The sequence below is a fragment of the Vibrio sp. Vb0304 genome, assembly GCF_033338995.1.
Lineage (GTDB): Bacteria > Pseudomonadota > Gammaproteobacteria > Enterobacterales > Vibrionaceae > Vibrio > Vibrio alginolyticus.
The window spans coordinates 934,035-1,049,377 of sequence record NZ_JAWOTT010000001.1; the positions used below are offsets into that span (position 1 = coordinate 934,035).

95 protein-coding genes and 5 pseudogenes (2 of these 100 cut by a window edge) are annotated in these 115,343 nt (G+C 40.8%); 45 read left to right on the forward strand and 55 right to left on the reverse strand.

The window, feature by feature from the left end; genetic code table 11:
• From R7P35_RS04155 to R7P35_RS04170, 4 genes are all read left to right on the forward strand, one after another.
• Positions 1-404 carry the end of a hypothetical protein gene (locus R7P35_RS04155; RefSeq protein WP_250158338.1) on the forward strand. It extends 454 nt beyond the left edge of the window, so the window shows 404 of its 858 coding nt (coding positions 455-858); the start codon falls outside the window, past its left edge; it ends in the stop codon at positions 402-404.
• Positions 404-1,402 (forward strand): DUF6035 family protein, encoded by a 999-nt coding sequence (locus tag R7P35_RS04160; RefSeq protein WP_025525825.1) that lies wholly within the window; start codon positions 404-406, stop codon positions 1,400-1,402. Before R7P35_RS04155 ends, R7P35_RS04160 begins: the two co-directional genes overlap by 1 nt.
• Before the next feature lie 228 nt (positions 1,403-1,630).
• Entirely contained in the window at positions 1,631-2,107 is a 477-nt protein-coding gene (locus R7P35_RS04165; RefSeq protein ID WP_213904491.1) for a CreA family protein, read from the forward strand.
• A gap of 78 nt (positions 2,108-2,185) precedes the next feature.
• Positions 2,186-3,511 carry a type II toxin-antitoxin system HipA family toxin gene (locus R7P35_RS04170; RefSeq protein ID WP_213904490.1) on the forward strand — a complete coding sequence of 442 codons (1,326 nt, stop codon included), beginning with the start codon at positions 2,186-2,188 and terminating at the stop codon, positions 3,509-3,511.
• 120 nt (positions 3,512-3,631) lie between these two features.
• Here the strand turns inward: R7P35_RS04170 and R7P35_RS04175 are convergent, their stop codons facing one another.
• Both R7P35_RS04175 and R7P35_RS04180 read right to left on the reverse strand, forming a co-directional pair.
• Entirely contained in the window at positions 3,632-4,357 is a 726-nt protein-coding gene (locus tag R7P35_RS04175) for a hypothetical protein (RefSeq protein ID WP_213904489.1), read from the reverse strand.
• Positions 4,248-10,550 carry a hypothetical protein gene (locus R7P35_RS04180; RefSeq protein ID WP_318091701.1) on the reverse strand — a complete coding sequence of 2,101 codons (6,303 nt, stop codon included), beginning with the start codon at positions 10,548-10,550 and terminating at the stop codon, positions 4,248-4,250. The genes R7P35_RS04175 and R7P35_RS04180 overlap by 110 nt, the downstream gene beginning before the upstream one ends.
• 219 nt (positions 10,551-10,769) lie before the next feature.
• Between R7P35_RS04180 and R7P35_RS04185 the strand changes: the two genes are divergently transcribed.
• A complete protein-coding gene (locus R7P35_RS04185) occupies positions 10,770-11,432 on the forward strand; it encodes a HEPN domain-containing protein (protein WP_213904487.1) in 663 nt (220 codons plus the stop codon).
• Between the two features lie 30 nt (positions 11,433-11,462).
• On the opposite strand, the gene R7P35_RS04190 is transcribed toward R7P35_RS04185, so the two are convergent.
• From R7P35_RS04190 to R7P35_RS04200, 3 genes are all read right to left on the reverse strand, one after another.
• On the reverse strand, positions 11,463-11,813 hold the full coding sequence (locus R7P35_RS04190; protein ID WP_213904486.1) for a hypothetical protein: 351 nt from the start codon (positions 11,811-11,813) through the stop codon (positions 11,463-11,465).
• Positions 11,814-11,878: 65 nt separating this feature from the next.
• Entirely contained in the window at positions 11,879-12,151 is a 273-nt protein-coding gene (locus R7P35_RS04195; RefSeq protein WP_138940244.1) for a hypothetical protein, read from the reverse strand.
• A 20-nt stretch (positions 12,152-12,171) separates the two neighbouring features.
• A complete protein-coding gene (locus R7P35_RS04200) occupies positions 12,172-12,513 on the reverse strand; it encodes a hypothetical protein (protein WP_138940243.1) in 342 nt (113 codons plus the stop codon).
• A gap of 1,413 nt (positions 12,514-13,926) precedes the next feature.
• Between R7P35_RS04200 and R7P35_RS04205 the strand changes: the two genes are divergently transcribed.
• The 3 genes from R7P35_RS04205 to R7P35_RS04215 all read left to right on the forward strand — a co-directional run bounded on the left by R7P35_RS04205 (position 13,927) and on the right by R7P35_RS04215 (position 17,397).
• Positions 13,927-16,260 (forward strand): hypothetical protein, encoded by a 2,334-nt coding sequence (locus R7P35_RS04205; protein WP_213904485.1) that lies wholly within the window; start codon positions 13,927-13,929, stop codon positions 16,258-16,260.
• A gap of 48 nt (positions 16,261-16,308) precedes the next feature.
• Entirely contained in the window at positions 16,309-16,812 is a 504-nt protein-coding gene (locus R7P35_RS04210) for a hypothetical protein (protein WP_025612504.1), read from the forward strand.
• A gap of 156 nt (positions 16,813-16,968) precedes the next feature.
• The gene (locus tag R7P35_RS04215; RefSeq protein WP_138940241.1) at positions 16,969-17,397 is read left to right on the forward strand and encodes a hypothetical protein; all 429 of its coding nucleotides are present in this window, start codon (positions 16,969-16,971) and stop codon (positions 17,395-17,397) included.
• Between the two features lie 375 nt (positions 17,398-17,772).
• Here R7P35_RS04215 and R7P35_RS04220 read toward each other — a convergent pair whose 3' ends face one another.
• Both R7P35_RS04220 and R7P35_RS04225 read right to left on the reverse strand, forming a co-directional pair.
• The gene (locus tag R7P35_RS04220) at positions 17,773-18,171 is read right to left on the reverse strand and encodes an integrase core domain-containing protein (RefSeq protein WP_080257143.1); all 399 of its coding nucleotides are present in this window, start codon (positions 18,169-18,171) and stop codon (positions 17,773-17,775) included.
• Positions 18,172-18,549: 378 nt separating this feature from the next.
• Positions 18,550-18,933: a helix-turn-helix domain-containing protein gene (locus R7P35_RS04225; protein WP_250158337.1), complete on the reverse strand. Its 384-nt coding sequence runs from the start codon at positions 18,931-18,933 to the stop codon at positions 18,550-18,552.
• 650 nt (positions 18,934-19,583) lie between these two features.
• Here R7P35_RS04225 and R7P35_RS04230 point away from each other — a divergent pair.
• Both R7P35_RS04230 and R7P35_RS04235 read left to right on the forward strand, forming a co-directional pair.
• On the forward strand, positions 19,584-20,162 hold the full coding sequence (locus tag R7P35_RS04230; protein ID WP_213904484.1) for a DUF2913 family protein: 579 nt from the start codon (positions 19,584-19,586) through the stop codon (positions 20,160-20,162).
• Positions 20,163-20,457: 295 nt separating this feature from the next.
• The gene (locus R7P35_RS04235) at positions 20,458-20,733 is read left to right on the forward strand and encodes a hypothetical protein (protein WP_318091708.1); all 276 of its coding nucleotides are present in this window, start codon (positions 20,458-20,460) and stop codon (positions 20,731-20,733) included.
• Between the two features lie 217 nt (positions 20,734-20,950).
• On the opposite strand, the gene R7P35_RS04240 is transcribed toward R7P35_RS04235, so the two are convergent.
• The 6 genes from R7P35_RS04240 to R7P35_RS04265 form a co-directional block, all read right to left on the reverse strand.
• A complete protein-coding gene (locus R7P35_RS04240; RefSeq protein ID WP_025612999.1) occupies positions 20,951-21,397 on the reverse strand; it encodes a hypothetical protein in 447 nt (148 codons plus the stop codon).
• A gap of 106 nt (positions 21,398-21,503) precedes the next feature.
• Positions 21,504-22,181: a respiratory nitrate reductase subunit gamma gene (gene narI, locus R7P35_RS04245; protein WP_006071651.1), complete on the reverse strand. Its 678-nt coding sequence runs from the start codon at positions 22,179-22,181 to the stop codon at positions 21,504-21,506.
• Positions 22,178-22,900 carry a nitrate reductase molybdenum cofactor assembly chaperone gene (gene narJ, locus R7P35_RS04250; RefSeq protein ID WP_213904482.1) on the reverse strand — a complete coding sequence of 241 codons (723 nt, stop codon included), beginning with the start codon at positions 22,898-22,900 and terminating at the stop codon, positions 22,178-22,180. Before narJ ends, narI begins: the two co-directional genes overlap by 4 nt.
• Positions 22,900-24,438 (reverse strand): nitrate reductase subunit beta, encoded by a 1,539-nt coding sequence (narH, locus tag R7P35_RS04255; protein ID WP_213904481.1) that lies wholly within the window; start codon positions 24,436-24,438, stop codon positions 22,900-22,902. The genes narJ and narH overlap by 1 nt, the downstream gene beginning before the upstream one ends.
• Before the next feature lie 2 nt (positions 24,439-24,440).
• Positions 24,441-28,205, reverse strand: coding sequence for a nitrate reductase subunit alpha (locus R7P35_RS04260; RefSeq protein WP_213904480.1), 3,765 nt, complete (start codon positions 28,203-28,205; stop codon positions 24,441-24,443).
• Between the two features lie 85 nt (positions 28,206-28,290).
• Entirely contained in the window at positions 28,291-29,703 is a 1,413-nt protein-coding gene (locus R7P35_RS04265; RefSeq protein WP_284144859.1) for a NarK family nitrate/nitrite MFS transporter, read from the reverse strand.
• Between the two features lie 463 nt (positions 29,704-30,166).
• Between R7P35_RS04265 and R7P35_RS04270 the strand changes: the two genes are divergently transcribed.
• Together R7P35_RS04270 and narL are read left to right on the forward strand one after the other, a co-directional pair.
• Complete coding sequence (locus R7P35_RS04270; RefSeq protein ID WP_244265548.1) at positions 30,167-31,744, forward strand: histidine kinase; 1,578 nt, start codon at positions 30,167-30,169, stop codon at positions 31,742-31,744.
• A 1-nt stretch (position 31,745) separates the two neighbouring features.
• A complete protein-coding gene (gene narL / locus R7P35_RS04275; RefSeq protein ID WP_213904478.1) occupies positions 31,746-32,426 on the forward strand; it encodes a two-component system response regulator NarL in 681 nt (226 codons plus the stop codon).
• 56 nt (positions 32,427-32,482) lie between these two features.
• Here narL and R7P35_RS04280 read toward each other — a convergent pair whose 3' ends face one another.
• Positions 32,483-33,130 (reverse strand): hemerythrin domain-containing protein, encoded by a 648-nt coding sequence (locus R7P35_RS04280; RefSeq protein ID WP_006071643.1) that lies wholly within the window; start codon positions 33,128-33,130, stop codon positions 32,483-32,485.
• Positions 33,131-33,417: 287 nt separating this feature from the next.
• On the opposite strand from R7P35_RS04280, the gene R7P35_RS04285 reads away from it, so the two are divergent.
• Entirely contained in the window at positions 33,418-34,488 is a 1,071-nt protein-coding gene (locus tag R7P35_RS04285) for an HPP family protein (protein ID WP_213904477.1), read from the forward strand.
• A 59-nt stretch (positions 34,489-34,547) separates the two neighbouring features.
• Here R7P35_RS04285 and R7P35_RS04290 read toward each other — a convergent pair whose 3' ends face one another.
• The 3 genes from R7P35_RS04290 to norV are packed head-to-tail and all read right to left on the reverse strand — an operon-like array spanning position 34,548 to position 37,572.
• Complete coding sequence (locus R7P35_RS04290) at positions 34,548-34,892, reverse strand: DUF1971 domain-containing protein (protein WP_014234464.1); 345 nt, start codon at positions 34,890-34,892, stop codon at positions 34,548-34,550.
• Between the two features lie 40 nt (positions 34,893-34,932).
• Entirely contained in the window at positions 34,933-36,081 is a 1,149-nt protein-coding gene (norW, locus tag R7P35_RS04295) for an NADH:flavorubredoxin reductase NorW (RefSeq protein ID WP_213904476.1), read from the reverse strand.
• Positions 36,082-36,090: 9 nt separating this feature from the next.
• On the reverse strand, positions 36,091-37,572 hold the full coding sequence (norV, locus tag R7P35_RS04300; protein ID WP_014234466.1) for an anaerobic nitric oxide reductase flavorubredoxin: 1,482 nt from the start codon (positions 37,570-37,572) through the stop codon (positions 36,091-36,093).
• A 196-nt stretch (positions 37,573-37,768) separates the two neighbouring features.
• On the opposite strand from norV, the gene norR reads away from it, so the two are divergent.
• Together norR and R7P35_RS04310 are read left to right on the forward strand one after the other, a co-directional pair.
• Positions 37,769-39,301 carry a nitric oxide reductase transcriptional regulator NorR gene (norR, locus tag R7P35_RS04305; RefSeq protein ID WP_014234467.1) on the forward strand — a complete coding sequence of 511 codons (1,533 nt, stop codon included), beginning with the start codon at positions 37,769-37,771 and terminating at the stop codon, positions 39,299-39,301.
• Positions 39,302-39,501: 200 nt separating this feature from the next.
• Complete coding sequence (locus R7P35_RS04310; RefSeq protein ID WP_213904475.1) at positions 39,502-39,921, forward strand: GFA family protein; 420 nt, start codon at positions 39,502-39,504, stop codon at positions 39,919-39,921.
• A gap of 165 nt (positions 39,922-40,086) precedes the next feature.
• On the opposite strand, the pseudogene R7P35_RS04315 reads toward R7P35_RS04310, so the two are convergent.
• The 3 genes and pseudogenes from R7P35_RS04315 to R7P35_RS04325 form a co-directional block, all read right to left on the reverse strand.
• A pseudogene (locus R7P35_RS04315) lies at positions 40,087-40,488 on the reverse strand (group II intron maturase-specific domain-containing protein); the annotation flags it as partial.
• A 53-nt stretch (positions 40,489-40,541) separates the two neighbouring features.
• Positions 40,542-41,462, reverse strand: a complete 921-nt coding sequence (locus R7P35_RS04320) for an IS5 family transposase (protein WP_318091718.1) — start codon at positions 41,460-41,462, stop codon at positions 40,542-40,544.
• Positions 41,463-41,788: 326 nt separating this feature from the next.
• Entirely contained in the window at positions 41,789-42,823 is a 1,035-nt protein-coding gene (locus tag R7P35_RS04325) for an IS110 family transposase (protein WP_213904473.1), read from the reverse strand.
• Positions 42,824-42,945: 122 nt separating this feature from the next.
• Between R7P35_RS04325 and R7P35_RS04330 the strand changes: the two are divergent.
• Positions 42,946-43,147, forward strand: a pseudogene (locus tag R7P35_RS04330) (DUF4113 domain-containing protein); the annotation flags it as partial.
• A gap of 131 nt (positions 43,148-43,278) precedes the next feature.
• Here the strand turns inward: R7P35_RS04330 and R7P35_RS04335 are convergent.
• Complete coding sequence (locus R7P35_RS04335) at positions 43,279-44,103, reverse strand: hypothetical protein (RefSeq protein WP_213904471.1); 825 nt, start codon at positions 44,101-44,103, stop codon at positions 43,279-43,281.
• A gap of 1,172 nt (positions 44,104-45,275) precedes the next feature.
• On the opposite strand from R7P35_RS04335, the gene R7P35_RS04340 reads away from it, so the two are divergent.
• On the forward strand, positions 45,276-46,946 hold the full coding sequence (locus tag R7P35_RS04340) for a cation:proton antiporter (protein ID WP_250158354.1): 1,671 nt from the start codon (positions 45,276-45,278) through the stop codon (positions 46,944-46,946).
• Between the two features lie 10 nt (positions 46,947-46,956).
• Entirely contained in the window at positions 46,957-47,919 is a 963-nt protein-coding gene (locus R7P35_RS04345) for a universal stress protein (protein ID WP_213904469.1), read from the forward strand.
• A gap of 129 nt (positions 47,920-48,048) precedes the next feature.
• On the opposite strand, the gene R7P35_RS04350 is transcribed toward R7P35_RS04345, so the two are convergent.
• The 12 genes and pseudogenes from R7P35_RS04350 to R7P35_RS04405 all read right to left on the reverse strand — a co-directional run bounded on the left by R7P35_RS04350 (position 48,049) and on the right by R7P35_RS04405 (position 59,679).
• A complete protein-coding gene (locus tag R7P35_RS04350) occupies positions 48,049-48,555 on the reverse strand; it encodes a hypothetical protein (protein WP_318091722.1) in 507 nt (168 codons plus the stop codon).
• 374 nt (positions 48,556-48,929) lie between these two features.
• Entirely contained in the window at positions 48,930-49,310 is a 381-nt protein-coding gene (locus R7P35_RS04355; protein ID WP_213904468.1) for a transcriptional regulator, read from the reverse strand.
• A 52-nt stretch (positions 49,311-49,362) separates the two neighbouring features.
• A complete protein-coding gene (locus R7P35_RS04360; RefSeq protein ID WP_065298419.1) occupies positions 49,363-49,560 on the reverse strand; it encodes a hypothetical protein in 198 nt (65 codons plus the stop codon).
• Positions 49,561-49,714: 154 nt separating this feature from the next.
• Positions 49,715-50,482 (reverse strand): hypothetical protein, encoded by a 768-nt coding sequence (locus R7P35_RS04365; RefSeq protein ID WP_213904467.1) that lies wholly within the window; start codon positions 50,480-50,482, stop codon positions 49,715-49,717.
• Positions 50,483-50,842: 360 nt separating this feature from the next.
• Positions 50,843-52,234, reverse strand: a complete 1,392-nt coding sequence (locus R7P35_RS04370; RefSeq protein ID WP_213904466.1) for a relaxase/mobilization nuclease domain-containing protein — start codon at positions 52,232-52,234, stop codon at positions 50,843-50,845.
• Positions 52,231-52,767, reverse strand: a complete 537-nt coding sequence (locus R7P35_RS04375; protein WP_250158336.1) for a chromosome partitioning protein ParA — start codon at positions 52,765-52,767, stop codon at positions 52,231-52,233. The genes R7P35_RS04370 and R7P35_RS04375 overlap by 4 nt, the downstream gene beginning before the upstream one ends.
• A 682-nt stretch (positions 52,768-53,449) precedes the next feature.
• Positions 53,450-53,623: a hypothetical protein gene (locus R7P35_RS04380; protein ID WP_001929243.1), complete on the reverse strand. Its 174-nt coding sequence runs from the start codon at positions 53,621-53,623 to the stop codon at positions 53,450-53,452.
• A gap of 802 nt (positions 53,624-54,425) precedes the next feature.
• Positions 54,426-54,661: pseudogene (locus tag R7P35_RS04385) on the reverse strand (IS21 family transposase); the annotation flags it as partial.
• Positions 54,647-54,874, reverse strand: a pseudogene (locus R7P35_RS04390) (transposase); the annotation flags it as partial. The pseudogenes R7P35_RS04385 and R7P35_RS04390, both read right to left, overlap by 15 nt.
• A 165-nt stretch (positions 54,875-55,039) precedes the next feature.
• Complete coding sequence (locus R7P35_RS04395) at positions 55,040-55,522, reverse strand: hypothetical protein (protein ID WP_213904465.1); 483 nt, start codon at positions 55,520-55,522, stop codon at positions 55,040-55,042.
• A 181-nt stretch (positions 55,523-55,703) separates the two neighbouring features.
• Entirely contained in the window at positions 55,704-57,665 is a 1,962-nt protein-coding gene (locus R7P35_RS04400) for a recombinase family protein (RefSeq protein WP_213904464.1), read from the reverse strand.
• The gene (locus R7P35_RS04405) at positions 57,658-59,679 is read right to left on the reverse strand and encodes a recombinase family protein (RefSeq protein ID WP_213904463.1); all 2,022 of its coding nucleotides are present in this window, start codon (positions 59,677-59,679) and stop codon (positions 57,658-57,660) included. The genes R7P35_RS04400 and R7P35_RS04405 overlap by 8 nt, the downstream gene beginning before the upstream one ends.
• Before the next feature lie 77 nt (positions 59,680-59,756).
• On the opposite strand from R7P35_RS04405, the pseudogene R7P35_RS04410 reads away from it, so the two are divergent.
• The 4 genes and pseudogenes from R7P35_RS04410 to glgC all read left to right on the forward strand — a co-directional run.
• Positions 59,757-60,131, forward strand: a pseudogene (locus R7P35_RS04410) (CreA family protein); the annotation flags it as partial.
• A gap of 233 nt (positions 60,132-60,364) precedes the next feature.
• A complete protein-coding gene (locus R7P35_RS04415) occupies positions 60,365-61,669 on the forward strand; it encodes an inosine/guanosine kinase (protein WP_042520821.1) in 1,305 nt (434 codons plus the stop codon).
• A gap of 236 nt (positions 61,670-61,905) precedes the next feature.
• Positions 61,906-63,654 carry a formate--tetrahydrofolate ligase gene (locus R7P35_RS04420; protein ID WP_042520819.1) on the forward strand — a complete coding sequence of 583 codons (1,749 nt, stop codon included), beginning with the start codon at positions 61,906-61,908 and terminating at the stop codon, positions 63,652-63,654.
• Between the two features lie 537 nt (positions 63,655-64,191).
• Complete coding sequence (glgC, locus tag R7P35_RS04425) at positions 64,192-65,409, forward strand: glucose-1-phosphate adenylyltransferase (protein WP_017634185.1); 1,218 nt, start codon at positions 64,192-64,194, stop codon at positions 65,407-65,409.
• A gap of 97 nt (positions 65,410-65,506) precedes the next feature.
• On the opposite strand, the gene R7P35_RS04430 is transcribed toward glgC, so the two are convergent.
• The gene (locus R7P35_RS04430) at positions 65,507-68,668 is read right to left on the reverse strand and encodes a chitinase C-terminal domain-containing protein (protein ID WP_318091734.1); all 3,162 of its coding nucleotides are present in this window, start codon (positions 68,666-68,668) and stop codon (positions 65,507-65,509) included.
• A 277-nt stretch (positions 68,669-68,945) separates the two neighbouring features.
• The gene (locus R7P35_RS04435; RefSeq protein ID WP_042520813.1) at positions 68,946-69,827 is read right to left on the reverse strand and encodes an AraC family transcriptional regulator; all 882 of its coding nucleotides are present in this window, start codon (positions 69,825-69,827) and stop codon (positions 68,946-68,948) included.
• A gap of 206 nt (positions 69,828-70,033) precedes the next feature.
• Here R7P35_RS04435 and R7P35_RS04440 point away from each other — a divergent pair, with 206 nt between their 5' ends.
• The 7 genes from R7P35_RS04440 to R7P35_RS04470 all read left to right on the forward strand — a co-directional run bounded on the left by R7P35_RS04440 (position 70,034) and on the right by R7P35_RS04470 (position 76,568).
• Positions 70,034-71,182 (forward strand): iron-containing alcohol dehydrogenase, encoded by a 1,149-nt coding sequence (locus tag R7P35_RS04440; RefSeq protein WP_005386076.1) that lies wholly within the window; start codon positions 70,034-70,036, stop codon positions 71,180-71,182.
• A gap of 294 nt (positions 71,183-71,476) precedes the next feature.
• Positions 71,477-72,133 (forward strand): lysoplasmalogenase, encoded by a 657-nt coding sequence (locus R7P35_RS04445; RefSeq protein ID WP_005376394.1) that lies wholly within the window; start codon positions 71,477-71,479, stop codon positions 72,131-72,133.
• Positions 72,134-72,295: 162 nt separating this feature from the next.
• Positions 72,296-73,030 carry an amino acid ABC transporter ATP-binding protein gene (locus tag R7P35_RS04450; protein ID WP_005386072.1) on the forward strand — a complete coding sequence of 245 codons (735 nt, stop codon included), beginning with the start codon at positions 72,296-72,298 and terminating at the stop codon, positions 73,028-73,030.
• Positions 73,030-73,827 (forward strand): amino acid ABC transporter permease, encoded by a 798-nt coding sequence (locus R7P35_RS04455; protein WP_054865350.1) that lies wholly within the window; start codon positions 73,030-73,032, stop codon positions 73,825-73,827. The genes R7P35_RS04450 and R7P35_RS04455 overlap by 1 nt, the downstream gene beginning before the upstream one ends.
• Positions 73,828-73,836: 9 nt before the next feature.
• Positions 73,837-74,655, forward strand: a complete 819-nt coding sequence (locus tag R7P35_RS04460) for a transporter substrate-binding domain-containing protein (RefSeq protein ID WP_205461044.1) — start codon at positions 73,837-73,839, stop codon at positions 74,653-74,655.
• Between the two features lie 81 nt (positions 74,656-74,736).
• On the forward strand, positions 74,737-75,657 hold the full coding sequence (locus R7P35_RS04465) for an amino acid ABC transporter permease (RefSeq protein ID WP_205461045.1): 921 nt from the start codon (positions 74,737-74,739) through the stop codon (positions 75,655-75,657).
• Positions 75,658-75,749: 92 nt separating this feature from the next.
• Entirely contained in the window at positions 75,750-76,568 is an 819-nt protein-coding gene (locus R7P35_RS04470) for an EAL domain-containing protein (protein ID WP_017820958.1), read from the forward strand.
• 106 nt (positions 76,569-76,674) lie between these two features.
• On the opposite strand, the gene R7P35_RS04475 is transcribed toward R7P35_RS04470, so the two are convergent.
• Positions 76,675-77,208 (reverse strand): RNA-binding S4 domain-containing protein, encoded by a 534-nt coding sequence (locus R7P35_RS04475; RefSeq protein ID WP_005376400.1) that lies wholly within the window; start codon positions 77,206-77,208, stop codon positions 76,675-76,677.
• 226 nt (positions 77,209-77,434) lie between these two features.
• Between R7P35_RS04475 and R7P35_RS04480 the strand changes: the two genes are divergently transcribed.
• On the forward strand, positions 77,435-78,388 hold the full coding sequence (locus R7P35_RS04480) for an endonuclease/exonuclease/phosphatase family protein (RefSeq protein WP_161441378.1): 954 nt from the start codon (positions 77,435-77,437) through the stop codon (positions 78,386-78,388).
• Positions 78,389-78,405: 17 nt separating this feature from the next.
• Here R7P35_RS04480 and cra read toward each other — a convergent pair whose 3' ends face one another.
• Entirely contained in the window at positions 78,406-79,386 is a 981-nt protein-coding gene (cra, locus tag R7P35_RS04485) for a catabolite repressor/activator (RefSeq protein WP_005386066.1), read from the reverse strand.
• Positions 79,387-79,759: 373 nt separating this feature from the next.
• On the opposite strand from cra, the gene fruB reads away from it, so the two are divergent.
• Genes fruB through fruA form a run of 3 tightly spaced genes read left to right on the forward strand, consistent with a single transcriptional unit; the run spans position 79,760 to position 83,632 of the window.
• Positions 79,760-80,893 (forward strand): fused PTS fructose transporter subunit IIA/HPr protein, encoded by a 1,134-nt coding sequence (fruB, locus tag R7P35_RS04490; protein WP_005386065.1) that lies wholly within the window; start codon positions 79,760-79,762, stop codon positions 80,891-80,893.
• A gap of 9 nt (positions 80,894-80,902) precedes the next feature.
• Entirely contained in the window at positions 80,903-81,874 is a 972-nt protein-coding gene (gene pfkB / locus R7P35_RS04495) for a 1-phosphofructokinase (protein WP_318091739.1), read from the forward strand.
• An 18-nt stretch (positions 81,875-81,892) separates the two neighbouring features.
• Positions 81,893-83,632: a PTS fructose transporter subunit IIBC gene (fruA, locus tag R7P35_RS04500; RefSeq protein WP_042520796.1), complete on the forward strand. Its 1,740-nt coding sequence runs from the start codon at positions 81,893-81,895 to the stop codon at positions 83,630-83,632.
• An 82-nt stretch (positions 83,633-83,714) separates the two neighbouring features.
• Here the strand turns inward: fruA and R7P35_RS04505 are convergent, their stop codons facing one another.
• The 4 genes from R7P35_RS04505 to R7P35_RS04520 all read right to left on the reverse strand — a co-directional run bounded on the left by R7P35_RS04505 (position 83,715) and on the right by R7P35_RS04520 (position 89,794).
• On the reverse strand, positions 83,715-84,425 hold the full coding sequence (locus R7P35_RS04505; protein WP_042520795.1) for a hypothetical protein: 711 nt from the start codon (positions 84,423-84,425) through the stop codon (positions 83,715-83,717).
• A 175-nt stretch (positions 84,426-84,600) separates the two neighbouring features.
• Positions 84,601-87,660: an efflux RND transporter permease subunit gene (locus tag R7P35_RS04510; RefSeq protein ID WP_042520792.1), complete on the reverse strand. Its 3,060-nt coding sequence runs from the start codon at positions 87,658-87,660 to the stop codon at positions 84,601-84,603.
• Positions 87,660-88,721 carry an efflux RND transporter periplasmic adaptor subunit gene (locus R7P35_RS04515; protein WP_005376420.1) on the reverse strand — a complete coding sequence of 354 codons (1,062 nt, stop codon included), beginning with the start codon at positions 88,719-88,721 and terminating at the stop codon, positions 87,660-87,662. The genes R7P35_RS04510 and R7P35_RS04515 overlap by 1 nt, the downstream gene beginning before the upstream one ends.
• Positions 88,721-89,794 carry an efflux RND transporter periplasmic adaptor subunit gene (locus tag R7P35_RS04520; protein ID WP_017820965.1) on the reverse strand — a complete coding sequence of 358 codons (1,074 nt, stop codon included), beginning with the start codon at positions 89,792-89,794 and terminating at the stop codon, positions 88,721-88,723. Before R7P35_RS04520 ends, R7P35_RS04515 begins: the two co-directional genes overlap by 1 nt.
• 160 nt (positions 89,795-89,954) lie before the next feature.
• On the opposite strand from R7P35_RS04520, the gene vdeR reads away from it, so the two are divergent.
• Entirely contained in the window at positions 89,955-90,683 is a 729-nt protein-coding gene (gene vdeR, locus R7P35_RS04525) for an efflux transporter transcriptional repressor VdeR (RefSeq protein WP_005376423.1), read from the forward strand.
• A gap of 70 nt (positions 90,684-90,753) precedes the next feature.
• Here vdeR and gcvT read toward each other — a convergent pair whose 3' ends face one another.
• Both gcvT and R7P35_RS04535 read right to left on the reverse strand, forming a co-directional pair.
• Positions 90,754-91,872: a glycine cleavage system aminomethyltransferase GcvT gene (gene gcvT, locus R7P35_RS04530; protein ID WP_042520787.1), complete on the reverse strand. Its 1,119-nt coding sequence runs from the start codon at positions 91,870-91,872 to the stop codon at positions 90,754-90,756.
• A gap of 260 nt (positions 91,873-92,132) precedes the next feature.
• The gene (locus R7P35_RS04535; RefSeq protein ID WP_005376429.1) at positions 92,133-92,756 is read right to left on the reverse strand and encodes a helix-turn-helix domain-containing protein; all 624 of its coding nucleotides are present in this window, start codon (positions 92,754-92,756) and stop codon (positions 92,133-92,135) included.
• A gap of 379 nt (positions 92,757-93,135) precedes the next feature.
• On the opposite strand from R7P35_RS04535, the gene R7P35_RS04540 reads away from it, so the two are divergent.
• The 3 genes from R7P35_RS04540 to gcvP all read left to right on the forward strand — a co-directional run bounded on the left by R7P35_RS04540 (position 93,136) and on the right by gcvP (position 97,856).
• Positions 93,136-94,431 (forward strand): serine hydroxymethyltransferase, encoded by a 1,296-nt coding sequence (locus tag R7P35_RS04540; RefSeq protein ID WP_042520786.1) that lies wholly within the window; start codon positions 93,136-93,138, stop codon positions 94,429-94,431.
• Positions 94,432-94,484: 53 nt separating this feature from the next.
• On the forward strand, positions 94,485-94,865 hold the full coding sequence (gene gcvH / locus R7P35_RS04545) for a glycine cleavage system protein GcvH (protein ID WP_005376432.1): 381 nt from the start codon (positions 94,485-94,487) through the stop codon (positions 94,863-94,865).
• Between the two features lie 126 nt (positions 94,866-94,991).
• Positions 94,992-97,856: an aminomethyl-transferring glycine dehydrogenase gene (gene gcvP / locus R7P35_RS04550; RefSeq protein ID WP_042520777.1), complete on the forward strand. Its 2,865-nt coding sequence runs from the start codon at positions 94,992-94,994 to the stop codon at positions 97,854-97,856.
• Positions 97,857-98,095: 239 nt separating this feature from the next.
• Here gcvP and R7P35_RS04555 read toward each other — a convergent pair whose 3' ends face one another.
• The 3 genes from R7P35_RS04555 to R7P35_RS04565 form a co-directional block, all read right to left on the reverse strand.
• Positions 98,096-98,497 (reverse strand): VOC family protein, encoded by a 402-nt coding sequence (locus R7P35_RS04555; protein ID WP_005388788.1) that lies wholly within the window; start codon positions 98,495-98,497, stop codon positions 98,096-98,098.
• 250 nt (positions 98,498-98,747) lie between these two features.
• Positions 98,748-99,575 (reverse strand): MBL fold metallo-hydrolase, encoded by an 828-nt coding sequence (locus tag R7P35_RS04560; protein ID WP_225452537.1) that lies wholly within the window; start codon positions 99,573-99,575, stop codon positions 98,748-98,750.
• 266 nt (positions 99,576-99,841) lie between these two features.
• Positions 99,842-100,747 (reverse strand): LysR family transcriptional regulator, encoded by a 906-nt coding sequence (locus R7P35_RS04565; RefSeq protein WP_005376440.1) that lies wholly within the window; start codon positions 100,745-100,747, stop codon positions 99,842-99,844.
• 93 nt (positions 100,748-100,840) lie between these two features.
• Here R7P35_RS04565 and R7P35_RS04570 point away from each other — a divergent pair, with 93 nt between their 5' ends.
• The 3 genes from R7P35_RS04570 to R7P35_RS04580 all read left to right on the forward strand — a co-directional run bounded on the left by R7P35_RS04570 (position 100,841) and on the right by R7P35_RS04580 (position 103,256).
• Positions 100,841-101,752 (forward strand): DMT family transporter, encoded by a 912-nt coding sequence (locus R7P35_RS04570; protein WP_213904461.1) that lies wholly within the window; start codon positions 100,841-100,843, stop codon positions 101,750-101,752.
• Between the two features lie 197 nt (positions 101,753-101,949).
• On the forward strand, positions 101,950-102,411 hold the full coding sequence (locus tag R7P35_RS04575) for a carboxymuconolactone decarboxylase family protein (RefSeq protein ID WP_005376442.1): 462 nt from the start codon (positions 101,950-101,952) through the stop codon (positions 102,409-102,411).
• A gap of 104 nt (positions 102,412-102,515) precedes the next feature.
• Positions 102,516-103,256 carry a helix-turn-helix domain-containing protein gene (locus R7P35_RS04580; protein WP_213904460.1) on the forward strand — a complete coding sequence of 247 codons (741 nt, stop codon included), beginning with the start codon at positions 102,516-102,518 and terminating at the stop codon, positions 103,254-103,256.
• 119 nt (positions 103,257-103,375) lie between these two features.
• Here the strand turns inward: R7P35_RS04580 and R7P35_RS04585 are convergent, their stop codons facing one another.
• The 4 genes from R7P35_RS04585 to R7P35_RS04600 all read right to left on the reverse strand — a co-directional run bounded on the left by R7P35_RS04585 (position 103,376) and on the right by R7P35_RS04600 (position 106,511).
• Positions 103,376-103,870, reverse strand: a complete 495-nt coding sequence (locus R7P35_RS04585; RefSeq protein ID WP_033906521.1) for a YcxB family protein — start codon at positions 103,868-103,870, stop codon at positions 103,376-103,378.
• Positions 103,871-104,093: 223 nt separating this feature from the next.
• Positions 104,094-104,354, reverse strand: a complete 261-nt coding sequence (locus tag R7P35_RS04590; protein WP_005376453.1) for a DUF5062 family protein — start codon at positions 104,352-104,354, stop codon at positions 104,094-104,096.
• Positions 104,355-104,436: 82 nt separating this feature from the next.
• Positions 104,437-105,513, reverse strand: coding sequence for a threonine aldolase family protein (locus tag R7P35_RS04595; protein WP_169628821.1), 1,077 nt, complete (start codon positions 105,511-105,513; stop codon positions 104,437-104,439).
• A gap of 137 nt (positions 105,514-105,650) precedes the next feature.
• Entirely contained in the window at positions 105,651-106,511 is an 861-nt protein-coding gene (locus R7P35_RS04600) for an immunity 49 family protein (protein ID WP_318091744.1), read from the reverse strand.
• 356 nt (positions 106,512-106,867) lie between these two features.
• Between R7P35_RS04600 and R7P35_RS04605 the strand changes: the two genes are divergently transcribed.
• From R7P35_RS04605 to R7P35_RS04620, 4 genes are all read left to right on the forward strand, one after another.
• Complete coding sequence (locus tag R7P35_RS04605) at positions 106,868-107,482, forward strand: PolC-type DNA polymerase III (RefSeq protein ID WP_005376459.1); 615 nt, start codon at positions 106,868-106,870, stop codon at positions 107,480-107,482.
• 252 nt (positions 107,483-107,734) lie between these two features.
• Positions 107,735-108,262 (forward strand): DUF6795 domain-containing protein, encoded by a 528-nt coding sequence (locus R7P35_RS04610; protein ID WP_033906518.1) that lies wholly within the window; start codon positions 107,735-107,737, stop codon positions 108,260-108,262.
• 106 nt (positions 108,263-108,368) lie between these two features.
• The gene (locus tag R7P35_RS04615) at positions 108,369-110,129 is read left to right on the forward strand and encodes an ABC transporter ATP-binding protein/permease (RefSeq protein ID WP_213871086.1); all 1,761 of its coding nucleotides are present in this window, start codon (positions 108,369-108,371) and stop codon (positions 110,127-110,129) included.
• Between the two features lie 499 nt (positions 110,130-110,628).
• Entirely contained in the window at positions 110,629-111,057 is a 429-nt protein-coding gene (locus R7P35_RS04620) for a hypothetical protein (protein WP_167416052.1), read from the forward strand.
• Positions 111,058-111,062: 5 nt separating this feature from the next.
• Here the strand turns inward: R7P35_RS04620 and R7P35_RS04625 are convergent, their stop codons facing one another.
• The 4 genes from R7P35_RS04625 to R7P35_RS04640 all read right to left on the reverse strand — a co-directional run bounded on the left by R7P35_RS04625 (position 111,063) and on the right by R7P35_RS04640 (position 114,706).
• On the reverse strand, positions 111,063-112,067 hold the full coding sequence (locus R7P35_RS04625) for a metal-dependent hydrolase (RefSeq protein ID WP_167416053.1): 1,005 nt from the start codon (positions 112,065-112,067) through the stop codon (positions 111,063-111,065).
• Positions 112,068-112,395: 328 nt separating this feature from the next.
• Positions 112,396-112,854: a hypothetical protein gene (locus tag R7P35_RS04630; protein WP_005388759.1), complete on the reverse strand. Its 459-nt coding sequence runs from the start codon at positions 112,852-112,854 to the stop codon at positions 112,396-112,398.
• 93 nt (positions 112,855-112,947) lie between these two features.
• Positions 112,948-113,976: a phospholipase A gene (locus R7P35_RS04635; protein ID WP_005376466.1), complete on the reverse strand. Its 1,029-nt coding sequence runs from the start codon at positions 113,974-113,976 to the stop codon at positions 112,948-112,950.
• 226 nt (positions 113,977-114,202) lie between these two features.
• Positions 114,203-114,706 carry a DUF2938 domain-containing protein gene (locus R7P35_RS04640; RefSeq protein WP_005376471.1) on the reverse strand — a complete coding sequence of 168 codons (504 nt, stop codon included), beginning with the start codon at positions 114,704-114,706 and terminating at the stop codon, positions 114,203-114,205.
• An 84-nt stretch (positions 114,707-114,790) separates the two neighbouring features.
• Between R7P35_RS04640 and R7P35_RS04645 the strand changes: the two genes are divergently transcribed.
• Positions 114,791-115,198 carry a helix-turn-helix domain-containing protein gene (locus tag R7P35_RS04645; protein WP_031778925.1) on the forward strand — a complete coding sequence of 136 codons (408 nt, stop codon included), beginning with the start codon at positions 114,791-114,793 and terminating at the stop codon, positions 115,196-115,198.
• 72 nt (positions 115,199-115,270) lie between these two features.
• Here the strand turns inward: R7P35_RS04645 and def are convergent, their stop codons facing one another.
• On the reverse strand, positions 115,271-115,343 hold the 3' portion of the coding sequence (def, locus tag R7P35_RS04650; protein ID WP_213871085.1) for a peptide deformylase. Its footprint extends 434 nt past the window's final position; 73 of the gene's 507 nt are visible here — the last part of the coding sequence; its start codon lies beyond the right edge, outside the window — the gene reads right to left on this strand; the stop codon is at positions 115,271-115,273.

A 115,343-nucleotide genomic window follows, 5' to 3' on the forward strand; every position in this document is an offset into this window, starting at 1 on the left:
GTGCTGCCTACTCTTTAGGAAAGCAGCATATCAAACAGCAAGAGTTTGAAAAAAATAGCTTAGCGAGACAAATTGAACGTCTAACGGATCAGAAATCTGAGTTTGATAAAGAAATTGATAATGCCAAATGGTTAAGACGTGTACTTGAAAAGTTTAACTGTAGCTTTGGCGATCTAGAGCAAGAACTAATGCAAATTGTCGAACTATCTGAGTCCTATGACCAATATCAAAACAAGTCCAGACTAGCGCAGAACAAACTCAATGAACTTGAAGCCAATGTGAATAAAAAGCAAGAAGAGCTTGATGAAGTAAAGAAAGGGGTTGAGTTTTACAAAGCTCAAAAGTTTAAGTTATTCAAAGAGAATCAGGGACTCAAAAAGCTCATTGAAAGCGGTGATATGTGATGGCTACAATTTTTAAAAAACGTTTGATAACCGAGATTTATGACCCTCAGACGCACGATATTATTGTAGTTTCTGACCAACTTGATTCAATAGAAGAAGGTGAATTTTTCAAGAAAAGAAGCCTTATTGAAGACGGCTTACGAACTTACTTGTGTGCGGTCTGTTTTCAGCCTGTCGTACTCCGTTCAAACCAAGCTCGCACAATTGATCACTACAAGCATAAACACCAAAACGCAGAGTGTCCTCTACAAGAGAAAGATTCAGTGCTAAAGCAAGAGCAAATCCTTGCTATGAAATTCAATGGACAAAAGGAGGGAAAAGCTCATAGAGAATCTAAAGAGTTCATTCACGAAGCTATTGAAAATGATCTACTACAAAGATTCACTGAATGTGAGATAGAGGCAACGTTTAGAGACTCTACTGATGATCCAACGCAGATAATGAGTAAAGAGTGGCGTATACCTGACGTATCTTCTTACTATAACGATGAGGGACAAACAAAACGCGTCGTGTTTGAATTGCAAATGAGCACAACATTTATCAGTGTCATTGCCGCTCGTGAGCACTTTTATCAACGAAACAACACTTTTGTTATATGGGTACTATTAGATTTTGACGGAAAACGCTTCACCGACTTGGATATTGCCTACCGAAATCGAGCCAACGTTTTTGTGCTTAGCCGTGAAGCAAAATATAAGACTAAAGAAACTGGTGAGTTATGGTTTGATGTTCATTGGAGAGAGCCATTCATCGAAGGGCAAGAGCTTAACTACGAATGGAAAAACGAGCTTGTCCCGTTTTCTAAACTAACATTCCACGACTACTATCTTAAAGCCTATTACAAAGATGTAGAAATAATGGAGGGAGAACTGAAATCTCAGTTAACAATCTCTAAGCGAAAAGAAAACCCTAACGTATGCAATAGTTGTAAAGCGTCAACGCAAACTCTAGTTTTAGACGGTAAGAAAAGGTGCGTAGTATGCTTGTCTATAAAATAGTATTTTGACATCGTAAACGCATCAAAAATTCGTTGTATATTCCGATTTCTATGATTTATTTCAGTGTAAGAAAGGTGTATATAAAAACAGTTAATGGTCAAATGCCCACTATCCTACTCCATTTTGGGCGATGGGTCCTCCTTTACCAATACTGTACACAACAATTTAAACTGATGGTGTCAATGTGTGGTATAATAAAATAAGTCGTTCAAATACAAGGACATATAAATGAATAATATGCTAAAAGCGGTATTACTAACAGCTCTTCTAGCTGGGTGCTCTGATAGCGAAGTTGGTGACGTATCGCTTGGCGTTTTCACCTTAAAGGATATAAAGGTATCGAATTTAGATGATGAAAAGATTCCAGGAGTGACTTGTCATATTGCTTCTATTGAGGCAGATTTTAGTCTTTCTGACCCTAGTGACAGTTCTATTTCTTGTCGTCAAACGGGTGATATAACTCCTGAGATGATTGCAACTATCGACAAAAGTAAATCTGGTGAGGTTGTATTCAAACAATCGAAAAGTATTTTCTTCAAATCTATGAAAGTAAGGCGTATCTATGATGCGGATAACCAAACCTTACTCTACCTCTCATACACCACTAAAGAGACTGATGGTAGTTTCAAGCATAGCCTTTCTACTGTACCGCTTTGGGGAACTTCTGCTTATGTTGAACCAGTTAAAACAAATAGTGCCAATTAAAAACCGCACACGTCTGACTATTGGTAAAGTTTATTCAACATCCCCAATGTATACGTTCATGTAAGACTGTAAGTACGAATGCCTTCGCTAATCGTATATATCAACAACACCAAAATTGGCCATCTAACCAAGGGTACCGATGGCCGAATGCAATTTTGCTACGACGAGAAGTGGCTGGCACAGTCGGACGCTTACCCTATTTCGATATCTCTTCCACTTCAAATCCAACCGCACAAAGGTGACCCTGTAGCAAATTACTTTGAGAATCTATTGCCTGACTTAACTTCAGTGCGCCGAAACCTCCAGAATCGCTATCAGACCACTTCAACACACATGTTTGACTTATTACACGCAATCGGTCGAGACTGCGTAGGCTCATTATCATTAGTGCCTGAAACTGAAATTAAGGATAGTGTAGCTCCAACCAAGTTGGAGCCACTTTCAGTCGATGATTTGCGCAGTATCATAACTGCTCATAAGCAGCAGAACCCACTTGGCATGATCAATAAGCATGACTTCCGCATCACAATATCAGGGGCGCAAGAGAAAACCGCACTACTTAAGATTAAAAATGATTGGTTTTTACCCAATTTGGATTATCCAAGTACTCATATTCTCAAATTTCCGATTGGAGTTATTCAGCAACCATTCGCTACACTAGACATGACTGAGAGCGTTGAAAATGAGTATCTCTGTATCAAACTAGCAGAAGCAATGGGGTTCAAAGTACCTAGCGTAGAGATATTAGACTTTGATAATGTGAAATCTTTAGTTGTTGAACGGTTTGATCGAGCGTGGTCTAGAAGTACGGGTTCGCTTATAAGATTAACTCAAGAGGATATGTGCCAATCATTGTCTTTACCCACCAGCATGAAATATCAAGCTGACGGAGGAATTGGTATTGCAGAAATAATGGAGCTATTGAACGGCTCAACAAACCCAGAGAAAGACCGTGATGACTTCATGCGCTTCCAAGTTTTTCAGTGGTTGATAGGCGCAACCGACGGTCATTCAAAAAACTTTTCAATTTTTATTGAGACCAATGGTGTTTATAAACTAACACCTTTCTACGACATTATGTCAGCCTATCCCGCATCAAATGGCAAAGGTATAAACACGCGTAAACTAAAGTTAGCTATGTCTCTCAAATCCACTTCAAGCGGCAATAAGTGGCATCTAGAAAAGGTATATCCCCGTCACTTTATTGCAACAGCAGAAACCGTTGGTTTCTGCACAATTCGAATGCAAGAGATACTTGACGAGTTTGTAGACACCTTTCCGAATGCTATTGACCAAGTAGTGAACCAGCTACCCAACGGCTTTCCTGTTCATATCGTAGATTCAATAACCACTAACGCACTGAGGATGTTGAACAAGATTAGGTTGGCAAACCGAAAGATGTGACAAATATGCACAGAAATGAGTGAGTGATTTTGTGAAAGTAGCATTTTGCGAATTATTTACAGTGACCTTTACATTTAAGACTATAGGCAGTTTCAGCTAGCCACTTCAAAAGAACAAAGTTCACTTCTCTTCTTGAAGTTTTTTAATTTGCTCTTCCAGGTCATTAACTAATGCAGAACTAATTGAATTAAATGCTTTTAACTGTTCAATTCTTTTTGTATACCTTTCTACCTTCTCCTTCGCTTCCTTTTCTGCTGGACGTTCAGCGTCCTCATCACCCAATAGTTTTATTAAAACTCTTGCTTCGCTTACGTGTGTTCTCTTTTTAAGTAAAGCTAGCCAGTCCGCAACGTCATCATCCATAGCCGATGCAGCTGCTTGTTCAAAAGCGAATGAAACTAAAGATTTTGCTGTTTTATCAAGGTTATAGCCTAAGTCAACCCAAGATCGTACATCCTCAGAAAAATTAGGTTCTTCTTTTTCGGGGACTCTATAATATCTCGGATATGAATTTTCTGGATCTAGTGATTCTAACGCCTTGAAAACAGGCTCAAATTGCTCAAACGGTCTTGAGCCATGGGGGAAATGCGAACGATGCTGCCATAACGTCAGAATTGTTTCAAAGCACCTATGCTTTGATTCTTGCATACTACTCTCATCTGAGTATTCAATCTCATGAATTTGTTCTGCAAGATAGTTGACCATCCACTCTGTGATTTCGTCTTTTTCACCTGCTTTAAGACTCTTCAGTAGCTTTTTCCCTAAACGAATAACTTCTTCTTGTGTCTCTAATTCTTCCGTCTCCAGACAAAAGGAATGTTTTACTGTATCTAGGGATGTATCCATAATTATCATCACTCTTATTGTTATAACGACCTACAAGAGAACGTTTGATGTTTACCTGAATAGCGATTTCGATATCTAGTTCTCGGCACATCTTAACTAAGAACGCCATCGATGCTTTGGCTCTTATACCTGTTCGGTAATAAACATCAGGATCTAAAGGTTTCTCATCACTCCAGGATTCGTTGACTATTGAAGCTAGACTTGATACCCCTACAAACCAGTTTTTACCATACTTACAACTACGTAAGCTAAATCGTTTGACTATTATCTCTTCTGGGATAAACATGCAAGGATCAATTCCTCCAGCGTACGGATCGCTTTCATCAAGTCCATAAACATGCCCTTTTCTTGTAAGCCATTCTTTACCTTTAAATTTATGATTTTCAGCATTTATTCTAACGTTACTGTCGCAAAAATTCGGTAAGTATGCTTCGTGCATATGATTATCGAAATCATTAATAGTGCGTAAAAATGAATCACCTAAGTACTTAGGAATTAATATACTAGAGATTGAAATGGCTTCATTATATCCGTCAACATATTCGTTCCAATCCGCACCGACGTTAATCCAAGTACTACTTTCTGACTTGGCATACAATATTTCAAGGAAGTCAGATGAAGTAATTTCCCATTGCCAATTTTCACTTTTATTTTCTGGAACCCATGCTCTTTCTGCAAGTGGGAATGGGTCTCTTAAGTCGGCAATTAAATAGCTTCGAGTACCACAAAGTAGATGTCTTTCTAACCAATCTGACCAACTGTCCTCTTCAATGTCAGAGTGTTGAACTACAGGCATCGTTGCCAATAGTTTTGAAGCCACAGTTAGCATTGCGTGATAAGAAATATAAAACTGGTAATTATCTATTTCTGGGTATTCACTATGGCTGTGCCAAGTTTTTTTGTTTCTGCGATTACTCCATAGACCCTTGCGCGGGTCATCAATATATTTTTTTTCAAACGATATGTTCCAATCACCCAAAACAACATCAATTGCTAAGTCTTCTACTTCTTTCGAAGATATTCCAAATACACTTCCAAGTGGCTCAAACCAATATTGATCAAAATCATAAGCAAACCATAGCTCACGAGATGTATCTAGAGTGCCACTGACATGCCAAGTCGAATTGGTTTGATACCCATATCTTTTTACTTTTTTGGGGACTAACTGGCTTCTTCCTACACGACTTAAAGCGTTTAATGTCTGCTCATCATAACTGCCAGAAAACGTCTCTTCGATTTTTCTCGCAATTTCTTTTGAATAGAGTTGTATTAATATATTAGAGTTTGTCTGCATTGCTAACACAGCAAAAATATTTCTTCGACTCTGTAACAACATAACCCCATCAGAAGAACATACGGACAAGGCTATCAATAGATAAAGCTTGGCATGCATTTCATAGAATGGAAATGCAGGAGATACAAACTCTTTTACATCGTCAGATCTCATCAGGTCAATCAATATCTCTATCAGATCCTTACATCCAACTTTGTAAAGTCGAACCACAGCATGGACTGCACGCCAGCGTTCACCACTTTCAGGCGATCCTAAATTTGCATAGATATATGCTGCTAGAGACTCGGGTACTGTTTTAGAAGAAGCAAAGTACTCACTCCAGATCCCATCGGCAAAATCATCATCAATATGCAATTCGAACCGCTTGAGACCATAATCCAAAAGGTTTTCAGCCTCAGTTGTATTAATAAGCGAGGTACAGCAGTTAGCAAATCCAAACAATGCTGTTGCAGACTCTAAATCAACCGAGTTTGAAAAACCTTCCAACACACCTTCTTGAATTGCTTGTAGGGTTGAAATGGAGTGATCAAGATCATCTAGTATGTAATTCCTCTGATAAATATTTGTGAACCGATATGGGTATCTTTTCGCAAAATACTTAATCATGTGACCCCAAGCTTGCTTAACACTCGGTTTTGCTTTCCATTCAGTAGGAAATGACTTTAAACTATTTCTGATATCGTAAAAATCAAGAAACTCGGCACTCTTGAGAATGTCAAAAAACTCCAAGACATTTCGAGAGGATAGCTTGTTATAGCATCCATTCCAAAATCGGTCAGATTCCCAATACTTGTTTGTAGTAACACTTTTTTCATAAGCACTTCTAAGTCCTTGAACTGTCAGAATGTCAAAGTTTCCATAGATAGCGTTCCAATTGTATTCTTCAGTATTTTCTGTTCGCGGTTCCACGAAAGAGCTAGATTCAGAACGTTTATCTAAGCTCTTTAGATGTGTAAGATTACAAAGCTCAGAATTGTTTAACTTGTTCCTGGAAGCGGTCTTTTCTACAGTTTCCCAATCACCTCCCCTTATATCTTTTGCCCGAAGATCTCGAACTAAATGATCAAACATAATCTGTTTGTTTTGTGGACTCACCTCTTTATCAATACAGTTCGATACAAACTCTATATAGCCGTAATCCCATGAAAAAGCGGATAAACTCCACACGATATCTGGTGTCAATTGGTCTGAGTTCAAGGCGCTATTGGCCAGCGCTACTAACTGCCTTTCATTCCATCCTACTTGTCTATCTTTCCATCGGTTAGCTACTGAAAATGCGTATTGAGGCGACAACATAAAGCAAGTACTTAATGCATCATTTCTATCCCAATGTTTTTCCCTCGTTACCGTTTCCCCTATCAATTCGGCACAACGCATAAATCGGTGCGCCATTTCAGGTGCGTTGTTCTTACTTGCACTGCTTCTTTTAGCTATACTGACTATCGACTTCCAACGAACGACTGCCTCTTCACCAAAGTTAGATGCAATTTCAATTGCTTTATCAAAATATAGTGAAGCATCATTTAAGCTTAGAGACATAACTGCGCGCGAGAGAGCTATATATTGCTCTGAGTATGATTCTGGAGACTCGTCAGCATGAAATTGCTGTAACTCTTCATAACAAGACAGCTCAAAAGCATCACTAAGTGACTCTAACTCCTCTTGACGACAACAAACTCTAAGCAATGAGAGTTTATCGTTTGTTCTTATGCTTATCTTTTCGTCGTTGAAGTCATTTAAAAAATGTTCAACTTCGTTCTTCTTATTTCCTTTATAGAAGAGGATATTCCTGAATCTTTGAAGCGAGCACTCGAGACGAATGGAATTATAACGATCATTGTACCCATACGAATCATTACGGTTACCTAAAGCGATTGCTATATGCTCTTTCTCTAAGTCAACACTCTGACCAGCCAATATTTTAGATGCTACCAAGTACCAAGGAAGCAGCTTTTGCAGTGACTCTTTAGCTTTTGTTAAATCACTTCTTTCATGCTTGGACTCTTTTTTTGAAGCCCACTCCTTAGGTATTATCTCTTCAACTGTGACAAAGAATGTTTTTTTTAAGGCTAGTTTAATGCTGATAGACCGCATAAATGTTACACGACTACTTAAATGTTGATAGTCATCGGCAACCTCATAGAGGCGAGGCGTACCTACATAGTAATTTAATGCGCTTAGTATATTTTTAGCTGGAAGCTGTTCAATAGTGCAAGCTTCAAAAAAAGTTAAGAATGCATCTGAGTTGTAACCTGAATGGTAGAGGTCATCGGGTTTACCAAGCCTCGTAGAAGGTTTGATAATTTGATTTAGACACCGAGTTAAGCACTCTCTAGGGGGGTATTTACCAACCCTAACCAGTTCACTTGTCACTGCTAGTATGAAGCTTGGATTTCCTTTCCCGTAAATAGCCATTTTTGAAATAGAATCAAAATCTCCCAGATCAATGAGTCTACGGATGAAGTTCTCTGTTACTTTAAATATACAACTTTGAGGAGACCAAGATAATAAGTAATCTACCGCTTTATATCCTCCAAACAAATTATATGTTGAAGTAACAAGCTCTAAGATTTCTAATGTATTTAACTTTTCATCAAAGTGATCTTCAGACTCCTTCGATTTATCTCGTCTATCAAAATATCTATGTAACCAGTGTCTCGCAGACCTCAAATAGCTACGAGCTTCTCCAGCACAGTCTCCAATCGATGATAGTAATGAAGAAGAATAGACCGTTTCTGAGCCTTCCCATGCGCCACCTAAAACTCTTCTATGTGCAAGCTCCTGAACTCTTTCAGATGATAAAAATCTCGTGGTCAAATCACAGTTTTTAGATAAAATTTCTATTTGTCGTTCATCGCTCGCAATCTCTTCACCAGCCCTTAACGCTAACTTACTAGCTTCATAATACTTTCTTTCTTTTAAAGCGGCTTTAAATGCATATTGAAGACGGGATAATCTAATTTTTCGTGCATCAAAGGGACGATCAGTTGGTAAGCTGTCATCAGAAAGTGCTAGTTCAACCAATTCATCAAACAACTCCGCTTTTAACATCATCAAAGGCAATGCTTCTGAAACGTAAGAGTAGCTATTTGCTAATGGTTTAATCCGCTCTATAAAGCTCCTTATCTGTGTTGTAGTCGCAATAAAAGTATCTTGAAACCACTTTTCAGTCGGCTCATCTCTAAACTGAACGGAGCTATCAGTCATCCAAAGTGGTCTACCCAGCTCTGTTATAAAACTCCTTACTAAATCTTCCGAAACTTCAGCGACTAGAGCTAAGACATTTAAGGGGATAAATGGCGGCAAAGTCGCAAGTCCAGTGCAAATAGCATCTATTTGCTCCCTATCGTTTTTTGGAAAGGTGTCTTTCAGAGAAGCAATTGCTTTTTCTAGTTGTTTCTCAATAAGATCATCTACGGTCATTGGATTTGAACTAAAAGAAGAAAGTAATTCACTAATGGAAGGAGCATTTAAACTGAGGGCATTAGCTTGAACACGAGGATTACCGCTCGTTAACCGATTAAACTCCTTTGCATCATGTATAGACACATCTTTGTATCGACTAGAAAGGTTCAAGAATGTCTCTCTATCAGTAAAACATTGAAGCTCTATCATATTGACGGTAGGAGGTGGGTCGAACAAGTGCGTCCGTTCTGGCCTAGACGCAAAAACAATTCTGCAATTATCTGGAACATGTTCTCTGATCAATAGCGAAGCAAAGCAACTATCACCTGAGCTTTTAGCTGCCATTTCAGCGTTATCGACGGCATCAAAAATCAATACTAGCAAAGCATTTTCACAACGTTCTCTTAGAGCTGTGCACGCTTCATTTAACCTAGTAAGAAATGCTCTCATCCAGTAATCATCAGGCTCGTGTCTAGAGGGTATAAGTGCTGTACACAACCCTTCTTTAGCTAGCTGGTTTGAAACTTGAACAAAACTATCATGGGGACGGTGACGTTTTTGACTTGTCCTTCTATAACCCCCATTACCAAAACAGTCATATACGATCGCACATGAATGCTCATTAAAGTGTCTGGCAATATTTTGGCAAAGTATGGACTTGCCGACCCCACCAGTAGCCGAAATTAGTGTGTGAGAGCGGGTGCTACTAATTGATTTAATGATTTCTTCTTCTTGCTCTCTCTGGATATATTCAGAAATAGCTTCCAACTGTGGCGGCGCTGGGAAAAAATCATGAACATCCGTAATATCAAAGACCTCTAACACGTCATTTATAGTTATTACGTTACTCTTTCCTGGTTCTATCTTCTCAGTGATCTTACTAACAAGGAGTTTAGCTGTCTTATCAAACTCTTTAGAAACTGTAATCTGGGAGAGATCTCTATGAATATCATACTTTTGAGCGTCATAGTTCCCTTCCCCATCGCAAAGACGTATTACAGAGCAAAATTGAGTAAGTAGTTTACCTTTTAATCCTGTATATTTTTCTATAGTTTCAGTAAATCTAATATCGGCTTTTTGATTATTTGCAATCTTTTTTATATTAGTTTTAAATGATTTAGCAATTGGGCGATTGGTTATGACAGTGAAAACGTAGTGTTCTAAACCTGATTTTTTTGAGCTGAACGCTCTAAACCTTTCAGAAAAGCCCACAATAGTGTCTTTTAAGCCACTTAATGTGAAAGGACAATCTAATTGAGTTGTTGAGTGTTTCAGTTGAAAGTACTCTACGATTGACCCTTTTCCAGACATTGAATACTCGGCAACATCAACCACGCATTCACCAGGCTTGTCTGGTTCTAATGAGCCTTCTATCGTTATCTTGTGCAAATTTGTATTGAAATCTAAAAGTTTCAAACACCGTTTTGCAGCCCAACGATAGTGGAAAATGTCCCCAGCACGCGAAAAGTTTATCAAGCTATTGTTAAACGTCATTTTATATGCACAACTACCATTAACTATTGTGTGATTATGACACTAGTAGCATCAGTCAGCAAACGCCCCTATATATCGAATAAGGTGCCATTGGCTTTAGAGAAACCTTCGACTAATTAGGCGAATTAAAATGCATATTAGAGCATTTCAAGCATATGTGATATGGTGCTTATGTGTTTTACATCTCATATTCATGAGCTAGGTTATAAGTAAAATAAAATGAACAAGACAAAGAACTATAATGAACTCAAGCAGCGCCAGCGTAATGAACGATCTGATTACTCTCCCAACTTAGGCATTAGAGTACATAGAGCACTAAGCTGGCTAAACAAAGCTGAGCAATGCACCGACGACGATTCGAAATTTACTTTTTTGTGGATTGCATTCAATTCTGCTTACGCTCAAGAGTTTGAACAAAAACTTGTTTATGGTGAAAAAGGTCTATATCAAGAGTTTTTGGACAAACTGGTTTCTGTAGATGCTACAAATAAGCTCCACAACATAGTCTGGTCAGAATACGCTGGTACTATTAGATTGATTCTAGAAAACGAATTTATTCTTCAATCTTACTGGGATTTCCAAAGTGAGAGAATTTCAGAGCAAGACTGGAAAAATCACCTTTCAAAGGCTAAAACGGCTGCTAGCAAAGCCTTAGGCCAATGCAATACTGCCGTCGTCTTATCGATACTGTTTTCTAGACTCTATACTCTCAGAAACCAAATCATTCATGGAGGGGCAACATTCAACAGCTCTGCAAATAGAAAACAATTACGAGATTGCACCTCAATACTTGAAATGCTCATCCCAAACATCATCGAGTTAATGATGGACAACAAATCTGTACTATGGGGGGCTCCTGTCTACCCATTAATACAGAGTTAATGATATAATTTTTAACCCTGTATTAAAAATTTACAACTCTAAATCTATTGGTGCTTGCAATACTCGTTCTTCAATGTCTTCAGGACAGTCACCATATCTAGCCTGAAGCTGTTTAAATGAATTAAAATCATAGCAAACACAAAGTAGTTCAACTGTCTGTCCATTACCAGCTAATATAGGAACCGTAATCACGAAGCCATTCGAACTGAAATTCTGCCAATCAATGACCTCTCCAAGCTTGGCTGTTAAACGCATTGCAGTATCTATTTGCGTCCCTCTACGTTTTAACTCGATGAGTTCTGTCAGTGTCATTTGACTAGATTTCGCAACCTTGTAGAATCTTGATAGTTTTGATTTATAACGTTGGCTGCTCTTTCTCATGAATTTCTCTCAAATGTAGATATACAGTCATGCTGATAAGCGTGACAAATACGAAAGTAAAGTGACTAAATCAGTTTATAGTTAACAGCCTTATGAAAATGGACAGTAGGCGTTTGCGTGGTTTCTAGTGTCAAGCCACAATACGGACAATGAATAATGTTAAAAGCAGTTTGCCAGAGCAACTCCCCTACTTCATTAAGTTCGTGACTCAGTTCTAGATCCATTTCTGTTGCCATTTCAGAGACAAACAAAAACCATTGTTCGTCAGTTGTGTAGTGATCTGTACAGTACACTTGAACTTCCTTCGGCATTTGTTCGCATTGATGCTGCTTGATCATAATATCTATCCCGATTCACGTTAAAAGAAACAAAACATTTCGCTTTCTTTGACTTGCTCTGTACGTTTTGACTTGTAACGATTACATCCAAACAGCCCAGGAACACGCGATTCTTTCTGTTTTTGGCTAATTTGCGCTGGTTGAGCTTTGATACTAACCTTTCGATTGGCAGATTCTTTTTTAGTGAATGATGTATTTAGTTTAAATCTATGATGTTGGTCTTCAACAGTTAAACTGTTAGCTTTAAGTAACGCTTCGCTATCTGAGATTAGACAATCATCTTGACAATTTAAACCATTATTTAAATCGCTATTAATAACTTTTCGTTCTGTTTTTTTATATACGTACTTACGACAATTCACTTTGACCACCTTTAAATCTAGATAATGTTTAATACCACTTTAATAAAACACATTTAACAAGCCTTGTAAATATAAAATTAAAAATATAAATAAAATAAAATCTTTTATTTATTAAAAGTTTCTGCCGCCATAAAAAGCATATAAAACCTATCATTAAACTTATAGTTAGTAATCATTTTTTTGAAAAAATATAACTAGGCAAAGCGTTAAACTAGTTGGCGGCAGAGATTAAAAATCTATATTAATGAAAATGGCACTAGCTTACAAAAGGTTTAGTTAGCCGAACGAACCTTGTTGTGGTTTTCAGTAAACAAATACAACAAACCACTCAGTAGACCATACAATTATTAATCGTTCTTCTGACTCGTAGAGTCAGTAAATAGCATGCTAGCGCATGCAGATAACGAATAGTTTATCGTGCATTTAAGGGAACATAGGATTTAATTTTTATATAGCATATAGATATTTATCATGTTCCCTATTTTAGGTTTTTAACTGACTGATTAATAGTCACAATTATAAAGTGTGGTTATCAAAAATTGCAGCCTATTAATTTCCGTTTTATTGGACATAAGTTTAACCAAATGTATGTGATGGTGGGCATACTATCGATTTTTAAATGGTTAACCCACATCTGGCTGCTTATCTCTGCCTGACAGAATAAACATTATCAGGAGCAATCTCAGATGCCCTTGGTCTAGTTTATGCCTATGGCATCGCCGCTCTATACTTAATGTATCATCAGAACCGCTGCATAAGTACGCAGCTTACCTAACCCATATGCCCTACAGTCCAACCCTTAACATCATCAGGATCTCAATACACTAACTAGTACTATTTCTCTAAGACAATACTTACGACGATAACAGAACCCTATAGCCATCGAGGTACTCAATCTAGTAAGTGACCTCGATGTTTCGCATATCAATTGCATATAAGACACTGAATACTAATTAATCGTCCTTCTGACTCGTAGAGTCAGTAAATAGCATGCTAACGCATGCAGATGACAAATGGTTGGTTGTACATTTAAAGGGAACATAGGATTTTATTTTATATATAAGATATATAAATTTATCATGTTCCCTATTTAAAGCATCTAACTAATTGATTAATCATCTTCATTTTAAAATATAACCAATGATAAAACCCAACTAATGTCAATCGATTTTTCACATTAAAATTCAAGCTAACACAATAATACTTACTTAAGTAGTTATTTTTGTATAATAGTAACACTTAGAATAAATTGACAAAAAATATTAAATTTCTCTAAAACTCACAGCATATTCGATTGAATTACTTGGGGAATTTCTTTGACTTGAAAATTACTTTTTATTATAAGTAATTTTTTGTTCATATTTTTATAGCCAAAGGATACAATAATAAAAAATAAAAAAAAACGAATTAATCATGCTAAGTATAAAACCAATAATAAACATAAAAAATCCATATTCTAATAAGTGCGTCCTTTTTGTTGGCACTCCTGAAGATATATCATTTTATAACGACTTCAGAAACGATGTAGCCCTGACATCCGCTTCAATCGCTTCAAAAACTTACAATGGCAAAGCACATACTCTTTCCTACATTAACGTCAGCAAAGATGTTAATGATGAAGAGTTGGTTGATGCGGCAAAAGTAGCTTGTCAACGCGACATTACAATCCGATATAATGGTCAAATGCTTTCAAATAACCCAATAACCTACGGTTTTAGCATTTATTCAGGTATTTATCAAATCAAGCCTATCGAAGAGATAAAACTGCTCGCGATTAAAGAACTAATCAGTGCCGTTCCACTGAGGTTATCACGTGATGATGCTATAGCAGTTGCTAGCGAACAACTTAACATCGACAATTTGGAAGCTCAAGAACTAGTTAATATGTATAAGGATCCAATCTTAAGTACAGTGGATGATTTAGTCAGCTTAAAAAGTGCTTTAAATGTGTCAGCAATTCGAGAAATTGATTTCACCGCCAGTCGTGTAAATCTTCTTAGAGCATCAATGTCTTTGGGTAAGACTACTACTGCTATTGAAATTGCCAAAAAAGTACTTTCTTCAAACCCTGATGCTAAAGTTGTTTATATCTCCCACATAGAAGCTTTAGGTCAATGTTTTAAAAACAAGCTTCAATCTCATTTTTGTACAAAACTATCTACCTGTGATCATAAAGAAATGAACATTGGTAAGCTAGAGTCAGCGTCAGTACTGACGACAACGATTAATAGTCTACCAGGGCTGCTATTCGAAGTTTTACAAGCAGATTTGATTATCTGGGATGAGTGCGAAAAAGGTATCACAGCAACTAAAGGTAGTCACTTTCAAAATTTGAACAGTCAGTTGAACAGCTATGAGTCTCTAAAGTCGGTTGTTGAAAATGCTAAGTGGTTAATTATGATGGATGCTGACATTTCTGAAGATATCAGCGGCAATTTCGTCAGGAGTATCGGTAAAGATGATATTACTATCTATAACGTTGATGACTACTCAGCCTATAAAAACAGAACCGTATCCATAAAAGACCGTTCTACCGTTTTAAACTCCTCTTTCAATGAACGCCTATATGCTTTCGATTGTTTGAAAACAATGTGGCGTTCCATCAAACGTATGGGTTACAAAAGTAATAACAATGGTTGCTATAAAAAAGCGCTTCAAGCGGGGATCTTAGTAGTTTGTTCAGATACTAAACGTCAGCCTGAAGTCATAGATTTCATTTCAGACCCGAATGTCGAAGCGCAAAAGTATCATAAAATTTTCTATTCGCCTTATATCGGCTGCGGTGTGAGTATTGAAGAGCACTATTCTGACACTATTACCATTATAAGTAACAGCGTACTTGTTCCAAACTCTCTGGTTCAGTTAGCATTACGTTTTAGAGCAGTCAAAGAAATTCACTTTGCGGTATCTAGAGATCGCAATAGTTACCTTTTACCAGCTAAACCAGTGGTCAGCGATAAGTTCACATTTAATGATATGGTAGGACTACACGAAGCGCAGTCAACGGTTCTGAAAGCGAATATGCCTGTTGCATTAATAGCGACTCTCGAAGCACTGGGGTTTGAATCAATTTCCATCGAAACAAGTTCATCAAACAAGAACAAACATAAACAACTGTTAGCTGCCAGAAACCGAGTTGACTCTAACGAGGAGGCCCATGCAATCGCAGAAGCTCAAGATATTTCTGCACAAGAAGCAACCTTGATTATAGAATCAGGTAACGCTACAAATGAAGAAAAAGCGTCTGCAGATAAGTTTCTTTTGGCAAAGGAGTTTGGCATTCCTTCAGTTGATGTTAATGTTGAGTTGGTTAAGTTTGATCGACTATTTAAACTTAGAGATGAACTTCTTTCACTACAAAATAAAGAACTACATGAGAGATTAACCCCAGATGGAAAAAGAATATTATCTGTGGCCAATGCCATTATTGGAACACTAGGCTTAAGCTATAATGAAAAAGTCATTATTTCGAATGAAAAATATGTAGCGGCATACTCTCAAATGAAGATTAAGCATAACCAAATTGTCTTGTCAAAACATAATGGTATTTCATTCCGAACAAGTGCAACAATGAATAATATTACACAGATAAAAATAAGCGTTAATCACTTTCTTAAAATTCTAGGATTTAGTTGTAAAAATGAAGGCAAGTCAACTTGTAGGAAAAGCACAGTAGAACTTCATCCTTTCTCAAAAAGTTACTTAAATAAACATCTAAATACAGCGATACGTTTGAATTCCTGTTGAAGTTCGTGTCATAGTTTGTTCATTTTGAATCATCGTGGTTTCTAATCTATGAAAATGATCTTCGAAATGCAGTATCGACGTACAGAAAAGTTTATCTATAAACGTGAAGAGATCTGCTCAATCTTTAGAAGTCATGATATTGAGCAGATCATCACAAAGCATGACTATATCGTCAACATCAATTTTGAGCGCTTTGTTTACCTACGTTCTACGTTACCTGATGAGTTTTTTGAAAAGTTGGCGCTATCACTGCGTGAAGACGATTTGAGTTATGTTTCTTTCGAAGATGCCCTATCTCGCTGGAGTGTGATCTCTCAGATCCCAATGATTTTGATTCTGGCAACAACAGGTACATCAGGCTTTTATAAAACGAGGTTTGGAAGCATTGAGTTTGTCCACGTTCCCCACAGCAAAGACACCATCTTGGCAAATACCACCGAACCTTACGATACGCTTAGGCTTGCTAAAAAGCTTTTTGCTTTTGAAGATTTAAAACGGATTGATAGGAACATGCATCTTATCGATTACGAAGAACTCTATTGTGATGATTAAATAATTAAATTCATAAACCTTTACTTTTTATAGAATTTATTTGACTTTAAACATCAAGAGTTATAACTTAAAAACAGACGCGTTAAACACCCCGCGAGTCACTTAATAAATCTACAATAAACGAAGTTTTTGGGGTAAGTTTATTAAGGATTTATTATGCAAAATTTGAAGAGCTATCAAGAACAGTCAAATAATCAAATTTCTTTGATTAACCGCCCTCTATTCACTAGTCATGACATTCGTTTAAACGGCAGAAAATTACATATCACTTCCCCACTAGACCTATGCCTTACTTTTGCACAGTCTATGGAGCTAGTACTCCTTTCGTATGTAAAATTGAATGATGGTTCTGCTATTATGGCAACCTTTTCAAGCATGCTTCTAAGTCAGATTGAAAGTGAGGAAGACATTTTAAACGTAGTGTTTGCTCTCAATAAATCTCACTTTAGAAATATAACTGATAATGGGCAACTTCAACTTTATCTTTTTGATGATGTCGATAACAACTCCGAAATGGATGATTTCTGTTGCTCTTTCTCAATTAACGACTGGCTAAAACAAGTTAAGACTAATCAAATCTCGTAAACCATATTTTTACTCTATGTTAATCTTTCCTCAGATTGATTGTTGCCAGCGTGTTAACGCTGGCTTTTATCGTCTGTGCCTACCTCACATTTATGCTCAATAAAACATGTCTACCCGCTTGCTTCACTCTACTTGGAAAGCCGATGCAAGAATTAGTGGTGGTTTTGAGACCGATTATCTTAGAAGGAATTCAGGACTTGGCAGGCTTAATGCCAGTCGCTCTAGAAGCTGCTGTAAGCAAGATTCTTATTCCCCCATGACATCTGCTACTGTTATTTCGCATCCGCCCCATAACCCCAAGGGGCGTTTTAGTCTCAGTATGAGAAGTTCCAGGGAGCGACGTTTTCAAGGTAGTTGTCATCATTTGTTTGCTTATTAAGCAGCTTCTCTTTCTGGGTTTAGGTGTATTTTACCAACAGGTTTACAGTTCCCAATATCGCTAGATAAGCGCTCAGGGTTTAACGGTTTTGCTGTAAGTGACACCTCAGCTCGACGCTTCAAGATTTCTTTGTCTTTCCCATTATGACGCTGCGAAAGCGTGACGTAATTTTGTTTGCTATGCTCGTGTTCGGTGTTGTACCAGCGCACGAAGGCTTCAATCCAACATCGACCACTGTCGAGATTTTCAAAACCCCTTGTTGGCCAATTTGGCATGAACTTAACCGTACGGAACAACGATTCTACAAACGGGTTATCATCACTAAATCTTGGGCGGCTATACGAGGCGCTAACACTTAACTCATTCATCTTCGCTTTGAACGTCAGCGACTTCATAGGCGCACCGTTATCTGAGTGAAGAGCCAGCGGTTAAATGAAGCACAACTCTCACACCAATGTTCGTTGCAACAGTTGTAACGCTAACTCACCGCACTCACGTTTATATACCTCTATAATCGTATCACACTCTTACTGCGACAGCTTATTAGCTGGCTCTGGTCTTTTCCTAGGTCGCTCTTTTATCCGCCTGAACATATCCTTCGTTACGTTCTCAGGCTACTTTAAATCTCATTCCAAGCCTGCTCTAATCGGCAACCGCTTTGCTTCGTGAGCAATCAGGTGCTGTCTTTCTTCGGCTGAGGTTAGTCATCCTCAGGCTCTTCCCCGCAAAGGCTCTCAGCTTTTTTCGTAAAACTAATAGAGTCGCAGTTTCAGTCAGAGCTTTTTCTTTGTGGCGTAACTCCTTCTTAAGCGTACCACTACAGGATCGACAGGTTCATTAGGTTTGTATTGCTTAATGTGCTCTTTGAGCATTGTTATACCGCCTTCGCAACCCAGTGATTTTAGCTCACGTAGTAAGACGGTTGCTGGTATCCAATAGGGTTTTGCAACTTCAATGCGAGTGCGCAAGTAGTCATGGTACGGCTGTAGTTTTGTTGGTCGGGATGGACGCTCGGGATACACAGGCGCTTTGCTTTTATCTCGAAGGTAAGTGCGAACGGTATTCCTTGAGATACCCAGATCCTTTGCGATGCGGCGGATGCTATGCCCTTGCTGATGTAAAACGTGTATTTCCACTAGTTGCTCCTGATTGATCATAATCCGCCGCTTTGTCCATGTTACGAACGGATAGTTTGACTCAGGTGGGTCAATTTTAATTCGGCGTTAGTGGGTCATTTTTACATCGGCGCTGACAGCGTTTCCTTTTATTAAAAAATAATTCCCTCCTCTCACCGATAAGGTGATGAATTCTTTAATATTGTTTAATTTATTTAACTCAATTTCTATACAAATTGAGATAGAGAGTGTTCAATCTTATTAAAACGTATAAAAACCTTTTCGCCAATGATTTATTTCAATTAAAACAGATATTTACCATTTACTTTTGACGTTGTTTATATCTAATAAAAACAAAGAATCGGTTTTACCCCTGAGCGGGGGTAAACGACAGACTACCCTCTATAAGGGGTAAAGATTGTTTCACACATCGATTGATGCACTGCGAAAGCAGTGCTGAATGAAAACATTTAGTACCACATTGGGCAAACATTTAGTACGGAACGGGCAGAATTGACTTAGTTAGTTCCATTACACTTCCAGCTAGACTGCTCTATACCATTCTTTACTGGATATCCGCTCAGATAATCGGCCCCCCCCCCCTTATAGAGATAACAGTAAGCCAGTTACTATGTTCGTTTGCATTTTTTATATGTTAGAATAATAGCACCAACAAAAAATCAACACTTACAATGTCAGAAGAGTCATATCACAGGCTTTTAAAATCTACTTTTGAAAATGCACTGCTTCATCTCTACTTCAAGGTCAGTGCGTCTCAAGGCTTTACCAAAGAAGAGCAACGCAACAAAATCCTCATAGACTTTTTAAAACCAAAATTGAAAGCACAGCGCTATTCACTTATCAAAAAAAAGTTAAAAACCATCTGCTTAATGAAAAACAAGTTTGGGTCAATCGAGAAACACTTAAATGGGATTGTTCAACAATATAATAGCGCAATCAAGGGCAAGAATGATGTAGACAAACTCTATGATTTGCTTGAGCAATTCGAGAAGGCAGGATTTGAAACAAAACTGATTGAAGAAACTCCAACCCAGAATCAAGATGTTGTTTATTTGGATAGAGCACACATTAACAGTTGTTTCGATGAGATCGATAATCACCAAATCGCACCAATTTCTTTACTCATTCATACAGAACAGTTAGACAAGTTTACGCAATGTCTTGATGAACAAATCCATTTCAAATATGAGATCTTTCAAGTTAACGAATCATTGAAGAACTATCACTATCGCTTACATCCTCTTTCCTGATTGCTTGGATATGTAAAACATACTAACTCTGAAACTATCGAGCATTGTTAAAATCGTCTATGGAATCTCACCGTATTCTTTTGTCGGGATAAACGTTAAATTTTTCAATGCCATAGCTTAAAAAGCGCGTGCCTCGCTCAATGACGAAAAGCAATAGAGGAATAAACTCTAACAATAGCAACGTTAGTCATTGCTCGCTATACAATGCTATGGAGTTTATTGCAATTTTTAACTCTTTAGGGTAACTGAAATTTGTATGTCTATTGTTGATAATACCTTCTCGGGAGGTAACCTTATGAGCAAAAAACCAGACAGAATAACAGCAATGCAGCAGATAATTGATGCTGTTAAAGATGAGTTCCCCCTATACAATGAGGATACATTTAAATGTGGCACAGACAATAGTTGTATCGGTTGTCCTAAAAAGTTAATGGAGCTTGTCGATTCAGAATTATTATATTGGCAGCACCAATTGAATCGAGGAATTTCGCCTACATTTGACGAAATATATTCATTTGGAAAAATGTGTAAAAATGTAAGACGTGCTCTTGTCCGAAACAAACGAATATAGCGTTATTGTTTATCATTTCTGAGATATTTAATTTTAATTTTTTTAGGTATATATGAGTAACAAGCCTGTCTCTTCATATGGGTAGGCTGTTGCCATGCCTCACAAATTTCCTTATCCGTAATTTTTTCTCTGAAAAAATGTCTACATTTCCCACACGTTTCCATTCGTATCCTCTCAAAAAATATATTTTAAATTGTAACCTTAAAATATTAGTGAACTAATAAATAATATGAACTTTATTTTTTCCATATCTTTCTATATTATTGATGAAATTGTCCATCCTATCAAAACAGTATACTCTCAACTTGTTTTTGTAAGGAAATAGAACGATGCTTATAATATTTCCTCTAGACTTATAAATTTTAATCCTTGATATATGAGTCCATGGAAACTTTAAAACTTTATTTCTTACCCGATAAACCATTCCATTCTTGTCTATGACAAGAACAGTATTTTTTAAAAAATAAACATTTATTACAGCAATAACAATTGTAATCAAAAATACAATAATGGTAAATATTTTAACTTGATAAATTACTTCTTCACTCATATCAAGGTTAGCGAATTGTGAAGTTAGAAAAATCAAAAAAGGCCAAAAAAATGCGATAAAAAATGGCTCTAATATTTTATGTAAAATATATTTTCTTGAAACATAGTAAACCATATATTTTCCTTTAATTTTAAACCCATAATAAAATCACTTTAAAATACGTTACAGAACAAAGTGAGCACTTAATAAAGGCATTCAGTACTCACTTCGCTTACGAGTATTATCTTCTACTTCTTACTATTTGGTAACGTCTTGAAATATATTCAAATGGGACGCTCCAAATATGAACCAATCTACAGAATGGAAAAATAAGAAATATCGTCATTCCTAATATCATATGAATGCGAAATATAAAACTCACGCCATCTAAGTTGCTTGCTGCACCAGATTGAAATGTCACGACATCTTGCGCCCAACCAACTAACTTCATCATTTCACTGCCATCCAAGTGTTGTGCAGAAAACGGAATCGTTAAGACACCTAGGCATGCTTGAATGACAAGCAGTGTAAGAATGAGGATGTCGGCAAAAGATGATGTTGCACGCACTCGAACATTAGTCAGACGTCGTCTCAGTAACATTGCTCCTCCTGCGATAGTCATAATGCCAAAAATACCACCAGCGATCATCGCAATTAATTGTTTGGCGGCTAATGACAGAAATGATTCATAGACCCAGTGAGGCGTTAACATGCCAAAGAAATGCCCGAGAAATATGCCTATGATACCGACATGAAATAACCCCGAAGCTAATCGCATATTGGTATTGTCTAGAATTTGGCTAGACCCTGCACGCCAGGTGTATTGGCCATAGTCATACCTTACCCAACTACCGATCAAGAATACGGAACCAGCGATGTAGGGATAGATATTAAAAAAGAAACCATTTAAAAAACTCATTGCTGCACTCCATTAATATCACTAATGTTTAAATACTGCGGCGAAACATTATTTACAAATCGTCTTTGATGCTGCTGTTGCAATGCAGAGTTACAGCCTTCTTCACCTAGAAATCGGACTTGTTCTTCTTCCCAAGCCGCATCTAGGGCTTCTGGTGTGTGGTCTTCATCTTCACTGGATACTTGTTGATACAAAGCATCAAAGTCTACATTTTCTTCCGAGAGAGCCATCAATATTTCAAATAAATCAAAGTAGTAACTGTCTCTTTGTTTTAATCGTTCAGTGATAAGCGCTAAAATTGGAGCAATATTTTGCAGTCCTTCCTTGGCATCTTCTGTCATCAATTGAGATACATATTCTAGATATCTAGGCAAATAGTCAGGGAGTTCACCGCCACTAAGGTGCAAGCCAACTTCTTCATATTGGCTCATCAAGTCAATCATTGCTTGACCTCTATCTCTTGATTCTCCATGCACATGTTCAAATAAGAGAAGAGATAGTGATCGTCCTCGATCAAATAAATCAACATAATTAGATTGTGCATCCATTAGATCCAAGGCTAAAATTTTGTTAATAAATTTAACCAATATTTTCTTTTGATCGATACTTAATTCTTCGCAATGTTTTACGATGCCAATTAATTCATTTGGATAGTCCCAAATATCGCAGCTCGGATAATCCAGTAAGGCCGCAATTAATCTGAGAGATTTCAGTTCCATTACTTATCTCCTATCGTCTTAGCAGTGATATCTATAGAGTTGATGCGCTGACTATTAAATAAATTGATTCGACTATCATCACCACCATGGCATCCGTTACCAAAACTGAATCCACAACCTTTAGCTTCAGGAAAGGCTTCACGCGCCAGTTCTCGATGACTTGATGGAATAACGAATCGATCTTCATAATTTGCGATTGCCAGGTAGCGATACATTTCTTCAGCTTGTTGTTCCGTCAACCCAACTTGCTCTAATGCACTAAGGTCTGTTTGACCATCAACTGTTTCAGCACGTTTGAAATGCCGCATTGCCAGCATTCTTTTTAATGCCCGTAGCACGGGAGCGGTATCTCCCGCAGTTAGAAGGTTTGCAAGGTATTGCACAGGGATTCTTAAACTCTCTATGTCTGGAAGCACACCATTATTACCCACATATCCAGCATCTGCCGCAGACTGAATTGGTGACAAAGGTGGCACATACCAAACCATTGGCAAGGTGCGATACTCAGGATGCAAAGGCAGCGCAAGTTTCCAGTCAATCGCCATTTTATACACGGGTGACTTCTGCGCGGCCTCTAGTACATTTTCCGTAATTCCTTGTTTAAGTGCTTCTTTAATAACTTCAGGATCATTCGGGTCTAAAAATATGTCTAGCTGGTTTTGGTAAAGATCCGTCGTATCTTTCGCGGACGCCGCCTGCTCAATCTTATCTGCATCATATAGAATCACACCTAAATAGCGAATGCGCCCTACACAGGTTTCTGAACACACCGTAGGCTGACCAGACTCAATTCTTGGGTAACAGAAGATACATTTTTCCGATTTGCCGCTCTTCCAGTTGAAGTAAATCTTTTTGTATGGACATCCTGTCAAACACATCCGCCATCCACGGCATTTGTCTTGGTCAATCAATACGATACCGTCTTCTTCCCGCTTATATATTGCACCACTTGGGCAAGTCGCCACACAAGCTGGATTTAAACAGTGCTCGCATAAACGAGGTAAATACATCATGAACGTATTTTCAAACTGACCATACATCTCCTTTTGCATGTCATTGAAATTCTGATCAGCAGAACGTTTAGAGAATTCTCCACCCAGAATTTCTTCCCAGTTTGGCCCTTTTTCCACTTTGTCCATCCGCTGACCAGTGATCAGAGAACGAGGACGAGCAATCGGTTGATGTTTACTCTGTGGTGCATTTTGGAGATGCTCGTAATCAAAAGTGAACGGTTCATAGTAATCATCTATGGTCGGCATATCTGGGTTATTGAACAGCTTTGCCATAACGCCAATTTTATTGCCCATTTTTGGCTCGAGCTTTCCTTTAATATTTCGAATCCATCCTCCTTTCCACTTATCTTGGTTTTCCCAATCACTTGGATACCCTGTACCAGGTTTACTCTCGACATTATTAAACCACGCGTATTCCATACCTTCGCGACTAGTCCAAACGTTTTTACAGGTGACTGAACAGGTATGACATCCGATGCATTTATCAAGGTTCAATACCATGCCGACTTGTGAACGAATTTTCATACTTATTTATCTCCCGCTAAACCACTGTACATATTTGGTGCTTGTGTATAATCGTTGTTTTCACCATCTAGCCATTTGACTTCCTTCATTCGACGAACAACTACAAATTCATCTCTGTTAGAACCGACTGTTCCATAGTAGTTAAAGCCATAAGCCTGATGCACATAGCCGCCAATCATATGAGTAGGTTTTGGACATACCCGAGTGACTGAGTTGTGGATCCCACCTCGCTGCCCAGTAATCTCACCACCTGGCAAGTTAACAAGACGCTCTTGTGCATGATACATCATGACCATTCCTTCAGGCACACGTTGACTGACCACAGCCCTTGCCGTTAATGAACCATTAGAGTTAAATGCTTCGATCCAATCGTTATCTTCAATACCAAGGTCTTTTGCGTCGATTTCACTCATCCACACAATTGGGCCACCACGTGATAGTGTCAGCATCAGTAAGTTTTCACTGTACGTAGAGTGAATCCCCCATTTTTGGTGTGGCGTAATCCAGTTCAAGGCTTTCTCTTTGTTGCCATTTCCCTTCTTACCCATAATGTCGTGAACAGTACGAGTGTTAATAGGTGGGCGATAAGCTATTAAACTCTCGCCAAAGTCTCTCATCCATTGGTGATCTTGATATAACTGTTGGCGCCCTGTTATTGTTCGCCATGGAATCAACTCATGTACATTGGTATAACCAGCGTTATAGGATACATGTTCATCTTCTAAGCCAGACCATGTTGGACTTGATATGATTTTTCTCGGCTGCGCTTGAATGTCTCGAAAGCGAATTTTTTCTTCTTCTTTATTGATGGCCAGATGGCGGTGTTCTCGCCCTGTGAATTCACTTAATGCATCCCAAGCTTTTACTGCTACCTGCCCGTTCGTTTCTGGCGCTAGCGTTAAAATCACTTCTGCTGCATCAATGGCTGTTTCAATTTTGGCGAGTCCTTTTGCAGCTCCTTCATGATGGACATAATTGAGTTTTTTGAGCAATTCAACTTCACTATCTGTATTCCAGTTGATGCCTTTACCACCGTTACCTTGACTATTTAATAGTGGTCCTAGAGAGGTGAATCGTGCATAAGTATTAGGATAGTCACGTTCCACGGCCATAATATGTGGTGCAGTTTTACCAGGTATCAACTCACATTCACCAAGTTTCCAATCTTTAACGTCAAATGCCTGAGCTATTTCCGCTGGAGAATCATGCTGTATAGGTAACGTAACGATATCGGTTTCTTTACCCAAATGGCCTTCACAAAGACTCGAAAATGCTTTGGTAATACCTTTGTAGATTTCCCAGTCAGACTTTGCTTCCCATGCTGGATCAACCGCTGCCGATAGAGGATGAATAAATGGATGCATATCCGACGTATTCATATCATCTTTTTCATACCAGGTTGCAGTTGGAAGAACGACATCCGAGAATAAACACGTGCTCGACATACGAAAATCTAGCGTCACAACGAGATCAAGCTTGCCTTGTGTTGGTTGATCACTCCATTCCACTTCACTCGGTTTTGTTGCACTAAACTCGCCCAGATCTTTACCTTGAATACCATGCTCGGTTCCGAGTAAGTATTTGAGCATGTATTCATGACCTTTGCCCGACGAGCCAAGTAAGTTCGAACGCCATATAAACATATTTCGTGGATAGTGTTTTTCAGGTTGCTCTGATGCGAAACGAATCTCGCCTTCTTTCAACGCACTCACAACGTAATCAGTTGTTGACTGTCCTGAGCTTTGTGCCTGTTTGGCAATATTCAACGGGTTTACGTCAAGTTGTGGTGACGAAGGTAACCAACCCATTCGCTCTGCTTTAACGTTCATATCGATCAAGTGTTCGCTGTAGCGCGTTTTATCCGCTACTGGAGACAATAATTCATCGACTTTTAACTTCTCATATCGCCATTGACTTGAATGGTTGTAGAAGAAAGATGTGCCATTCATATGACGAGGAGGCTTCTGCCAATCTAATCCAAACGCTAGAGGTTGCCATCCTGTCTGAGGACGAAGTTTTTCTTGTCCGACATAATGCGCCCAACCACCGCCACTTTGTCCAACACAGCCACAGAAGATCAACATGTTGATCAAACCGCGATAGTTCATATCCATGTGGTACCAGTGATTCAAGCCTGCACCGACAATAATCATCGAACGTCCGCGAGTTTTCTCTGCATTATCCGCAAACTCTGTTGCAATTCGAATGATCTCTTCGGCTGAGACTCCTGTGATTTTTTCAGCCCATGCAGGAGAATAAGCTTTGAGTTCGGAATACTCTGCTGCACAACTCGGATCACTTAATCCACGTTCTACACCATAATTCGCAAGTGTCAGGTCATATACGGTTGTGACAAATGTTTCGGTTCCGTCTTCCAAAGTAATACGTTTGGCTGGCAGCTTACGATTAATGAGGTCTGAGAGTGGCACATGGGTAAAATGTTCGTGCTCTAAACCACCAAAATAAGGGAAGGCAACATCAACCGTGTCATCTGCATCCTGTATCCCCAATTGCAACTTCACATTATTCTGGTCATCTCCTGCTAGCTGCTCAAGATTCCACTTACCTTTTTCTCCCCAACGAAAACCAGCAGAGCCATTAGGTGCAACGAATTCTCCATCGATTTCGTTAATAGCGATGGTTTTCCATTCAGGATTGTTGGACTCTCCAAGGTTATTCACTAGCTCTGATGCGCGTAAAAACTGACCTGCACTGTAGCTACCGTCAGCTCTAGGCTCCAACTTCACCAACATCGGCATATCTGAGTATTGTCGCAAGTAGTTTTGGAAATATTCAGACTGACGTTTAACATGAAATTCTTTAAGAATTACATGACCCATTGCGAGTGCTACTGCGCTGTCCGTACCCTGTTTTGGGTTAAGCCAATGATCGCAGAGTTTTGCAACTTCAGCGTAATCAGGTGTAATTGCGACCGTTTTCGTCCCTTTATAACGAACCTCGGTAAAGAAGTGCGCATCAGGAGTGCGGGTTTGAGGGATGTTAGAACCCCAAGCAATAATGTATGAAGAATTGTACCAATCTGCTGATTCAGGAACGTCTGTTTGCTCCCCCCACGTCATCGGAGATGCTGGTGGTAAATCACAATACCAATCATAAAAACTCAAACAGGAACCACCAATAAGAGACAAGTATCTCGCACCAGCGGCGTAAGACACCATAGACATAGCTGGAATTGGGGAGAAACCCACCACGCGATCTGGTCCATGTTCTTTTATAGTGTATATATTAGAAGCGGCAATAATTTCGTTAACTTCAGCCCAAGAACTACGTACAAATCCGCCTCGTCCTCGAGCTGTTTTATAAGCAGTCGCCGATTCAGAGTTAGTGACGATAGATTCCCATGCATCGATAGGATCTGCAAAGCGGCATTTTGCTTCACGCCAAAGTTTTAATAGCGACTTACGTACCATTGGGTACTTGAGACGATTCGCACTATATAGGTACCAAGAGTAACTCGCCCCTCGCGGGCATCCTCTCGGCTCATGATTAGGAAGGTCTGGACGTGTTCTAGGATAATCTGTTTGTTGAGTTTCCCATGTCACCAACCCATTTTTAACATAAATTTTCCAACTACAAGATCCAGTGCAGTTTACGCCGTGGGTAGAGCGCACAATTTTATCATGCTGCCAACGCGTCCTGTATCCATCTTCCCAATCACGATTTGTATTAAGTGTTTGTCCGTGATCACCAGAAAACGAATCTCCGACTTGTTTAAAGTATCGAAATCGATCCAAAAACTTGCTCATTCAGTGTTTCTCCTATATTTAGGAACTAATTATTATTTATATTTAATTGATAATTTAAGTTAATATCTACGATAAAAAATTCGAATTAAATATGTGACTTATTTTTTGTTGCGTAACCACTCTCTATATTTCGTCCATAAACGAACCACGTAATGATTGAGCAAACGACATAGAAAAATAGGAATAGTATTAAAGCACTTGAGGCTGAGCCTGTAAGAGAGAGCGATAAACCAAATGCCTGCGGAATAAAGAAACCACCAAACGCGCCAATGGCAGATATAAATCCTAATGCTGCTGCTGTATCCGTTCCTGACTTACGCGTGATAGTCTCCTCATCCAATCCTGCCATTCTCGCTTGTTGCGAAACAATACGGCGGAATAAAACTGCTATCATTTGAAATGTTGATCCACTACCAATACCCGAGCAGGCAAATAATCCCATAAAAATGATAAGGAAGAGAACAAAACTACCTGATGTACTTTCCGATGGAATAGTAAAGAAGATAAGAACGGTTAATAACGCCATAAGTACGAAGTTTAAAAACGTTACTTTTATACCACCAAATTTATCTGACCATGCTCCACCAACAGGTCGCATAAGAGCACCAATGAGTGGACCTATAAACGCAAATTTCAAAACGTCAACTTCTGGAAATTGCGTTTGAGACAACATTGCAAAACCAGCAGAGAAACCGATAAAAGAACCAAACGCGGAAAGATATAATAAACTCATTAACCATAAGTGTCCTTGTTTAAGTACTTTGACCTGCTCTTTGAACGAGGCTTTTGCATTTTCTATATCGTTCATTCCAAACCAAGAAATAAGGCTAAAGAGTAAAATTAACGGCACCCAAATCCATGCGGCGTTTTGTAGATGTGGCCCTTCAGATTGCGAAGTAAACCATTGAACGGAAATAGCAATAGGAACCATCAACTGCATTACGCTGACACCGAGATTGCCAAGTCCACCATTTAAGCCAAGCGCACTCCCCTGCATTACCTTTGGATAAAAGAAACTGATATTTGCCATACTTGAGGCAAAATTTGCACCACCTAGTCCACATAGCAGCGCAATCATGACGAATGTGGAGTATGGAGTGTGAGGATTACTGATGGCGATTCCTAGCCAAACCATTGGTACAACAAGCATCAATGTACTGAATGCAGTCCAACGTCTACCGCCAAATATTGAAATTGTGAAAGAATAAGGAATACGACCAATCGCACCAGATACTGAGGGCAATGCGGTTAACAAAAAAAGTTGCTCGGTACTAAATGAAAAGCCGACTTTAGGCAAATTTACTGCAACTGCACTAAAGATCATCCAAACACAAAAAGACAATAGTAGGCAGGGAATCGAAATCCATAAGTTTCGCTTTGCAATGTATTGCCCTTGAGATAACCAAAACTGTCTATCCTCAGGAAACCATTGTTTAATCGAATGCGCACTTACTCGACCAGACGACTCCATGTCCTTTGTATCTATATTTATTGACATGATTCACACCATTGTTATTGGAAAAACCAGTACATTTAGTGATAATCACGTAGTAAATTTGTTGATTTAGATCAAAGACATATTCCTAACAAAACCTTCCCGTTAAGTGATACTGCTCATTATAGTTACAGCCTAATTTTATAAGCGATTGATATAATTAAAAAAAATAAAAATTCCATAAACAGGTGGTTTAGGAAACTATTAGGTAGTAACCCAATGGTAGTATGTCTTGTATCATAAAAAATCGGTATGTTATTGGATACGGAAAACTAGCTCATTAGATGAGACAATGAATTTTTTCAATATATCCATAACAAAAAAAATTTCATTCTTTATATTAATACTTTGTAGCATATCTTTATCTGGTATGTTTATTTCACTCATAACGGTAGACAATATTCAAGGTCGAACGCACATTGTTAATCAAATTGGCTCGATAAGAATGCTCATCTATAAATCTATTTTGTCTACAGATAAAAGTATTACGTCAGAAAATATAATTAGAATCAATAAAAAGCTGAATAATCCAAACATAATAGAGTACATGATCAAAAGTGGTTTAAGCGATCAGCATGGAAATTTATTAGCTTTCTTTCAGGAAAATATAGAAAATCAAAACTATGAATCAATAAGATCAAACTCTGACGAGTTTGTGAAAATAATAGATAATCTGATCTATAAAGTAGAACGTAATACCGAGAACAATATTAAATCTCTAGAAAACATCCAAAAAGCATTTTCTATTATGATAATAATATTTGGAATATATTCTATTGGAAACTTATACTCAAGGCTATTTAAGCCATGGATGTCAATACTTGATATATCAAGATCGATTAAATCTGGAGACTTTAGTAAGAAGTTTATCGTACAGAAACATAAAGATGAAATGAATGAATTGGGCGATTCTATTAATTTAATGTCAGAAAGTATAAAAGAAACATATATAAATTTAGAGAATGTTGTATATCATAAGACAGAGGATTTGAATAGAAAAAATAAATACTTAGACTTTCTATATCGAGCATGTAAAAAGTTTAATAATGAACAGTATAGTTGCGATATGTTGGCACCATTAACTCAAGAGTTAATTGAATTAACTGGTATACATAAAGTTAAAATATTAATTAATGATTATCAAGAAAGTGATAATACTCAAATATTTGATTTTGGTTCAATAAGCAGACCTGATTTTTGCAAAAACCTCAGCTGCAACCTCTGCTTTGATAATGAAAAGACGTTCATAGAAAACCTATCAGAGATCACTATAAAACTAAAGGACTCTAATCATGACTATGGAAAAATCGTCATATCAAACAATATAAAATCCTGTATAAATGTAGAAAATGAGCAATTAATAATTGCATTTTCAGAACTATTAACACAATCTCTTTCCGTTTTCTATAAGGTTCAGCAGGATCAGCAGTTATTAATATTAAAAGAAAGAAATACAATTGCACGAGAACTGCATGATTCAATCGCTCAGTCCCTGTCTTGTCTCAAGATTAAATTGAGTATTTTACAAATGGATTTATCTAACTTAGACGAAGAACAGATTTCTATTATTGGTGAAATGCGAGAAGAAGTAAATGTTGCTTATTGTCAACTTAGAGAGCTTTTGACAACCTTTCGGTTGAGGTTAGATGGGCTAGGTTTTTTACCTGCGCTGGAAAACACGGTTAAGGAATATAACAAAAAAATTGGCACCAAAATAAATTTTAGTTATGAAATCCCAGCTAATAAAATATCCATTCATCATTCAATACATTTAATACAAATAATTCGTGAGCTATTAAATAATATTTATAAGCATGCACAAGCTTCCGATGTAACGCTAGATTTATCAATGAAAGATAATGATATCTCCTTAGTTATTCTCGACGATGGTTGTGGATTCTCTACTTCACAAGAAAACTCTCGTTATGGTCTAAAAATTATTGGTGACAGAGCACAGTCTCTATCAGGAAAATGGGATATCATCTCCTCTCCTGGCAAAGGGACTGAATTCTACCTAACTTTTCCTATATATTCACGAGTATAATATGATTAAAGAACATACATTTACCAATGCTGAAGCATCCACAATACTTTTAATCGACGATCACCCAATGTTGAGAAATGGTATTAAGCAATTACTCAATACCAGAAAACATCTAACCGTCGTTGCAGAAGCAAGTAATGGGCTTCAAGGGGTGGATTATGCTATTGACTACGAACCAGACTTAATCCTATTAGATATCAATATGCCAGAGTTAGATGGATTGAAAACGTTAAAATTACTACGAGATAAACACATCTCAAGCAAAATTATTATTTTTACCGTTTCAAATTACGATGAAGACGTGTCTAAGGCGATTAAATTAGGTGCAGACGGATATCTTTTAAAAGATATGGAACCAGAAGAATTACTAACCTCTATTGAAAATGCATGTTTAGGAAAAACAGTCATTAGCCCTGAATTAACATCAATTTTAGTAGGAAATCTAAGAGAAAAGAAACAGGAAAAACTAACCAATGTATCTATAGATGTTCTTAGCACTCGGGAACAGGAGATTCTGAAAAACATTGCTATTGGTTTATCAAACAAAATGATTGCTAATAAACTTTTCATCTCCGAAAGCACAGTAAAAGTTCATGTAAAAAGCATCTTGAAAAAACTACAATTACGCTCTCGAGTTGAAGCAGCAGTTTGGGTACATCAAGAAAAAATTAGGTTCGAATAATTAGGTATTTCTGCCTAAACACATCGATTAAGCAGAAATTCATTCTTCACTGTACATTAATTTTTAAATAAAATATTGTTCTCTAAAGCAATGTGCGTGAGGATGTCACTTTCAAATTGCTCTAATAATAAATATAATTTTTTCCATGACTGACATGCATCTTCATGAACTTCCAAGTAGTTCACCAAAGTCATTAATTCACTCAATGCCTGGATATGGTCATCATGGTCTTTCTCCATGACGAAAATAGGCCCATCAGGATAGATCCCTTGACTGATCATTGGAAACAAGATTTGTTCTTCTTTCTCCATATGACTGCATAGATCGTTCTCAATCCCTTCTAAGCATTCACTCAAACCAAGAGGGCATTTAGGGTGGTCATAGTGTACAGTTTCAACACGTTTCGCTAACTCTATCGCCCGATTCAACTGATCTCTGTGTTTTATGTGAAAGTTAGCAATGATATATTTTATCAACTCTTGATGAGGTATATCACAAAATTTCAGCAACTCTTTGTTATCCCTACTCAGTTCGTTTAATTCATCAATCATATTAGAATATTTGAAAATATCATCGATAACTAAAACTTCATTTAATGTTTTCCTTAGGTTTATATATACATTAATGTTGTACGATTTTAATACATTTATTGAACCTGGAACGTTTTTTATAATGTCACATAGGGAAGTATTATTTATGTTCATATCAATTATCCTCTTTCATAACACTTTTATTCTACTCTAGAACTATCTAACCTATTAGTCTTAATATATTATTCAATTAAATTTACCCCTAAATGATTACAACAATAATGAAAAATAACATTTCATATTTATACGCGATATACGATAATGGTATTTATAAATCAAGCCTATTTATATAAAGATTAGACAAATCATGTTCGTTTTAATTATATCCATAAAAATTTAAACGCTTTATCAACATTTAATGATCGCATAAAATTCCGTTTTTCACTTTTACTTTGATTCCTATGTCTCATTTTGACCGCTTATTCAATCTTTCATTCATTGCAATACCTGTATTCCTTACATCAGCTATCATTGCGGTACTTGCAAACTACGGGCATACCACTTCCGCAACCCCTTTGTTGATTGCATCAATAGGGGCTTCCGTCACGATCATTTTTGTGATCCCTAGCAGTCCAATGGGAAAAACATGGCCCTTGCTCGGTGGACATGTTACGGCGGCGTTGGTAGGTATTGGTTTATCGACGGCATTCGATGATGTCATAGTCTTGATAACACTAACGATAACCAGCACTATAATCATTATGATTGTACTAAAATGTGTTCATCCACCAGGCGTAGCAACTGCGCTTGTCCCTGTGTTGAGTAATACATCTCAACCAGATGCCTATTTCTTACTCGATCCCGTTTTATTGAACGTACTTCCCCTAGCCTTATCTGGTATTGTGTATCGTAGATGGATCACTATGAGATCTTCGAACACAACTGAAAAACCATCAATGAACTCAAAATCTGCACATGAAAAGTCATCACTTTACTTTGATGAATTACATGAAGTTTTGGAAACAAGAAATGAATGGTTAGACATTGATGAAAAAACGCTCGACGAAATTTTTAAACAAACCCACCTGCTCGCTTTAGAGCACAAAAGTCAAAAACTGACCTGCAAACATGTAATGACAGAAAACATTCTAGCACTCACAGAAAATGATTCAGTCTACGAAGGTCTAAACACACTTCAAAAAAATAAATTTAGTGCAATTCCTATTATAAACTCCGATAAAGAAATTGTAGGTATTTTTTCATTAGTCGATTTTTTACTTTATGTCGAAAAAAGAAAAATAAATTCATTCGTAGGTTTATACCTCTTGGCAAAGAAAAAGACCTCGAACACTATTGGCCAATATATGAAAAGAAATCCGATTTCTATGCATGAAGAGCAACATGTAGCTCGTCTTATCCCTTACTTAACGTCAGGATTTCACCATATACCTATAGTTAATTCTAAATCTCAACTCGTTGGGATGGTTACTCAATCTGATCTGATTGAATTTTTATACAATCTCAAAAAGTAATACCTGAACAAAAACATCCTACCTTTGACAGATCAATGTCAAAGGTAGGAGTAACGAACCTATGAGTCTTGTTTTGTATTGTACATTTGTTGTTTTATATTATTTGGCAACGACCAGAAATTAATATTGAATTGGGCATCATCACTCAACTCAATACGATGCCAATATTGCGGTGGACTTGTCGCAAATTGACCCGCATTAATCACAACAACCACTTCAGGTTCTGTGGCATTCGCATCGGCAAAGCCATAGTAAGTCACTTGCCCCTCCATCACACACAATTGACCGAACACACCTTCCGCTGTGTTATGGTGAGATAGTAACGCTTGCGGCACGTTATCATTTGTGAAGAATGGTGTTGAGCGTTGAATCGTCCAATCTTTTGGAATACGTAGGTGCGACATAATACCCTCTTTGTTTAACTTTTATTGAAATTCGATGTTTCTATTGACCAGATGATTTTGACAATTCGCGAAGCAGTGGGAATGCCTGCGTAACTTGTTCGCTTGTAACGACAAAACCAACGAGATGGCCGTTATCATCTTTCGCTTTCGCCACAATACCAGGGGCAGAGATACTCACCTCCCAATTCTCAACACCGTTTACGGTCCCCGCGAGTTGGATTGGGTAACTAGGTGTTTTGACCTTAACCATCATGGGAGGTAACACCAGCTCGGCGTCTTGCCCCAATAGTTGTTTGCCTAGAACGTTGGCGCTTAACACAATGGGTTGTAGGTATGGCATCATTCGCTCTTGGATTTCTGCGCAATCTCCCAACGCAAAAACATTGCGAGTTGAAGTCTGCAAACGACTATCGACGACAATCCCTTTGTTAACTCTAATAGCCGCTTCTTTAGCCAATTGTGTATTGGCACATAAGCCAGCCGCTGATATCACGATATCGGTTTCAACTATACGCTCAGAGCTTAATGTTGCCGTTGATCCACTTTCTGAACGGTCTACTGCTACTACGCTAGTTTCTAACGCCAGTTGAACGCCTTGCTGCTTAAGCTGTCTCTCTATTGGCAAAGCGATGAACTCAGGAATTAAGTTTGCCAATAAGCGAGTATTTGGCTCGATAACGGTTACGTTTTTACCACTGGTGGCAAGATCCATAGCAATTTCAACACCAATTAGCCCGCCACCGATTATCAAAACCCGTTTTGCTCGGCTAATATGTGTCTCAGCCGCCTGATACTCTTGTAGCGAGTTCAACGTCAATACGTCTCTTACTCCATCACCATTCATTCGTGGTACGAATGCTTTTGCTCCCGTAGCAAACACCAGCTTTCCATAGGGGTAGACTTGCCCATTTGCTGTCAGCTGCTGCGTGTAAACATCCACCTTTTCAACCTTGGTGTTTGCAAACAACTCGATGTTATGTTCTTTAGCAAACACGTCGCCAGATTTGACAACTAAATCCGAGGCGGTTTGTTTTCTACTAAAGACATGACTCAAATCTGGTTTGTTGTATTCGGCACCATCTTCAGCAGTAAAGACCTGAATTGGAATATGTGCGTCCATACGACGCACTGTTTTAATTAACTGGTAAGCAGCAAAGCCACTACCAATAATTACTATGGGTGTCTGCATACTGCCTCCTTACGCTTTATATTCAACAAAGACATCTTTGCCTAAGTGACATTCTGGACATAAGAAATAATCGGGTATGTCAGACCATACTGTTCCAGGCTCAATGCCTTGGTTTGGCTCACCTTTTGAAGGATCATATACCCAGTTACACACAGTACATATCATGCACTGACACCCTTCAGGGTGTGGCTGCTCCTGTTGGACACCAAGCTGAACTTCTTCGACTTTTCGCGGATTCACTTGTGGTGTTTGTTCTAAAGCTTGCGAACGGAGTTCAGTAGGTCTTAATAGTAAGTTGTTGGCCCATAATTTAGCAATAGCCTGACCATGTTCACGACATTCGCGCATCGCTTTTCCGTCTGGTCGCCATTTGGTTTTCAAGCTGATTGCAGTTTCGAATCCTGCATCGGTTAACCGCGCATGTATACGATCAACCGCGCCACCATTCCAACCGTAACTACCAAAGGCGGCCGCTTTTTTCGCTTTAAAACGAAGACCTGTAATTTCCTCTAGCATTCCTGCAATTTTTGGCATCATGACGTTGTTCATGGTTGAGGACCCGACCAAAATCCCTTTGGAGCGGAATACGTTGGCGAGAATTTCATTCTTATCATGCTTAGAGACGTTGAAAACCTTAACGGCAACGCCAGGATCAACATCATGAATGCCCTGTGCAATCGCATCCGCCATCATTCGAGTATTATTTGACATCGAGTCGTAGAAAATCGTAATGCGATCTTCTTGATAATTGTCCGCCCACTCTAAATATTGCTCAATAATTTGAGCAGGATTATCTCTCCACACAATACCATGTGATGTAGCAATCATATCGACAGGCAGATTAAAACTGAGTACCTCTTTAATCTTTGCCGTTACTAGGCTGCTGAATGGCGTTAAGATATTGGAATAGTAACGTAAGCATTGCTCCATCAACTCATTTTGATCGACTTCATCATTGAATAATCGTTCATCGCAATAATGTTGGCCGAATGCATCATTACTAAATAACACCGCATCACCCGTCAGATAAGTCATCATACTGTCAGGCCAGTGAAGCATTGGCGCTTCAACAAAAACGAGCTGTTTTCCGTTACCAATATCAATGCTGTCACCTGTTTTTACCGTTTTGAATTTCCACTCAGGATGATGGTGATGTCCAACAATTGAATCTATCGCGGCTTCGGTACAATATATGGGTGTGTTAGGAATTTTCTCCATTAATACGGATAAAGCACCTGAGTGATCTTCTTCCGCATGGTTCACAACGATAAAATCAATGGACTTAAGATCAATTTCCATCTCAAGGTTTTGAAGAAACTGATGGCTGAATCGATGATCAACGGTATCAATCAATACCGTTTTTTCTTCTCGAATGAGGTAACTGTTGTAGCTGGTACCTTTAGTCATTTTGTATTCTGTACCATGAAAATCTTGCACTTCCCAATCGCGTTGACCTACCCAGTGAATATTGTTTTTAACATGAATTGTCATTGTCACTACCTTAACGTGGATTTAAATTAATTTATCTCTGATACATTAGATATTGCACAAGGCATGCCAAAAACACATTTTATTATTTATCAATACGTTAACATAAACACCTCACACAAATATTGTCTTAATGACATCATTGACAGCTGTCATTAAGACATTAAAATTGTCATATTGACAATTGTGGGTATTCATTATGACTACATTAATCGCCCAATGGCTTCACATTACACAAGATCTGAATTCAGCTCTTACTCGACAAGCTCGCTTTGACACCTTGCTCACCACAATACGAGAAGTCTTAAAGTGCGATTCTTCTGCTCTGCTTCTTTATGAAGATCAACACTTTAAACCGCTAGCCATCAACGGTTTAGCAAAAGAAGTATTGGGCCGCCGCTTCTCTATCAATGAACATCCAAGATTAGAAGCGATTGCCCGCGCGGGTGATATTGTGCGTTTTCCATCGGATAGTAACTTACCCGACCCCTACGACGGCTTGATCCCTAATCATGATGACAAATTACACATCCACTCATGCATCGGGTTACCCTTGTTAATAGACGATCATCTCATCGGCGCTATCACCATTGATGCGTTTGATCCCTTCCAGTTTGATTCACTTCTAAATCATGAGCTACGTTTTATCAGTGCGTTGGCCGCTGGCGGACTTCATACCGCATTGCTTTTAGAAAAATTGGAAACACAGACCAGCTTGCCAAGAGAATCGTTTACTGAAAAACGTGCATTGAATGACGACATTATTGGAGAATCGGCAGAAATGAAGTCGTTGCAACAACAAATTAATGCGGTCGCCAATACTGAACTGTCCGTATTGGTCATGGGCGAAACTGGGGTTGGAAAAGAGTTGGTTGCCAACGCCATTCATCATCGTTCTAATCGCGCAGATAAAACATTGGTCTACCTAAATTGTGCAGCGCTACCTGAATCTGTAGCAGAAAGTGAATTGTTTGGGCATATAAAAGGAGCGTTCACTGGCGCGATCAGCAATCGCAAAGGTAAATTCGAGCAGGCTGACGGTGGTACTTTATTTCTAGATGAGGTTGGTGAGTTATCACTTGAATTACAAGCAAAGCTGTTGCGAGCTTTGCAGTACGGGGATATTCAGCGCGTCGGGGATGATCGGCACATTCGTGTCAATACTCGTATTGTGGCAGCCACCAACCGAGTTTTACATGAAGAAGTGACAGCAGGACGATTTAGAGCCGATTTATATCATCGTTTAAGCGTCTTCCCGATTCGTGTTCCTCCATTACGTGAACGTGAGGAGGACGTAATATTATTAGCAGGTTTCTTCGCAGAACAGCTACGAAGCAAATTGGGACTAAGTAGCATTCGCTTTTCATCAGATCTTATTCAAGCATTAAAACAATACTCGTGGCCAGGGAACGTACGAGAGCTGGAGCATATGATCAAACGTGCAGGTGTATTGTCCAAAGCTCGCACGCACTCAGCGGACATCGAATTGTTAGTGTCAGACTTTGATATCTATACATCACCGTCTGCAACTTCAGATGGAAGGAACACACCAGATATTTCGTCGATTAATCAACCAAATGTGGGACTTAAAGAAGCAACGGATAGGTATCAGAAAAAAGTCATTGAGCAAACGCTCAACCTTAACCAGGGAAACTGGGCAGCAACGGCTCGCCAATTAGAGCTTGATAGTGGGAACCTACATCGTTTAGCTAAACGTTTAGGAATCAAGTAATGACTGAGAGGCTCTCAATCATAATCATGATGGATGCTAATAATAAATTATGTTCAGATCCTGTATACCCAACTAATCTACAATTAGCCCTAACAAAATAAGGGCATAAATGCCCTTATAATTAGCAAATTAAAGTGTATGCATCCTGGATTGTAAGTACTGATTTGGTAGAGATTCAGACAAATTAATGGAGCTAAAGTATGGCTAATAAACATCTAGGTTCATGTCTTTGTGGCAGAGTGAGATATGAGCTTTCAGGAGATTTCCAGTCTTTCTTTTTGTGTCACTGTACTCGTTGCCAAAAAGATACTGGCTCTGATCATGCTGCTAACCTATTTGCTAAAGCGAGCAAATTAACATGGTTGCAAGGTGAAAGCGACGTTAAAACCTACCAACATCCAAACTCAATGCATGTAAAAAGCTTTTGTAAAAAATGTGGGTCTGCACTTCCCACGATAGCTGAAAGTATTAACAGTGTAGTAGTTCCTGCGGGTAGCCTAGATAGCCCTATTTCTATTAAGCCTACCGCTAACATCTTTGTAAGTAATGGTGCAAGCTGGTCTAGAAATTTAGATAGTGTGCCTAACTATGAAGAACTGCCGACGCATGTTAAGAGCTAAACAAATACAAATATTTAAAGCTTAATCACACTTGGTACTTTATCACTAAAAAATGTCGGGTAGACGACACTTGTTACCAAGTGTCGTCCCCCTAAGAACCGTACGTGCAACTTTCACTGCATACGGCTCAAGCCTCCACAAAGGCATCGTATGATACCCAGCAACTTATAAAGCAGTTAGAGCAGGAACGTGCCAAGAGTTGCGAGTTTGCCTTTTGGACTTTCTCTTTGCCAAGTAATCTCGGTATTGAGGGTCAAATGGTGTTACCGAACTTCGGATTTTCACATGTCTCTCTATAGGCACTTTGGCTATTTGAAAGAGATTGAATTGGCAATCCATATCCATGATCTTCTGCCAACCGTGAAATTGCCATTGGCCTTTCCGATTGAGGAAGTATTTATGGGTGATCCAATTTGTAGACTTTGTTGGATGACGCCTTTTAGCCCAGTGCCATAACGCATGGAATAGCTTATGACCTACATATCCGAATACCTGTTTAGCAACGCAGTTTCGATAGTAATTCGACCAGCCCCTAAGTTTCGGATTTATCAACTTGATTAGATCGTGGCTTTGTTGCGTAATTCAGACGAGAAACCAAACCTCCTAAAGTTGAGCGACTTTTATACAATATACTGAGTTTCAGGCATACCAAGCCCTGTAAGTTTGTTCAGTGCTTTGATCATGGCGTAAGTCTCGCCAACCTGAACGTTGTAATTTCTTAGACTTAATTTCCCACCTAGCAACTGTTTTACTCGGTACATTGCGGTCTCTGACAGAGAGCGCTTATGATAGCCATACCGCTTTTTCCACTTCTTGTTGGAGCCGTAGAGCTTCTGGCAACCTACCGCTAAGTTACGAGGATGCCCTTGTTCCCAGAAGGCTGCTCCTTCTCTTGGCGGGATGAGCGGAACCGCTCGCTTGATCCGTATGGCATCATGGCAATTCCTTGTGTCATAAGCGCCATCGCCTGATATCTCAATGATTTTACGACGTGTTTGCTTGAGTAAGTTGGGGAGCACTTCGGCATCAGTTACGTTAGATAAGCTCAGCTCTGCTGCGACTATTTCGTGGGTGCTTGTATCTACCGCGATATGCAGCTTACGCCAGACTCTTCGCTTCCCATCAGTTCCATGCTTCTTGACCTTCCATTCACCTTCGCCATAAAGCTTGAGGCCAGTGGCATCAATGGCCAGATGTTGTATTGCTCCTCTGGTTTTGGTTTTAAATGAAACTTCAACTTCCTTAGCTCGGCGGCTTATACAGGTGTAGTGCGGGCAAACAAGCGGGATGTTAGCCAGCTTAAATACGGAGTCTAGAAAACCTTGCAGCGCTCTCAAGGGCATAGAGAAAACGCGTTTCACCATCAGTGCGGTAGTAATGGCTAAATCGCTGAATCGGCGAGGTCTACCACGCTTGCCTTGTTTGTTTTGCTTCCACTCAGCTATCGCTTCCTCATCAATCCAAAAGGTCAGAGAACCACGGTTGATTAAGGATTTATTGTACTGCTTCCAGTTAGTTGTTTTGTAACGAGGTTTAGGCATGAGGCTACGACGATTGATGGGGGTAGCCGCTCAGATCGTAGTTTCTTGATTTAGTTCCATCGAATTACGCAACATATATGGACGCACCTCAGGATGCAATGACTGATTCAATGATACGGTCGCTAACATATATCCGACGTCTTTCTAGGTCTACTATGTGACCTGCGCCATGATGTAATCCGCTCCTCACTGTCTTTTCAAAGCCTCGGTTTCAATAACCTCGTTGCGTTATCAGAGTGTAGTAAGGATGGTTCACCGTTTATTCATCAGCTATTGCAAACTCAGTGGCTTCTTGAGGATATCTCCTTAGAACTTAGTATTTTTAGTCAAACAGGCTTAAATGCCTGATTAATATCGTATTCACTATTTTTCGCCAAGATGTGCCATGCTACCCGACCGAGCTTGTTTGCAAGAGCGACAATCGCTTTTGCTTTTCCTCGGCGTGCAATGAGTCCTCTCAACCATGCTCCCATAGCATCCGCTTTGTTAGCTCCGCACCGAACCACTGCGCGAGCACCGTGAATAAGTAATGCTCTCAATTCACGATTGCCATACTTCGATAGAGAGCCAAGACTACTTTTTCCGCCTGTACTATTTTGTTTTGGAACTAGGCCACACCATGCTGAGAACTGGCGACCATTTTGGAATTGGTTTCCAACACCTACCTCACTAATCAGTACCGCAGTCAAAATCGGGCCAAACCCAGGAATATTCCGAATAGCCTCATATTTTGGATTTTGCTGACTCAACATGGTGACACTTTGGGTCATTTCATCTATCTCTTCGCTAAGACTGACAAAGTCACAGTATAAAGTTTGCAGTAAGTTCCTCATTACTGGGGAAAGGGCATTCTCTGCGTCTTCAAGAGCTAGCGGTAAATGACTTCTTAAAGCTTTAATAGAGAGAGGAAATACTACCCCGTATTCAGCAGCCAATCCTCTGATCTGGTTCGCCAAGGCAGTTCTGTTTTCTACCAAACGTTTACGGACACTGCGTATCGCTTTAAGGTCTTGTTGTTCAACAGACTTAACAGGAACGAAGTGAAGATTAGGTCTAGAATAGGCTTCGCAAATGGCTCTTGCATCATTAGCATCGTTCTTTTGCCGCCCAACAAATGGTTTTACATGCTGAGCTGGAATAAGAGCCACTGTATATCCTAGCTCTTGAAATATTCTGCCCCAATGATGAGAAGTTGCACATGACTCCATTGCTAGAGCAGTTTGCTCAGGTAGTTGGCGGACAGTATCTAGAAGCTTATCTCGCTTTACCTTTTTGTTTGATAAAATTTGTCCATTTGTACCCAGAACACACACTTGGAAGAGATTTTTCGCTATATCAATACCGACAACTTTAATAGACATACTTGTTACTCCTGCTCTTAATGGTTGTACTATTAGTTTGGTACAACGACGCTAGAAGGGAGGTGCGTCCATCACATCAAAGCCTTTAATTATCGCAGTAAACCAAGACGTGGCGCACTTTACATGAGCAACCCAACCTTTTTTATCTGACGCCGAGTAATCCCAAAATTAATGAATGTTTATGACACGTTATATCAAAGGATTGGCAGTGACACTGTGTTTTTGAATGCGAAGGGGATATTGCAGAAGTGGACAATGCGGCGTCAGATGTTAACGCCGCAATATACGACCCGTAGGGTCGATTTACCGAAGATTAGGTGCTAGCTTTTAGTAGTATATGAAGCTTGGTTTGCTTCAATTGATAGTGGTTGTATCAAATCAAAGACTGGTTGACTTTAGCCTTATTGCTAGCACCGACACTAATAACATACCTCTACACATGCAATTTTAGATAATCACCAATCATTACCTGGTTTATCCATGTGTTGGTATATGTTTAGAGCATAATTCCAATCATTCCATTGCAATCGTTTACCGTTTAAATTTATACACTCATCGAGGAACTCATTATAAACTTCGGTACTCGCGAAAATTTTGAAACGATTAATTCTTAACTCTGCGCTCGCTTGATTATCAATGGCCACTAAAACGATGTGTTCTCCATTGACAGCTTTATAGTTTTCTAAATAGATGTCATTGCCCACACCGCAACCCGCTACGTGGATATCAAGCTCCTCAACGTCAAGGCCCGTTCTCTCCTTGAGCAATGCTTGAAAGGTATACTGTTCAGAAAACCCAATCTCTGCTGCTTCTATAACTTTTTCAAAGAACTCTGTCATTGTTTCTTCAGTATATGAACTGAATACTTTTTGGTTATCATAGTCATAAGTTAGACAGTTCCCGTGATCTAACTCTAGGGACGAAACTTGGCAATCAGATGAGAATTCTCCATCGCTTAATTGAACACATAGGTCACCAGACCACTGATGCTCTTCACTCTGTATACTAGCTGTTACAATGGCGTTGAATCCGTATCCCGAATCACAGGGAAAAGCCTCTTGAAAATGAGTAACGATCTTAACTTTTTCTGTATCAATATCTTCTCTATCGTGACTTGAAGCCAATTTAACTGTGTCAGTAAAGTCGTTATTAGAGTTCGCTACAATTTCTCTTACGCTCACTTTCACATCATCAATGATGTGCTGAGCCTTTTTACTCTCTACTATAGATTTTTCTGAGTCATGTAGCTCACGGACAAGCTTGTTTTTTTGTTTAACCATTTTTTTTTCTCCATTTATATACTAGTAAAGTCCCCCCTTCACCTCTAAGGTGATGAATTATTTGATATTGTTTAATTTATTTAACTCAATCTTTATACAAATTGAGATAGAGAGTGTTCAATCTTATTAAAACGTATAAAAATCTTTTCGTCAATAATTTATCTCAATTAAAACAAAGACTTATTATTTACTTTTAAGGCTATTTATATCTAATAAAAACAATGAATCGGTTTTACCCCTTATCGGGGGTAAACGACAGACTACCCTCTATAAGGGGTAAAGATGGTTTGTTGACTATGGAGCAAACATTGGCTAATGCACTGCGAGAGCAGTGCTGATTGAAAGCGGCTAACGCCGCATAGAACAAATGATTGGTCTTTGTGGAGCAAAATTGATTGATTAAGTTCTATTGGATTACGCAACAAAGCTCCTCTTAATCATAAATCAATTACAGAAACTATTGTCCAATAATTTTAGATACGATTAAGCAATATGAGGGAGAAGATCAAATCGCAATTAGGTAAAGTTTCAGATATAAATAACATATTTAAGTATGTTTTATCCATGTCAGGTTACAGTAATGGCTAGTCATGAGTTAATCAACTCCATAACTCACCCATAATGATAATAAACGACTTCACGAAACTCTCGCAAAACAACGACTGCCACTTGCTCGTCCATCACTTTCCATCACCGTCACTAGTGGAAGTTATGTTTACAACATGAAAGGCGATGAGAAATTGAAATCGAAACAATTACTCAGTTTAGTTGACCTCGTTATATATCAAAAGAAAGGTGGTCGCCATCGTTAACGAACCATCCAAAAACTAGGAACTCTATCGGTAAACAATGAATGTGGACTAGGAACTACCTAGGTAAGTTAAGAGCTAACACATACGAACATTGACAGCTTCATCACACTTCGTACTTTGTTACTCAAAAACATCCAAGGATGTGTCAGCAAAACCCTGACAAAATTATGCCCCAAATCTTTCTAGTTACATAGTCTTTTCAACTGTTGGTAAACTGGTTTTAGCCAAAGCGTCCATCACACAAAACCCATACCTTGAGTACATTTTTGGTTACAACTGTCACACCTAGAAAACGTGAATTGTGCTACTCTAGGCTTAACTTTGAATTGTTAAATAAAAAGGAGTAAGTCTTTGAATGAGATGCTATCATACTCTTCATTTATTGAAGTGGCTTTTTTATTAATTTTAGCTTCGGGCATAGGCTTCTTAGGGTTGCTTTTTAAACAGCCTTTAATTGTGAGCTTTATTGTCGTTGGTTTAATAGCTGGACCATCAGCACTAGATATAGTTCACTCTAAAGAAAAAATTGATTTTTTATCTGAGTTAGGAATCGCAACATTATTATTTCTCGTTGGGATTAAGTTGGATATAAAACTGATTCGCTCCATCGGTTTAGTATCCATATTTACTGGATTAGGTCAAGTTATATTCACATCTTTGGGGGGGTATCTTCTCGGTCTCGCATTAGGTTTTGATAGCATTTCTAGCCTATATATTGCTGTAGCGTTAACTTTTTCATCGACGATTATAATAGTAAAATTATTATCTGATAAAAAAGAAATAGATGCTTTACATGGCCAAATAGCATTAGGTTTCCTCATTGTACAAGATATAGTTGTTGTTCTTTCAATGGTCATTTTAGCTACGATAGGTATTGGTAGTGAGAATGGAGAAGAATCGAAATCTATAGCTCAAGTTATTCTAGCATGTATTGGATTAGTTCTTTTTGTTGCTATTTTTGTACGTTTCATTGCCACACCTTTAACTCAAAAACTTGCAAACGCCCCTGAGTTATTACTAATATTCTCAATTGCATTTGCAGCTTTATTTGCAAGCACTGGTGAATTAATAGGTTTAGGAAAAGAAGTGGGGGGATTACTTGCTGGCATTGCTTTAGCTTCTACTCCTTATCGAGAGAGCATAGCAGCAAGACTAGCTCCTTTAAGGGATTTTTTATTGTTGTTTTTCTTTATTGCTCTGGGATCAACATTAGATTTATCTCAGTTAGGAAGTAATGTATATGAGTCGATAATTTTATCTCTATTTGTACTAATTGGTAATCCATTTATTGTCATTATCATAATGGGATTAATGGGCTATAAAAAGAGAACAGGTTTTTTAGCTGGGCTTACTGTTGCTCAAATTAGTGAGTTTTCACTAATTTTTATAGCAATGGGGATCACTTTAGGTCATGTGAAAAATGAAATCTTGGGTGTTGTTACCTTGGTTGGTATCATTACCATTGCACTTTCCACATATATGATAACCTATTCTCATAGTTTATATAAAATATTTGAACCATACTTATATATATTTGAGAAAAAAGAACCTAAGCGAGAGAATCTGTCAGAAAAGCATAATCAGTTAAAATACGATGTTATTATTCTAGGTCTAGGCCGTTTTGGAACAGCTTTATCCAGACAGTTGAGGAATAAAGGAATATCTGTTTTAGGTGTTGATTTTAATCCTAGTGTAGTAAAAAAATTGAATAGTGAAGGGTTGGATTGTCTCTATGGAGATGCAGCTGATGCCGAGTTTTTGGCAGAGTTACCTTTGCAAGGCTTGAAGTGGGTTATTTCAACCATACCTAATCATCATACTGGCTTGTCTTATGAAGATTCTCGTAAAACAATAGTTCAGTTGTTAAGGGCATGCTCTTATCATGGTAGTGTATCCATTGTTTCCCACAATAGTGCTGATACTCAACTACTTGAGAAACTAGGCGTCCATTTAGTGTTAGAGCCTTTTAAAGATGCTGCGCAGCAGGCTTCAATCAAGATAGAGAAATCAATCAAAAATAATGGGTGTTGAGGTGAAAGTTATGAAAAGGTTCAACAATATACTGTCTGTTATTAATGATAAGAACCCTAATAAAGAATTGATATTAAAATCTATTGAGATTGCTAAATCAAATCAAGCTAAGCTGACGTTTATTAGTATAGTGCCTATCATATCTGCTGGAATTGGAATGCCTCCAGGTGGTCCAATATCTAAAGATCTACAGCAACATATACTTAGTGATAGTTTAAGTGCTCTCCATAAAACTCTATCTGCTTATGATGGTTGTTATAACTTTGAAGTTATAGTTTTAGCAGGTGACCATTGTAATGAAATTATAAAAAGAGTGATTACTGAAAAACATGACCTATTAATCTCATTACCTTTTAAAAAAAGTATTTTAGATCATATATTTACGAGCAAGGATATGCATTTGTTTCGAAAGTGTCCTTGCCCAATTATGTTTGTGAACGATGTAGAAAAACTTACGTTTAAAAGAATTATCGCTGCTGTTGATTTTGATAGATTTAAAGATACACATAATGATATTTTGAGCGACGAGATCACTTCTCTTGCCAGTCAGATAGCGTTAATGAACTTTGCTCATCTTCATATAGTTAATATCTATAATCCTCGCTATTTTCGTATTGCAAGTAACTGGGCCGATCAGCCTGAAAAACTTGAAAGAGAAATGAAAGATTATGAATATAAATATGCTAAACAACGAATGGAAAAATTGATGGAACGATTGAAAACCAATATCGGCGAAGAAATGTACAATCAGATTTCAATACAGACCCATTTAATTTTTGGTAGCGCTGAAGAGCAACTTCCATTATTCGCTACAAAAAATCATTGTGATCTATTAGTTATGGGAACTGTGGCTAGGACTGGCATTTCGGGCTTGTTAATTGGTAATACAGCAGAAGACATACTGAGTCAGTTAAAATGCTCAGTTCTAGCAATTAAGCCCAAAGGATTTGTCAGCCCGATTACTATTAATTAAATGGGTTTAGACTCTATTATACCTATAAGGATTGATGATATCAGTAATAATCATGTAAACATCAACCCCATCCTGCATTATTATTTATGTCAGGAGTGACTTAGTACAAATTCGTTGTATAAATACGCCTTATTTTGACTTAGCTGGTAGACCATCATCTAACGTAGAAACTAACTTATTGAGATCGACGCCATCCATTTTCTGAAGGTTGTATTGCCATCTCGCAAATCTTTCAAGCAACATATCATTTTGAGAGTTAAGCCTTTTATTTTCTGAATTAAGCCTTTCATTCTCTTTTTCAAGCTTTTCTACTTGCTTGATTAATTCTGCAATCGCTACGTCATCATTCCCTAGATTAGAGATAAGATCACTTAATTTGTCAGTACTTTCGAACAAACACTTGGCATCTTGGATAGCTTCTGATTTCTTTTGCCTTAGCTGCTCTTTCTTCAAATCAAAAGCATGCTTAATTTCATCATACTTGGTGAATGTGAAACGTGATGGCGGCTTTTTTAGGCCAAGTTCTAACTGTAATTTCTCAGCTAAAAGCTCATAACTAAGTTTGCCAGCCAACTGGCTTGGTTTGATTGAAGCGCGAAAATGATTTTTGTCCAGAGGTGTGTCAGAGCTGATCACGGCAAACTATGATCGCGGCAAACTCGCCTTTGTTTCACTGTACTTCAGCGGATATATGCCCTATTTCTTCATGCGGCTCTTTGACTAAATTTAACTAATAGATTTACTATGAATCAATACGTCTATTAATTCAGTGACGATTCTAAATAACAACTATACCTTTAAACGAAATCTATCAACTCAAGCTGATTTTCGACCCTATGATTGCCCCTAGAGACAAGGATATCTTAAATGCATCGATACGCAGCGCTCTTTAACGAACAACGGAGAATTCAGCGCAATCAAGTGGCTGGAATTTTTCTTTAGAACTAACTTGAAAAACCTATATCAATTGCGCTTTATCAGCAAAAAGCATTGAATACCTGATTTTAAAATTAAAGTAGCTGTAGAAGCAGGGCTTCCACTTCTTTGCCCATGAGGATCTCAAAAGAGGCATAAATAGCAGTAAGACGCTCTTCGTTTCCACATATCTCAATACGAACAAAACCCTTAGATGTAAGTTTCTTAATAGAAATCGAAAGCTCTTCGACACTACGACCTGTTATCTCTGCTAGCTTCCCTACACTATTTGGTCTCTCATAAGCCATCATATTCAAGAGCTTTATATTATCGTTAGTTAAAACTTGTGACAGCTCTGTTAAAGATGCAAACCAGAATTGAGGCATATCTTCGACATGGTCTAATTTACCAGCTGCAACATCCAATATATACTTGCGAACGAGTTCTTCCGAGGCGATTCCGATTCTAGCTTTCATAGTCTATCCATGTTAATAAAAATATAACAAATTTCTTTAAACTACGCTCTCATTATTCACTACTTTGATGAAGGGCGATAATCTTCAGGACATCAGCAGTAATATTAATTGCTTTAGTGCCAGATGGTATATCCATCTTATCTTGATATTGCACCCAAATTTCGCCATTTTTAGATATGCGGATCATTGCGAATGTGTCATTAAGAAAAGACTTATTAACACCAAGTTGTTCATGAATATCATCCTTCATAATCATCCCTATTACATGTTGGTAGCAGAATATGATTGTATACTAATCCATGATTTTGAATAAAACAATACTATTCACCCATTAAGTTTCGAGATTGAAAATTTTAACATATAAAAGCCAGATCTTTCATCTGGCAGATATCAATGAGGTTTTATTAAAGACTGGAACACAAAGACTCTAATATTTTTCTCTCAGTACTTAATTTTTTAACTCTATTACCAGTTTCAAAACTGTCTATTTGACTCATGTGTTTAACAAAACGATCAGCATTTGCTTTACTTGAAATTTTGAAGTTAGATAAATGATTGTAGGTTTTAATTTTATCAGTCAATTTTTTATCATAGAAAAGCATATTCTGAAAAAGAATATCAGGCATAACGTATGCGTCTAATACTTGTTTAATTCTGTACATTGACTGATACAGATCTTGTGCTTCTACAGCAGTCAAAAGACCATCTAAAGCAAGCTTTTCAACAATATCTGCAACGTCATGGATTGGCTTTGATATCTTTGCCGCCTCTTTCTTAATTCCAGCTCTGTCAATCTCGAAATAACCACGGCATTCATTCACTTTTGCTTTTTGATATATTCCGTAATAGTATTTATGCTTAGCTAAAAATTTCTCATATGCACCTCGAGTAATCTCGAACTCCCCCGACTTCACACATTCAGAAGCATTGTTACTTACAAATTCTTCGAATGTATACTTCGGATACTCATCAATACGTTTTTGAGCCACAGTAATCACCATTGTCATGGGAGATCTATTTCTAGAATCTTCATTATTTACCTTTATATTCAATCGGAGATAAAGAGTCATACCTTTTCTATGTCTGTACGGCGTATAATACATACCATCATTATTTTTGTTATACCTTTCTTTATCTACTGCTACATTAATTGCATCTGCGTTATTGGCCATAATTAAAACCTTATCATTTATTTTTATCTTTAATTATAAATTACCAGTTAATTAACAATAAGTAAACTAAATAATAATTAACGACGAAATCATTATAAACAACTGAACGTTAAATACAATTAACTAGATTCAACAATAAAAACATTATTTCGGACGTGAAAATTTAAAAATAATTTTGCAGCTATTACTTACAAATAACAAATTTTCTTTTTAAAATTAATGACCAGGTCATTATCTATAGATACTAATACGTTTTATTTAATGAACACGATATTTAATATCAACCGAACATCTACTTATAAACACCCTCGAAAGTTAGATTTTCAATGACTAGCGTATCAAATGATTAATTGTGAATTTTTACTGAATCAGGTTCATTGCGTTATCTTTGTCCTTAACTTTGTATTCAAACAATTCTTCAGTACTAAATATTTCAGCATCTTTTTGTGACTCAAAATCTCTAAGTTCTTTTAAAGATATAACTTTTACATTGAAATCGTTGATGAATGTTTGCATAGATAACTTGTGTTGAATCTCATTATGGTTCTCTCTAATAGAAGAGAACAACTCAATGAACAACTGTCGGAGAACATCAGAGAATGTGTCGCTAAGCTGTACTAAATTGATCTGCATAGCGATAGCACAAGACATTTTATTGCTGCTTTGTATAAATCTTCTTGAGCGCAAGTGGAATCGATCATTCTGTAAAATCGCTTGCAGTTTATTAAAGTAAATTTTGTTAGCTGTAAAAAGAACAAGTAACCAACCGTTATCGTCAGACAGACGTTTTACGTAAGTTGTATGCGCTTCTCGTTTCTGCCTTTGCGATAGCAAAGCTGACTTATTAATTTCTTCTTCAAAACGCTCAAAATTGAGCGAATCAGTCGATAGTATTCCGTTTTTTATAAGCTTACCGAGGGTAAACTTGCGGTTTCCACCCAGCTGAGATGCAGAAAATAGGTGGTCGCTCAGTTTAAAGACAAGACCAGATACCAACCCGTCCTTTTCTCGTACTTCGACTGTGAGTTCTGGATGTTGTTTTTCTACGGCTGAGACAAATTGCGCTAGCGTTGAGCGTTGGTTAAGACGGTTAATCGCTCTCGTGACTAATCTAGCAACTTGCGCCTTTTTAGTTTTCACTCTTGCATCATTGATGGTTGCGCGATCGTCATAGCCTTTATCTTTACTCGAAACTAACTGTCGCAGGCCAAACTCGATTTCAAGTTCTCGCATTACTTCTTGCGCACGATAATAGCTATAGCTGTCAGAGACTTTTTTTCGATTGACCATATCTATAGTGCTGGTCACGATATGTACATGTTCTTCGTCAGTATCATTATGCTTGAAAGATATATAGCGACAATTGTCGTATCCGAGGTGCTCCATAAGCCTCTTGATAGTCTTTTGCCATTGAAGATTGCTTAAGTTCTCACCAGTGTCTAAAGAAACTATCATGTGCTTGAACTGTTGCTTTACAGAGGGCTTTAGAGCTATTGATTGCTGCATTTCCGCGATGGCCATTGACAAGTCTAATAACTCCCCTGCCGCAGTTCTGGCTTCATAAGGAATGTGGATGATGTTGTTGGCGTATATGAACTCTGTTATTGCAGCACTCTCTTTGCTCGCACCAGCAGAATAGTTAATTAGGTTTTTAGCAACACGCTCATCGTTACCTTTTATATAATCGACAAGTATATGTACAGTCTTCTTATTGTGCTTTTTTTGTTTTTGTCCAGGTTCTTGATATATCATAGTTTGCTCTCTTTTTTTTCTTGTATCAGCTTTTCTAATTTATCAATTGAAATATGCTCCAGTGCTATTTCATATGCAGTATCTTCAGTAAAACAATTTATTAACAAGAGCCTAGTTTCTTGAAATTCTTGTTTTAATACTTCAAATGCTTGGAAAACTAGTTCTACCTCTTGCCTATCAAGCTGATTTCCATTTTCTAGGTGTGAAGCAATAGAGCTAATATCTTTAAAAATACCCGATGTTTTATGGAAAAAGTTTTTTGAAGCTTCAAGTACAACTGGTTTAACCACCATCGTCCTATTTAATATAGCTCTCATATAAGCAGATAAAGTGCTATACCCTGATTTCTTCTTATTATCTATTTGTGTTTGATATTCCATTTCTGTAAAGTTTATTTTCACTGATTTAGACAACTTGTCTTCATCAGATTTTCTTTGTTTAATTTTATCTTTCTTTGCAGACTGTAGTGCTTTCTCTATTTTCAAAAGTTCATTTTTATCTACAGAGTGGAATATATCTATGTAATTACTCATGGCTTATGTTCCTTATTTTAATTATTGTATGTCAACTTTTGAGCGAAGCGATTATGGTTTAATATAGCGCTAACCTCGAAGAGTGTTAGTGCAACCGAACGAATTGTGAGGGAATCGTCTGATGAGGATATTTGGGACAAATAGAACTCTCAGACATAGCTTGCTTCAAAATTTATTACTTATATTATTAATTTAAAAAATACTTATTTCAACCTTTATTTTAATAGAAAAAACTTAATCAACAAAAATCAAAACAGGCAATATCTAACAGGATGTTAAAATAAACACTTATAAATCAATAGTATGGGTAGGAATTAATTAATATAAGTTTAAATTTTAATTACTTAGTAAGTAAATCAGTTATCAAAGAAACTTAAACATTAATTAGTTATGAAGCTTTTGTTCTTACAGTGTAAGTAGTTAGTTATTATAATAAATTAACAAAGGAAATAATTAATTTAATACTAATTATTATATCATCCATATAGAATTAAATAATACTCAACATTAAAAACAACGTTAATTTTTTACTATATGTTCAAAGTGTTTTTAAACCGAACTTGAACTTGAACTTGAACTTGAACTTGAACCATACTGCGTGACAGATGTAATTCAAACGATGATATAAATTTATTACCAATATTTTAATATAAAAAAGCCAACATTATGTGTTGGCTTTTAATTAGATTTCAACAATCTCATTAGAGAATGCATAGTCAACCTTTCCTTTCCTAAAAAATGGTGTAGGCTCTATATCTTTGAGCGAACGAACAATCATTTCTCTATAGTCTTTTGGAGGATGATCCATTTTTTGTTGGCGATTAAACTCTTCATGCAAGATCTTCTCGAGTTTCATTACTCTACCTTTATTCTACTACTCCTTAGGCCTCCTTATGTAAAAATTATAGAATTTTCGAACTCAGTAAATCTTAAACTTCAATATCATCAATGTCAAATAATATTTCCATTAAATTAAACGATATTAAAAATAAAATACCCATGGCTTAATATATTATTTATAATATTTTCTTTCGTTATATTTATATTTATATTTATATTTAAATATTCATTCTTTACATTAGACAAATAATTTACCAAATTTTGATAGTTTTTTTGCGTGATTCAATGGGACTCAATCAGAAACTTACGACCTGATCAGCTACTCTAGTCAGTCACCATGCTCCTATGCCTAAACCTCGTTACGAAGCCACTAACTACAACAAGTACAATCACGCACATATTTAAGTAATCGTAATCGCTCGTTTATGTTCTTTTCAGGGTTTAGGCACACCTCGTCGATATAACGCTAGCCTCTAGTTTATCAACTCCACCTGCCTAGCTTAGCTAACTTCCTCGAAATGTATAGAGAACAGAAAACTTCCATAAGAAGTAGATACCCCGTACATGCACGGGGTATCTACTGTTACAACTCGTGCGGAGTTGACCAGAATCCTGTTCACCCTGATGCCTAACATAATTCGCTATAACCTGTTCATTCACGACTTGAGAAAGTAACCTAGTGACCGAATTGTGTTATCTTTCCAGTAAACCTTACTTAGTCAACTGAACGTTTTTCTTATGTTGCGTATTTCGGCGATTGCGAACACCTGAACCAGCACTTTTCTCTTTCCCTATTTTTACTCTAAGAGTTCGGATTACGCCAGTTTTTGATAACTGTCGTTAAGCCTTGGCTCATAACGGTTAGCTTTGGTGACCGCGCTGCGCAGATTATTGGGAACCAAGAGTTGCGATATGCCGCCGAAGTGCTCGAACGCATTAGCGTGCGCTTCTAATCAGTAAGACTTTCCTTGGCTTGAGAAGGCTTCAACATAGGTGTAATTTACGCCCCTAAGATCACTACGAACACTTCTGCTTCGCGTACTTCGCCATCATCAGTGATAATTGACATGGAAGAGTAGACATTGCGGGAATTAGAGTTTGGTTTTTGGGAGTATTTTTCGTAGCCAAGGTACTAATCAAGCTCAACATTTAATGCTGTCTCAACAGTCACCTTGGTTAACTTCTTACGGAAGTTATTAAGATCAGATTCGGTCTTGATTGATTTAGCAGCTTCACGGGCAAAAGCTTCAAGTGCTTTCTTATCCATACTGTCCATCCTTAGCCTTTAAGGCTTAAGTTTAGACAGTTAAACAGAATTAAGGATAGTCTCGAATGCCCAATTGTGAGTCACCAGTTCAACAGAGTAAGATCTAGTCGTGACTACCCCATCATCGGATGCGTAAGATCGATGATGGGGTACTACAATTGATTACTATAAATGATTATCATTAATTAATGTTAATTTCTTGAATGCATCCTTCTTATTGTATACTTCACAATCAAACATATATGAAATTGTTGGAAATCTCATAAGATACACAAATAGCTCATCAATGGTTTCAAATGATTTGAACCTAGCAGGATATAGATTTTTAATATATCTCACATTGATTTCAAATAGTTGTTCAAATCCAGTTATAGAAAGCTGATCTGCTTCGAGTTGTTTGTGTATTTGAGACTTCACAGGATTCAAACTTTCTACTACTTCTGTTCTGTAATAGTAATTTGCACCAAATTGTTCTATTAGTTCATCTAATAAGTAGTGAACAAATGTTTTGTTTTCACTTAATTCAGGTGTGTTCGAGTAGTATCGTTTCGAAACGTTTATAGAATTACGTTCAATAGCATTGTCTATCGCTTGCTTGACTCTTTTGTAATGTTCTGAGCGATAGACGCTGTAATGTGTTACCGCCATAAAGTCCCCTCCCAAATTTTTAATCAACTATGTAATATACAATATATGGCTAAAAAACGACCGACTTTTGTGTCTATATTTTAATCTAGTTCCCAACAATACCATTTAAAAACTCATAATCAATTCGTTCGTTTCGTATAAATGGTGTACTTCTACACCTTTAAGTCAGTGAACTTTTAACTTATTTCAAATATTTTTCCTTTATTCCAGACAAATGGACTTTCAAATCAAAGTTAGTAATTACTGCGTTCTCTCCTGAAAGGGAAATCCTTACTTCCTTAAACAAATGGATTATTAAGTCATATGCCTCTGATTCATCAAGATTTTCAACGTTAATATTGATAAAGTTAAACATTAAGTCCGATGAAAATTCATCTTGATACGCATACGTGCGAATTACATAATCGTCAAAACACACAATCACAAACTTCAATAATTTCGTTGAACAAACTTCCATATGAACGACATTTTTTCTTAGTTGTTGATTTACTGCTTTTCTCATCAACAATCGCTTCGAATAGTCCTCGCTTCGAAGCTCTTTTTTAATTATTCGTTTGTCGATTGGCTTTCCTGATTTTTCATATTCTCTTTCAACGCCTTTAACCTGATTTTCAATTTTAACAAGTTCATTTTGTACGGTATTTAGTAAAGATTTATTTTTTGAGATTGAATCAAGTAATAGAGTTGCATCAAGATTCTGTGTCACTATACTTTCAAAAGTTTTATTCAAACCTTTTGCTTCTAGTAACAACTGTTCTTTTTCACCGTTCAAATAAGATTGTTTTATGCTGAGTCTTTTGAGTTTCGTTTTCAGCTTAGATTGCGTCGTAGAGAAAACAGTATAGTTTGAAGATGTGGCAAAGCGTAAAAATGCCATTTCAAAGTCTTTGTAAATAATATTCTCTGCATCACAACCATCTTTCAGAATTGCTTTTTCACATCGAAGGTACTCAAACCAATCAGCTTTCTCGCTTTTGCCAGTCTTTCTCGTACCTTTAAAGACCAGACGACCACCACAGGCACACCTCAACACTTTTGAGAAAACGTGCGTTTTGTCTTCTGGCTCTGATATTTTTTCCCCTTTATTATTCATCGCAATGATTTTTAATGCAGCTTCATATTTTTCAACGGTTACAACAGCAGGAAAGTAATTTTCCATTTCAGAAGTCGCATCTACTTTGTTTGAACGTGTTTTAAAAATACGCTCAGATTCACAAAAATATTCTTCGTCTTCTACAGTTTTAAGCGTGAATGTACCTATTGTGCTTTTGTTTTTGAACAAATTAGAGATCGCAAAAGTGTGCCACTTTTCAGCTTTTCTACAGTTTCCATCTTCAAAAGTTGGAATTTGCTTTTGGTTTAGTAATTGGCATATCTTCGTATGACCTAAGCCTTGAATTTTCCAATCAAAAATCTGATTGATAATTTCGGCCTTTGCTTCATCTAACGAAAATTTACTAAACGAGTCTTTTCTTGCTACTCCATTATCATCAACAAAATCATAAATGATTTCAGATTCAATAATCCATCGCGGAGTTGTTGATTGCTTTAGCCCAATATGCTTATGCTTCCCTTTCTGCGTTGGGTGATTGTAAAGATACTCTAACATTTCTCTTCTGCGCCTATGAGCATCAGACACGTATACGCTCTTAACCTCACTCTCGTAGTGCGCACTAGACATTTTGATGATTGATATAAGCATACTTTCAAGATCTGCTTCTTTACTTGAGTACAAACAATCATCAATAGTTGTTACGATGTTAAATCCACGCTTTAAGATTCTAGAAAACTGCTCATAAGCAACTTCTGGATGTTGTCTAGAGAATCGATCAAATGCGTGAAAGCATAGATATATGTTCTCACGCTCTTTAAATGGCACATCTTCTAGCACGTCGAGCAATAACGCCATTTGGCCTTTTTCAAACGTCTTTGAGAGCTGACCTTGCTTTGCAAAGCCTGAAACACCCTTATCAGTGAATATGAGATCATCGCTAATATAAAGGTTGTTTTGACTTGCGTAGCGTTTCGCTTCTTCTAACTGACGCTCTAGCGACTTTCGACCTACTTTGTCTTGCTCCGTTGTTGAGAAACGAGCATATGGGATACAGATACCGTCAAATATGCTCTTGTCATAATCAAACATAATCAATCCCTTTACCAGCGTAGAACTTACGCTTCAGACGTTGTAAAGCTTCGATAAGATCTCCATTAGAAACGACTTCAGTTTCCCCTCGTAACGAACGTTTAATCTGATGAATGTAGATAAGAAATAGTTCATAGTTAAGTTGAGAATCTTCTACTTCGTAACTGATCTTTATCGTGTTGAACATTAAATCATTTGCATAGTTTTCACTATATGCGAACGTTCTAATCACATCGTCGTGAAAGCATAAAATCACAAATTTGCTATGTTTTGAGGAACAGACCTCCATCCATTTAATCTTTGAATGTAAGAAGTCGTTTAACTTCTTTCTCATCATTATTTTGGTTTCGGTCGATGAGTTTTTTATTCTCTTACTATATTCAACAATATCAAGAAAATCAGACTCTTTTGAATCGAGAGATAGTTGTAACTTAGTGATTCGAACTTTCAGGTCACTAATTTTAGTTTCGATTAGGTCAGCACTTTTCTTTGCTTCATTTAGTGCAACAAGAACATAGTCGGCGTTGAGACCTTGACTAATTGCTGATTCAAACGTCTTTTCAAGACCTGAGTTCTTTAACTTTAACTCTTTCTTTTGTCCGTTTAGGTATGTAATTTCAGCTTGAAGGTTCTTGATTTCTGTCTCAAGTGACTTATCACCGACTAAACACACTTCTCTAAAGTCAATATGATGGACGTATTTGAAAAATGCTTGCTCTAGTTCTACATAGTTTATGTAATCATCAAAACATCCATTCTTAACCAAAGCGTTATTGCATCGTAACTGCTCTCGATATACAGGTGCTTTGTTCGATCTTTTATTAATTTGGGAACGGCTATATTGAAGCGTTGAGCCGCAATAGCAACTCATAAACGTTGCGAAGATGTTTGTTCTCTCACCGATGCGCCCTAGCGGCTTTCCCTTTTTCTCTTGAAACTTAAGCACGTTTGCTAGTCTAAACACTTCTTCATCAACAACTGATGGATAATAATTCTCTAATTTTGAAGTGACTTCTTTCTTGACTTTTTTAGTCTTAATCTCATCAGTTTCTTTACAGTGATATTCTTCCGTTACCATCTCCTTTAACGTAATGTGACCTAGCACTTTATCTGAGGTGATGATATTTTGGACTGCGTATGGGTGCCATTTCTTAGCTTTTTTGAATCTGCCTTGCTCAAAGACTTCAACACCATCATTGTTAAGTTTTTGGCAAATTCTTGTATAACCAAGCCCAGCAATTTTCAGCTCGAAGATTTTTCTTACAACTTCTGCTTTATATTGATTAAGAGAGAATTTCTTAAACGTGTCTGTACGCTTTGAACCATCTGCATCAATGTACTCATAAGTAATATTTTCTTGATCTATCCATCTAGGTATTGACGGTTGCACCACACCTATATGCTTATGTTTGCCCTTCTGGGATGGGTGATTGTAAAGATATTCAATGACCTTTTTCTTTCTGCTCAACGCATCAGTAATATAGATCGACTTGTTTAAACTCTCCTGCCAAGCGGTTGTCATTTTGATGATAGAGATGAGCATATTCGACATACCTTTATCCCTACGATCATAGAGTTGGTTGTCGATAGTCGTGACGATTTTGAATCCACGATTCAGGATTTTGTTGAAGTGCGCCTGAGCTGCATCAGGTGACATTCGACTAAATCGGTCGAAGTTATGAAAAGTAATGTAGACATTATCACGCTCTTCTGGAGGAACTTCTTCGAGCAGCAAAAGCATCGTTGCCATCTGCCCTTTTTTAAAGGCTTTTGAAAGCTCACCTTGGTTTGAATAACCTGAAACACCTTTGTCAGTAAAAATAAGGTCTTCATTAATAAAGAGGTTATTACGTTTAGCATACTCCCTCGCTTTTGATAGTTGACGCTCAAGAGACTTTTTGCCGACTTTCGATTGTCCTTTTGTCGAAAAACGTGCATAAGGTACACATATGCCTTTGAACTTCGCTTTATCGTATTGAAAAATCTCTTCTCTTAAAGTTTCTTCGCCTATCATTATAACCTACTGAAAATCAATGAGATAATAACATCATATCACAATCTGCAATACTGTTGGTAATAAAGATTTTATCTAAAGACATCAAAGTCGGTGAGTTGAAAGACGAGGTGGTAACAGGTGTCACATGTCACATCGCCTCTATCGAAGCGGATTTCAGCTTAGCAGATCCAAGTGATAGCTCAATATCATGTCGTCAGACTGGCGAAATCACACCGGAAATGATTGCAAAAATAGATAAGAGTAAGTCCGGTGAAATTGTATTTAAGAAGTCAAAAAGCATTTTCTTCAAAACAATGAAGGTTCGCCGTATTTATGATGCCGATAACCAAACCTTACTCTACTTGTCTTATACAACAAAAGAGACCGATGGTAGTTTTAAACATAGCCTTTCGACAGTCCCACTTTGGGGTACCAAGGCTTACGTTGAGCCAACTGAAGTGAAAAAGTAACGCGGGTAAATTTAGTTAGCGCGGAGCAGGCTCTTTCCGGGCGCTGCTGAGCAACAAGTTTAAAAAACAACCCATTGCAATACGACAAGCGTCATAAATTGCAGCTGCTTTGGTTGCTATTTACTCAGCTCGCTGATTTTTTCAGCGAGCAGACTTCTTTGTAATAAATCGCCACGATTTTCATTTTTTTGTGATACAATCCCGCCTCTTTTTTTTCTCACTCAAGAACAAGCATGAAGTTTCCTGGTCAGCGTAAATCTAAACACTACTTCCCAACTCACGCTCGAGATCCATTAGTAAACCAAATCCGACAGGCACCTAAGCTATATCGCCCAACTATTGTTGGTGTCGGTCAAACCATTGTAGATATCGAAGCACGTGTAGATGACGCGTTTTTAGAGAAATACAACCTGAGTAAAGGACATTCGCTCGTTCTTGAAGAAAGCAAAGCAGATGCTCTTTACGAAGAACTGGTTGAGCAAGGCCTGATCACACACCAATACCCAGGTGACACGATTGGCAATACTCTTCACAACTACTCAGTTTTAGCCGATAGCAAATCCGTTTTGCTCGGTGTGATGTCTAAGAACATTCAAGTCGGTTCTTTTGCTTACCGCTACCTTTGCCGTACGTCTTCACGCATGAACCTTAACCATTTACAAACGGTAGATGGCCCTATTGGTCGCTGCTACACCCTAATTTCTCAAGACGGTGAGCGTACATTTGCTATCAACGAAGGTCATATGAATCAACTACTTCCGGAAAGCATTCCTGAAGAGATCTTTGAGAAAGCATCAGCCCTGGTTGTTTCTTCTTACCTAATGCGTGGTAAAGAAGAAGATCCAATGCCTAAAGCGGTACAAAGAGCAATCGACTTTGCTAAGAAGCGCGATGTCCCTGTTGTACTTACGTTAGGGACGAAGTACGTTATCGAAGGCAACGCACAGTGGTGGCAAGAATACATTCGCGAAAACATTTCTGTTGTCGCTATGAATGAAGAAGAAGGTGCGGCGCTAACAGGTGAAACAGAGCCGCTAGCAGCTGCTGATAAAGCACTTGAGTGGGTTGATCTCGTACTTTGTACAGCAGGACCAAATGGTCTGTACATGGCTGGTTACACCGACGAGAAAGTAAAACGAGAAACCACACACGACATCCTTGAAAGCTCCCTCGAAGCCTTTAACCAGTACGAGTTTAGTCGTGCGATGCGTAAAGAAGACTGTCAAAACCCAATGAAGGTCTACTCTCACATCGGCCCTTACCTTGGTGGACCATTAGAGATTAAGAACACTAATGGTGCAGGTGATGCAGCCCTTTCAGCCTTACTGCATGACATGGCAGCAAACTCTTTCCACCAAAAAGAAGTGCCTAACTCAGAAAAGCACGAAGTACGATGCTTAACCTACTCCTCGCTTTCTCAGATCTGTAAATACGCAAACCGAGTAAGCTATGAAGTGTTGACGCAGCACTCTCCTCGCCTATCGCGAGCGCTTCCTGAACGAGAAGATAGCTTAGAAGAGACTTATTGGGATCGTTAAAACGACAGCTTTAAAGCTGAAAATATATCAAGGCCACCATTTGGTGGCCTTTTTGTTTTTATCTAGCACTGTAACGAGTAGATTTTGTTAGTATGTCGCACAATACGAAGCAGTAAACTCTTTACAAGCCTAACCGAAACAGTACCATCACCAAGCAGACCTTTGCCTCACAATAATACTCGTTATAACTCAGGTAGTTTTTCAACGCTACCTGTGTGCCACTTTGGGGATTCTCCATGCAGTCAGATATCGAAATTTGCCGAAACACACCACTTTCTTCTATTGATGTTATCGCGGAAAAAGTAGGACTATTGCCCGAAGAGTATGACACTCACGGGAAGCACAAAGCCAAAGTCCACCCAAAATGTTTGGAACGACTCAAAGCAAATGATGACGGTAAACTTGTACTCGTCACTGCGATCACGCCGACTCCTCTTGGCGAAGGAAAAACCGTTACGACGATAGGATTGGCGCAAGGTTTAGCAAAGCTTAATCAATCTGTTATTGCATGTATAAGGCAACCTTCGATGGGACCCGTCTTCGGTATTAAAGGTGGCGCAGCGGGCGGTGGTTATTCTCAAGTAGCTCCAATGGAAGAGTTAAACTTACACCTTACTGGTGACATTCACGCAGTGACAGCGGCGCACAACCTTGCTTCAGCCGCTCTTGACGCTCGCTTGTTCCATGAGCAACGCGAAGGTTATGATGCCTTTGAAGCACGTACCGGGTTAAGAGCACTTAAAATCGACACGGCCAGTATTACTTGGAAACGAGTGATGGACCATAATGATCGTGCACTACGTAAAGTCAAAATTGGCCTCAATGATGCAGGAAAAACCATCAATGGTTTCGAGCGTGACGAAGGGTTCGATATTTCAGCCGCTTCCGAGTTAATGGCTATCATTGCACTAGCCAAAGATTTAAAAGATTTACGTCAACGTATCGGGAAAATTGTCGTAGCGTACGATTTGAACGGAAACCCCGTCACTACGGAAGATCTACAAGTTGCAGGAGCAATGGCAGTAACACTAAAAGAGGCGATTGCACCAACACTGATGCAAACTCTAGAAGGTGTTCCTACGTTGATCCATGCAGGTCCATTTGCAAACATCGCCCATGGAAATTCATCCATTATCGCGGACGATATTGCGCTAAAACTATCAGGTTACACGGTAACTGAAGCCGGTTTTGGTTCGGATATGGGATTCGAGAAAGCGTGTAACATTAAAGCTGCTGCCGCCAACAAAGCCCCGGACTGTGTAGTGATCGTAGCAACATTACGCGGCCTCAAAGCGAATTCTGGACACTACGATTTACGACCAGGTATGGCTATTCCAGATTCCATTTTTAATCCGGACCAAGCAGCATTGGAGGCTGGGTTTGAAAATTTAAAATGGCACATAAATAACGTTCATAAATACGGTTTACCTGCTGTCGTTGCCATTAATCAGTTTCCACAAGATTGTGTGAAAGAGCTTAAAGCTCTTGAAGATCTGATTCACCAATTTAATCCCGAAGTTAAAGTAGCCATCAGCACCGCTTTTTCGCAAGGCGGACAAGGCGCAACGGAACTAGCTCAACATGTTATTGATGCGTGTACCACGCCTGTAGAGTTTTGTCCGTTATACAACAAAGAGCAATCATTACTCGAAAAGCTCATGGCAGTATGTGAAGGGGGCTATGGCGCAACCAATATAGAAATGACTCCTATCGCGACTGAACAGCTCAACCATTTTGAAAATCTAGGTTTTAACAACTTAGCGGTTTGCATCGCGAAGACACCATTATCGATAACCACAGACTCCGCAGTCAAAGGCGCACCAACTGGTTTTACCGTCCCAATCCGCGAGCTGCGCTTGTGTGCGGGCGCAGGATTCGTTTATGCATTATCTGGTACCGTGATGACGATGCCAGGCTTACCTGATAAACCCGCATTTATGAACTTAGATCTTGATGATGGAGGAAATATCGTCGGTCTCTCTTAGTGCAGTGATAACGTATCGCTATCAGTGAAGTGAGCATATTCATTGAGTGAGTGGTCTACTTACCTATCCACTCACTCTCAACAACTGTGAAAAGAGTTGTCTCAGGCCTTCTACTCTTGAATCGTTGATACAAAGCTCTCCTGCCTTACATCAACACGCCTGTTTTAGACCTTTAGAGTTAAGACGCTAACCCTAAGCCTTGTTTGGCCATAGTTATTAAGCTAGAAAACCCTATTTATCTTCTTGTTTTGTCGCCACTTTACATTGTAAATCCATACTTGTTGACTTCTCCTTTCTACAATTTTGCGCCAATTTGATGCACGGGCTATTTAGCGCTTCACTAATATGGTGCAGTTGTCTTACAGTGAAATTTTAACCTCCTTGATTTTTAAGGAGATATTCTATGGCTCGATTCTTGTAGTAGACTTTTCACTAATAAGCACATTAGCACATGCTTTTCAAAACCTCTGCGTTGCATACCACCTCCTTCAGGTTAGCACCGTTTTGATGCATGTCAGAAAAGGGAAAGGGAATACTATGGAAGACGCACTCGCCGTAATTTTAGCAGGAGGGATGGGGTCTAGACTCAGCCCACTCACCGATGACAGAACCAAGCCAGCCGTACCTTTTGGCGGAAAATATAGAATTATAGATTTCACACTAACCAATTGTTTACATTCGGGTTTACGCAAGATCCTTGTTTTAACCCAATATAAATCTCATTCACTTCAAAAACACTTACGAGACGGCTGGTCGATATTCAATCCAGAGCTAGGCGAGTACATTACTGCTGTTCCACCACAAATGCGCAAAGGTGGTGCATGGTATGAAGGAACCGCCGATGCGATTTATCACAACATGTGGTTGCTATCGCGAAATGATGCAAAGTATGTGGTTGTGTTATCCGGCGATCATATCTATCGAATGGACTACGCCGCAATGCTTGAAGAGCATAAAGAGAAAGGTGCTAAGCTCACCGTTGCCTGTATGGATGTTCCCGTAGAGGATGCTTCAGCATTCGGTGTAATGGGCACCACAGAAAACGGGCTCGTTACTTCGTTTATAGAGAAACCTGAAACCCCACCTACTCTTCCTGGAAGCGCGACCAGAAGCCTTGTTTCTATGGGAATATATATCTTTGATATGGATGTTTTGAAAGAAGCGCTTGAAGAAGACTCAAAACTCGATTCATCAAGCCATGACTTCGGAAAAGACATCATACCTAAGCTAATTGATACCGAATCCGTTTACGCTTATCAATTCTGTGGCAGTAAAGGGCGCGTCGATAAAGATTGCTATTGGCGCGACGTGGGTACCATTGATTCCTTCTATGAAGCGAATATGGATCTACTAGAACCTGTGCCGCCAATGAACCTTTATCAGTCTAATTGGGCGATTCGTACTTACGAGCCGCAGTTTCCACCAGCTCGTACTGTATCGTCGGCCACGGGTAATGAAGGCATTTTTATTAACTCCATCATTGCTACCGGTGTCATCAATTCCGGAGGCTCGGTACAGCACTCCATTATTTCCTCTAATGTACGCATTCAAGATAGTGCAACGGTAGTCGATTCCATCATTTTTGATGACGTAGAAGTCGGTGAAGGAAGTCAGTTGGTCAACTGCATAGTTGATAAACATGTTCGTATTCCGCCACATACTCAAATTGGCATGAACAAACTTGAAGATGAGAAGCGATTTAAAATCTCAGACAAAGGTATTGTCGTCATACCCGAAAGTTACCAATTCGATTAAACGACAAACTATCACAACAAAAAAGCGCACGATAATCATCGTGCGCTTTTGTTTAAGTGCCTGTAAACATTAGGCTATAACAAATAATCCATAATAATTAGATGTTACATACCGTTGACCAGCTACCATCTGTACCCGGTTCAGCCGCTGTCCACCAGTTCGCTTGGTAAACCACACCGTTGTGGATGATCTTATCACCTTGGTTAGCGTGGCTTGGATTACCTGCCCAATCCGTTTGTGGCAGAGCTGGGTATGTCACTAAACCTGTCGTATCACACGTACCTGGTTCAGTGGTACCACCACCCGTGCCCGCATTGAGATCACCAATTGGTAGAGCTGGCTGTTCAAACTTAAACGCAAACTCTTTACCACCAGAAATCACTGAGTAGTTAGCCGGACCAGAGATTGGTAGGTAGTAAACCATATCAAGCTCGTAAGTGCCGCCCGCCGGCAAGTCTTTCCATGCTGGTAGAGAGAACGACACACGGTGCATTACGCCATCTAAGCCACCAATGTTGTTTGCTCGAGTATGTCCAGAAGCAATTACTTTCAAACCACCACCTGATTGGTCTTTCGCGTTGTCCGGCGCAGATACTGGGATATCGAATTGGAATTCAGTACCGCCAGGGATCGCTTGACCAGTGTTGTTCGTAAACGTGATTTTCGGGTTAATTGGGTAGTTTTGATCGCCAACTTTGAAGCCGCCAACACTAACAGTAATGTCTACTGCTTCAGTTGGTGTTGGACCAGTCGCTACTTTATTACCGTAAGGCGTCGCAGACTTAAACTTGTCGTAGATAGCTTTGGTCATAGTGTTACCCATGTGGTATTCACCATTACCCGCCGCACAAGCTTGTTCAGTTGCATCTACTGCCGTACGATTACCATTTGCATCCAGTACGTAACAGTTGTAGTCACCGGCTAGTTCCCAGAACATGATACCGCCGATCTCTTTATCGATAACGTAATCGGCTTTCACCTCGATAGAAGCTTTATCTTCCGTAGATAGGAATACGCTCTTCTCCGCGTTCCACAACCAAGGTGCTACAGCAACGCTATCGTAATGACGAGTATAAGTACCAACAAACTTATCTGAAGGATCATTAACTGGGTCAAGACCGTAAGCAGCTGCGTAAGAGCCCCATATACCGTTTTCTAGGTTCTTAGCATGCCACATTGGGTTAGAACCAGCGCCCATTTCGTTTCCTTTAGGGTCGGTATCATGCCACATGTTGTCGATACCAATAGCGCCGTGACCACAGTTGTTCTTCTCACCTTCACCTGTGCCCGGTTGGCACTCTGCTTGGTTTGGTAGTGCCGCTCGGCCCCAAAGGCCATTTTCACCACCAGTAACACCTTGCCAACCACGGGTGTAGTAAGGAACACCAATGTTAATACGACCTGCTGGCATAGAACCACGGAAGTAATGGTAAGCCCAGTCTGTGTTCAAGTAACCGATACCACCGTATGCAGCAGTGCCGTATACGTTCCACTGCGCTAGCTCCGAGTCTTTACCTGTATCGAATAAAGCCGCGTTGTGACCAACGTGATCATTCCAAGCCCCATGCAAGTCGTAAGACATGATGTTTACGTAGTCTAGGTACTTAGTTACATCGAAGGTTTCCATCCCACGTAGCAAGTAACCTGAAGATGGTGCTGCGATAGTCAGCATATAATGAATACCATCTTGCGCGGATGCCGCATCAAGTTTCTCACGCAATACTTTCATCAGCTCTTGGTAAGACGCCCATAAATACTGACGACGTGGTTCCATGAAGTCTTTGTCGTAAGGGTTACCAGCACCAGCCATTGACGTCGGGTATTCATAGTCAATATCCAGGCCATCGAACTTGTACTGACGCATCATTTCAACGGCTGAAGTTGCGAACTTCTCAATACCAGCATGATTAATAGAACCGTCCGCATTCGTCGTCATGGTGTAGAAGCCACCATCAGCTACACGATCGCCGTTCGTATCGAAGTGACCGCCCGTTTCAGCCCAACCACCAATCGAGATTAGCGTTTTAACATCATGTTTTTGCTTGTAAGTTGCTAGTGCACCAAAATGACCTTTAAAATCAAGAGCAGGATCTACCTCAACGCCTGGCCAAGTTTTACCTGTAGCAGGGTTGTTAGGATCATTTACGTCGCCAACGTTTACTTTGCCGTCAGAACCAATGCTCACAAAAGCGTAGTTAATGTGAGTAAGTTGTTCCCAAGGAATGTCTTTAACAAGGTAAGTCGATTGTGGGTCGTCACCTGATCGCCAACTGGTGAAGTAGCCGATTACACGACGTGGGTGATCAGCCCCCATTTTCTCACGGCCCTCTTCGTCATAAATAGAACAGTAAGGAACATCTACACCCGTTGTTTGATAAAGACCATCAGGACGACAATTAGATGTCACTGCGCCGCCGTTTACCGTTAACGTCGCAAGTGCAGAATCTGCTCTTGCTCCAGCATCATCGGTAGCTCTCGCATATACACTTAATGAGCCAGCTTGTGAAGGGGTTACATCCAGCGTGTATGGCGCTGCTGTAGCAGTGCCAGCAAGTACACCTGCAACATAAAAATCAACTTTAGCAACGGTACCATCCGCATCCGTAGCATTTGCAGTCAGTGTTACGGAACCACCCAGGTCAATAGAGGTCGCAGAAAGCACGACATCCACTGTCGGCGCTTCGTTACCAGGTTGCGCTGATGCCACAGTTAACGTCACAACACTTGCCGTACTAACGGCACCTGCATCGTCATAGGCCTTGGTAGAGAACTCGTGCTGTCCTTCAGTTGCTGTCCACGATGCAGCATACGGCGCAGACGTTGCCTGACCAACTAATACACCATCAACAAAGAACTCTACTTTGCTAACAGTCCCATCAGTATCTGCCGCATCTGCAGCTAGGCTAACAACATCACCCGCAGTCACAGAAGCCGACGCAGAAGGCGATGTCAGAGTAACCGTCGGGACTTCATTCTGAGGTGGATCAACCGGTCCAGTGCCATCACAAGCGCCAAGTGTTTCCCACTCGCCCCACTCACCAGATTGCGCTGGATTGTTGTTTTGCGTCCAGTAACGCGCTTTATAAGCATTACCTTCATGCTGAACTTGGTCGCCACCGTTGTAAACTTTTGATGATTGCCAAGTTTCTAGAGGGGCACAGTCAACTGCTGCGTAGCTATTGAAGGCCATAAGACAAGAAGCGGTGAGTGTGCTTAGTGTGAACACGTTTTTCACTGCGTTGCCGTTTTTAAGGTGCATAATCGCTCTTCCTTAAGTTATTGTTAAAACAATACTAAATGCGCTAAACGAAGCGCATCTATACTTTTATTTCGACGTAAAATAACTTAAGTACAAGTTGGTGATTTCACACTATCTATTTACGAGTTTTCCACACCGCCTCGCAACAATCCACTAAATGATTGCAACAACGTACCTATTATTTGGCACCAGTAACTAATTTTATAACTCAAATAAATATGTCACTCGCAAATTAATAAAAAAGGTAAAAAAAGTCGCCATTTTGAAATAAAGATCACTAAGCCTTTGTTGACCTTGGCGTTTCATTAAAATGCCGCTTGTACTCGCGACTAAACTGTGATGGGCTCGTGTACCCAACCATTCTCGCTGCATCATTAACACGTCGCCCCTCTAACTGGATCAATTCGCGCGCTTTGTTAAGTCGAACTTTCTTAATATATTGCAACGGAGATTCAAGCGTGACATTGCGAAATGCTTGATGGAAAGCAGACACACTCATGTTGGCTTCTTCAGCCAATGCTTGTACGTTCAACTGTTCATGATACGCTTGATGTACACGATTTAGTGCTTTAGCTACCCTCGCGTAAGAACCTTCTTGATGTGCTAGGTCAAATAAAACATACCCCTCTTTGCTCACCAAAGTACGATACACAATTTCCTCAAGAAGCAACTCGCCAAGCATGATGACATCAAGCTCGTTACACATTGCTTTCATTAACCGTTTGCACGCATCCAACATACCTTCATTCATACGTACCGACTTAAGGCCGCAACGGGTAGCATCCAGACACTTATTACTGAATTTCTCACCCTCTAATTTTTTAACGAGTTTATGAAGAAGCGTTGGCGAAATATCTATCGAAATGCCAAGTAAAGGCTCATTGTTTGTCGCAAACGCTTCGCACTCTAGTGGCATGGGAACCCCGACAACAAGGTAATCATCGGGCCCATATTGCACTGGTGTATCACCAATATGAATGTTCTTATGCCCTTGACCCAATACGATGATGCCGGACTGATAGACAAACGGCTGGCGATGATTCCCTTTGCTACTGCGATAAAACCATACGCCATCTATCGCTGTTTTCTTCATACCTTCTAGGTCATGCAGCCCCTGCTTTTCAACATATTGCTGCATGATATTTGCGAGAGTGTGCATTAGAGCGCTCCATCAATGACCAACGAGTTTGGTCTCTATTATCGTTTCGAGCACTATACTTCCTCTCGACTTTAACTTTCTAGCTCAAGAGCATTAATTTTGTAGAAATAGGCAAGTTATTTGCAGAAATCGACCTGTTAACGATCGTTAATCAGGACTAATATGCATGTATTCAATCTCCTTCACTGGAAGCAAGAGGGCTAATAATGAACTTTTCTTATGTAAACCCAACCAAGATTTTCTTTGGTCAAAAACAAATCGCTGCAATCAAAGAAGCTATCCCATCCGACCAAAAAGTTTTAGTGGTATACGGTGGTGGCTCCATCAAAAAAAATGGCGTGTACGACCAAGTAGCAGAAGCTCTTGAGGGACATGAATGGCTAGAGTTTTCAGGTGTTGAACCAAACCCAACCAAAGAAACACTCGATAAAGCAGTCGCAATGGTAAAAGAGCATGGCGTTGACTTTATTTTAGCGGTAGGTGGTGGTTCAGTCATCGATGGTTCCAAATACGTAGCAGCGGCATCAAAGTACGATGGTGATGGTTGGGATATCATGATTGGTAAGCACCAAGTCACTGAAGCGACGCCTCTAGCTGCAATTTTGACATTGCCAGCAACAGGCTCAGAGTCAAACATGGGCGCAGTTATCACTAAAAAAGAAACTCAAGACAAACTTCCGTTCATGTCTCCAGCAGTGCAGCCAAAATTTGCCGTGTTAGACCCAGATGTAATGAAAACACTGCCAGAACGCCAGCTTATCAACGGCATTGTTGACGCATGGGTGCACGTATGTGAGCAATACTTGACGCTTCCTACCGGTGCAATGGTTCAAGATGGTTACGCAGAAACACTGCTGAAAACTTTAAAAACACTCGGAGAACAGTTTGCGGAACGAGACGACGATATGTGGCGCGCAAACTTAATGTGGTCTGCTAACCAAGCATTGAATGGGTTAATTGGTAGTGGCGTTCCACAAGACTGGGCGACACATATGATCGGCCATGAATTAACGGCTCTATGGGGCGTTGATCATGCGCGTTCTCTTGCAATTGTCCAACCGTCGTTACTTCGTAACCAAATGCAGTTTAAGCGCCCTAAGTTAGAACAAATGGGTCGCAACGTATTTGGTCTTGAAGCAGGTGAGGATTTAGCAGAGCGCACAATAGAATCTATCGAAGCGTTTTATCATCAACTTGATGTCGCAACTAAGCTCGAAAACTATGGTGAGAGCCGTGAACAAGCTATCGATGCCATCATTGATCAACTAAACAAACACGGCATGACTGTTTTAGGTGAAAACCAGGCGATCACACTTGAACGTAGCCGAGAAATCTTAGAGTTAGCTGTCTCATAACTGCAACAATTCTTCACTGCCCTTCCTAGGGTTTAACGGTATTGTGACTTAACAGTCACAATACCGTTTTTTTATGCTATTTTGTAAGCCACATCACGTTCAAAACGAGGAGGCTTCTAAAAACAACGATTCCCTCCAGACAAAAAATCGGCCGTGTTGGTTAGTAAAGAGACAACTGTCCAGCTTTACACAAATAAAAATAATTGAGATCAAAAAACGAGTTAACTCGTTAATTAAGTTTTGATTTGTTGTAGTGATGTACTACATAATTTTGTCTGTTCGAGAAAACACTTTATGTGGCTAGTTGTTGTCGTATTAGCATTCATACATATCATCAGTATCCGTAAAGGCTCTAAATGGCTCTTTTACGTTTCTAAACCATTACCAGTGCTCTGTATGCTTGGTATTTTAATTCAGTCCCCGGCTTACCCAATGCCATATGCGCATTGGATTTTGATTGGCTTATCGCTCTCGTTGCTTGGTGACGTGTTATTAATGCTCCCTAGAGACAAGTTCATTACAGGATTAGTGCTCTTTTGCTCTGCCCATCTCTCCTATAGTTATGGCTTTGCCATCATGTCAGCGTGGCATTTTACACCTTGGCTACCAATTGCCTTGTTCGGACTCGGTATATGCGTCTACTGGTTGTTCCGACCGGATCTCGGTAAAGAGAAACGGCCAGTTGCCAGTTATATATTGGTACTGATGACTATGTGCTGGGCTTCGATCGAGTATTATTTGAGTGGGAAAACACAATCCTCCTCTTTTGCAGTGCTCGGAAGCTTTATCTTTATTATCTCTGGCATCGTATTGGCTTTCGAACGCTTTGGAGGACGGTCAATATTTTCACGACAAGTTGTCATGGTGACCTACTATTCTGCACAGACATTAATGGTTATGTCTGTTGTTGCGATTGTTGTTCGTTATCCGTATCTCGTTGAACTGAGTTAGTCATACTCTAGACTGCACCAACATTAAAGAAACATGGATGTATCTTGTAAGCGATCTGAATAGAGTCTTAAAATCATCGCCTAAACATTAGCTTATTCTTAATGAAATTACGCGCACAACTTGCTATTGTAAAAGGATATTTTTCCGTTATAGCGTGCCCCTTTGAAAGAGAATACTCCCGTCGTTGAGTTTAGCGACGTAAATAAGTGGTATGGCGATTACCACGCTCTAAAAGACATCAACTTCTCCGTGCATTCTGGCGAGATCGTCGTGGTGTGTGGCCCTTCAGGTTCCGGAAAATCAACGCTCATTCGTTGCATCAACCATCTTGAATCGATTCAAGGAGGCCAGCTTCATGTGTTCGACCAGCCTTCTCACGCAAAATCTCTCAAGCCCGGTAAAATCGGCATGGTGTTCCAACACTTTCACCTTTTTCCTCACTTGACTGTACTGGAAAACCTCACCTTAGCGCCGATTCGCACACAAAAATTGTCAAAACAAGAAGCTGAAAAACGCGCAAAACATTACCTAAAGCGAGTCAATATTGAAGAGCAAGCGAGTAAGTATCCTATCCAGCTTTCTGGCGGTCAGCAGCAACGCGTCGCGATTGCCCGCTCCTTGTGTATGGAACCGGATTTACTCCTGTTTGACGAGCCAACTTCGGCGCTTGATCCGGAAATGATCAACGAAGTGTTGGATGTCATGGTTGAGCTGGCTCAAAGCGGAATGACGATGATTTGCGTCACGCATGAAATGGGATTTGCCAAAAAAGTAGCGAACCGCGTGGTATTTATGGATGAAGGCCAAATCGTGGAAATGAACTCTCCAGTCGCCTTATTTGAGACACCACAGCATCCACGAACCCAAGCATTTTTGAACCAAATTTTAAGTTACTGATGATAGTTCGCGTAATCAAACCAGTCCTTCAAGCTTTACTGCAAATGACGCTCCTCTTCATCGCGATTGTGTGGGTGTTGGACTCTGGTGCCGACGCTATGGGCTATCAATGGCAATGGGAGCGCGTACCTGATTACATCGCTTTTTATGAAGATGGCGAATGGTGGCCGGCAGAACTTATTGATGGGCTATTGGTCACGCTTAACATCTCGGCTATTAGTCTATTTTTTACCTTAGTATTAGGGTTGGTTACCGCGTTACTAAGGCTTAGCGATTCGAAAGTCGGCAATGTTATTGGTACCACTTATGTCGAAGTAATACGTAACACGCCGTTGTTGGTGCAAATCTATTTACTCTACTTCGTGTTTGGCCCCGTGATTGGTTTAGACCGATTCAGTACCGCCGTTTTGGCATTATCTCTTTTCCAAGGTGCCTACACCGCGGAAATATTCCGTGCAGGTTTAAACAGTATTCCTAAAGGGCAATTCGAAGCAGCACAAACTCTCGGACTATCACCGTTTTACACCTACAAAGACGTAATTTTTCCTCAGGTTTTACAGCGCACATTAACGCCATTAACCAATGAAGTGGTTTCTTTGATCAAAAACTCTTCCATTGTAAGCGTGATGGCGATTTTTGATCTAACAACACAGGCACGCAACATCGTCTCAGAGACGGCGATGCCGTTTGAAATTTGGTTTACCGTGGCAGCAATTTATCTTGCTCTCACTCTGTCACTTTCTGGCTTGTCTGCATGGCTAGAACACAAACTCGGAGCCAGTTGGCGCAAATTATAAGGAGATAACATGAAGTTATTCAAAGCGACCATTACTGCATTATTAGGGCTAGCCATCGCTATGCCTACTCTCGCGAAAGAAGGTGTTGCCACACCCAATGTAGATCAAATCAAAGAACGAGGCACTTTGCGCGTTGGTATGTCAACATTTGTACCTTGGGCAATGCGTAACAAGCAAGGTGAGTTAATCGGTTTTGAAATCGATGTTGCCAAACGCTTAGCACAAGATTCAGGTTTGAAAGTGGAATTCGTACCGACTGCATGGGATGGCATTATTCCCGCATTACTGGCGAAAAAGTTCGACGTGATCATTAGTGGCATGTCTGTTACGCCTGAACGCTCCAAAAGCGTCTTGTTTACTGAGCCCTACTCGCACTCAGGCGTTCAAGTAGCAGCAAACAAAAAACTCGCCTCTGGTTTTAGCGAATTTTCGGATTTTGATTCACGACGCGTAAAAATTGCGGCTCGTCGCGGCGCATTCACCGTTCAAGTAGCCAGAGAAACCTTCCCGAAAGCGAAGATCCTGCAATTCGATGACGACGCACAAGCGTTCCAAGAGGTGCTGAATGGTAACGCCCACGCGGTCATTGCTTCTAGCCCAAAACCAGAACATGAGACAGTGAAACACAGCGACAAACTATTCCTTCCATTCTCTGAGCGACTATCACAAGGTAACGAAGCCTTTGCAGTTCGTTTGGGGGAAGAAGATAAAAAGGCCTTTTTCAATAAATGGATTGAAGCAAGAACCCAAGATGGATGGTTAAAACAACGTTATGAATACTGGTTCTCGACATTAGATTGGCAAGATCAAGTCGCGCAAGGCCAGTAATCTTAATGGCTCGTGGACGCCGCGAGCCTATACTCTCCAATCATTCATTTTACTTTTCCATAACTTATCGGAGTCAAATTTTTGGGCGAACACACTACCACTCGCACAGCACCCGCGAAATCCAGCACAGGCTACCTTTTACCGCAATTAAACACACTAGACTGGGTACTACTTGTTATGTGCGGTATCGGTGGTGTTTGGCTGTACCATCGGTCCGCTGTTGGTGTGCATTATTTGTGGCAGTGGAAAGAGGCGCTTGAATTACTTTTCACGCCTAGAGCAGATGGTAGTTTGCCCTACTTCTTCCAAGGTTTGATTTCGACGTTAAGGCTCAGTGTTTGGGGCATAAGCTTCGCATTAGTGTTTGGCACTTTGTTAGGCTTAGGACGCTTCTCTCGTTCCGTTTGGTTGCGCACACCTGCCAATGCGTTTATCCAGTTAGTGAGAAACATCCCTCCGTTGGTATTTGTTTTTATTTTCTACTTTTTCATTTCTAACCAATTGATCCCGTTACTTGGTTTGGAAGATCTTCTACGAAACTACAACGGCGAACCAAATGCGCTACAGCACTTTCTGTTTGGGCCTTCGAACCTTTGGGAAAACCTTGCCTCTGGCGTGTTATGTGTCGGCTTACTCTCTTCTGCCTACATTGCAGAAGTTGTGCGCGGTGGTTTACAAAGTATCGACCAAGGTCAGTGGGAAGCGGCTGACTCATTGGGCTTGTCTCGATGGGTGAAATACCGATTTGTTATCGCGCCACTGGTGCTTAAATCAATCACACCTGCACTTGCCGGTCAAACCATCTCTTTGGTGAAAGACACCTCTATTGTTTCACTGATTTCGATACAAGAAATGACGTTTGTTGGGACAGAGATGGCAAATTCATCAGGGTATATATTTGAAATTTGGTTGATTGTCGGCCTTGCTTACTTCTTAATTTGTTTTGGTCTGTCACTTATTTTTCGCCATATTGAAGCAAAATCGGAAGCCATTTCAAATTAACTCAACCGCATATGTAATTAGGCACATTTGATTCTTCAAATCAGAATTGCACCCTGTTACATTGACAAGATGCTAAATTTTCGGCGTTTTTCATGGAGTTAAAGAATCAATCCGACTACGAGCGATACATAAAACAAGATAATCTTGGTGAATATTACGTAGTTCTCAATCAATTCACTTTTCACAGTGTTTATCAGCCAATTTTTGATAGACGTCAACGTATTATTGGTATGGAAGCCTTACTGCGTATTCGTGGCATTGATGGTTCCCTAATTCGTCCTGACGTGTTTCTGGCCAATAATGGTCTTGATCCCTACTTTCGCTTATGTGTAGAGTTTTTATCTAGAGCAATGCACATTCGAAATTTTGCACGCTATTTCGCAGGGACGCCGATCAAACTGTTTCTTAACGTCATGCCTCAAACGCTACTCACACTAACCAAAGACATGGGCTTTAAAGATAACGGCCTGCTTTACAAACGCCTTTCCGAACTTGGTATGAGCCCATCAGACGTAGTTTTTGAAGTAGTCGAAGAGTCATGCGGAGATACGGATTTATTAATCAAAGCCGTACAGTTAATGAAAGCAAATGGTTTTATCTTTGCTATCGATGATTTTGGCGCCCAACATTCTGATATCGCACGTGTTCAGCAGCTCTGCCCTGACATCATCAAAATCGATCGTTCCTATTTGCTAGACTACTGCGCCGGAGAAACCTTTTCCATACATAGCGCCGTTGATCTAGCGGATCATATGGGAGCAAAAGTCATTATAGAAGGGGTTGAAGAAGACGTGCAGCTACAAGCTATGTATCAACTTAATTTGGATTATTACCAAGGCTTTTACTTAGGAAAGCCTTGCGCCATTCATCACTGGACAGATAGCCTAAACATCGAGACGACAGTGCATTAACACTGCCCACTTACAGCACAGTGAAACCAAAAAAGCGCCGATATAATATGCTCGGCGCTTTTTAGTTTTACTCAGATGTCACTTATTTAGTTAAGCGTTCATTTCCCTAGAAAAAATCAATAGAATTACGTCCGCTCTTCGGATCACGAGTGGCTTGCGGTTTGTCTTCTTTTTTGCCTTTCTTAGCAGACTGAGACAACGCTTCTTTCTGCGCTTTACGCTCTTTATGTGCCGCTTTACGGCCTGTTGATTTAGGCCCAGAGGCTTTAGGTGACTTACTTTGACGAGACTTATCTTTACGAGAAGACTGTGCTTCTTTTTTCGCTTTCTTTTCTGCTTTTTGCTCTGCCGTTTCAGGTTCGGTTACTGGCGCATCGCAAACCACAACATAATATTCCTGGTTAAACTCAAAAAAGTCACCATCATACATCTTGCGGCGCTTACGTGTTTCTAGTTCACCATTCACCGCAACGTAGCCTTCCTCGATGATATGTTTTGCTTCGCCGCCACCGCTGACCAAGTTTGCGATTTTAAAAAGCTTGTACAGTTCGATTGGATGCGCATCAACATCGATGCCAATCGCTTCGATCTCAATCTCTTCGCCTTCTAAATACTCTTCGTGGTCGTAATCTTGGGTCATGTTACTTACTCTTACTATTTGATGCCCTGAAGTTTAAACGCAATGCTTAAAAATAGAAACCTCTGCCGATGTTCAATCACCGATTCGCCTTGGCGTTTGAGCACCTCTTAACCCATTTAACTTGTCGCTTGTTAGCTTGTATACCGATGCGTAGCTCAAACGAAGATGCAATTACGCAACCTGAAGGTATATACTCTCTAAGTTATTGTTGAAAAGAGCGAATACTTTGTCTCAACCAAGTAGAATTACCTTTGTCACTGCGAACTTGTTTAATTTTGTCGCACCGCCTAACGCCTACTATGATTTCGAGAACATATACTCGTTAGAGCAATGGCGAGACAAACTTTCGTGGACGCAACGTCAAGTTGAAAAACTGGAAGGCGACGTGATTGGCTTACAAGAAGTATTCAGTATCGAGAAGACCCAGGCATTCTTTTCAACCATCGGCTACCCCTACTTTGCGACCGTTGACACTCCACATGTTGAGGATGAGTACATTTACTCAAGCCCTGTTGTGGCAATAGCATCTCGGTTTCCAATAGAAAAAGTACAAGCGGTAGAGTTTGACTTAGCAACGCTTGAGCCTTTTGGAGTAAGTGTTGTTCCAGAGTTCAGTCGCAAACCTATCTATGCCCAAGTAATACATCCTGTACTTGGTCATATCGCCGTTTACGTAACGCACCTGAAATCTCAACGCCCGGCCGACTCAGAACAACCAGAAACGTCTAGCACGATTATTGGGCGCTGGTTATCCACCCAGCAAAGAGGCTGGGAAGCAGCGATGTTAAGAGACGCGATGCAAAAGAGGTATCGAAAAGAACCAATGCCGACAGTGTTAATGGGCGATATGAATCAACCTATCACTCCTATCAGCGTTAACAGCGCATTGGTATCCAATACTGGTGACAGCGTCACTGAATTACAACTCAAAGATGGTTGGTTATTGCAAAGTGCCCCCCTGAAGGATGAACGCCCAGCCACGCACTATCATTTTTCCACTGGGAATGTACTCGACTATATCTTGCTCTCACAAGAGTTTGATACCTTATCAGATATATCGGTTGCCGAGGTTGTTGACTATCAGGTGTCTAACCAACATCTGATCAACCCGATTTATGACAGAGATAAAAACGCCAGCGACCACGCATTTGTGGCGCTGACGGCTGAAGTAAAGCTTTGAGCAACCTATTTAGTTACTTAGTGACGTTTCACAATTTTACGCGGGATAAGTTCTACGCCAGGCTTGTAACGCTTGGCGGAAGCGTTGAGTGCTAACTCCATTGCGCTGTCCGCGATCAACTCAAACTGTTGAGGCAAAGAGTTGATTTTCACAGGCAAGAAGTCCAGCAGTCGATTATCACCAAATGTCGCTAAACGCACCTTTCCCATCAGTTCTGGTTTTTCTAGCATTACATCCAACACACCTTCTAACAGTGTGTATGACGTTGTAACAATGGCATCTGGCAATGCGTTCTCTGTTAACCATCTCTCTAAGACTTTCTTGCCTTCTTCCCGGGAGAAGTGTTGTCCATAACCCACTGTTGCCGTTTTGCCACCTTGTTGAGAAGCAGATAGAAAACCGAGCTCACGCTCTTTTGAGACTTGAAGATCTTGCAATGCACCGATTAAGCCAATGGACTTAATATCCTCTGACAGTACTGACTGAGTGAGTTCAAGTGCGGCGTCAAAATCTTCGCTGATGACACAACAAAAGTGCTCATCATCCATTGGACGGTCTAGCGCGATAACTGGCGTACCAGAATTTTGCAACTTAAGGTAATACTCGTTTGCAGTGGGCATACCACTTGCCACAAACAACGCATCAATGCGACGACTGACTAATGCTTCCGCCACCTTTTGCTCTGTATCAGGATCATCATCAGAGCAGCCAATCAAAATTTGGTACCCCGCTTTCCGAGAGTTCTGCTCTATCAGCTTTGCAAGACGCGCATAACTGGTGTTCTCTAAGTCTGGGATGATAAGCCCAAATGAGCGTGAATTACCTGCCCGCAAGGAAGACGCCGCATGATCTGGCTTATAATTGTACTCATCTACAACGGCCATCACCTTTTTCTGAGTCTTCTCGCTGATGCGGTATTTCTGCGCTTTTCCGTTAATCACATAGCTTGCAGTTGTCTTAGAAACACCCGCTAATTTGGCTATTTCATCCAGTGTCATATTCTAAACCTTATTCTGTGCGCGCGATCATATTAATACATCAACGATCTTTCGATAAGTTGAATTATAAGCTGAACCGATTCAGTATGAAAGCTGAAAGGATTCAGCAAAACTTAAAAATTGACGTAAATCACCCGAACACGCAACAAACCAATTTGTGAGCTAGGCTATAGGACAGCGGCAAAGGCTCGTTTGTTAACGTCAGTTTTTAAAACAGTTTTTCTGAGTCTTTTAAAAAATTTACCAACAAGCTGAATCGATTTAGCTTGAAAGATAAAAGGTTTGAGGAGTGATAAGTGCTCAGAAGAAGCGGCGTTCAACTTCTCACACAGAATACATTTTTAAATTGATACCTTAAGGCTGGAGAAGCACCATGCTTAAGCTAAATAAGAACGACATTACCCTCTCGCAATCAGCGACAGATAAGTTTGAAGCAATAAAGAGTATTGCTCATAGCCTGACTGATAAAGGCCTAGTTGAGCAAGGTTACGTTGAAGGCATGCTAAACCGTGAAAACCAAAACTCTACGTTTTTGGGGAACGGTATTGCCATACCGCACGGTACAACCGACACTCGTGCAATGGTGAAAACAACGGGTGTTGCTGTGCACCACTTCCCACAAGGTGTCGACTGGGGTGATGGCAATACTGTGTTCGTCGCTATCGGTATCGCAGCTAAATCTGATGAGCACCTTGGCATTCTTAAACAGCTCACCAAAGTGCTAGGCGCAGATGGCGTAGAAGAACGTCTGCGTAATGCAAAAAACGAAGACGAGATCATCGCCCTACTGCACGGTGATGTTCAGCTTGAAGCAGACTTTGACGCTTCTTTAATTCAACTGATGTTCCCTGCGAGCGACATGCTACAGATGAGTGCTGTTGCTGGTGGTCTGTTGAAAAATACGGGATGTGCTGATAACGAATTCGTTGCTGATCTCGTTACCAAACAACCAACTCACTTAGGTAATGGCCTGTGGTTAATTGGCAGTGACAAACATGTCACTCGCACAGGTGTGTCATTTGTCTCGACGGCAAACGACTGCGAATATGAAGGTCAAAAAGTGCGTGCACTTGTCGCGTTCGCGGCATGTAACAATGCTCACCAACCTATCCTAAAAACGCTTTCTAATATTGTGTTTAACAATGAACACGGCAAGCTTTTAGATGCATCAGTAGAACAGATTCTTGCTTTGTTCAAAGGTGAAGAAGTCACAGCTGCATCTTCAGAAGAAGGCAATACCGCTGTATTTAAAATCAAAAACTCTCACGGCCTACATGCTCGTCCGGGGGCAATGTTAGTCGCAGAAGCGAAAAAGTTTGAATCCACTATACGTGTTTCCAACCTAGACGGAGATGGAAAAGCAGTAAACGCGAAGAGCCTAATGAAAGTCATCGCGCTGGGCGTTAAGCACGGTCACCAACTTCAATTTACAGCAGAAGGCCCTGATGCGCCGCAAGCCTTGGAGTCTATCGGAAATGCAATCGCTTCTGGCCTTGGTGAAGGTTAAGGATCCGATATGACAAACAAAACAAATAAGGTTGTCACTATTACGCTCAACCCGGCATTGGATTTAACAGGTTCAGTAAATGAACTAAACGTTGGTTCCGTGAGCTTAGTACAGCAAAGCAATCTCCACGCTGCAGGTAAAGGTGTCAACGTAGCAAAAGTGTTGAGCGATTTAGGCGCAGATGTCACGGTTACCGGCTTTCTTGGTAAAGATAACCCTGAGCTATTCCATCAGCTTTTCAATGACATCGGCGTTAAGAATGAGTTTGTAGAAGTACAAGGTGCAACTCGTATCAACGTCAAGCTCGTTGAGGCTAATGGAAACGTTAGTGACATTAACTTCCCTGGTGTTCAAGTTACGGCAGAAGAAATCGCGCGCTTTGAAGAAACCCTATTCCGCCTTGCTGAAACACACGATTACTTTGTATTGGCAGGCAGCCTACCGGGCGGTGTTACTGCAGAGCAATGCGCTGCATGGATAGAAGCACTGCATCAACAAGGCAAAAAGGTGTTGTTCGACAGTAGCAAAGCCGCATTGAAGTCAGGTATTGATGCTCACCCATGGTTAATTAAACCTAACGATGAAGAACTTGGTGATTTTGTTGGCGAACATCTAGCAACACCTGAACAGTGCCAAGCTGCAGCGCAAACACTGAGCGACAAAGGCATAGAAAACATCGTGGTTTCTATGGGACCTGACGGTGTTATGTGGCTCAACCAAGGCGAATGGCTTAGTGCAAAACCGCCTCAAATGCATGTCGTGAGCACCGTTGGCGCAGGCGATACGCTGGTCGCTGGCTTGTGTTGGGGCCACATGCAACTGATGCCTAAAAACGATTTATTGCGCTTCGCTACGGCACTTTCTGCTTTGGCAGTTAGTCAAGTTGGCGTAGGGCTAACCAGTCAGGAAGAACTGGAAAATATCAAGCGACAAACTGAAGTTAGCGCGCTTTACCCTATTACAAACTTAGAACAAAACTAAGGAACAGAAGGTTATCGTATGAATATTGCCATTATTACTGCCTGTCCGAGCGGTGTAGCAAATAGCATCCTTGCGGCAGGATTACTAGAACAAGCCGCCGCAAAATTAAACTGGAATGCCAAAATAGAATGTCAATCAAGTGTGGTTGAACCAACACTATTGACGGAAGCTGACGTTGAACAAGCAGAAGTCATTGTCATTGCGGCAAATACTAGCGTCGACACTTCCCGTTTTGTAGGAAAAAAGGTTTACCAAGCGGAAATTAGCGAAGTAGCAAAAGACGCAACTGCGTTTCTCCAGCAAGCGGTTGAAAACGCCACTTTACTTGAAAAAGCAACCACACTTGCAGCCCCTATCACTGCAGATACAACATCAGCAGCGAAGAAAATTGTTGCAATCACCGCTTGCCCTACTGGCGTTGCGCATACCTTTATGGCGGCAGAAGCTTTAGAAGAAGAAGGCAAGCGTCGTGGCCATCAAATCAAGGTGGAAACTCGTGGTTCAGTTGGCGCTAAAAACCAACTGACTGAGCAAGAAATTGCAGATTCCGATCTGGTGATCATTGCTGCGGATATTGAAGTGCCACTTGATCGCTTTAACGGAAAAAAGATGTACCGCACGAAAACAGGCCCAGCTCTGAAGAAAACAGCCGAAGAGATGGACAAAGCATTCGAGCAAGCCACGGTGTATCAACATTCTGGTTCAGCTAACTCTTCATCTACCACCGAAGAGAAAAAAGGCGCTTACAAACACCTAATGACGGGTGTTTCGCACATGCTTCCTGTTGTCGTTGCAGGTGGTTTGATCATCGCACTATCTTTCGTGTTCGGTATTGAAGCATTTAAAGAAGAAGGCACACTAGCAGCAGCCTTGATGAACATTGGTGGTGGCTCTGCATTCGCATTGATGATTCCTGTACTTGCTGGTTACATCGCGTTCTCAATTGCTGACCGTCCGGGTCTGGCTCCCGGTCTTGTTGGTGGTATGCTAGCAAGTTCAACGGGTGCTGGTTTCCTAGGTGGTATCGCAGCTGGCTTCATTGCCGGTTACGCAGCGAAACTCCTCGCAGATAAGGTGAAACTGCCACAATCGATGGAGGCGCTTAAACCGATTCTGATCATTCCATTTGTAGCAACATTGTTCACTGGTCTTGTGATGATCTACATCGTAGGCGGCCCAGTTTCAGGCATCATGAACGGCCTGACTGACTTCCTAAACAACATGGGTTCTGACAGTGCAGTACTACTGGGTATTATCCTTGGCGCAATGATGTGTTTCGACCTAGGAGGCCCTGTCAACAAAGCCGCTTACGCATTTGGTGTTGGCCTTCTGGCTTCACAAACTTACGCGCCAATGGCGGCAATCATGGCCGCAGGTATGGTTCCTGCGCTAGGTATGGGTTTAGCGACCTTCATTGCGAAGAACAAATTTGAACAAAATGAACGTGAGGCTGGTAAAGCATCATTTGTCTTGGGACTGTGTTTCATCTCTGAAGGCGCAATTCCATTTGCTGCGAAAGATCCAATGCGCGTGATTCCATCTTGTATGGCCGGTGGCGCGCTTACTGGTGCCCTATCGATGCTATTCGGTGCGAAATTAATGGCACCACACGGCGGTCTATTCGTGCTGCTAATTCCTAACGCAATTTCACCAGTATTAATGTATTTGGTGGCTATTGCAGCAGGTACAGCGGTAACTGGCTTTACTTACGCATTCTTAAAAAGCAAAGCAGAAGCGAAACAAGAAGTCGCAGCTTAATTAGAGCGACTCCGGTTAACAATGCCACCCTCGAATTTGGCATTTAGCACCTCCCTTTAATTCCGGTTAAGGGAGGTGTTTTTTATTCCGCAGCCGGAACGGCTACAATGTCTACTTCCCCACTGTTCATATCCACCGTTGCTTGATAAGCGCTATGCGGGTCACCGTAGTGCTTGAAGGTAAAGTGGTAAACGTTAGCTGGCGTCCACAAGGTTTTTGAATCTGCGGGCAGAATGTCATAGCCATCTTGCTGATAAAGCTCTGTCGCCATTACATTTGCGATTGCCGCCTGCTGGTTAGCGTCTCGATCCACCTTTGGCTCTAGTGACGGGTTACTTGGATAAGATTCACCGTTGTAACTCATGAGTCGATATGAGCCATTACTCCAAACGATAAAGTCCTGCCAACCATTACTGTAACTGTCGGCTAGTACAATAGGCGTGCGAGTTACCGACATTCGATTGATAACGTTTCCCTCATTATCAAACATATATGCAGAGCAGCCACCACTACCACAGAAATAGCGATCTTGAAGCAACACTATGTGTTCTGCCTTGCCGTCGCTGTTTAGGTCGGCGCTACCCGATAGATAACGTAGGTTGTCTTGCTCGAGCGACAGCCCTTCAGGGGCTAAAACCTTACTATCAATCCAACTGGAAATGACTTCGGCACTAACACTGTTAATTTTAGGGGCAGGTTGTTTGGTTTCTGTCGGCATGCTATCCGTCGCGGTGCAGCCAACCAAGGTGAAAGAACCAACGAAGAAGAGTCCGTTTAATATGCGCTTATTCATGTAATCTCAATCTTTGATGTGTCGTTACATCAGTATACGCATGATTTGCATTGTAATCGTAAGAAAATCATTAAAATCAAGCAAATGAATGGTTTGGTATATATTAGTAAGATCAAAAAAGCCCCGAAGAAAACCTTCAGGGCTAGGCAGGAAGCTGGCAAATAGCCAGGAGTCCCTATGCAGTGATCGGTTTTACCCTAAACAGAATTGCAAACATCACTGGCACCACTATCAGTGTCAGTACAGTAGCAAAACCAAGACCTGCCATAATCGTTATTGCCATCGAGCCAAAGAAGGCGTCGAAGACCAGTGGAATCATCCCCAAGATAGTTGTTAGCGCAGCCATACTTACCGGACGAACGCGGCTTATCGCACTATCAACAATCGCGAGGTAAGGATCTTTACCTGACTCCAACTCAAGGTTAATTTGGTCAAGCAACACAATACCGTTTTTCAAAATCATGCCACTTAGGCTTAACAAACCAAGGAATGCTGTAAAACTGAACGGCATGTTCGTGGTAAGCAAACCAAAAGCAACGCCAATGATCGCTAACGGAACGGTGAACCAAATTACCAACGGCTTTTTGATTGAGTTAAACAATAAAATAGTAATGATGAACATCAACAAGTAACCCATCGGCAATGAACCGAATAGGCCTTCTTGTGCATCTTTGGATGATTCGTACTCACCACCCCATGTGATTTCGTATCCTTCTGGAACATGCAATGCCATCACTTTAGGCTGTACACGAGCAAATAAGCTTGCTGCCGTGTCGTCACTCAACACATCATGGTCCGCGAGAACGGTTAACGTACGCTTACGGTCACGACGCTGAATTAGCGGCTCACTCCAATCCAGTTGAACGCCATCAATCACTTGATCAACCGGAATATACGTTTGCAACGAAGGACTCCAAATGGTCACGTTTTGTAGTGATTCAAAATCTACGCGTTCTTCTTCAGGAAGACGTGTCATAATTGGCAACGTATGTGTACCATCACGCAAGTAACCTAAGGTGCTACCACCAAACGCCATTTGCAGTGTGCTTGAAAGATCTTCTTTCGAAATACCTAAGCGACGAGCTTTAGACTCATTGAAAGCGGGTACAAGTTCCTTGGTGCGCTCTCGCCAATCGTGACGAATGTTTCGAGCACCAGGGTCGGTATGAAGGATGTCTTCAACTTGCACCGCCAAGTCACGTAAAACTTGTGGTTCAGGGCCAGTAATACGCGCTTCGATCTTAGACGCTGGTGATGGACCAAATTCCATCAATTTAAACTGGAACGTAGGCGCATCAAATGTTTTCGCCAGATTCTCATCTAACTTATGCAGTAAACCAAACATTTTCTCACGATCAGTCGCGCGAACTTGGAACTGCGCGTACGCTTCGTAACTTTTTTCTGGTTGATAGGTTAAAGCAAAACGCTGTAGGCCCTGCCCAATCGAAGCAGAAACAAAGTCAATATCATCTTGCTGACGAATGTAGCTTTCGACCTCTTCAGCTTTTTTAATCGTTTCACGGATGTCAGTACCCTCTGGCATCCACATATCCACGTAGAACATCGGCGTATTCGATGGTGGGAAGAACTGCTGTTTTACATTACCAAATGCCACGACAGCACCCACTAATAGCGCCACCATGCCAGCAACGGTAAGCCAGCGGAATCGCAATGCAAATTTCAGTGATGCCCCAAATACGACAAACAACCAGCCTTTATAAGGATCATCTTCGCTAGTACCCTGCTCTTTGTTTTCCTCTTTCAACAAAAGATCGGCAAGGAAAGGCGTCAGTGTAATAGCGGTAATCCAGCTTAAAAATAGTGAGAAACACAGCACCCAGAATAGAGAGCCCATGAACTCACCTGTCGCATCTTGCGACAAACCGATAGGTGCAAAAGCCGTAATTGCAATAACAGTTGCGCCCAGCAAAGGCCATTGTGTTTGCTTTACAATATCGACAGCCGCTTGAACTTTGGTACGCCCTTTCTTTAGGCCAACCAATATGCCTTCCACGACAACAATCGCGTTATCAACCAGCATACCTAAGGCAATAATTAACGCGCCAAGAGAAATACGATGCAGTTCGATGTTGTTGTAATTCATCAAAATGAAGGTACCAAATACCGTCAATAACAACACAACTCCAATGATGACACCACTGCGTAAACCCATAGTAAACAGCAACACAATGATTACGATCGCCACTGCCTCCGCTAGACTAATTACAAACGCTTTAACAGATTCATCCACCTCATTGGCTTGGTTGTAAAAGTAGTTCATATCGATGCCAGCAGGCTTGATAGACTCAAGGCTCGCGAGCTCCGCATCCAAACGTTCACCAACCTCAACCACGTTCACACCCGATGCAAACGAGATACCGATATTAATCGCTTTTTGACCGTTAAAGAGTACGACGTTGCTTGGCTTCTCTTGAATACCGCGAGAAATCGTTGCTACGTCTTTTAGACGAATTAGATTTCCTGTGTCACGGCCATGAATGATCAGATTTTCTAGTGCTTCTACAGTGTTTAAGGTGCCGCTTGGGCGAATAACAAGGCTTTCGCCATTGACCATCACTTCACCTGCTGAAACCACATTGTTTTGCTGGTTCAACAAGCTCGAAACCACATTCATGTCTAAGTTCAGTGCAGCAAGGCGATCAAGTGAGATCTCAACGAATAGCATTTCTTGCTGATCGCCCGTGATGTCTACCTTACCAACACCATCAACAAGCTCGATTTCACGGGTCAGGTAATCCGCATAACGTTTCAGCTCTACATAGTCGTAATCGTCACCAGTGAGCATTAACATCACGCCATAAACGTCACCGAAATCATCAATGATCTGTAAAGACTGAACACCTTGAGGCAATGATGGTCGTAAATCATTAATTTTACGGCGCATTTCATCCCAAATTTGCGGCAGTTCATCAGGACCATAGTCCATTTCCATGCTCACCGTTATTTGAGACATACCATTAGAAGACGTAGAGGTAATTTTGTCGATATAAGGGAGTTTTCGAATCTCTTTTTCTAGAGGATACGTCAGCTCTTCTTCAACTTCTTTTGACGTCGCGCCAGGGTATGTTGAGATGATCATGGCATCTTTGATCGTAAATGCCGGGTCTTCTAATCGTCCAAGCTCCAAAAATGACGTTAAACCACCAACAGCAAGGATAATAATGAACAACCAGCTGATGACTTTGTTTTTTATTGAATACTCAGCAATGTTCATTATTGGTTATTCTCCACAACATCCACATGTTTACCTTCGCGTAATTTACGCAGATTTGAATTAATCAGAATATCGCCCTGGCTAACACCTGACGACACAATGGCTCCATTGCCATTCACTTGAGAAATCATGACAGGCACTCGTGTGACAATGTCACCTTCTTTTTTCCACACAAAGAACTCATTCCCTTCACTGCCTGCTTGAAGCGCCGTGACAGGAACACTGTAACCATCAATAGAGGTAATGCCCGCCTTCACCATATCGACCAAAACGCTTACGCTGGTTCCCGGCAATATCTCTGTTTTTGGCTGTGGCATCGTCAAGTACATTTCGTAGGTTTGAGTTTCAGCGTTGGGTTCACTTGTGTGCTCTAAATAGTCCAAAGCAAATCTGCCATCGATGCCGGAGAAGGTTGCTCTAGGCTTGTAGCTCATGCTGTCTGAGTTTGGGTCTACCATCGCTAAAACATTGTCGGAAAGCTCAATACGCACGTAAACCAAATCGTTTTGGTATAGGTTTAACACGGGTTCACCAATTGCCACACGCTCAAAACGTTCTTTGAAAACATCGGATACTTTACCGGCGAACGGGGCGAATAAACGGGTGTAATTCAATTGATTGGTCGCGTTATAGAAAGTAGCCTCAGCTAGCTCTTTATTGGCGGTTAGCTCATCAAGTTCCGCTTTTGAAATCATTTGACGTGCATGCAAGTCTTCACCGCGTTTAAGCTGACGAATTGCAAGTGTGTATTGTGCTTCTGCGTCATTCACGGCTTGCTTCTCTTTGCTATCATCTAGCTTTGCGATCATTTGCCCCTGCTTAACAACGTCACCCGCTTTAACCAATACGTGCTGAACTTCCCCAGCGCGGCGAAATGCCATTGGCGTTTGCTCTGCAGGCACTACTATGCCTTTGAACGCGCGATGTTGACTTTGTACTGGTGCATCCACCGAGATAGTCGACACAAAAAGTGGCTGCTCGACGATAGCTTGGTTTTCATTTTTGCACCCTGTTAAAACTGCAAGTGCAATCGCAGAGATCGTAAGTAGAGAACGTTTCATTAAATGCCTCCCTCACGAACCCAAGCTTTCACCACTTGTCCTTCAACCAGTCTCTCAACACCAGCAATAACAACGTAATCATTGTTATCAAGCCCGGCTTTCACACCACCTGCTGCGTCAAGTGACACAGTGACTTTATTGACCTGCTGCGTGCTTCTGTCCATTACCCAAACTTCACCTTGCGTCCCATTTTTGTTGACCCAAGCAGACTGAGGTAACGTCATCGCGTCCGATACATGTTGTTTAGCAATGTGTACCTGCCCAGTCATACCTGTCAGCAAATTGCGATCTTCTGGTCGAGTGATGGTCACGATCGCCTCATAACTATTGGTATCGATGTTTGGCTGCGTCGAAATTTCTTTAAATTGCCCAGGAATACGTTTTCCTGGCTCGCTATCCATCGTCACCCACATATCGGAGTTTTGCAGTGACTCAAGTGATACAGATTCCGCATAACTTACTGGCAAGGTGAAAGATACATCCAACGTCGTGTTATCAATGAGATTCAAGATCTCCTGCTTCTCTGCTACTACTTGAAACGGGTTGACATAGGTATATGACACAATGCCATCAAACGGTGCGTGAATTTTGGTATAGCTCAAATCGGTTTTAGCTTGTTCGTAGTTCGCCAATGCCGCTTTATATTGAGTTTCTTTCTGATCGTACTCATCAGTACTAATGAGTTTTTTTCCGTAAAGGTTTTTCGCGCGGTCCCATTGTGTTTTCGCTAACGCGTACTGCGCTTGAGCGGCATCTAACGCAAGCTGAAGATCTTTAGGGTCTAACGTTGCGAGCACTTCACCTTTTTGGACTTTTTGACCCATGCGTACACGTAATTCATCAACCTCTCCACCAACCTGAAAAGAAAGCTGCGCGCGATGTGTTGCATCAATACGCGCTAAAAAGGCGTGCGAGTCTTCAAGTTCTAGGTCTTTCACCGCCAGTAATTTTACAGGTTTGATTAAAGGTTCAGACGGCTCAGAAATGGCTTTATTACACCCAGTTAGCATCCCAGAAAGACTTAATGTCACCACTGCGCCAACTAAAGTGCGCTTTAAATATTGTTTTCGCACCCGCTTTCTCCGTAGGTTTTATATATTACACAGCTGTGCAGTATAAGCAGAATTTGAAATTGATCAACATATTTTCCAGGTGGATAGCAAATTAATTAGTCAAAGCGTTCGGTTTCTGGTAAAAGTAAGCGCGTGATTAATATTCGGGAAAATTCGAACTATGAATGAAAGAAAGCAGGGGCGTAGAAGTGCTGAAGCAGCAGAACAAACTAAGTGTCTGATCCTTAAAGTGGCAGCAGATATGTTTTGTGAACTTGGTTACGAGCGTGTCTCGCTGCGCAATATCAGTGAAAAGGCTGGTGTTTCACATAGTTTGATCCGTCACCACTTCGGCAGCAAAGAGAAAATCTGGCAAGCGGTTAGCGATGCAATGGACGAGTTCATGCAGTGCTATATGGCTGAACTCATCAATGAAATGCCGGAGAACACACCTTCGAATAGAAAAATTTATCTGTTTATGGTTCGCATGCTAGCATTTGCTCTCGTCAATCCTCATCCAGTACAGATGATCGCCGATGCCATTCGACAAGGCGATGACGGTGCTCTACTGCAGTATTTCTTAAAGTCAAAAGATGAGTTCGCTGCAATATTTACCGGAATTTTCGAGCAGTACAACAGCGAAAACCCTAATGCACAATTTGATCAGTGGGAATCAAAGTGGCAAATGTTGATCTTCGCACATGGTGCTGTCAGTCTCGCGCCAATGATGCAAGAAACATGGCCGGATATTGCAGATAATCGCGAAAAACTGCTGATCAAGCATTGGGAATTGTTTAATACCATTATGGCCTCTCAATTTGGGATCCCAAAAGAAGAGATGATTCATCCGGAAAAGCTTGAAGATATCGTTATTGATATGTGCTGTACTATTGATGAAGCAGTAAACTAAAAGCAAACAAGCGAAAAGAAGACATAAAAATGCCGAGCTACAAAGCTCGGCATTTTTGTTTCAATTCGTTTTAACCACGGTAGTAGCGTTGTGGTACGAACGGCATTTTTTCAACTGTCATTGGTAGCATTTTGCCACGCACTTCAGCGAACACTTCAGTACCAATCGCCGCCAAATCCGCACGAACATACCCCATTGAGACTGGCTTACCTGCATTCGGGCCCGCCGTACCGCTGGTTACAACGCCAATTTTAACGCCGTCAGCATCAAACAGTTCAACACCTTCACGCACTGGCGCTTTGGTTTGACCTACTAGACCCACACGCTTACGCGCCACATCTTTAGTCTCAATCTGCTTAAGAATAATGTCTGCGCCAGGGAAACCACCTTCACGTTCACCACCAATACGACGAACTTTTTGGATCCCCCATAGCAAGCTCGCTTCAACGGGTGTTGTTGTTGTGTCTAGGTCATGACCGTATAGACAAAGGCCACACTCAAGACGAAGTGAATCACGAGCACCAAGGCCAATCCATTCAACTTCATCTTCCGCAGTCAGTTTACGTGCTAGCTCTTCCGCTTTGTCAGCAGGAACCGAGATTTCGTAACCGTCTTCGCCTGTATAACCACTACGAGAAACAATGCACTCGGCGCCTAAAATATCGACTTTACGAATATCCATGAACAGCATTTCAGAAACTTCTGGTGCAAAACGCACCAATACAGCCGCCGCTTTAGGGCCTTGGATTGCAAGTAGAGCTCGGTCTTCGATAATTTCTAGCTCAACACCAGATGGTAAATGCGCTTGTAGGTGTGCGATATCTTGCGCTTTACATGCTGCGTTCACAACCACAAACAGATGATCACCTAGGTTAGCCACCATCAAGTCGTCCATGATGCCGCCCTCTTCATTAGTGAAAAAAGCGTAACGCTGTTTACCAGACTCAAGATCCACAATATCCACTGGGACTAATGTTTCTAGGAACGCAGCTGCACCGTCACCAATTAGGCGAAGCTGTCCCATGTGAGAAACATCAAACAGACCTGCCGCATCACGAGTATGTAAGTGTTCCTTCTTTACGCCTAGAGGATACTGAACAGGCATATCGTAACCCGCGAACGGGACCATTTTGGCACCAACTTCAACGTGAAGTGCGTGTAGTGGTGTTTTCAGTAGTTCTTGAGTCATTTTCGTCTCCATTTAGATAGACCCGAGAATGCTATCGGCATTCGATGTGTTTCCAATAATAAACATGGCTCATTCTATTTTGCACGAACAAGACGTAGATCGACTTGCAAAAGTGTGACTCTTAACATTTTAATCACAACAAATCGTACAAAAAAAGCGCTTTAATGAGTAAGTTCTCATCAAAAAAGCGCTTTTTCATCATAACGACCACCAACAGCAATCGTTTGCTTTCACTATAGGAAATTTACAAGTATTTATCACTATTTGGCTGTCACCCACAAAATGAGCGCATCTTCCTCGCTAACACTGGTCAACATATGTCCCATATTTGCATCGTAATAAACGCTGTCTCCCTCGCTTAAAACAACAGGTTCGTAAAACTCAGAATAGAACATGACCTCACCAGATAAGATAAGTAAAAATTCTTCGCCGTCATGACGAACCCAGTCTTTATATTCATCAAAACTACGAGCTCGAATTTGGCTCTTAAACGGCATCATTTTCTTATTGGAAAGTTGTGTCGCGAGCAGTTCATGTTCATAGGTTTGTGTTGGGTGTGGTTTACCTTCATTCTTCTTGGTAACATCCCTGCGCCCTGTCGCTACCTTTTTTCTAGGTGGCTCAAAGAGTTGTGGCATGTCAATTTGTAAGCCTAGTGCCAATTTTTGCATCGCTTGAAACGTCGGGGAGATCTGCTCATTTTCTATTTTGCTCAGTGTAGATCGAGCAAGCCCGGTTCGCTGACTCGCTTCTTCTAATGTGATACCGAGTTTCGAGCGGATATCCTTAATACGCTGGCCCAGTTTTAACGGCTCGATATTTTGGTCATGTTGCTCTTTTGCCAACGTCATCGATGGGTATTCATCGTAAATACTTTCTGCCATAAATCCCTCTATAGATATCCATATTTTTTGTCTTACTCGCATTGTGCATGAAGCACATAGTGGATAGAAGTCCACCAAGTGAATTAAAGCGTGCTCTTGTTAACAAATTTTGAAATCTTGTTTCCTATAGGAAATTTTTGGTTGATTGTTCCCGTCACAGGCGCTATGTTACCAACTTGTTAGATGTAGAGATGCATATTTCCGTAAGAGATTGGTAAAGGAAACACGCAATCCAACGGAGTTTTTGCCCAAATTTAGGGCCGGATGTTCACTCTGTTCTGCTACGCAGTTCAGCTGTTTTTGAGGACAAATGAACCACAACCGCAAATCATAACTCATCTATTGCGGGTTCATTTTCAGATTTGGAAGGTCAACTACCATGAATAAGAGTTACCCTAACCACAGCTTGGAAAACTTTTTCTCTACCAACCTCTCTGCGACAGATGATGCTGTCTTTGCTGGAATTCAAGCGGAATCCGCTCGCCAAAACGAACAAATCGAACTTATCGCTTCTGAGAACATTGTTTCTAAAGCGGTAATGCAAGCTCAAGGCACATGCCTAACAAACAAATACGCTGAAGGTTATCCAGGTCGCCGTTACTATGGTGGTTGTGAGCACGTAGATACAGTGGAAGCCATTGCTATCGAACGCGCAAAAAAACTTTTTAATTGTGAATACGCAAACGTTCAACCACACTCAGGCGCGCAAGCAAACGGCGCAGTAAAACTGGCACTGCTTCAACCTGGTGACACCATTCTTGGTATGTCTTTAGACGCAGGTGGTCACCTGACGCACGGTGCACGCCCTGCACTTTCTGGTAAATGGTTTAATGCAGTTCAATACGGTGTTGATCGCGAAACACTAGAAATTAACTACGAAGATGTTCATGAGCTTGCACTTGAGCACCAACCTAAAATGATCATCGCAGGTGGTAGCGCTATTCCACGTACTATCGACTTTGCAAAATTCCGTGAAATCGCAGACGAAGTAAATGCAATTCTTATGGTCGACATGGCGCACATCGCTGGTCTTATCGCAACAGGCGCACACCCTAGCCCACTGCCACACGCACACGTTGTTACGACTACAACACACAAAACATTGCGTGGCCCTCGCGGCGGTATGATTCTTACTAACCACGAAGACATCATTAAGAAAATCAACTCAGCCGTATTCCCTGGCCTACAAGGTGGCCCACTGATGCACGTTATCGCAGCCAAAGCGGTCGCATTTGGTGAAGCGCTTGGCCCTGAATTTAAAACTTATATTGATTCGGTGATCAATAACGCAAAAGTCCTAGCGGAAGTATTGCAAACTCGCGGTTGCGACATCGTAACTGGTGGCACAGACACGCACCTAATGCTGGTTGACCTTCGTCCGAAAGGGTTGAAAGGCAATAAAGCAGAAGAAGCTCTAGAGCGTGCTGGGATCACATGTAACAAAAATGGCATCCCATTCGATACAGAGAAGCCTATGATTACATCGGGCATCCGTTTAGGAACGCCTGCGGGTACAAGCCGCGGCTTTGGCGCTGAAGAATTCAAACTCATCGGTAATTGGATTGGTGACGTACTGGACGGTTTAGTGAACAACCCTGAAGGTGACGCAGAAGTTGAAAAACGCGTTCGCAAAGAAGTAAAAGAACTTTGCAGTCGCTTTCCTCTATACCAGTAAACGATTTTTTTGAAATCATAATAATTCCTGACAAGTTATTCGGAGATTAAGCAATGGACAAAACACTGAAGTTTGCAGATAGCCACGAGTGGGTACGTGACAACGGTGACGGCACAGTAACAATTGGTATTTCTGAGCATGCACAAGAAATGCTAGGTGACGTGGTATTCGTTGACCTACCAGACGTAGAAGACGAAGTTGAAGCAGGTGAAAGCTTCTCTCTCGTTGAATCTGTAAAAGCAGCGTCAGACATCTACGCACCAATCACTGGTGAAATCGTAGAAATCAATGAAGAACTAGAAGACAGCCCAGAGCTAATTAACGAAGAGCCGTACGAAGGTGGCTGGATCGTAAAAGTGAAGATGTCTGATGTATCTGAACTAGATAACCTGAAAGACGCAGACGAATACCTAAACTCTATCGAAGAAGAGTAATTAGGATGTGACGAAAGCTGTTCCCTAACCTGTTTAGAGAACAGCTTTTTTTCTAGGTTCGGACGTATAATTTAATTTATCAGTAACGCAAATCCGTTACCCGAACCAAGGAGTAGGTAAAGGACAATGACTGAATTACTTCAAAGCCTCAGCACACAAAACGAGTTCGTTGCTCGCCACAATGGACCAAACAAATCTGACCAACAGAAAATGTTGGAAGCGATCAACGCAGTTAGCCTAGATTCGCTTATCGACGAAACCGTACCAGCACAAATTCGCCTAGAGCAACCAATGAGCTTGGCAGAAGCGAAAAGCGAAGCAGACATGCTGGCAGCAATGCGTAAGTTCGCCGATCAGAACCAAGTTAAACGTACATTCATTGGTCAGGGTTACTACAACACCTTCACGCCGAATGTGATTCTACGCAACGTGATGGAAAACCCGGGCTGGTACACTGCTTACACCCCTTACCAACCAGAGATCTCACAAGGTCGTTTAGAAGCACTTCTAAACTACCAACAAATGGTGATGGATCTTACTGGTATGGAAATCGCGAACGCGTCATTGCTCGATGAAGCAACGGCAGCAGCAGAAGCGATGACACTTTGTAAGCGTGCGGGTAAAAGCAAGAGCAACGTATTCTTCGTTGCTGACGACGTTCACCCACAAACCATCGAAGTGGTAAAAACTCGTGCGAAATTCATCGGCTTTGAAGTCTTGGTTGGTTCTTTAGAATCACTACCAGAGCAAGACGTGTTCGGTGCACTAGTTCAATACCCAAGTACAACAGGTGAAGTTCGTGACCTAACGGACATCATCGCTAAAGCGCAAGCAAACAAAACACTAGTGACTGTAGCAACGGACCTTCTTGCTTCTACCCTACTTAAACCTGCAGGTGAAATGGGCGCAGACGTAGCAATCGGTTCAGCACAACGTTTTGGCGTGCCGATGGGTTACGGCGGTCCACACGCTGCTTTCATGGCAACTCGTGATAAGCACAAGCGTACAATGCCTGGGCGTGTTATCGGTGTTTCTATCGATACCAACGGTAACCAAGCACTGCGTATGGCAATGCAAACGCGTGAACAGCACATCCGTCGTGAAAAAGCGACTTCAAACATCTGTACTGCTCAAGCACTGCTAGCGAACATGGCGTCTTTCTACGCGGTTTACCACGGCGCAGAAGGTCTACGCACGATTGCTCGTCGTACGCACCACATGACAGCCATCCTAGCCGCTGGCCTAACTAAAGGCGGCTTCGAGCTTGCTCACAACAGCTTCTTCGACACCATCACTATCAACACAGGTGCACAAACTGAAGACCTATACGCGAAAGCACTAGCCGCAGACATCAACCTACGTAAGTTGGGTACTCAGCTAGGTGTGAGCTTCGACGAAACCACAACCGTGGCAGATGTAGAAGCCCTATTCGCAGTATTCGGTGTGAAAGAAGAAGTCGCAGCACTATCAACTGAAATCGCAGGCAACGAGTTTGCAGCCATTCCAGAAGCATTGCGCCGCACAACAGAATATCTAACACACCCTGTGTTTAACACGCACCACAGCGAAACACAGATGATGCGTTACCTAAAACAGCTAGAGAACAAAGACTTCTCACTCACGCACGGCATGATCCCACTGGGCAGCTGTACGATGAAGCTGAACGCAGCAGCAGAGATGATTCCAGTAACTTGGCCTGAGTTTGGTTCGATCCACCCGTTCGCACCAGCAGAACAAGCAGCTGGTTACGCAGCACTCGCAAAAGATCTTAAAGAAAAGCTATGTGAAATCACTGGCTATGACGCATTCTCACTACAACCAAACTCTGGTGCATCGGGTGAGTACGCAGGTCTTATCGCGATTCAACGCTACCACGAAAGCCGTGGCGAAGGTCACCGCAACGTATGTTTGATCCCAAGCTCTGCGCACGGTACTAACCCTGCGACAGCATCTATGGTGTCAATGAAAGTGGTTGTGGTTAAGTGTGATGAAGAAGGCAACATCGACATCGACGACCTAGCAGCGAAAATCGAGAAACACAAAGACAACCTATCAAGCATTATGATCACTTACCCTTCTACGCACGGCGTTTACGAAGAGAAAGTGAAAGAAGTGTGTGAAATGGTTCATGCCGCTGGCGGTCAGGTTTACCTAGACGGCGCTAACATGAACGCGCAGGTTGGTCTAACATCACCAGGCTTCATCGGTTCAGACGTTTCTCACCTAAACCTACACAAAACCTTCTGCATCCCGCACGGTGGTGGCGGTCCGGGTATGGGTCCTATCGGTGTGAAATCTCACCTAGCTCCTTTCTTACCAGGGCATATTGAAGACGGTGTAGAAGGCGCAGATTTCGCAGTATCAGCAGCAGATATGGGTAGCGCTTCTATCCTACCTATCTCTTGGGCTTACATCGCAATGATGGGCGAACCTGGCCTAACAGATGCAACAAAAGTAGCAATTCTGAACGCAAACTACGTGATGGAAACACTTCGCCAACACTACCCTGTTCTTTACCGTGGCAAAAATGGCCGCGTAGCGCACGAATGTATTATCGACATTCGTCCGCTGAAAGAAGAAACAGGTATCAGCGAAGAAGACATCGCGAAGCGTCTAATGGACTACGGTTTCCACGCACCAACTATGTCGTTCCCTGTAGCGGGCACGCTAATGGTTGAGCCAACGGAATCGGAAGATCTAGAAGAGCTGGACCGCTTCTGTGATGCGATGATCGCTATCCGCGAAGAAATGGAGAAAGTGAAAAACGGTGAATGGCCACTGGATAACAACCCACTTGTTAACGCGCCACACACTCAAGTTGATCTTTCAGCTGAAGATTGGGACCGCCCTTACTCTCGCGAGATTGGCTGCTTCCCGTCTAAAGCGACCAAATCTTGGAAGTACTGGCCAACGGTAAACCGCGTAGATAACGTATACGGCGACCGTAACCTAATCTGTTCATGCCCAAGCATCGATAACTACGAAGATTAATTTTTGTAGTCTCTAAATCGACAAAGGCGAACCGTTTGGTTCGCCTTTGTTTTTGGTGTGCCGCCCTAACATTTGTTGATACATCGAGAAGGAATGATGGCTAGTTATTGTTTGCACAAAAGTGATTTAGAAATACAGTGACTTCTGAGAACCTTTGAATTAGCACTAATATCTCAGAGCCTTAAAAGCTTGTTGGAAACTCCTCATGAACACTATGTTATGCAGGTGCTATGTAGTTTCTAGTTCAGTTGCAGTAAGTCCCATTTATTACCATAGAGATCTTGGAACACCACCACTGTCCCGTATTCTTCCACACGAGGCTCTTCATTAAATACAACACCATTTTTCTTCATCAACTCGTAGTCACGCCAAAAATCATTAGTTTGCAGAAACAGGAAAACACGGCCACCTGTTTGATTTCCTACTGCATGCGTTTGCTCCGGTGTACTCGCTTGAGCTAAAAGTAGGTTTGTACCATTGGAGTTTGGAGGAGAAACTTGAACCCAGCGTTTACCACCACCTAGGTTGGTATCTTCAACCAGAGTGAATTGAAGTTTTTGAGTATAGAATTCGATAGCATCGTCGTAATTTTCAACGACTAGAGCAATGTTTCCGATTTGCTGCTGAACAGTTTTGGCCATGATGATTTCCGCTGTGTCAAAACGCTAATTGTACGCTATTTTGAGACTTTTCTAGAAAGCACGTAACGCCTTGCAAATGTTTAAGGCACACAATACGAATGTTTACACACAGCGCCTTTGCCACTAGAACCTACAAACAATACAGCTACCACAAGTGTCGAATCTTGATTGAGCAACTCATCAAAGCCTTAGCTATAACTCAAGAGCAAATCTCTAACCTAATAACGAAGGCTGCTCGTATACCACGGTATTATAGTTCTTCTAGTTTTCCCTTAGCTAAATCTTCTTGTTGCTTAAGGAACATGAAGAAGTTTGCCTCACTGATAAACGGGTTACCGCTTGTACCGAGCTTCTTCCTATTTTCAAAAAGGAAATTTTTATGTGGATGGTTCGAAAGGTTAACGTTCACAATAGGTGCCTGTAGTGAAATTTTTCGAATTTTCTCCATGCTAGTCAGGAACTGGCCAATAACTTCTGGATCATTGCTACTTACGCTATGCCCACCAACGATAAAAGCACGATATTGTTCGCCATTATCTTCAACAGTGAAGTCTAAGGAATAATCACCTTCCGTGTGGCCAGGTGTGAGATAGAACTTAAACTCATGTCCACCAATAGCCATAGAGCTATCGCTTTTTATCTCTATGTCTAAATTTGGAGGAAGGAACTTGTTCTCACCTTCGCTTTTGTTTGATTGCTGTATAGATAGTTCATGAGCGCTTTTGGTCATCACGACTTTGGAACCATACTTCTCTTGAAGTAACTGGGCGCCCCCAACGTGGTCAGAATGCCCATGAGTTACCAATATGTGCGTTATTGGCTTATCTTTTAGCCCTAGCTTCTCTAGGTTGATAGGTATCCACTCAGAGTAAGGGAAGTCAAGCGTATCAATGATAACGAGTCCGTCGTCTGTAGCAATGGCATATGATGAGACCCACTTGTCTCCTACATAATAGACATTATCAAACATCTGAAATGGTTCTACATAACCGTTCTTATCATTCATTGCTGGAACATATTGACTTAAGGAAGCAAAAGACGAAGCACTGAAAAGTAAACCTACAATAATTTTTTTCACGAAATCACACACAAATATATCCTTAATAATTTCTTATAGAACCTCGCGGATGAGAAAGCTCTAAACGATTTTCAGAGGCAAATACAACTGCAAATACTTTCTACTTAGCTTGAATTTTAGCTGACCGAATCACTTGTAAACTCGAATCCCATTAACTGCCTATGTATTCATGATTCTTTTAGAGGTTAAATAAATGAACTCAATTGAAGCAGAGTCATGAAGCTTCACTTGAGGTTACCGGCACAGCACAATCTGATAAACCTCTTTCAAGCAAACATTTGAATGCGATTTTTCCAATTTAAGACATGTTCAATAAATGCATCAACTCTTGCAGGCCTTTTATCGCGGTCTCGATACATAATGAATACTTCTTTACCCGAGCATTGCCATTCTGGCAACAAAGGCAGCAGGTTATGTTGATCATGATTTAGCTCATGAAAGTAATAGGTTGGAATCCACGCAATTCCTAAACCATGGATGACGGCGTCTCTAACTAGTAGTACATCATTTGAAGTGAATTGAAACTTTAGCGGATGATCAAATGTTTCATTGGTGATTTGATTAACTAATTTCCATTGGCTGTCGTTGTTTACCGTAATTAGGCGATGATGAACAAGTTGTTCTGGATGGGTAATCGGTTGGTGTTGTTCTAAATAGCTTCGTGATGCACAAAGCGCAAATGGAATCGACCATAATTTCTGAGCAATCCAGTCTTGTTCAATAAGATCACCAAGACGAAAACTAACATCGACACGGTTAGATACAAGATTGATTTTTTCATTCTGTACATCTAAATCGATACATATCTTCGGATGTTGCTCTGCAAATTCATAAACGCACCGCTTTAACCACATCTGTGTCATGTTAATTGGCGCTGATATTTTGATCGTTCCGCTTAAAGACTGACGCTCAGTCGCAATTCTCGATGTCACATTATTTAAGCTAAGAAGTAACGGCTCACAGAGTTGATAATATTTTTCGCCATCAGTTGTTAACGCAAAGTGGTGTGCACTGCGGTTAAATAGTCTGCAATTTAAGTTTGTTTCCAGCCTTTTTAACTTCCGGCTTAGCGTGGCTAACGGGACATTAAGACGCTCAGATGCTTGTGTTAGGCTTTGATAGCGAGCAACAGAAACGAATAACAAAAGGTCATCCAAAGAGTGACGTTCCATATTTGGGATTAACCCTCTTAAATTTGGCTATTAAAAATCAAATATGAAATATATAGCATTATCGCGTCAAGTTAATTTTTATCAGGAAGATCTATGTCTAAGCATTTATCAATTTGGTGCGGTGTTGTTGTCGCTATCTTTTTTTGGTCTAGTAACTTTAACGTAATAAAAGCTATTAATAGCGATGTCTCTCCTTTGGATTCAGCGACGTTACGATTTTCCGTTGCAGCTTTAATACTCTTACTGATAAGAGGAACTAAACGCTCTCCATATGGAGCTAAGCTCACACGAAAAAGTATGTTGTCGTTGTTTGTTATAGCAACCGTGGGTGTAACTATCCAAAACTTCTCTATTTTCTCTGCAATGAGCTTTACTACCCCAGTTAACGCAGCGGTTGTTCAGGCAAATCTACCACTTGTCACTATCTTGTTGTCGGGCTTTATTCTCAAAACTTCCATTTCGGTTAAAACTATTTTAGGTGCACTAATCAGTTTTTGTGGAGTGGTAATCGTCATTACAGGGGGAAATATTCATTCTATTAGCAGCAATAGTAATATTGGTGATCTATACATGTTATTTGCTTTAATTAGTGGGTGTTTATACACAATTCTAGCGAAGCGTTTAACATCTCATATCCCAGTAACTCAGCAGTTACGTTGGGTGTTAAGTATTGGTGCCATTCAAATGGTCGCTATAGCGACGTACCACGGCGACTTTAGCCGTAGCTTAAATGCCATAACATTTAAAGACCTATCACTAATAGCGTACATGAGCCTGTTTGGCACTTTGATCGCTTATTACTTTTGGATGAAAGGTGCTATCGTTCTTGGTCCAGATAAAATGTCTCCATTATTTAATATTATGCCGGTATTCACTCTACTGATTTCGTTCATTTCTGGTGAGCAGGCTCAATGGGAAAATGTTTTAGGTGTCTTTATCGTTGCGGCTGGTGTGTATATAGGTAACTCAGCACCTTTTGCTCGTTTACGGAAGGTGGTGGAGTAAAAATAGACGCCAACCTTAAGTCGCATTATTTAGAGCAATACTTTGTTAATTGGCATAAGTTTTCTTGGTTTCCAATAGGTACATTTTTTCGCTTTCGTCGTTCACTCTTTTATCTAACTTTATTGAGTGCATGTCGAAAATCTTCAATCTTTTGCTAAGAGCGTTTTTTACTATGTAAAAAACAGAGGAGAATGACCATGAAAAAACGACTCAACTATATTGAAGTAGCGCCAAAAGCAATAGAAATCCTATACGCTCAGGAAGCTTACTTCCATGAACAATTTAGCCAATCAGAAACTATGAACATGATCATATGGGAACTGGTTAAGTTACGCATATCGCAAATCAATCAATGTGCATTTTGTATCGACATGCATAGTAAAGATGCGCTTAAGTTAGGTGAAAAGCCGGAACGCATATGGGGGCTTAGTGCATGGAAAGATATGCCATTCTACAGCGATGCAGAACACGTTGCGCTTGGCTGGGCTGAATTACTAACTGCTGGCCTACCAGTAGATGATGATACCTATCAGCTGACCTTGAATACCTTTGGAGAAGAAGCTATGGTCAACCTAACAATTGCGATCAACGCGATCAACAGTTGGAACCGAATAGTTAAGGCATTTAAGCCAAAGGTTGGAGTCTATAAACCTCGATAATTCTATTTGACGGTTCTTACTTGTAAGCCACTGCTTATACCTCAGCTTAATAAGATGAAAAGTACATGTGTATCACTTTCTCATTTAAGTTGAGGTTAAATAGGATGATTCATTTGAACTTAGAATTTGATATTTTAAAACCTCAAAAGGCTTTAGCTGGCTATGTTCAAGCCATTTGGTCAGCATCCGTCAAACCTGATACGACGCAAACCGTACGTAAACAATTACTCAGTGATGCTGGTACAGGTGTGGTATTCATTTTACAGAATGATGTACAAATGGATGGTGAGTGGCAAACGCCAGGGGTTGTCCTACTACCTGTGAGCATTCTGGCACATCAAGTCTGCCTACCGCCAGGCACGGTGATGACTGGCGTACGCTTTCATCCTGCTGTTGGTTATCAACTATTTGGTAAACGTCTAGAACAGCTATTGCGGATTCAAGACGACCACCCTTTGGCTTCTTCTGCACTAGCAACATTTGAGTCTCTGCAAACAGCGCGTTCGCCATATGCAAGGATTTCTACGTTATATCGCTGGGTTCAAACACTGATTGAGGAATATGAACCGCAGTATGTCGGCCACATTATTGAACAACCTACAGGGACCATCAGTCAGCGCCAGAGAGAGCGCAATTTTCAGAAATGGTTGGGGATTACTCCTAAACATTACCAACGCATTAAACGAGTGAAGCACACTTTAGAGCAACTCCGAGCGCAACCCGATCTTACTTTATCGGAATTGGCGCTGGAGCAAGGTTTTTCCGATCAAGCACACATGACTAGAGAGTGTAAGCAGATTGCGCGCATGACACCGAAGCAGTATGTCCGAAAGAGAAACCTCTAAGCCTTATTAGCTTTCTACATCAAACCCAATTGATTCAGAATCGACGATATACTTGCTACAAAGTTCGATCATATATCACCTACTTTTTCGATCGCTCATTCCAGCTTGATGTGAGTTGGTTAGCTCGCTTTTGATGCTGCGTGCTGCTCTACCATAAACGCGATCACTTCTTCGTTTAAGCAAGATTTGCTGATGTATTGGCGTTGTTTACCAAGGTGAAGGATAAAGCCCAAATCAGTTTGTTCGAGTTGGTCGATATCATTCCAAGCGAGGCTGCGGTCAACTTTACCGCTTTTGTAGCGTACGCCATCTGCATTCACTTCAAACACCACTTTACTGCCGCGGCTTGAGCTGATGGTTTGACGCCACAGCCACCAAGTTCTTTTGAAGTAAACGCTGCACGCTTCAATCACACTCAATACGATAAAGAACCAACCGACGTAACCGTTAGGTAGCAGTTCAAACTCCAATAAAACCACACCAAAAATTAGAAAGAGGATCCCTTTCAAATACGCTTGCGGGAACTTAACTGGCTGGCTAGTTTGATCATAACACTCAGCAAAAAATGGCTTGTCGAGTGTGTATTCTGTAGTGAATTCGAAATCTTTAGACATGTATGGTTACTTCAAGGCTTCTGTAAATGAGTATTCTTGGTTGCACTCTTGCAACGCGAGCATTGTAGCGCTTCTCTGGCTTTATCTTTAGCCCTTTTGATGCTGTTTTGTAAATCAATGATAACGAAACATTAGAAGGCCTCGGTGCACTTGCCAAGATCAGACAAGGCGAACCACCTGGCTCGCCTTGTGAATTAATGACCTATGTAACTTCTTGAGTTTTTTACTTTAGAGGGTCGTTGTCTGGCAACGCACTGTGTATCCATACTGCCAGTCGGTGTTTGATGCTTGCGCCGTCTAGCTTGCTTTCCGGCAATGGCGTGATCTGTTTTGCATCGACCAAGAATAGGTAAATCGCTTTTACTCTTAGAGGTTGTGGTGACTGAGGAAGGTCAAAACCTTGTAGCTTCGCCATCTTCCCACCAATCTCTAGTGCCTTCTTAACCAGTTTGTCTTCATTGTGAAGCTTGGAGCTTTTTGACATTGATAAATCCTCTTCTTCGCTTCAATTAAGAATACATGAAGTGTCACGTATGGCGTGTTAGTAAGCTCGCATATTGATAAGTTTATGCCTTCTTACCGAGTAACTGATTGAAAAACGACCTTAATTCGTCATCACCAAGATTGAGCAGGTAGTCACCAACATACCATTCAACAATCGATTGATTTGGATGTGCCGTGACTTGCGGGTTACCAAACCAAATGCCCTTTTCCGTGGCAAACGTGTATTGGAGTTCTTTCAACTCTTCACAGCTAAATGGCAGGATAAGGTGCAACATGTTTGCTTGAGGCTGGGTTGGTCTTACCGCCAAAGGTGGGAACTCTTCAATGATCCTGTAGATCTGTTTTGTTCGCTCAAATAGAACCGGCATTTGTGACAACCTTTCATCAAACTGCATTGCCGCAGACACCACATAAGGTGTTCTGTGATACAGGTTGCCACCTTGCCGCTTCATCCACAATGAAGCCAGTTCAATGAACGACTTTGAGCCAAGCAACATAGATCCACCCATGCCGTTGATGCCTTTGTAAAGTGAAACATAGGTCGTATCAAAACCAGCGGCGATCTCGCGGTATTCTTTCTGATAGTAAGCTGCGGTTTCCCAAAGTCTTGCGCCATCCATATGGAGATGAATTTTGTTTTCGGCGCAGTACGCTTTGATTTCTTCCAGTTCTTGCCATGAAGGTAGCTGACCACCAATTTCTCGCATCGGGAGTTCATAAAGAACGGCTGCGATTTCATCCGGCCAAGCAGTGAGATCCTCAAGCTTCCATGTTTGATAAGGGTTCCCTACTGGCAAAATACTAAAGCGATGTTGAAGCTGATAGCCTTGTTTTTCATGCACCGGAATATGGCTAGATGCGTGCATGGCGACAATAGGATTACGCTTTTGTCTTGTGACAATTTCAAGCACCGTTGGCTGCGTCATCGTCCCTGTTACAACAAAAAGCCCTGCCTCGTAACCCAGCAGATCGGCAACCTTTTGCTCGAACGCTTGAATCGTTTCTCCCTCACCGTAGACATCGTGATTTACGTTGTTCTCTTCGCACCACTTTGCCATTTTCGCAAAGTGTTCGGCTGGAGAGTCTTCTTTATTGCCAGGGAGATGGGTATGACAAAGCTGTTTTAGGTGAGCGCTCATTGTTCTGTCCTTTGAATCAAAGCTTCAACAATGTAACTTGTTAAAACGGAGGCGTAAACTGCATTTTCGCGATGTATTTTCTGCGTATGCCTCCGTGCTGAACCTCCGGTTGGACATAGATTTAACTTAAGAGTGATTTACGCAGAACAAAGATCATGCTCACCGTAAACAAGCCATTTAGGTAAATATGCGGCTTCTGGAATCGTCCAGCCATACTTATCGTATGCCAATGCAGCAAGACCAATCAGTTTCAGAGAAACATTTCCTTTTGGCGAATAGCGAACATCTTCATTCATACAGAACTGGTAATGCGCCTCTAACGCATCTCTCAGTGCTTCTTGATAATGTGACTCATCGCCATCGATAATGGCAACAAACACATTCACAAATGGAATAAACAAAGAATGTACATATGGCATCCTGGTTGATTCTAAGTATTGCGGGGAGGATTTCTCCATCACAGTTTGCAATAACTCTGGTAACGCTGATGAATTGCTAAATACACCGTTAACGAATTCGACCAGCGCAACATTAAACGGCGTCTTTATAGACACTAATGACTCATCCATGATGGTCATCAGCTCTACGCAGCGCCAATCTCTCGCAGCCATCGCTAAACAGATTTCATCCAACCAAGCATCCATTGTTCCTCCTGCAACAGAACGGTTACCCACTTCCGAAAAGTGTCGGTGCCCAACGGAGAATTCAACCACTTGGTCTGAATGATTGGCCAGCAAGTACACGTTATTCAGTAACTCAAGCGCCCTTTTTATATAAGCTGGCGAGGCCTGATGTTGTCCGTATTCTGAAGCAGTGAAGAATGCCTCAAGCGAATCCCAAGCATCGCCTTTCATTCTTTTAAGAGGTTGCTTATAAAAAAATTGTTTTTCATCAAGCATCCTTTCCCAGAAGCTGTAAAAATTTTCGTCTTCTTCACGAAAAATACGCAATTTTCTTTCTTCAGGTATATCTAAATAGTGATTTCTTATTGTTTCCATCGTTCCCTAGCCTCGCATTATAAGTTGTTCTAATTTTTTGCCGTGATGATATTCATCCTCAAAATCAAGCCGTGAATGATGCCGAAGTTGATTTATAAAATCAATTTATAATCAGTATGTTGTATCGAAAGTTAATGCTTAACTGAAATGAATCGAAAAGCCGAAAAACATTTGAAATATAAGGCTACCGCACAAGCCGCGATGGGTAAGCCAGAACGTACCTGTCCATAAACAGTGGACGACGAACACTGACTTTGTGGAGTAAAGATAGACAGATATTCACCATTGTGTTCGCCTTTCTTTTTCTGTCGCTTTCGATAATACTCTTGCGCAACATTACTCAGCTGGAAAATTTTATGCCTCAAGCAAACTCTGTGGTCGTACTCGACTTTGAAACCACAGGTCTCTCTCCTACTTTAGGTGATCGCGCAATAGAAATTGGTGCAGTAAAGTTAGTCAATGGCGAGGTTGTCGATAGTTTTCAGCAACTCATGAATCCCGGTTTCAGAGTGAGTTCTTTCATTGAGAACTACACCGGCATTACCAACAATATGTTGCGATCGGCACCAAGCTGCGAAGAGGTAATGGCGTCATTTAGTGAGTTCATTGCTGGCGAGAACCTTATCGCTCACAACGCGTCCTTCGATAAACGATTTTTAGATGCAGAGCTTGAACGAATCAACTGTGGTTATTCGGGTGAGTTTGCTTGCTCCTTACTGGTAGCAAGACGGCTCATTCAAGAAGCCCCATCACATAAGCTAGGTGAACTTGTTCGCTATAAAAATATCGACAACGACGGTGTTTTCCACCGTGCACTAGCCGATGCGCAAATGACAGCCAAGCTTTGGCTCTTAATGGTCGAAGGGATAGAAAACTCAGGCGTCGAAAAACCAAGTTTTCAGTTGATGCAAACAGTTAGTAAAACAGCCAAAGGAAAAGTCGACCTGCTACTCGCCAAAAGCCGTGCGTAGCACCCTCCGAACTAAAAGCGGATTCTAGTCTCTTCGACGTTTAAGTGATTTTCGATATACATGCGATATTGGCTATATCTGTCAATATCGCAATGCTTCTTATTCAAAACAAAGATCGCCTGGGTCACTCTATCCTCCAAAACTTCTAAAAAAATCGTGAATTATGTCTCACCGATTTAGATACTCGCTATAGTCACTCGAGACAATACGCAACAATTCGAGGTGTATTCACTGACTACTGATTTGTAAGCGATGATCAACAACGTTTTTCTGTTCTTAGAACAGTTTGCAGCTTTACTCATACTCGTACTGATTTCTGTTTTTGCTGTTGGCTTTTTATTTTTTGGTAAGGAAGCTCAAGAGTTTACACCAAGCATAAAAGGACGTATTACGAAGAACGATACCCCCATAAAGAATGCAAATGTAGTACTTACCATTCGGTCAGAAAATCGTTCTTTCGAACGTAGCTTCACCACGAATACAAATGGGGAATTCAAGTTTGATCCTGTTTTCAGAAAAAGGAATAAAGTTCTAAGTATTTTCGACGGTCTATTTCAAACAATATGCAGTGTAGAAGTGACCACAACCGTTGCCAATCAAAAGGTTGTTATTTGGAAAGGAGTTTTCAGGCATCATGTCATCGGTATGAAGGAAAGAGTAAATATGTCTAATTTAAACTGCGAAGCCACCAACCCCATCAGAAAGTTTGAATTTCAATCCCATGGGGATTCCGTAAGTAGTCAATGTGACTTAAGTGATTACTTAAAAGTAAACAGATAGAGTAATGTTTCTCCTCAACTTCCTAATCCGAAAGCGGTAGTTCGCTGGTCTCACCAACCAAACTGGCTTACTATGCCAGGTACCTAAAACGCTTTGTGAGTCACTCATGAGCAGAAAAAATAACAAAAATCTCAGCATTCTTCTTAAACTCAGCACCTTTATTGCACCTTATAAATGGCGGGTTGCGGCAGCCTTGGTTGCCCTTGTCGCGACAGCAAGTTTGACGTTATCCGTTGGCTATGGAGTGCGCATTCTTATCGACCAAGGCTTTGCTCAGCAATCATTGCAAGAGCTCACCAATGCGATTCAGTTTATTGTCGGTGTCACATTGTGTATTGCCATTGGGACTTTCTTTCGCTTTTACCTTGTCTCTGCCGTAGGTGAGCGCGTTAGTGCGGATATTCGCCTTGCGGTGTTTAACCATGTGATTACGCTGCATCCGAGCTATTTTGAGACCAACAGTAGTGGCGACATTATGTCGCGCTTGACTACCGATACCACATTGCTGCAAAGCATTATTGGTTCATCGTTCTCGATGGCGATGCGTAGCGCTTTGATGTGCTTTGGGGCCATCATAATGTTGTTTGCCACTAACGTTAAGCTCACGCTGATTGTGCTTGCTTCTGTGCCTTTGGTTCTGGTTCCGATTTTGTTTTATGGACGACGCGTGCGTGCGCTCTCTCGCCAAAGTCAGGACTCAATGGCCGATGTCGGAAGCTACGCTGGAGAAGCGATAGAGCATATTAAAACCGTGCAAAGTTTTAGCTCAGAGTCGCATGAACGAGCGGCTTTCGCTGTCGAGGTGGAAAAAGCTTATGAAGTAGGCAGACAGAGAGTAAAACAGCGCGCGATCCTGATATCAGGCGTTATTGTGATTGTGTTCAGCGCGATTTCAGGCATGCTTTGGGTAGGCGGCAGCGATGTGATTCACGGAAAAATGTCTGCGGGTGACCTAGCCGCATTTGTGTTTTATGCCATTATGGTTGCCTCATCGACTGCAACCATTTCCGAAGTCATGGGTGAATTGCAAAGAGCCGCAGGTGCTACCGAACGGCTGATTGAGATCCTTCAAGTAGACAGTGATATTAAAGCGCCAAGCAACCATTTGCCTGTCCGTGCCGACATGCCTGCTGAGGTTAACTTTAATTCGGTGAGTTTCAACTACCCTTCTCGCCCAAATCAACCAGCAATCAAAGAATTAAATCTAACCGCTGAACAAGGAAAAGTACTGGCGTTGGTCGGCCCTTCTGGTGCAGGTAAAACAACACTATTCGAACTGCTGCAACGATTTTATGACCCACAGCAAGGGCAAGTGTTGTTTGGTGGTGAAGATATTCGACAGTTCGACCCAAACGAGCTTCGACGTCAAATGGCGCTCGTACCACAACAACCAGCGCTGTTTAGCCATGATGTTTTTCATAATATTCGCTACGGTAATCCTGAAGCGACGGATGTACAAGTTATCGAAGCCGCGAAAAAAGCCCATGCCCATGAGTTTATTGAGAAGCTTCCCGAAGGCTATCACAGCTTTTTAGGGGAGCGCGGCGTTAGGCTATCAGGCGGACAAAAGCAGCGCATTGCGATTGCTCGCGCGATTCTAAAAGATCCAAAAATCTTACTGCTAGACGAAGCTACCAGCGCCCTTGATAGTGAAAGTGAACATCACGTTCAGCAAGCACTTGAAGCTCTAATGAAAGGACGCACAACGCTGATCATTGCTCATCGTCTTTCGACTATCCAACATGCGGATAAAATTGCGGTGCTCGACAATGGCGAATTAGTCGATGTTGGTAACCACCAATCATTAATGCAAAGCTGTGAGTTGTATCAGCGACTTGTGGCATTGCAATTTAAGCACTTGGAGTAACGCCTAGTTAAGCGCTCAAAAATAAGCAAAGGCGGACCAAATAATTTAATAACAGGAGTTTAACGATGTTTTTGTGTCAGTCCAGCGAGCCCTTGCGAGACTAGGAATCTAATAGCAGCGCTCTGAGTGGTTAATGAGATAATTTAGACCATGAAAAGCTAGGATAGAAGATCCCACATCATGTCCCATCGTCGCTGTACAAGGTGACGAAATACAAAAGATGCCACTCGCAGTTAAACGAGCGGCATTAAACCAAGCAGCTCGCCTTTTAACAAAGGAATTCCAGTAAGAATCCAGTAACCAGCGTATTCTTCCTTCAACTAGAAACACCGTTCACAACCACCATATAAAAACCATTCAACTTCATTTGTAACAATCTAGGTTTCAAAAATAGGAAATCATTGCTGAAAAAGTTTACCGCGTTTTGTGTTGCTATCTATGGTTACAATGTTTGAGACATCAATGCCTTTAAACCAAGCAACACAAAAGCGGCACCGATATGAACAGCGAAGCGAAACAACTATTTTCTTATCTATGTCAGCGATACGATGCGCTTTCTCAAGAGCTTGAGTCTCGCCCTTTTCCTGAATTTTCTGAGACTATTACTCATCCTCTTGGGCACTGTTTAGTCCGTTGCCCAGCAGGTAGCCAACGCTTTTCTATTGTAGCAGTCAACTTTGCACCCTCCGTTCGCGGGCAAGGCGTGCTTACTGCATTTATCGACTACATCAAAAGCAATCCATACCACTACCAAGGTGTTGAGGTTGCAATCATTGAAAACAAGAACTTAGCTAAACGGCTTTTGTCTCTTGGCTGGAAGTACAAGTCCCTGTTTGGCAAAATTTTCTTCGCCAGCAAGCCAACCCTAGTAAAGGACTTTCAGTCTGCGTATATGGTTATTACGAAACCGCATCGACATCCAAAGTAAAACCATCACTCAAAATCCGTAAGCATGTTGAAAAAAACTTGGCGATCTTCTGCAGTACTTCCTCGATGAGCAGTGTATTCAACGTGCGCCTCTGCGTTGGCTTTTGGGGATAGATTGATGCCCCATAACGCATTAATTTGGTTTGGTACGATGGAATAACGCATATCAACAATTCGCAATTCATTATTCGGATCCGTCGCTACAAAACCGTTTGAAAACCAACGGAAACGTTCGATGTCTCTTGCTTGTTGCGATTGCGGGTTTAGCCACGGAAATTGCTCTTTTATATTTAACTTTGGAGTTGATTCGCCAGGGTAAATTTTTATTGAACGCCCCACCCTTACGGCATCTACATAGTAGCTCTCTTCCGTTTCATAAATTAGTTTCCAAACCAAAAGATTGCTGAAACTTGGTTTGGCTTTTAATTGTATAGCGTTGTGTTGTCGCTCTTTGACGATTTCCCAACCAGCTACTTCTGCTCTATCTCGCTGGATCATTCCAAGACTTAGGTAAGCCAGGCACCATAAAAATGCAATGCGGGCATAGTTTGGGCTTCGCTTCAGTGCAACAAACAAAAGCAATATTAAAATAGGGAGTGTGAACGCGGGGTCGATTACCGAAATAGTGTTCCAAGCATAACGCGTGTTGCTTATCGGCCATAGAAGCTGTGTTCCATAACTGGTGCATGCGTCTAATAACGCATGGGTACTATAACCAAGCGCGCAGTAAAACCAACTCTGCCGGAAGCTTAGTCCTCGCTTTTTTGCGAACAATGGATACAACACCAAAGCACAAATGAAACTACCAAACGGGATAAACAAGAGCGAGTGAGTAAATTGGCGATGGTATTCCAAATACAGCAAAGGATCAGTTGAAGAACGGATGAGTACATCTAAATCCGGAGCCATCCCAGAGACCACACCCAACACGCCAACAACTGCAAGGTTTCGCTTGTTGCTCACGGCCAGTGGCAAAGTTGCACCCAATAAACCTTGCGTTAACGGATCCATCGTTCACTTCCTTTAGATAGATGAAGCTCAGCTGGAAAGCGTACACGCTCAATAGTCGGTTCCAATTTAAAAACCAGAAGGTTCTTCGACATAAATTATCCGCATTTAAGTGGAAAACAATACACGACTTAGTCATGCATTTGCTTGTTTAGCAACAAACACCTTGATTTAGTGTAAGAAGGAATCACGCCGTTCGCTAGTGAACGAACAAATCTGAGTCTAGGCTTGTTTGTTGTTTCAAACCCGAAGGTTTATCTGACGCGAAAAAACAAGGCGAACCAAATGGCTCGCCTTGTTTCTAATTTACTGAACGATAAACGACAGGTGTTTAGTCTTGAGGATTCTCTTTCGCGTTGATTTCAGCGTAAGTGTGCAGCAGCTCCGTCAATGTTTTTACCCACGCAAAAACATCCGAAGGTGCATTTTCGATTAGTTTTTCCACTAGAGCACAGTGTGTTTCTAGCGTGATGGCCTCTTCCAAACGGAATGAGATCGCGTAGAAATGCCAAAGCACCAATCGCGTCATTCGCTCGCTATTTTGCTTTGCGTTGTCTGAGTCATCAAACGCTTGTTGAATTTCACTCAGTGCGATTGCTGTCATGCGTAGCATTGCATCAAGACGTGCAGACAACATGCGGTCTTCACTATCCACTTCTTCTTGATCAAAAGTGAACAGCTCATTCATCACGTCTTCTGGCACCATTTTACTGATCATACGAGCACTAAACTCTTCCAGCTCATGGCGAGGCATAGTTACAAGACAATCGAAGGTGTAATCACGAAGCATAAAATCACTCTAGGTTAGAAATCAATTTCAGCCTCGCATTCTAAATATTGAAATTTCAATTGCCAGTGTTAATTTCTATCCATCTACGAAAAACTACAAAACACCGTTGATTGCAATACCAACACCAATCCGCTGCTGATTATGATCATAGTCGATCAAGCTCTTACCATAACCCGCTGAGTATTGTGCGTACCCCTGAACTTTACCCCAAATCGGAAATGACACACCCAGTTCTGCAAAACCCTTATGTGTTTGAAAGTTCTGGCGACCTAAAAAGGTAAACTCGTAACCATTCCACTTGTAAGCACTCGATAGCTCAAAGTGTCCCATATAGTCTTCGATATCCGGGTTATCATCACCTTTGGGATCATTAGGCGATGTCTTTTCATCTTCAGGTATACGCCACCAAGGCTGGATAGAAACCGCAAAATTGTCTTTTGCAAAGGTTACGTTGGCATAGACACGGTTCCAACTACGCGATAGCTCCTGTCTCTGACCGTTAGACTCATGTTCAATACCAAAACCTAACCAAGTCGAACCATCAAGTGGTTTCCAGTCTGTTGGGGTGTAGTAAAAAAGCTCTGGACGATAATTGGTTTCACGGAATGGACGAGATGCTGCACCCGTGTATACCTGCCAAAATGATTTAAGAGTCATTCCAAAAAACAGACCATCGCCATCAAATAACAAGTCATCATAGTTCATTGGTACTTTAAAACTGATTTGGAACTCCGCCTCTTCCTTACGCAGTTCATCGCCGTATTTGGTGTCAGCATACGCGCGTTTATTTACTCGATCACTGTACGTAAACGGAAGAATATAGTTAACGCGATGCGCGACCAGACTAAACGGTTCGAACGCGTTTTCTCGTTCTGATTCCAAACGCTTGTCGACCAAACTTTCCTGAAGTTCTTCAGGCTCTTCAATTTCTGGATCAGCGGGCACTGTGCTGGTTACTGTGTCAAGCTCACACTGCGCGCGAATGCTCTTTATGGTTTCTTCACCTTTGCTTTGCTTTATTTTGTCTAGCAAACATAAATCATAAGCACTGGCTGTTTCTCCCATCGCAACTGGCGCTGCCAATAAACTCAGTATTGATATCCCTGCCACTTTTGAAGCCATCTGAAACCCTTAATATTCTTTATGTCAAACCAGATAATTTTAGTTTTTCTTGGTAAACCGCTTGCCATTCTGACGTTAAGGCAATGTTAAATGTCCGCCGACTTTACGTCTTGGATAAATGCAACAGACTTTAGACATATCGGTCAACTATGATCAAAGCGCAAAAAACAACCAAGAGTTGAGCATCATAGATAAAAACCACTCGTTTGCATGATGCTCATTTTATCTATGCAAAATACTGGCTCGTAACTTTGATTGCAAACCCGGCTATGAATAAACCCAAACCATAACCCAAATGCGCCAATGTGCTAAGAAAACGGGCTTTCCAAGGTGTTGGGGTTTTACTCGCAGCAAAACCAAATCCTAGACAAGGTTGAATGACCAAAAATGGGAAGATCAACGTTACCACGCCTGTAATTAAGCTGGGCATTAGACTGGGCTCTACCAACCAATGATGACCAAAAACAGTAACGTGAGCCAAAGCGAAAGTAACTCCGATGGCATAATGCAAAAACCAGCCAAGTGACTTTTCTCCCGGCATCGCCTCTGACGCCATAATTGGCGCATGCATAAGCTTTCCTTGGGGCATGTACAAAACCCAGCGCGCAACCAACGCATAGTTTAATGAAGGAATACCAAAAACTCTCCTTTGTAACCATGCCCATAAATCCATTATCAAAGTGGCACCAATCCCTATTAGCACCGCTTGCAATCCCATTAAAAGCAGCATTTTTCTCTCCTCATGTTTTTGATTTGTTAAGGTCTTAGTTGCATGCTACAACTTAAAGTCAACTTGAAGTCAATGGGGAATAATATGGATATTGCAGAAGTGGTTAGAAAATCAGGATTGCCGACTTCAACGCTCAGGTATTACGAACAGCTGGGGTTAATTCGCTCGATAGGAAGGAATGGATTGAGACGCCAATATTCACCAGAGGTACTCAATACACTCAATTTAATTAGTTTGGGGCGTATCGCTGGAATATCGCTTAACGAAATGGCAGAAATGTTGAATCAATCAGAAGTTTCAAAGCCATATATCGATCGTGACTTACTAACGAAAAAGGCACTTGAGATTGATGAGCAAATAAAACGTTTGAAAGCGGTGCGAGACAGCCTCAACCATGTCGCCACCTGCCCTCATGAGTCACATATGGACTGTTCTTCATTTCAGAAGCTTATGAAGGTCGTAAAGCGTTATGTCCCCCAAAAGCAGAGATAAACCGCTCTCCCTACCGTCCTATTCTTGATTTACAAGGAAGTAACTCGCGGTTGTGAGTTACTTCCTTTCATATTACTTAGCTTGCGATTTTACGTACTTCTTCACTTTTTTCATCGCCATTTTTTGCTTTAACGGTGAAAGGTAA

Coding starts and splice junctions, on each gene's coding strand:
- R7P35_RS04160 (WP_025525825.1), top strand. CDS start 404: ATGGCTACAATTTTTAAAAAACGTTTGATAACCGAGATTTATGACCCT.
- R7P35_RS04165 (WP_213904491.1), top strand. CDS start 1,631: ATGAATAATATGCTAAAAGCGGTATTACTAACAGCTCTTCTAGCTGGG.
- R7P35_RS04170 (WP_213904490.1), top strand. CDS start 2,186: ATGCCTTCGCTAATCGTATATATCAACAACACCAAAATTGGCCATCTA.
- R7P35_RS04175 (WP_213904489.1), bottom strand. CDS start 4,357: ATGGATACATCCCTAGATACAGTAAAACATTCCTTTTGTCTGGAGACG.
- R7P35_RS04180 (WP_318091701.1), bottom strand. CDS start 10,550: ATGACGTTTAACAATAGCTTGATAAACTTTTCGCGTGCTGGGGACATT.
- R7P35_RS04185 (WP_213904487.1), top strand. CDS start 10,770: ATGAACAAGACAAAGAACTATAATGAACTCAAGCAGCGCCAGCGTAAT.
- R7P35_RS04190 (WP_213904486.1), bottom strand. CDS start 11,813: ATGAGAAAGAGCAGCCAACGTTATAAATCAAAACTATCAAGATTCTAC.
- R7P35_RS04195 (WP_138940244.1), bottom strand. CDS start 12,151: ATGATCAAGCAGCATCAATGCGAACAAATGCCGAAGGAAGTTCAAGTG.
- R7P35_RS04205 (WP_213904485.1), top strand. CDS start 13,927: ATGCTAAGTATAAAACCAATAATAAACATAAAAAATCCATATTCTAAT.
- R7P35_RS04210 (WP_025612504.1), top strand. CDS start 16,309: ATGAAAATGATCTTCGAAATGCAGTATCGACGTACAGAAAAGTTTATC.
- R7P35_RS04215 (WP_138940241.1), top strand. CDS start 16,969: ATGCAAAATTTGAAGAGCTATCAAGAACAGTCAAATAATCAAATTTCT.
- R7P35_RS04220 (WP_080257143.1), bottom strand. CDS start 18,171: ATGAAGTCGCTGACGTTCAAAGCGAAGATGAATGAGTTAAGTGTTAGC.
- R7P35_RS04225 (WP_250158337.1), bottom strand. CDS start 18,933: ATGATCAATCAGGAGCAACTAGTGGAAATACACGTTTTACATCAGCAA.
- R7P35_RS04230 (WP_213904484.1), top strand. CDS start 19,584: ATGTCAGAAGAGTCATATCACAGGCTTTTAAAATCTACTTTTGAAAAT.
- R7P35_RS04235 (WP_318091708.1), top strand. CDS start 20,458: ATGAGCAAAAAACCAGACAGAATAACAGCAATGCAGCAGATAATTGAT.
- R7P35_RS04240 (WP_025612999.1), bottom strand. CDS start 21,397: ATGGTTTACTATGTTTCAAGAAAATATATTTTACATAAAATATTAGAG.
- narI (WP_006071651.1), bottom strand. CDS start 22,181: ATGAGTTTTTTAAATGGTTTCTTTTTTAATATCTATCCCTACATCGCT.
- narJ (WP_213904482.1), bottom strand. CDS start 22,900: ATGGAACTGAAATCTCTCAGATTAATTGCGGCCTTACTGGATTATCCG.
- narH (WP_213904481.1), bottom strand. CDS start 24,438: ATGAAAATTCGTTCACAAGTCGGCATGGTATTGAACCTTGATAAATGC.
- R7P35_RS04260 (WP_213904480.1), bottom strand. CDS start 28,205: ATGAGCAAGTTTTTGGATCGATTTCGATACTTTAAACAAGTCGGAGAT.
- R7P35_RS04265 (WP_284144859.1), bottom strand. CDS start 29,703: ATGTCAATAAATATAGATACAAAGGACATGGAGTCGTCTGGTCGAGTA.
- narL (WP_213904478.1), top strand. CDS start 31,746: ATGATTAAAGAACATACATTTACCAATGCTGAAGCATCCACAATACTT.
- R7P35_RS04280 (WP_006071643.1), bottom strand. CDS start 33,130: ATGAACATAAATAATACTTCCCTATGTGACATTATAAAAAACGTTCCA.
- R7P35_RS04285 (WP_213904477.1), top strand. CDS start 33,418: ATGTCTCATTTTGACCGCTTATTCAATCTTTCATTCATTGCAATACCT.
- R7P35_RS04290 (WP_014234464.1), bottom strand. CDS start 34,892: ATGTCGCACCTACGTATTCCAAAAGATTGGACGATTCAACGCTCAACA.
- norW (WP_213904476.1), bottom strand. CDS start 36,081: ATGCAGACACCCATAGTAATTATTGGTAGTGGCTTTGCTGCTTACCAG.
- norV (WP_014234466.1), bottom strand. CDS start 37,572: ATGACAATTCATGTTAAAAACAATATTCACTGGGTAGGTCAACGCGAT.
- norR (WP_014234467.1), top strand. CDS start 37,769: ATGACTACATTAATCGCCCAATGGCTTCACATTACACAAGATCTGAAT.
- R7P35_RS04310 (WP_213904475.1), top strand. CDS start 39,502: ATGGCTAATAAACATCTAGGTTCATGTCTTTGTGGCAGAGTGAGATAT.
- R7P35_RS04320 (WP_318091718.1), bottom strand. CDS start 41,462: ATGCCTAAACCTCGTTACAAAACAACTAACTGGAAGCAGTACAATAAA.
- R7P35_RS04325 (WP_213904473.1), bottom strand. CDS start 42,823: ATGTCTATTAAAGTTGTCGGTATTGATATAGCGAAAAATCTCTTCCAA.
- R7P35_RS04335 (WP_213904471.1), bottom strand. CDS start 44,103: ATGGTTAAACAAAAAAACAAGCTTGTCCGTGAGCTACATGACTCAGAA.
- R7P35_RS04340 (WP_250158354.1), top strand. CDS start 45,276: ATGCTATCATACTCTTCATTTATTGAAGTGGCTTTTTTATTAATTTTA.
- R7P35_RS04345 (WP_213904469.1), top strand. CDS start 46,957: ATGAAAAGGTTCAACAATATACTGTCTGTTATTAATGATAAGAACCCT.
- R7P35_RS04355 (WP_213904468.1), bottom strand. CDS start 49,310: ATGAAAGCTAGAATCGGAATCGCCTCGGAAGAACTCGTTCGCAAGTAT.
- R7P35_RS04360 (WP_065298419.1), bottom strand. CDS start 49,560: ATGAAGGATGATATTCATGAACAACTTGGTGTTAATAAGTCTTTTCTT.
- R7P35_RS04365 (WP_213904467.1), bottom strand. CDS start 50,482: ATGGCCAATAACGCAGATGCAATTAATGTAGCAGTAGATAAAGAAAGG.
- R7P35_RS04370 (WP_213904466.1), bottom strand. CDS start 52,234: ATGATATATCAAGAACCTGGACAAAAACAAAAAAAGCACAATAAGAAG.
- R7P35_RS04375 (WP_250158336.1), bottom strand. CDS start 52,767: ATGAGTAATTACATAGATATATTCCACTCTGTAGATAAAAATGAACTT.
- R7P35_RS04380 (WP_001929243.1), bottom strand. CDS start 53,623: ATGAAACTCGAGAAGATCTTGCATGAAGAGTTTAATCGCCAACAAAAA.
- R7P35_RS04395 (WP_213904465.1), bottom strand. CDS start 55,522: ATGGCGGTAACACATTACAGCGTCTATCGCTCAGAACATTACAAAAGA.
- R7P35_RS04400 (WP_213904464.1), bottom strand. CDS start 57,665: ATGTTTGATTATGACAAGAGCATATTTGACGGTATCTGTATCCCATAT.
- R7P35_RS04405 (WP_213904463.1), bottom strand. CDS start 59,679: ATGATAGGCGAAGAAACTTTAAGAGAAGAGATTTTTCAATACGATAAA.
- R7P35_RS04415 (WP_042520821.1), top strand. CDS start 60,365: ATGAAGTTTCCTGGTCAGCGTAAATCTAAACACTACTTCCCAACTCAC.
- R7P35_RS04420 (WP_042520819.1), top strand. CDS start 61,906: ATGCAGTCAGATATCGAAATTTGCCGAAACACACCACTTTCTTCTATT.
- glgC (WP_017634185.1), top strand. CDS start 64,192: ATGGAAGACGCACTCGCCGTAATTTTAGCAGGAGGGATGGGGTCTAGA.
- R7P35_RS04430 (WP_318091734.1), bottom strand. CDS start 68,668: ATGCACCTTAAAAACGGCAACGCAGTGAAAAACGTGTTCACACTAAGC.
- R7P35_RS04435 (WP_042520813.1), bottom strand. CDS start 69,827: ATGCACACTCTCGCAAATATCATGCAGCAATATGTTGAAAAGCAGGGG.
- R7P35_RS04440 (WP_005386076.1), top strand. CDS start 70,034: ATGAACTTTTCTTATGTAAACCCAACCAAGATTTTCTTTGGTCAAAAA.
- R7P35_RS04445 (WP_005376394.1), top strand. CDS start 71,477: ATGTGGCTAGTTGTTGTCGTATTAGCATTCATACATATCATCAGTATC.
- R7P35_RS04455 (WP_054865350.1), top strand. CDS start 73,030: ATGATAGTTCGCGTAATCAAACCAGTCCTTCAAGCTTTACTGCAAATG.
- R7P35_RS04460 (WP_205461044.1), top strand. CDS start 73,837: ATGAAGTTATTCAAAGCGACCATTACTGCATTATTAGGGCTAGCCATC.
- R7P35_RS04470 (WP_017820958.1), top strand. CDS start 75,750: ATGGAGTTAAAGAATCAATCCGACTACGAGCGATACATAAAACAAGAT.
- R7P35_RS04475 (WP_005376400.1), bottom strand. CDS start 77,208: ATGACCCAAGATTACGACCACGAAGAGTATTTAGAAGGCGAAGAGATT.
- cra (WP_005386066.1), bottom strand. CDS start 79,386: ATGACACTGGATGAAATAGCCAAATTAGCGGGTGTTTCTAAGACAACT.
- fruB (WP_005386065.1), top strand. CDS start 79,760: ATGCTTAAGCTAAATAAGAACGACATTACCCTCTCGCAATCAGCGACA.
- pfkB (WP_318091739.1), top strand. CDS start 80,903: ATGACAAACAAAACAAATAAGGTTGTCACTATTACGCTCAACCCGGCA.
- fruA (WP_042520796.1), top strand. CDS start 81,893: ATGAATATTGCCATTATTACTGCCTGTCCGAGCGGTGTAGCAAATAGC.
- R7P35_RS04505 (WP_042520795.1), bottom strand. CDS start 84,425: ATGAATAAGCGCATATTAAACGGACTCTTCTTCGTTGGTTCTTTCACC.
- R7P35_RS04510 (WP_042520792.1), bottom strand. CDS start 87,660: ATGAACATTGCTGAGTATTCAATAAAAAACAAAGTCATCAGCTGGTTG.
- R7P35_RS04515 (WP_005376420.1), bottom strand. CDS start 88,721: ATGAAACGTTCTCTACTTACGATCTCTGCGATTGCACTTGCAGTTTTA.
- vdeR (WP_005376423.1), top strand. CDS start 89,955: ATGAATGAAAGAAAGCAGGGGCGTAGAAGTGCTGAAGCAGCAGAACAA.
- gcvT (WP_042520787.1), bottom strand. CDS start 91,872: ATGACTCAAGAACTACTGAAAACACCACTACACGCACTTCACGTTGAA.
- R7P35_RS04535 (WP_005376429.1), bottom strand. CDS start 92,756: ATGGCAGAAAGTATTTACGATGAATACCCATCGATGACGTTGGCAAAA.
- R7P35_RS04540 (WP_042520786.1), top strand. CDS start 93,136: ATGAATAAGAGTTACCCTAACCACAGCTTGGAAAACTTTTTCTCTACC.
- gcvH (WP_005376432.1), top strand. CDS start 94,485: ATGGACAAAACACTGAAGTTTGCAGATAGCCACGAGTGGGTACGTGAC.
- gcvP (WP_042520777.1), top strand. CDS start 94,992: ATGACTGAATTACTTCAAAGCCTCAGCACACAAAACGAGTTCGTTGCT.
- R7P35_RS04555 (WP_005388788.1), bottom strand. CDS start 98,497: ATGGCCAAAACTGTTCAGCAGCAAATCGGAAACATTGCTCTAGTCGTT.
- R7P35_RS04565 (WP_005376440.1), bottom strand. CDS start 100,747: ATGGAACGTCACTCTTTGGATGACCTTTTGTTATTCGTTTCTGTTGCT.
- R7P35_RS04570 (WP_213904461.1), top strand. CDS start 100,841: ATGTCTAAGCATTTATCAATTTGGTGCGGTGTTGTTGTCGCTATCTTT.
- R7P35_RS04575 (WP_005376442.1), top strand. CDS start 101,950: ATGAAAAAACGACTCAACTATATTGAAGTAGCGCCAAAAGCAATAGAA.
- R7P35_RS04580 (WP_213904460.1), top strand. CDS start 102,516: ATGATTCATTTGAACTTAGAATTTGATATTTTAAAACCTCAAAAGGCT.
- R7P35_RS04585 (WP_033906521.1), bottom strand. CDS start 103,870: ATGTCTAAAGATTTCGAATTCACTACAGAATACACACTCGACAAGCCA.
- R7P35_RS04590 (WP_005376453.1), bottom strand. CDS start 104,354: ATGTCAAAAAGCTCCAAGCTTCACAATGAAGACAAACTGGTTAAGAAG.
- R7P35_RS04595 (WP_169628821.1), bottom strand. CDS start 105,513: ATGAGCGCTCACCTAAAACAGCTTTGTCATACCCATCTCCCTGGCAAT.
- R7P35_RS04600 (WP_318091744.1), bottom strand. CDS start 106,511: ATGGAAACAATAAGAAATCACTATTTAGATATACCTGAAGAAAGAAAA.
- R7P35_RS04605 (WP_005376459.1), top strand. CDS start 106,868: ATGCCTCAAGCAAACTCTGTGGTCGTACTCGACTTTGAAACCACAGGT.
- R7P35_RS04610 (WP_033906518.1), top strand. CDS start 107,735: ATGATCAACAACGTTTTTCTGTTCTTAGAACAGTTTGCAGCTTTACTC.
- R7P35_RS04615 (WP_213871086.1), top strand. CDS start 108,369: ATGAGCAGAAAAAATAACAAAAATCTCAGCATTCTTCTTAAACTCAGC.
- R7P35_RS04620 (WP_167416052.1), top strand. CDS start 110,629: ATGAACAGCGAAGCGAAACAACTATTTTCTTATCTATGTCAGCGATAC.
- R7P35_RS04625 (WP_167416053.1), bottom strand. CDS start 112,067: ATGGATCCGTTAACGCAAGGTTTATTGGGTGCAACTTTGCCACTGGCC.
- R7P35_RS04630 (WP_005388759.1), bottom strand. CDS start 112,854: ATGCTTCGTGATTACACCTTCGATTGTCTTGTAACTATGCCTCGCCAT.
- R7P35_RS04635 (WP_005376466.1), bottom strand. CDS start 113,976: ATGGCTTCAAAAGTGGCAGGGATATCAATACTGAGTTTATTGGCAGCG.
- R7P35_RS04640 (WP_005376471.1), bottom strand. CDS start 114,706: ATGCTGCTTTTAATGGGATTGCAAGCGGTGCTAATAGGGATTGGTGCC.
- R7P35_RS04645 (WP_031778925.1), top strand. CDS start 114,791: ATGGATATTGCAGAAGTGGTTAGAAAATCAGGATTGCCGACTTCAACG.